Below are 115,343 nucleotides of genomic sequence, written 5' to 3'. Positions count from 1 at the left end.
CAACGATTTCCTGGACTCTGCCACTGATGAACAACTAAAGGATTTCCTGAAATTCATGAAAGAAAGGCGCCGCAAGAAACCTGAAGAAAAAGCAGCAGATCAAAAAGACGAACCTTTTAAAGACCGACTTAATTAATGGATGTTTTATTAGTAGTCCTGGGCGCAGTTTTGATTTTAGTAGGAATTCTGGGAAGTTTCTTACCGGTCTTACCGGGAGTTCCCGTAAGTTGGCTGGGATTGCTGGTGCTGCACCTGGCTCCTTCCATTCCTATGAATTACTGGTTCCTGGGAATTACCTTCGTAGTAGCGGCGCTTATTTACGCACTTAACTGGATCATCCCCGCCATGGGGACGAAAAAATACGGCGGCAGCAGGTATGGGATGATTGGCGCAACAATCGGGTTGGTAGTCGGTATCATCGCACCCATTCCTTTTGGGATCATAATAGGCCCTTTCGTTGGAGCTTTTATTGGAGAGATCATTAATAAGAGCAACCGGAAATCTGCATTAAGGGCGGCCTTTGGTTCTTTTGTAGGTTTTCTGGCCTCCAGTTTTATGGAGTTTATTGTCGCCTGCGGCTTTCTGTTATTGTTCTTCTATAAGGTCTGGGAGTTTCGGGAGGTATTGTTTTAAGAGGTACAGGAATTATAGTACAAGTCCCGAAGAAACCAAAAGTCAAGAAACAAGAGTCAAGAGCCAAGAGCCAAGAGCCAGGAGTCTGGAGTCTGGAGTCTGGAGTCTGGAGTCTATAGATTTTTCTAGCCTCCAGATTCTAAGTAATTAACTCTACATCAAATCTTTTTCCGCTTTGCCCCTCCCTAAAGGGTGGCGGAAAAAGTATTCTGCACCAGTGAAAAAGCCGACTCAAAAAACCGCCGTGGGCTACTATGTGGACCTTAAGAAATAATGTATTTGCAGTATCAAAAAGTCCCCTTCAGGGGATTTAGGGGTGAGTATCTAGAAAAAGTCTGCTCGTTTTCGTCGAGAAAAAGGTCCATCTGGAATCTGGAAACGAGATTATTGTATGTCTGGAAAGTGTTTATCAATTTGTACATCACGGGAGCCAGGTTCTGTAAGACCAGTGACTTTGATTCTATTTAAAACCTTCGAGATGATCTTAAATAAAAAGCCCGCTGCGGGGCAACGGGCTCATCAACACATAAAACAAATTAAACAACCGCCTGTTGCGGCATCATTAGTGGGCCATCATTACAGCTTTTCGTTTTTGTAGCTGTTTGTCCAATTCAAAAGTGGTTTTCTTTGCGGCTAATTCAAAGTTCTCTTCCCTGGAGGATGCAAATATTCTTGGCCCGGGCATACTTAATTCGATCTCACATATTTTGCCGTTTCCTGCAGGATCATTTTCCAGTTTAAAATAAACATCGGCATTGATGATCCATTCATATTTATCGGCTAACTTTTCTAATTTTTGAGAAACAAACTGACTCATTGTTTCACTTGTAGGCATTTTTACAAACTGAATATTTATAGTCATGGTCCGTATGGCTTTTGGTTATTAAGAATAGTCAAATTTACCGCGGGAATGGCTGGATAAATATGAGGAAGATCAGTTATAAAGGGATTTGTTTTACCAGTGTTTTTGGGGTTTGTGAAGGAATGCTGATAATGAGGTGGTTGGGAATTCTGTTAAGTTTTTGCTGAAGTATCTTTTCTGGATTTTTTTAAATCAGGGGGGTTATTATTCCGGGATTAAATGTTGTGGAAAGAAATTTTTAGCCACGAATGCACGAATATTTTATTGTCTTCTCCTGGTCTTCTCGCCGCACCAAGGTGCGTGAAGTCTCCTGACCTCTCGTCCCTCACAATTTCGAAAGGAACGACAAACAACCTGAAGTCTTTTGACTTTAACCGCAAATCTCTTTTAGGACCCGGGCAGTACTAAAATTATTCGTGCATTCATGGCTTTATTCTAAGAACTGACTTGTAAAAAATACATTTTGATCTTCTAATGATTCTTTCAATGGCTGTACTGCTACTGACCTTAAACCGACTTGATCTTCTGGAAGAATATGCACAATTCGGATTAGTTGCTTTATTAGCTTTTTATTGGTTAGGTAAATATTCAGAGAGAAAGTTTACGAAAAAATAGCTAGTGGGTTTAAATCTCAAATTAACCTAATTAAAGCTGCATTTACAATTCATAATAATTAGAATTCTTATTCGCATTTGTCGCAAAAGTAGGTAAGCCCTCCTCAATTTTTCAACCTGTTTTTCCTTAAGCTATGGAAGGATGAAAAGATGGAGTTAGAAGGTTTTTTCCGGCCTACGAAAGCTTATCGTAAAATTTGAAATGAGAGGGGCGTTAAGAATTTTAGGCTGTTTGAGCGAAACAAATTAATCTCGCCAGGATTTACCATTCCGCGAGTTCCTAAAATTTAGCTACCGAATGAAAAATTTAGAGAAGCTTTCGTAAGCCTAGACTTTTTTGCTTCTTTTCTTGCAACCGGCGACCAAAGGGAGAGGATTGCAGCAAAAAAGAAGGAGCGGTCTTATGGAGGAAAGGTAAACTCGACAGCCAAAAAGAGGAAAATTTAAAAACCGCTGCGTGAGGTCTCCTGACCTCGCGCTTCCCACAATTTCAAAAGAAACAAAAAACGACCTGAAGTCTCCTGACTTCAAATACTAATCTTCTTAAAAACCTAGCTGCTCCACCTGTTCTAATCAAAAATAATCAGCTTGCTCATTGAAAAGTTAGACGAAAGCTAGACGGTTTTGACTATAAAAGAATTGATTATGTAGGAAATGCGTATTTTTGATTAAAAGCTGAGAAATGGATTTAGAAGCCAGAAAAACAGAATTTATTCGGGAATTTTTAAAACTTCAGAGCGAGGAAGCGATAGCCCGGCTTGAGAAAGTTTTGAAAAAGGAGAAAAAACTGTCAGGAAATAAAGATATCCAGCCAATGACAGTACAGGAGTTCAATAATAGGATAGATCAATCAATGAAAGATTCCAGTGAAGGAAAGTTAACAGACGCAGATGATTTAATAGCTGATATTGATAAATGGAGCTAAATTTATTTTGGACGGACTTCGCAAAATACGAACTCCAAAAAATCTTCAAATATTTAAAAGAAAATGCCAGCCTAAAGGTGGCCCGGAATGAGACTAAGAAAATCGTTAAAGCTACATACAGACTTAAATCGCAACCGGAAATCGGCCAGGTTGAACAATTATTAGTAGACAGAGAACAGGAATTTCGCTATTTAGTTCACCAAACTTACAAGATCATCTATTGGTTAAATAGAGAAAAAAATCAAGTTGAAATTGTAGATGTTTTCGATACTCAACAGTATCCCGCCAAAATTCAGAGATCAAATTTGTAGCCCTACCGCTACGTGAGTTTTCTCGACCTCGCGCCTCCTACCATTTCAAAAAAAACAACAAAGGACCCGAAGTCTCCAGACTTCCACGAATATCTTCCTTAGACCCGAGGTGATAACACCACGAAATCATTCGTTCATTCGCGGTTAGTGTTTAAAATTAACCTAATTAATGGAGTAGTGAAGATTAGACTTCTATAGAAATCTTCACCTTTCCACCCAGCCCCTTTTCTACTATATCGTATAAAGTTTTTAAGGTCATATTACTTCCGTTATTTTCAATTCTGGAAATATAAGTCCGCTTTTTATCTACTAAATCGGCTAATTGTTCCTGGGTCAGGTTTTTTTCTTCTCTTGCTTTTCTCAATAATAACCCGATCTTAAAGGACTCAAAATCCCTTTCCAGTTCATCCCTGCGTTCGGTTCCTTTTTTTCCGTAAACGGTGTCTTTTATGTCTTTCCAACTTTTAGTTTCCATAGTTCTTTTCTTTATCTGCGTAATATGAGGCCATTAAATCAATAGCCTTGGCAATTTCCTTTTGAGGAGTTTTCTGTGTTTTTTTAATAAATCCGTTCAAAAGGATTACAAGTTTACCCTCATCGAAGAAGCAAAAAACTCGCCATATATTTGAGCCCAATTTTATCCGTGCCTCGTACAGCCCTTTCGCTCCGGATATGGATTTTAAATACGTAGAAGGAACTCTTTCGTAAGTTTCGATTATTTCAAGAATCTTAAATATCTTGTCCTGCACTTTAATTGGCTGTGCTAGCAAGAATTCTTCAAAGTAATGCTTATACTGAATTACCTCCCTTACTTTTTCCATTAAACCAAAGGTAACTTAAAAGTTACTATATTTCAAATCCTGATATAGGTTTTTTAAGAGCTCAAAATTTGGGATCGAAATCTAGCCACCGCTGCGCGAGGTCTCCAGACATCGCCTACTACAGTTTAAACAGCGCCCTACCCCTCCAGTCTTCAATAAAAATCACCTTAGCACCGCAGGTGCCTATCCAAAAATCATTAGTGCATTTGTGGCTAGTTTTTTAAAATCGACAGGAAATTTCTCTTTAAGTATCCGACAACAAACGACTACAAACACTTGCAAACGACAGTAAATGAAAGTAATTACTTAATAACCGAATCTCCTTTTGCTCCTGTTCTAAGTTTGCCTTGTTGAATCACGAAGGTTCAATTGCATTAACTGTTTAACCATTAATTTAATATTATTATGAACGCACTTAGAAACAAAGTACAGTTGATTGGACGAGTAGGACAGGATCCAGAGATCCTTGATCTGGAAACCGGAAAGAAGCTGGCGAAATTCTCCATCGCCACCAATGACAATTACACAAACGCCAAAGGTGAGAAAGTTGAGCATACAGACTGGCATAATGTGGTGGCCTGGGGCAAGACGGCAGAGATCATTGAGAAATTTGTGAACAAGGGAAAAGAGATCGCTGTGGAAGGTAAGCTCACCACCCGCTCATGGGAAGACAAAGAAGGCCAGAAACGCTATACCACAGAAGTTGTTTGCAGCGAACTATTATTGCTGAGTAAATAGAACATTTTAACATCACCACGTTCTTGGGCGTGGTGATGTTTCTTAAAACCCAAAGGTCACTCCTCCCCAAATCTTTGGTCAAAACCACCTATTTCATTTTTGGACAGGCTGCAGGATAATCCTCCCTGATTGCTCAAATTGTTATACCATTAAAATCTCCGAAACTATTACAGGTTTAGGGTGAAAATGGATAACAAGGATATCCCCGGCTGTCTCTTTTTATTAATCCTAAAAAAATAATTTCATGAGTACAAATCTCAACCTTATATCACTTTTAAAGGAGAATTTCGGCTTTGATAGCTTTCGGCCAAACCAGAAACAGATTATTCTGGAACTCCTGGCCGGCAAGGATGTCATGGCCATTATGCCCACCGGTGGAGGCAAATCCCTTTGTTACCAACTACCGGCACTGGCACTGCCGGGCACTACTCTTGTTATTTCTCCGCTTATCGCCCTGATGAAAGATCAGGTGGACGCCCTGCTGGTCAACGGAATTAAGGCGGCGTATTATAATAGCAGTCAGCCGCCACAAATACAGACAGAAGTTCTCACAAGGTTGCGGGAGGGCAAGCTGGACCTGTTCTATCTTGCTCCGGAAAGTCTTCCGTTCTTATTATCGCGGCTGGTAAACAGCAACATTAACCTTATCGCCATAGATGAAGCCCATTGTATCTCCTCCTGGGGCCATGACTTCAGGCCGGCGTATACCAAGCTGCGGGTGTTACGGAATAAATTTCCCGAAATCCCAATTTTGGCTCTCACTGCCACTGCCGACAGGGCCACGCAGGACGACATCCTGGAGCAGCTGAATATTCCCGAGGCGTCCAGGCACATCGCTTCCTTTGACAGGAAAAACCTCTACCTGGAAGTAAAGCCGGGCAATAATCGGCAAAAGCATATCCTGAATTTTCTGAAAAAGAAACAGCAGGAAAGCGGGATCATCTACTGTTTGAGCAGGAAAGGGACTGAAAAACTCGCCGCCACCCTGCTGGCAAATGGCCATACAGCAAAAGCCTATCACGCCGGGATGACGCCGGAAGACCGGAACCGAATCCAGGAAGATTTTGTGAATGATCGGGTGCCAATTATAGTGGCCACCATTGCCTTTGGAATGGGAATAGACAAAAGCAACGTGCGCTGGGTGATACATTATAATCTGCCAAAGAACATTGAAGGCTATTACCAGGAGATAGGCCGCGGTGGCAGGGATGGACTTCCCGCATATACCCTGCTGTTCTACAGTTATGCAGATATCATCCAGCTGCGAAAATTTGCCAAAGGAACTGCCACAGAAGAATTCCAGCTGGCAAAGCTGGAGAGGATGCAGCAGTATGCCGAGGCATTAAGCTGCCGACGCATAGCTCTGCTCAATTATTTCGGGGAACACGTATCCTCCAATTGCGGCAATTGTGATATATGCAATGCCCCGCCAAAGTATTTTGACGGCACCATTCTGGCACAGAAGATCTGTTCAGCCGTGATGAGGCTTAAGGAACGTGAAGCCCCGGGAATGCTGGTGGATGTATTAAGAGGCGCACAAAATGCGGCGGTACTGGAAAAGGGATATAATAAGATAAAATCCTACGGCAGTATAAAGGATATCGCCTGGAGGGATCTGCACCAGTACGTGATACAGTTGATCAACCAGGGAGTACTGGAAATACGTTTTCACCAGGGCGGAAGGCTCCTGCTCACTCCCAGGGCAAATGCGGTGTTGTTCCGCGATGAACAGGTGAAGCTGGCTTTAATAGATCAGGTTGTAAAAGAGGCTAAGGAAACGTTTACTGAAAGGAACTCAGCATCCTTATTTGAAAAATTGAGAAGCCTGAGATCTCGTTTAGCCGCTGAAGAGGGTGTACCTGCATATATGATCTTCAGTGATGCCAGCTTAAGACATATGGAAGAACGGCTGCCGGGTTCAGAAGAAGAGTTCGGAAACATCTCCGGTGTGGGCAGGATAAAACAGGAAAAATATGCACTGCGTTTCCTGAAAGTGATTTATAACTTTAAGCAAATCGATAAGCCAAAAATTCCTACCCATCTGCAAAGTCTGCACCTTTTTAAGGCCGGAGCCAGTGTTGACGAAATAGCCCAACAACGATTTTTAAAAGCAGAAACAATTGGCTCGCATCTCCTGAAAGTTTTGGAAGCGGGTGAGATTTTCAATACGGAAAGGCTGATCACACCAAAAGAGTTTGAAAAAATAAAAAGTGCTATCGAGTCTGTAGGAGGTAGCGAAGCTTTAAAATCCTTGTTTGAATATCTAAATGCCGAGATCCCCTACTGGAAGATCAGGATAGGTTTATATCTTCTTAAGAAGCTCGAGAAAGGTTCAGATGCAAAATCTATCAAAACTATAGTAAGACAAATTAATTTTCGAGAAAATATGAGTGATATACCTTCTTTGAGACAGGGCAGGGTTTAGGGAGATTAAGTGGTGAAAGGTCTTTATGATAAGGGGTCTGGGGAGTATGGGGTCTGGCGAAAGAGGAAATAGAGAACTGGGGACGGAGAAGGGGGTTCCAGGATTTTGCGGAGGTTTGCTCTTTATCATTTGAGGAAAGCCAAGAGGAGTAGTCTTCTTCAAAATCTCCCGGAGAAGGAGCATTATAAATGGTTTTTCTTCAAAGGCAGGAACAAATTCGCGCAAAAGATTTCTTTCTAAATTGGTTTTCGTAAGAAACCTCACAGGTTTGCTAAATCTGTGAGGTTTAACATTTCAAATGAGAAGAGCTTTTCACAGCGAGGAAGACCTACCAGGTTGGATCTTCAATGAGAGTACGGTCCTCTTATTTAACTATAAAACTTGCAAAGAAGAAACCTGGCAGGTCTATACAGAGGTTTACATCGCACCTCACCTCCCACTGAGATGTTTTCTTGCGCTCATCCATCGATTTACCCGAGAAAAATAATCAGTCCTGTCAGGGACTAAATATGGGTAGAATCGATAATGCAACATTCCCACCATGCCTTTAGGTACGGCATATAAATGTTACTCATATATTTTATACCTAAAGGCACAAAGATTTCTTTTACAAATTTTTTCTACCAATAGTATGTCCCTACGGGACAATATTACTAATACAAAAACGCATTTCCCGCTAAAACCAAGCTTCTCTAATTAAATCTCATCTAATTGGAAGGACGAGCGGGGAAAATTTCACCCATAGGTTTATTTCCCAAATGAGTCTTCGAAGAAACCTCAGGGGTTTAATACCCCTTTAAGGTTCAGGGTTTTCAGGAGCATTAGAAAAACATTCGTGCATTCGTGGCTTATCTTTTTCCAACGGTGTTAAATTAATTCCAAACCACCTCTTAAATATGGACATTAAGAGGAGAAGGATTACATTTAAGGAAGAACAGAAATTTCATTCAGAATGGACAAGATCATCACCTTAACCGTTAATCCCGCATTGGATGTTTATACAACGGTAGACAAGCTGGAACCGGAAAAAAAATTACGCTGTGCAGCTTCCACTAAAGATCCCGGTGGTGGCGGGGTAAATGTTTCCCGGGTGTTGAAGAGACTGGGAACAGATGCCCATACCATCTACACCCGCGGCGGATACACCGGCGGGATTTTTGGTTCCTTACTGGACGGGGAAGACATCCACCAGGATGCGCTGGAGGTGAAAAATGACCTGCGGCAGAACTTTGCCGTAAGTGAAACCTCCAGCGGAGATCTCTACAGATTCGGATTTCCCGGTGCGGAACTGCAGGAGGAGGAATATGAGGAATTGCTGGAAAAGATAAGAGGTTCTAAAGGTTCTGAATTTCTTGTTGCCAGTGGAAGTTTGCCACCTGGGGCACCGGAAGATTATTATACACAGGTAGCCAAAGTGGCTGCAGAGAAGAACCTGAAATTTATCATTGATACTTCCGGAGAAGCACTAAGAGAGGTCCTCAATGTTGGTGCCTATCTCATAAAACCCAATAAAGATGAACTTTCAGATCTAACGGGAAAAGAAGCCGGAAACCGGGAGGAGCAAAAGAAATTATTGCAGGAAGTCCTCGATAATTATAATGTGGAAGTGATAGTGCTTTCTCTAGGACCCGATGGAGCTATCATGGCAACACAAAACAAGATAGTTGAATTTCCCGCTCCCAAGGTGGATTTCATAAGTTCCATAGGCGCAGGGGACAGTATGGTGGCCGGCATGGTGTGCAGCCTCTCCAGAGGGAATGACATTGAGGATGCAGTGTTATTTGGAATAGCCTGCGGTAGCGCAACCATAAAATCTCCCGGAACTGAACTTCTTACCCGTGAGAATGCTGAAAAATTGTTCAGGGAACTAAAGGTAGAAGTGAACGGCTCTTAGGTTTTAAACCTGCGCCTTATTCCTGCCCCGGCAGCTGATTGTATTCAATGGAAGTGATCTCGAGATTAAGCCAATTGAAGTCGCCTTCCGGAAGCTTCCAGGTAACCGCACATTTCGCGGGGATCCGGTACCCGGAAAACTCCCGGTACGCCACCGCTTTAATATACCATTTCTCCTGTTTGGCCTCTTCCCCTCCTCCATAATACCTCAACGCTTCAAAGGACTCCATATCCCCGGCACCATTAAAAGTAAATTCTCCGGAAACTTCTGTTTCACCAATTCTTAAAGTTGCCATTGCCGTGTATCTGCCTGTTTCTTCCCAGGTGATGTGTTCACTTAAAGCTGCGGAGGGAAACCAGCATATCTCTCCAAGGTATCGTAGCATAGCACCGGTATTCATCTTTTCTCCGGGGCCTTCATCCACCACCGGTACCAGAGAAAGAAGTTTTATTAACATCTCTCCTTCCCCATTCATCAATTTATCCCTGCCATGCAGGGTAATGAAGGGTGCCATTTCAACTTCAGTATTCCAGATGAAGTAAGGGTTTTCTAAATTTACCAGCTGTTTTGCTTCAAACGCCATCCAATTTCCATCGGGGCTGGTCCGCATCTCCCCTCTCTGTATCAAATAGCCATAGGAAATTTTAGGTTTCCCTACTACTCCAGAGGTTTCCAGCCATTTACCCACGGCCGGCGGAAGAGATTTTAAATTTTCATGCGTGATTACTTGTTTAGCCGGTTCCTTAAGTTCCTGCCGGAAAGCTTCCTTTTCATTTTTCAGCATATCCTTAAAATGAAAATTTCCCAGTGCAGGAATGCTCATCAGCAGGATAATAATATTCAGGATTGTTCCAAATTTCGTATCCTGCCAGGAAATAATTATTAAGCTTTGAGATATCAGTACCCCTGCCAGGGCAAAGAAAGGCCAGAACTTTTTATCAAGTATAAAAAGCACCAAAGCCAGTAAAAAAATAATTCCTGCAATGAGCCACAGGGTTCCCAACGATCTAGAAACAGAAAGCTCTAATTGTGGAAGGGAAGCTAGCTTATAAGCCTTAGCAAAGCCTATAAAATGAAGAAGGCCGTGAAGCAAGAGTATAATACTGAAAAGGATCTTCATGAGGATAGATTTTTTAGGTCATTTTTCTTCAGAATTCGGAGGATTTTGATCATTATCCATATTCCCAGGAGACCTAATAATAAAAATCCGGTTATGGGCCCTGCTACTTCCGCAGGTGAAAAGATCACTCCCTGCTTATATTGTAAATAACTGGAGAGAAGGATCACCGGTAGCAGAAAAATTATAATTCCCAACAAGGGAAAAGCGATCTTATAGCCAACAGCATTTCTTTTAAGTATTAGAATTCCTCCCACTATAGAAGCGGGAACAATTATTGCCAGGTCCAGTGCATGGGTGACCAAAGTGGTATAATGAAAAACAAGCCCCGGAACCAGCCCATCAAAAACTGCCAAAATAAGAGGTACCCCCCAAATAATCAGGGTGATTACACCGCTGACTATTAGAAAAATTCCCGGAAATTTATTAGGTAACTTTTTTACGATTGCCACCGAAAGCTGCACTTCACCGAAAAGCAAAATAAGAGTATAAAAAGAAGCCGAAAAGGCCAGAATATAAAGGAGGAAGTAGTGGTTATAATAAGCTGAAAGTGAAAGTGAACTATAAGCATACAGAATAAATCCTATCAAAGCCATCAAACCCGGGCCGGCAGCTTTTTCCTTTCGCTTTAGATATAAAACCATACACAGGATCAATAACGGAATAACCAGAAACAACATTATTATATCCTGAGAAAGAAATCCCAGGGCAGAAAAAACACTGTCATTCCTATAGGTGCCACTTCCATATATCTCAATGGCATCTCCATATATATTTTGAAAACTCCAGGGTTGTGGAGGAAAGGCATTTAAAATTGCAGGAATAGCATTGCCTATTGCGGCAAGAATGATTAAAAGGGAAAGTATAAAAATGATCCCCGGCGTCCTCATTGCATTAATTTTAGGAGGATTAAATTAAAAACGTTTGGCCAGACCCAAACCAAATGAAAGGTAATTGAGTTTGGCTTCAAGATTTCCTATTTCCATTTCAAGTTGTCTTGTAAGAGACCTGTAGCGAATCCCGGGACGCAGGTGAAAATTATTTCCTATTTCCCAATCCAGGCCTCCTCCTACCTGCCAGCCAAAGCCGTGACCGGAGTCCACTATCGTATTGCCTCCCTGATCCTCAAACTCCAGATGATTATATACGGCCCCACCTCTCAAAGAATAGGAGAGGGATGAGTTAGCAATAGGATGTATGAATTGAAAGCCAAAAGTATAGCCCGTTTCTTCCACATCAAGATTGGAAGGCCCAAATCCACTATCTCCTCCAAACTTATTCCAGCTCCAGCCCGCGTAAGCTTCCAGGTGTGGGATGATTTCATAGGATAAAGCAGCTTCAAAACCAAAACCGGTTTTCACTTCAATCCCTGCCACTTTATCTATAGGAAAATTTACTCCGGGCCTGAATTCTGCTGTCCATCTCTCCTGGGCAAGGCCTGCATTGGTAAAAACCAGAATGATTATGCCAGCCAATAAAAACTTTAACTCTTTCATTGTTGGTGTTTTATATACGCAAAGTTATAACTCTCTTTTTCAGCAAGATATGATTAATATCAGCTACTAAAATCTTCCTTCTTTTAAAGATACACAAAATAGTAAACTTGCCCGGGTCAAGCATCTTGCCTCTTAAAGGTTTTACAATGTTTGAACTTTTCATAATACAAACCCTCATACTAATTTTAACATTCTATGGAAGACCACTACCTGGTATTAGCAGCGATTGGATTTGCAACCCTTGTGATGGCATGGCTTCCATCTATTTCAAAAAGGATCAAAGTAAGCTTCCCCATCATCCTTTTATTCATAGGTTTTCTACTTTTTTATATTGGCACCCCCTTACAATGGCCCGATCCCTTGTGGAATGACCAGGGGCTAATGTATTTTTCTGAAGCAATTGTAATCATAGCTTTAATGGGCGCAGGCCTTAAAATAGGAAGTGTTTTTTCCTTTAGCGCCTGGAAAAGACCATTATTGTTAGTGTTTATCGCTATGCCAATTACAATGGCTGCTGCATATTTTCTTGGAGTATATTTCCTGGCTCTAAGCGTTCCATCCTCCCTCCTTTTGGCTGCTATTCTGGCACCTACAGACCCGGTGCTGGCAGCAGAAGTCCAACTTGATGAACCCACCCGGGAAAAGGAGCCGGAGGATAAAAGGCGCTTCACCCTTACAACAGAGGCTGGTTTGAATGATGGGATGGCATTTCCCTTTACCTACCTGGCAGTCATGGTAGCACAAGCGGGAGGTTGGGCAGCCCTTAATTTTTCTGACTGGTTTTGGGATAAGCTATTGCTTAAAGTAGTTATTGGAATTATCCTGGGAATAATTATTGGAAGAATTATTGGTTACTTACTCGACAGGCTGCACATTGTGACCGGAGTCAAAACATTTGATGGCTTTGTATCCCTCTCCCTTACTTTTATGAGTTATGGTTTAACAGAATTACTACATGGATACGGATTTTTAGCAGTTTTCTTTGTGGGATTAACCCTGAGATACTATGAGAAAATAAGCGGGGACTACAAAAAGAAGATGCACGATTTCATTCACGAAATTGAGAGGCTCCTGCTCACGGTTTGGATCATTCTATTCGGTGGTTCCTTACTTAACGGTATCCTCACTCTTACAAACTGGAAAGGTATTTTGTTCGCTTTTGGGTTTATTCTTATCATAAGGCCTTTGGCCGGTTATATTTCCCTGATAGGGGTTAACGATCCCAAAAGATCGAAACTCGCGGTGGGCTTTTTGGGAATACGGGGAATAGGCTCGGTTTTTTACCTGGCCTGGGCATTTATGCAATATGATAATTTTGAAAATAAAAATGAGCTATACGGCATTACAGCTTATGTGATCCTCATTTCCATTGTTATACATGGGCTCACCGCGCCCTCCATCATAGATTATTTCGCCAAAAGAAAAGAATATCCTAATCCCCCGGAAAAGAAGGGGTAATCCTGGTTGCTTCCTCAGTCCCACAAATCATAAAACATATTAAATTTTAAAAATCCTCACCTGTAGCTGCTATATTTATACAAGAAACAGGAAATGTTTGATTCCAAAGGCATCTTTCAAAAGGAGGTTAGAGGCTTTTCCATTTTTTTATTAATTAATTAGAACAGGATCTATGAGTGATTTTAAAGATAACCTTAGCAACATGATGTGCCTTGATCTTTACCTTGAGGCCAGATCCCATACGGAATATGAGAACCTCAAATTACGCATACAACCCTTAAACCACGCTTCTCCACTATTGGGGTTAGACCTTTATGCTGCAAGCTTTCAGGCTGAGGTGGAACTGGGGAGGAGGAAAAAGGACCTGCAGGACATCCTGGATTTTGCCCCCGGTTTCAACAATCAAATCGATCCCGGTATTATTCTAAACACCTCCTATGATGCCCTTGTTTTAACCAATCTCGCCCAAAAAATCCAATGGGTGAACAAAGGGTTCTCAAAAATGACCGGCTATACGGCAGGTTTTGCACTTGGAAAAACACCCAGATTCCTGCAGGGCAAGGATACAAAAGAAGAAAACCGAAATAGGATACGCCAGAAATTACTGGATAAAGAAGTGTTTACAGAAATTGTTGTAAATTATAGGAAAACCAAAGAACAATATAAATGTGAGATCACAATAATTCCTTTGACAGATGCAAACAGAAATATCTCCCATTTCCTTGCTATAGAAAAGGAAGTGGCTTAAGGCTTATACTTTAATTTTCCTTTCGCATCTTTAGGAATATCCCCTTAAACGTAAACTATCAACCCCCACAACTAATAAAACCAAAACCGATTAAAAAGCTTTGAAATGAAGGCAGAGAGAAAAATGAAAAAAACGAAGGTGTTAAAATCACCCAAGAAAATCAAAACCTCCGGCTGGAAACAAATTTTAATAAGGGTAAAAGACCGCATAGAAGAAGATAATCTAACGATCGTTGCAGCAGGTGTGGCTTTTTATGCATTTTTGGCCATCTTCCCGGCCTTGATGGCACTATTGAGTATTTACGGGCTGGCTGTAGATCCAGAGCAGGCTGAAAGGCAAATATCCCAACTCTCGGGCATGATGCCAGAGGAGGCATTTTCCATAATTAAGGACCGGGTTGAGAATTTGATCTCCACCTCTGGCAGTGCACTGGGCTGGGGAACGGCACTTGGTATACTTATAAGTTTATGGAGTGCCAATGCAGGCACAAAATCTCTTTTTAAAGGAATTGATATAGCTTATGAAACTAAAAACAACCGGGGATTTATCAAGCAAAATGCAATTACTCTCTTATTTACTTTAGGCGCTATAATCACTTTGCTTTTAAGTTTAGCTTTGATCGTGATCTTTCCTGCTATAGTAAATACATTTGGCTTACCCGCAAATATTGAAGGCCTGGTTAGCTGGTTGAGGTGGCCTCTCCTGGCTGGTATTGTAATTCTTGTAATAAGTCTCATTTACAGGTATGCACCAGACAGGCGCACCCCTAAATTCAAGTGGGTGCTGGTGGGAGCTTCTTTGGCTACGGTCTTATGGCTTATAGCCTCCCTGGGCTTCTCTTTTTACGTAAGTAACTTCGGAAATTATGGGGAGATGTATGGGTCCATCTCAGCAGTAGTGATATTATTATTGTGGCTTTTCCTCACCAGTTTCATCATCCTCCTGGGGGCCGAAGTAAATTCTGCCACAGAAGTCTATTCCGAAAACCGGCTCAACCGCCAGGGATAAAAGCCTCTTAGAAAGACGTTAAAACTGTGTTATTTCAAAACTCCTTAACGTTAGGGCACTTATAAAACCTCGATATTGTATTGAAGTTTAAATTGGGAAAGCCCCGATTTCTTAATACCTCGACGTGGAAAAGGGAAGGAAATTTTAAAAAAAAAATTACCGTAAGCATGCTGCAGCTGCCAGGAAGTGGTGGTAAATATCAGCAGGGCCCTGGTTGGAGTATTTTTCTAACATTCAACTAAAAAACTATATTATGGATACGAGTTCAATAATCAATTTAGGAAAGAAGTATTTAAAAGGAAAGGTTGCATTAAAAGCCGGTAAGGCCGTTTTAAATAAACGTACAGGACTTATAGGTCTTGGTGTGGGTGCAGTTGCCGGTGCGGGTTATCTTGCTTACAGCCTTATAAATAAGAATAAAAGAAAAAAAGCTGATATTACTCATATAGATGATATCGAGAATAATAATCCCGGTATCCCGGGAGATAAAAAAATAGTGGTATAACAGCACTATCTATAAAAAGGGAAGCATTCTAAAAATTGCTTCCCTTTTTTTTTATCAATTGTGTTACTTGAGATAAGCTCAACGTCCTTTTTCATGCGTTTCCCTTGCTGCTTCATACGTACGTTGAAGCGCTCCTTTCTCGTGTTCCTTTGGTGCATATATAGTATAGACCTTTAGGTCCTCGCTGCCTGTATTTTTTACATTATGATAATACCCCGCGGGAATGAATATTGCCCAGTCATCTGTGACCGTTTCATCAAAGGAAAGATCATCTTCAGTTTTTCCCATTAGTACACGAGCCTCTCCCTGCTCGATCCTGATGAACTGGTCGTGACCTTCATGAACTTCGAGATCTATTTCCTCTCCCGGTTTTACCGCCATTAAGACCATTTGCATTTGTTTGCCTGTCCATTGTTCAATCCTGTAGTGAGGATTCGATATTGTCGCTTCCTCAATATTTAGCACTATGGGTTCTCCTCCTTCTTCTTCCGGCGCCTCCGCCTCTTTTTCTTTTTTCTCTGTGGCATCTCTATCTCCCCCCGTTAGGGTGGTTCCATCCTTACAACCGGTAAGAAAGATCAACATTGTTATAAATAAGGGAACTGCTTTTAATTGTATCCAGGGAATTTTCATAATCTTTATTTCAGGCACTCATATTTATCTATTGATGCGATAGTTAAGTCAAGAAAAATATACTGAAAATTTTTTCGTTATTTGCAGCTACGGAGGCCTCAAATTTCCGACTTTAAAATTTCTGATTATGATATTTTTAAGCGCATTTGATGCCAGTTTGCCTCTAGCCAATCCGGTGCTGAAATTTCTCCTCATTTTGGTGATCATCCTCATTGCCCCTTTGCTTCTGAACAGGATAAAGATCCCGCCTTTATTGGGAATGATCATCGCAGGTGCCATTGTGGGACCTCATGGGTTTTACCTTATGGAGCGGGACAGCAGTATCATACTTTCAGGAACAGCAGGTTTGCTTTACATTATGTTCCTGGCAGGCCTTGAGATAGATATGGCCGATTTTAAAAAGAATTCCAAAAAGAGTATAGTCTTTGGCATGTTCACCTTTTTGATCCCCATGACTCTGGGAATCCTGGGGGGACTCTATATCCTTAACTTTTCGATCTATACCTCGGTGCTGCTTGCCAGTATGTTTGCGTCCCATACCCTTATCGCATATCCACTGGTGAGTAAAATGGGAGTAGCGAAGAACAGGGCCGTTAACATTACTGTTGGAGGCACCATGATCACCGATACACTGGCATTACTTGTTCTTGCCGTGATCGTTGGGATGACCACAGGGGAAGTGAATACAGAATTTTGGGTGAGGCTCACCATCTCCCTTATCATTTTTGGACTTATAGTAATGTTTCTCTTTCCAATCATAGGTAGATGGTTCTTCAAAAGATTTGAGGATAATGTTTCCCAGTACATATTTGTACTGGTGATGGTATTCTCAGGAGCTGTGCTGGCAGAGCTGGCAGGAATAGAAGCCATCATTGGAGCTTTTCTTGCAGGCCTTGCAATGAACAGGTTGATACCCCACACCTCGCCTTTAATGAACAGGATAGAATTTGTAGGAAACGCGATCTTTATCCCATTTTTTCTTATAGGGGTAGGAATGCTTATAGATTACAGGGTGTTTTTTCAGGACCTGGAAACCCTGAAGGTTGCGGCTATAATGACAATCATTGCAACCTCTGCCAAATATCTTGCTGCCTGGTTAACCCAAAAAACCTATAATTTTACGTCTACAGAACGCGCACTCATCTTTGGATTGAGCAACGCACAGGCCGCCGCCACCCTGGCGGCTGTATTGGTAGGTTACAATATTATCTTAGGTGAGACTGTAGATGGAGAACCCGTACGTTTGTTAAATGAAAGTGTCCTGAACGGCACTATCCTAATGATCCTTATAACCTGTACCATTTCCTCCTTTGTGGCACAAAAGGCGGCCAAAAAACAATCCCTGGCAGATGCTTCCTCTACCGAGCCGGGCGACGCTGAAACCCGGGAAAGGATCCTTATTCCAATTAGCAATAGCGAAACCACAGATGAACTTATCAATCTGGGGCTAATATTGAAATCCAAACGCAATGTGGAGGGCCTGTATGCTCTTACGATCATAAATAATGCGACTGTGGATGAGCCTGCCGTTAAAAAAGCCGGGAAATTACTCAATCAGGCTTCGGTGACTGCTTCTGCCACAGATAATTTCATTCACGAACTCCTGCGGTATGATATTGATATAGTGAACGGGATCACCAGTGTGGTAAGAGAAAAGGGAATAACAGATCTAATCCTGGGCTTGCATCAACAGTCTGGCATCTCAGACTCCTTCCTGGGAGATCTTACGGAAGGCTTACTCACAAAATGTAACACCACCACCTTGATCTATAAGGCGGCACAGCCCATTGCCACGATCAAAAGACAACTGGTAGTTGTCCCTGCAAAAGCCGAAAAAGAAACAGGATTTCCTTTCTGGCTGGTCAAATTATGGAACCTCGCACGAAATACAGGGGCTAAACTGGTGTTTTATGCTACAGCCGAAACCCTGGATTATATAAAGAAAGTACAGGAAAAGCATCCTATTGAATGTGAATTCAGGGAATTTAGTCAATGGAATGACTTTTTAATCTTATCAAGGGAAATTGATAAAGATGATAACCTCTTTATTATTATGAGCAGGAAGGACAAGCTTTCCTATCAAAAGAACATGGCCAATATCCCAGACTACCTCAACAACTATTTCCAGAGGAACAGCTTTATACTGGTATTCCCCATCCAGGCAGGGGTTGCCGACCCAAGGGGAATAGATCTTACCAACCCATCGCTTATGGAACCCATTGAGAGGCTGGATGAAATTGGGAAAACAATTGGAAGTTTATTCAGAAAAAAATAAGAGCCAGACATCGGCAATACCTAAAACAAAAAAAGGTGACGCGAGGTCACCTTTTTAATTTCCGGGGGTAGTAATTAGCTTTGTAAAACGGCTCTTAACCTGGTTTGCAATTCTTCATCGTATTGAAGTCCCATAGCGATTTGCTCATATCTTTCAGGAGTTAGACCAACTTCAGTAATAACTTTGGTCATTTCTCCCTGGAATTCCACCTGCATAGACTCAAGCGCAGTAATGATCTCCTTGTGCTGTTCTTTTTCTTCAGCAGTAACAGTTACTTCAGCCTGTGGGTCAAGAGTAGCCTGGTGTACTTCATTAAATCTCTGGATGGCCATACCTTTTTCCTCAACCACACCTGCCATTTCCTGCTGGGCCTGTTGTCCTATAGCAGTAATTGCCTGGAACGCATTGGCAAACTTTTCAAGTTCAGCTTGGCTTACTTCAACCTTTTCAGGTTGTTGCTGCTGTTGTGGCAGTTGTTGCTGGGTTTGGGCAAATATTGCGGAGCTACCTATTATTGTAAAGAATAAAAAGAAAGCAGCAATTTTTTTTGAGTTAAACATATTCAAGTTTTTTTGTTATTAGTCATACAGGAGTTCAAGAACTTTGCCAAAGAGAAAGAAGCATTTTAAAGTTCGGGAAGTCCCCGTCATTTGGGTGATTCCAGCTTAATATTTCATTACCATAATTCACTAACCTGGGGAATAAACACATTTTCCTGAAAATTCTTCCACAGTATACGCAACCATTTCCTCACATGCCGGTCATATAAGAAAAGAACAATTCATTTTTAACACCTATGAAAAAATTTGCTTTATTATTCGTTGCCATTTTAACCTTGTCAAGCTGCAGTATCGATGATGATGGCCCTCGTATTGCCTATCAATTTGCCGAGGTAACCGGTGAAAACCTCCCGGAATTCTTTGAAAAAGGAAAAACTTATAAGGTAGACATCACCTACCTGCTACCTTCTGCCTGCCATACCGCTGCCGGACTTGAGGTAAAAAGAGGAAATGACAGCGGAGCCCAAAGAAGGGATATTTATGTAGTGGGGATTGGAAGCTATGACGCCAATCAAACAGAGTGCAACAGGGAAAGTAATGACCTGGAAAAAGAAGCATCCTTTTCTATTTTAATCGATGAGGATGAGCCATATACGTTTTATCTTTGGAGCGGGGTAGATGATAATATGGAGAACCAATACACTGTTGTGGAAGTACCTGTAGAGGAATCCGGATTTCCAAATGCAGATTAATCCCCTTGGTAATTAAGACCTGCTAAAATAGCGTAAAGGAATATGAAAAAAAGAGACATCCTGTGGGTTTAAAAAAGCTCATAGCTCAATGTAAAAAACAGGACAGGAAGGCGCAGGAGGAACTTTACAACACCTACGCCGGGAAGTTCTTTACCCTATGCCTAAAATATTCGACAGACTATGAGCAGGCGAGGGATACCCTGCAGGATGGCTTCATCAAAATATTCCAGAACATTGATCAATTTAACGGGAGGGGAACTTTTGAAGGATGGATGACCCGTATAATAATCAATACGGCGATCAAGAAGTATGAAAAAAAGGATTTTCACCTCACCATTTATGAGGAACAACTGGAGGACCCGGAAGTAGAAATAGATGATGAGATCGTTTCCTCAGATTTTCTTATGCAGATCATAAGGGAGCTGCCGGAGCGTTACAGGCTGGTCTTTAACCTTTATTCAATGGACGGATTTACACATAAGGAAATAGCCAAACTGCTTAATATAACAGAGGGCACCTCCAAATCAAATCTGGCCCGTGCAAGATTAAAATTAAAAGAACAAATCGAGGCACACCAGCAAAGAAAATCGGTAAAAGGATTATGAAAAAGAAGATAGACGACATTTACCGCGAGAGGTTCAGGGATGTAGAAACAACTCCCCCGCAAGAGTCATGGGAGAACATTCTTGCAGCTTTGCCACAAAAGAAGAGAAGGAGGATCCTTCCTTTCTGGTACGAAGTTGCAGGTACTGCGGCAGCACTTGCCCTGCTGTTCACCCTGTACCAGGCATTTACCGGCAACACCACCAATCCAGATGTGAAATTGGTAGGTTTTGATCATCAGCCAAATAGACCAGAACTAAGGACTGTTTCTCCTACTTTTAGGGAATCCATGCTTAGGTCTTCAATTATTCTTGAGGCCTTGAAAATGAATACCGGCCTGGCAGTTAACAATACCGCTTCCCCTTCGGGAGAGGCAGTACATAACATAGGAAGCTATTTTGCCGGCATTTTTAACGAAACTATATTTGAAGAATCTACAGAACCGGGAACAACAGAATTAACCTATTCATTTCCGAATTACTTAAAAGCAAATCCATTAATAATAACTCCTGCAGGGACAGATAAGTCAATTTTAGAAGCAGATTCTGCCATAACGGCTATTTCCGAAGAAAAAAAAGAAAACAAGGAAAATAAGGGAGCCGGGGAGATAGAAATTGCCAGTTTGCCCGGTAAGGAAGAAATGGAAGAAATAGCAGAAGCAACAGGAATGTCAAAGCGCTTTAGTGTGAGACCTACCGCTGCAGCCGTGTATTTTGACAACCTGGGTAAAGGCAATGCCCTGGATGCCCAATTTGGCTCCAACAGTTCTGCCGGGGAATTAACTATGGCCTATGGAGTTAATGTGGCCTACCAGGTGACACCCCGTGTAAAGGTACGCACGGGGGTAAGTAAAGTAAACCTTAGCCACAACACCAATGGTGTAGGATATATGGCGGCAGCCCAAAGCCAGGCACTTACAAACCCAGATATTAATTATAGCACAGCTTCCACTATGATCGTAAGATCTGATGCCAGCAGCGGATACCTTAACCAGAGCCTTGGTTTCATTGAAGTTCCTTTGGAGATGGAGTTTGCACTCCTGGAAAGTAAAATTGGGATCAATCTAATTGGTGGCGCCAGTACTTTCTTCCTGGATGAGAATATGATCTCCCACACCTCCCCAATGGCAACTACAGAGCTTGGGCAGGCGAATAACCTTAACAATGTGAGTTTTAGTACAAATATTGGTTTAGGGGTCAATTATAACATATCACAGCAATTTCAGCTCAACCTGGAACCAATTTTTAAATATCAACTCAACACCTATAATAACAGTGCCGGCCTTAGCCCTTATATTTTTGGGGTTTATTCCGGTCTAAGCTTTAAATTTTAACACCTGTTTCCTTTAATCTAAAAACTCCTGTCATTTGAAAAATGCATTTCTCTTCCTAACACTTTTCTCCCTTTTCCTCTCCTGTTCTACAGAAACGGGAAAGGAAGAAAGTCCATTCTCTGTAACCGGGGAATGGGTGCTGGTAAGAATGAGTACGAACCTCGTGAATTCTGAAACCACCGGGGAAGAGATGCATTGGCAGGAAAAATATTTGCTTAACCGGGACGGCACTTTTATTAAAACAAGGGAAACTGAGACTGAAGTTTTAACGGCTGAAGGCACATACAGGATCGATGAAAATTCACAGGATGTCCAGAATGACCCTGAACTTGAGCTGGCGTTAGAGTTTACCTATCAAACAAACAATGAAATTATAGGGGCCTGCAATCCTGCTTCTCTTAAGGAATACCTGTTCATCTACAGGGACCTTAAAATGAGGAGCACCTGGAATGCCTGTGACGGGCCCTCCCTTGAATATGAAAGAGGAAGATGATGATTGATTAATGGTAGAAAAAGCCCGAACCTCCAGGAACGGGCTTTTTCGTTTTGATCAGTTTAATTATGGTCCAAATGATCTATTGACCTTTCATAATTTCAGAAAATATCTCGAAGGACCTTAGCCTGTCATTATGATCATAGATATGTGATACCGTCACCACTTCATTTACCCCGGTTTTTTCGATAAAATCCATAGTAGATTGCTTAACCTTTTCCTTGTCACCCACAAAGGAAAACTTTAGCATTCGTTCAAAAGCAGGATTTTCAGCCAGGGCTTTTAAGTCGGCAGTGTATTCCGTAGGAGGTTGCATATAATCTATTTTTCCCGTCATCACTCCCAGCATCATTCTTATTAGCGACGTGGAGATCCTTAGTGCCTCTTCATTTGTTGGCGCTGCTATCACATTGATACAGGCCATTGTATAAGGTTCTTTAAGCTGGGCTGAAGGTTGAAAATTATTATAGTATATATTAAGTGCCTCAAAAAGTTGTGCAGGTGCAAAATGGCTGGCAAAGGCATAGGGAAGGCCCAGTTTTGCTGCAAGGTGGGCACTGTCTGTACTGGAACCAAGTATGTAGATTGGAACATCCACCCCTTCAGCCACCGTAGCTCTTACCTTTGCGGTGCTATTGGAGGGAGAAAAATATTGCTGTATCTGTTGTACCTCATCTGGAAATTTATACACCGCCTGCATCCTGTCACTTCGTATGGCGTGGGCAGTCACCTGGTCTGTTCCCGGGGCCCTGCCCAATCCCAGATCGATACGCCCCGGGTAAAGCGAACCCAGGGTACCAAATTGTTCAGAAACTATTAATGGGGAATGGTTAGGTAACATTATTCCTCCAGAGCCCACTTTAATGGTCTTAGTACCTCCTGCGATATGTCCAATGAGAACGGCAGTGGCAGAACTTGCAATACTCACCATATTATGATGCTCTGCAAGCCAGAAACGGGTGTATCCCAGTTCTTCTGCTTTTTGTGCCAGGTGCAGGCTATTTTTAAATGTTGCTGAAGGATTTGATCCTGCCGAAACAGTGGCAAGTTCCAAAATTGAGTAAGGTATCTTTTTAAGGTCTACAGACATAGTTTTCAAGGCTTTAAGAATAGAACTTCCAGATTGTAAATTGGAGATCACTGAAGTTCATAGATATACGCTGTAGTAGTCGTAAATCCTGACTTTCCTTTACAAACTCCCCAGCTACAAGGCGGGATTATTCATTTCCATGACCTGAAGATCAAGGTCTTGTGCCCAGTAATCTTTTTCCAAAGTGGTACTTGTAAAACCTAAAATCTCATAGAAACCGGCAACAAGAGGTGTTGTCCTAACTATTATCTTATGGACAGAGGGGTGCGAGGTTAGTATTTTAAGCCTGTAAAGGAGCAATTGCTTTCCAATACCCTTTCGTTGATGTGAAGGATGTATGATATCCCAGGAAATACGTGCTGTTTTTTCTGCCGGAAAATAGTTTATTCCCCCTGCTCCAATGACTACATTGTCATGCTCTGCCACAAAATATTCTTCAGTTTTGTTGGTTAGATATTCCTGCAGGTCTTTCTCCTCGCTTGCATTAAAATATTGAGGAGTATTTAACCGCAGCAGCTCCATGACCCGGTCAAGGTCGGCTGAGGTAAAGGACCTTATTTTTAGGTTTGAATTAGTCATTAATGATACGCCACAACCACACTCTCCCCGGTTAACGTGAACATCAAGCCGCAGGATGGTCTTTTACATGTTTCTCTATCCTGTGAAGAAAATCTTCTATATCAAAAGGCTTGGCAATAAAATCCCTCGCATTGGCCGTTTTTTGGGTATCAACCTGTGCGTGTGCAGACATTAACAAAACAGGAATATTGTGGGTTCTCTCCTTTTCTCCCAGGCATTCACAAATCTCCAGCCCATTACCATCTGGCAACATAACATCCAGAAGAATAAGGTCTGGCGAGCGGGAGTCTATGGTTTGTTTAAACCTTTCAGCATTTGGAAAGGTTTGCACCTTGTAATCCTGACTTATCAAAAGGTATTCTATAAGCTCCCTTATACCATCATCATCCTCAACTATAAAAATCTCTTTCTTTTTCATGGCATAAAGGTAAAAATGACTTTTATAACAAATAGTTAAACCTTTCCTATTTCTAATATAATTTTAATGGTTACCAGGTCATTCTACGGGAAAAGCCGGGAAGGCCTGTCTCAAATGTAATTATAGTAATAATAAATATATAATTAGCGGTTATAAAAAAAGCTTTTTCCCAATTAAGGAAAAAAGCTTTGTATTTTTGCTTTAAATTACGTTAAACAGGATCAAAGGGAAAGTCTTTTTCTAATTTCATCCTCATTTTCACGAAAGTACTTATATCCTAAATATCCGGCACCTATAACGATCCCAACCTTAAGTATACTGGTTGTCCATTGAAACCCCTTTTTGGCTACCCATAACTTCCCTGCATTCTTTGCAGCTTCTTTTAAATCTTGCTTATCCATCATTAGTTTTTTTATGGTTCAAAACTAATATCCAAATTAATGTGCAGGAAGTGCGTTAAAGAAGGTTTAAATAACAGGGTTTTAACCCTTAAAAATCGATTTTGAAATACTTGAATGGCAAGCCTGCAGGAAAGCAGGCTTGCCATACTTCCCTGCTAATTAAAAAATGCTTTATTTAGCAGGAGGATCTAAAAATTATTATGGCGGGACGCGCCTATATTTTACCGGTTATAGTTTTTGCTCAATTTTGCTGCACCTCGCTGTGGTTTGCAGGCAATGCGGTTTTAAATGATCTTATTCTATCTTTAAACCTTCCCCTCACTGTTCTTGGTTATATCACGGCAGCAGTGCAGTTGGGGTTTATTGCCGGCACCCTGTTCTTTGCAGTTTTAAGCGTTGCCGACAGGTTTTCACCCTCAAGGGTTTTTTTCTTTTGTGCACTGGCTGGAGGTTTTTTGAACCTGGGAACGGCATTGGAAAACAACAGTTTTGAAACCCTTGGTTTCCTTAGATTTCTTACAGGGTTTTCCCTGGCTGGCATTTATCCCGTAGGAATGAAGATCGCTGCAGATCATTTTGAAAAAGGCCTTGGAAAGTCCCTTGGCTTCCTGGTGGGCGCTCTGGTCTTGGGAACTGCATTTCCACATTTGTTACGCTTCATCACAGGAAGTATAGTCCTCCCCTGGAAGGCCGTGATCATCTCCACCTCCATACTTTCCCTGCTGGGTGGCTCTTTGATCCTTATAATAGTGCCAGACGGCCCCTACAGGAAAAGATTACAAAACATAAGATTTGGAGTATTGGGAGATTTATTTAAGATATCAGATTTCCGGCGGGCAGCTTCAGGATATTTTGGCCATATGTGGGAACTCTATGCTTATTGGGCTTTTGCCCCTGTCTTCCTCATAGCTTATTACGGCTACCATGGGCTCCAGGAAAATGATATTTCACTCTGGTCCTTCCTTATTATTGCCACCGGCGGGATTGGTTGTGTGGCGGGAGGCTATCTTTCAGGAAAATTCGGCACTAAAAAGTCGGCAGCCACCGCTCTTTTCCTGTCGGGTTTATGCTGCCTGCTTTCCCCGTTTTTCTTTCTGCAAGATTCATTGGAGGTACTGCTTATATTTCTAGTATTCTGGGGATTCACGGTAGTAGCCGATTCCCCTCTGTTTTCCACACTGGTCGCCCAGAATTCCCCTGCCAATTGGAGGGGAACTGCGCTTACCATTGTGAATTCCATTGGTTTCGCAATAACAATTTTGAGTATCCTGCTCCTTAATCTCTTACTGGCCAAAGGTTTCCCTCCTGCATATTTATTTCTCCTGTTATTGCCCGGGCCTATTTTGGGATTATTAGGATTGTACGGCGGGAGGAAATAAAAAGTTTCCTGCCCTAAACATCAATTTGAATTGGATTGTATGTTTTTATTTTCAAACATCTAATGATGGTCTTAAGAGGTTTCAAAAGAATTTTTGAAGTAACAGAAAGAAGTTCTCGCCATGGAAGCCAGATTTCCATTTAAAAACCTTTCGGTAATAAGCCTGCTAACTGTTATAATCCTCCTCTGACTCGAGGCGTATACCAAATTCCCCCTCTACCTCAATAGTAGTTTCTGTATCACTACTATATGCCTCAAATTCAAATGTTCCTTCCACAAAAGTATCTGTAGCATTAGTTACAATCACAATCCCGGGTTCATTGCCATAGGCATAGTGATTTTCCCAAAACCCATAATCTGTCCAGTACATAGCCCAGCTCACCGTTTCTGTAGTACCAGTGTAATATGTATTTGGACCATCGTAAAAGCAAACCTTAAAAAGGAATCCCATATTGACGTTTTCTTCGCCAGAGGTATCCACTCCATCTGCTGAAAAGTCAAAATTTATAACTCCAGTATTGCGACTGGGATAAACTGTCCCTTTAATTAATTGAGGATCCTCCACTTCGAATAAATCTCCATTAATTTTAGCTTTGAAATATTCAGCCGGGCCTTCCTCTTCTTCCCCGGCCTGTTCTGTGCTTTCCTGTACACTTTCAGAAACACCTTCAATAATTACAGAAGAGTCTTCCGGGAGTTCTTCTTTTTGGCAGGCACCAAACATGAGTGATCCTACTGCCAGGATGAGATAAAACTTTTTCATCTTGTAAGATTTTAGTTGTTTCACTGGGATCTTCAGTAGGGATAAAGATATAATTACCTAAATATAAGCAAGTTATATTATAAATGCAAAATTTTTCTCTGTTCCAATCAGCAGAAAAATATAAAAATAAAAAAGGAAATATGGAGGTATTCAGATCCTTTAAAATTATACGGAAATAATTCAGAATCAATATAAAAACAAAAAAGCCTCTTTCCAATCTAATGGAAAAAAGCTTCTCATTGGCTCAACACTGATTAGATCAGTATCTCAACCACATAACCCCACAAGTGGGGAAACAACACAACTTCATATATTACAAAGAATACGGCTAATTTCTTAGAACTTCTTTGCACCCGTTATGATCGGGTAAACGGCAGGGTGGTAACCCTAACCAATTTCTAACTTCTTTATTTAAAAGGCTGCACTAATGGGCATTTATAATTGTCACCGAATTCGACGATTTTCAGATTACATCAATTTTCTAAAAAGCAATTTAACTGAAGGAAATCGATTAAAAACGTATCCGGTTTTCCGTAAAAAATGAACTTTCATTATGCCACAAAATCTGGCAGCGGGGGCAAATATAATACTTCTTCAACTTACTCACCAAATAATATTTAGTTTGTTTAGCGGGGCGTAAAATTCCTGTTTCCCCTCCAAACATCAATGAGCAGGGCTCTCAGGGAGAAAAGCATAAAAAGAGATACTGAGAAATGGATTGAACTTTTGAGCTACAGCGTGCTCAATAACCACAAAAAAGTTTGCTGAGCTTTCAAAGCTAAAAAAAGAGAGATTGTATTAAATGGACATGGAAAAAATATCGGGTCCCCGTATTTTCATTTGTACATAAACTTTGAAGAATCAGAAAATTATCTTTTGGCTTCAGCCTTACGTGCTTCAAAACTTGAACAAATAAAAAAAATATACCTTCAAAAAAGTCCAATTAACAATGCCAGGCCGGTTAATTCTTTTATTTTCGCTTTTTAAACTTTAAATCTACAATCATGAAAAATCTTATTGAAAACATCCAGTCTACTTTTGAATCTTTCCAAACCGAAGCAAATGCTCAATTAGAAAGCGGTAATAAAGCAGCAGGGACCAGAGCAAGAAAATCATCTTTAGAGCTGGAAAAGCTTTTAAAAGAATTCCGTAAAGTTTCTGTTGCTGAATCAAAAAAGTAAGACTTTTCAAGGACAACCCAGAGATAAATAAAGTGGAATGCAATTTCAATTATTTTCTCAAAAAATATCCTCCTATTCAGGAGGTTTTTTTTTGGCAATTTTTAATTTTAACTTATTATATATAAAGGAATTAAATTAAGATAACAACTTCGACCTGTTTTTACTAAAAATCCTCCAGAGGCCCCGGAAAACCCTAAAAAAATTTACTAAAAAATGCATCCAAATTGTAAAAATTCCAGGTTGCAATCAATGACAGGTACATAGCTATAATTTCTCGATATTTTCCACCTTCTCTATACCTCTTCAGGTATAACATGAATAAATTTTTATTAATTATACCTCTAGGGGCACTGGCGTCCGGTAAAAATAGTATTTCTTGTTTTAATCTTAATAAACCTTGATTCTACATCACTTCGATTTTGATTTCCGGCTTATGGGGCCCTAGATCAAAAAGATTGGGTGCAAGCTGTATATTTTTTGGATAAATGTTAGGATCTGCTGATTTTAAAAGTAAGTCTGTAACTCTCACATAATTCATTAAATGAAGCCTGAATAGCCCACAGATAACCGAATATGATAATCTACAACGTCGCGATCCTTTTCGAGCTATTTGGACGAGTAAATCCGCTATAAGTGCACACCAGATTTGAATTCGTATTGCATTCTCATTATCGCCAATAAAGCTGGTGATCTTAAGGTTTTGCTTGAGCCTTTTAAATAAAAGCTCAATTTGCCATCGCTGCTTGTATATTTCTGCAATTGTGCAAGCAGGCAGCTGCATATCATTGGTAATAAATTCAATTTCCCGTTGATCTTTGTGATCATAAAACTTTATAATGCGGCATTTTACTTTTTGTTTTTGCTGGCTATGCCCTAATTCTGCTCTACAGTCTTCCAATATGCCATATTTCTCATCCTCCTTAGTTAAGAGGTTATAATTCCCCCAAGTTACTTTGCATCTTTTGTGCAGTCGGCTTACAAAACTGACATCGTTTTTACTCCAATGAATAAATAAACCAAAATTTAAGTATGCCTTATCAAAAACTACAATGATCTGTGCAGGAAGTTTTTTAAATCGGGGCATAAAATTTTTATCATTTTCCGCTGCCTTAGTAATCATTATTAAGGAAGGAACCTGTTCTTTTAGCCACATTCCAGTATGTATTTTAACTCCTCCCTTACGCCTCCCGTTGGCCATAGCATTACCACAGGCCTTCATTATATTCTTGAAAAGGGTAACAGTTGTAGAATCAACCAAAAATAGCCTAGAGAGCCATTTTTCATTTTTAGGTATACTGCTGTCCGAGAAAAAACGATAGTGCTGCTTATATATGCTTATAAAGGTTTTTTCAAACAAGTCAGAACACCGGCGCATATTAGCATCACTCACGGTGCTTCTGCATGGCATAGAACTCATTCCTAAATGTTTTAAACTTTGATTATGTGCTGCTAAACCTGAGCATAACTCACGTAATCCACCAACATTTTCAATAACAGCAAACAACATACAGACCAGATGATCCCAGGAGGTAAATCGTTTTGTATAGCGATCCGCACCTAGCTGACCAACAATACGATTAAAATTGTTCCGGGGAATAAAAGATAACAGCTGTCCGAGAACCGGCATTCCAGAATTTCTTGTAATTTTGTCCATAATGTCCGCTTTAAGTGGAACCTTTAAAGGGAGTCTGTGGTCGAAAACGAGGACTCCCTTTTTTCATGGTATTAAGGTAGGATTTAATTTGGTTTACCGGACGCCAGTGCCTCTAGGGGTATAAACACCAAATAAATTCACATATTGTACCCGTTAAGGTATACTTATGGAAAACTGGAACCGAAATGATCCTATTGCTAAGTTTGTACGAACACAGCGAAAAGAGAATAACATGACACAGTCTGAAATCTCCGATCTTACTGGGGTCGGATTGCGATTTATCAGGGACCTCGAACAGGGAAAACCAAATTTAATGACAGACAAAGTGAACCAGGTCCTTAAATTTTTTGGAAGTACATTAAAACCTCAACCTCTTGATTAATGCGACAAGCTAAAATTTTAATAGATCAACAAATAGCAGGAATTTCTTCCTGTTTAGATTAACCACAATTTTTGCTTAGTCCCCAACAATCATACTTGATCCATAATTTAGCCGTTTTCACAATTTTGCAAAAATTTGCCAATAAAAAAAGCCTCTCATTTCTGAAAGGCTTTTGCAATTATGCGGTCTGGACGAGACTCGAACTAACCGCTAAACTCTTTTATTTACAAGGCCTCCCAAAGGGCCATTTGTAACACTCACCGAATTCGACACCTTTTAGAAAACTTTAACTTATCTAAAAACAATTTCATTTAATTGGAATCATTTGTCATCGGCATGTGTCAATTAGATGAAATAAACCGGGTAATTTAAGCTCCAAAATTGAGTATGGAGGGAAATAAAATTTTCAACCCTTCAGTTTCTTCGATGGGTAAAACTAGTAATCTATTATAGGTTTCCTCGTCCCTACTATTCTCAGAGCAAAATCTTTAATGACCACTTTTCGAAAAACGAGTTATCTAAAAAAAGGCAAAATATTTAATTTTTTGAATAATTAATAATTCTTCATCCTTCAGTCTGTTAAAAGCAATCATTTAAATTTCTCTTATTCTCCCATTTTTAATTTTGAACTTTATATCAATGTAATTCAGGGAATTAACCCTTGTCTGCAGTATTAATTTTTAAAATAAAAACTATGAAAGACATTCAGCATCCATTTCTGGTAAGTATGAATTCTCTTGAGGTAAAGGTGGAGCAGCTTCTAAGAGAATATCGCATTAATCAAATTCGTGATCCACAGTTTATAATTCTGGACAATGCAGATTTTATTCAAATGTTCAAGATTAGTCCTAAAACTGCTCAAACCTGGAGGGATGAAGGACTTATTCAATTTGCCCAGGTAAAAGGTAAGATCTACTACAAACTAAAGGACATCCAGGAGTTCCTTAATAATCATAAGGGAAGGAAAGAGATCTAATATTTAAAGGATGAAGCCAGGTATCTCAGTTCCAGTTCAAATGTTCATTGATGCTCAACAGCATCAATATAGCAGAAAACTTAAATTATTTATTGCATTAAAACTCCTTTATAAAAACGGGAAGGCCAAACTGGATGATAATGAGCTGTTATTTATCGAATTGGTAGAAGAGATCAGGTGCCGGAAAACAACTTTAAAATATCTTCAATTTCTTTTAGATAAAGGCTGGATTGACTACAACAGCAAAACCGGCTATTACATCTTGAAGTCCTTTGACAGGATTAGAGGAGAAATGGGATGGAAGGTTCGAATGGCTTTTCCGGTAGATTTTTACACCTACGGAAACATCAGAGCAGTTACAGGAGCAGTCATTTATGGATATTTGCACAAGGACTTTTGGAGAAAAGTTAGGAGAAAGAAAAGCGTACAGATAAAAGGCAGTACCTATCATTTTCTCTCCCCTAACTATAACCCCTTTGAAGCTAAGGCTCCAATATCTGTTTTAGGAATAAATAAAATTTTTCAAATTTCACCATCAACAGCATCAAGGTTGAAAAACAAGGCCGGAGATCATCAACTTTTGAGTATCCAGAAAAACTTCAGCGACATAATTCCCCATAAAAAAGCAATGGAGCTTTGCCTGAAATACAATGATATGAGAAATAATTTGATCTGCCGTGAAGGAAAAACCCGATTGCAGCTAATTGACACCGTTTTACCTCTTTTTCTTTTCAGTAAGCGGAAAAAACTGAAAGCATAAAGGAAAGGTTATATAGGAAGACCAAAAAAATTAAAAAAATAAAAATCTCCTCAGCGCGACAGCGCCATCGTTAACCTGTTTTCATGTTTATTTTTTGGTTGGCTGGAAAATGGTATGGTAGTGTTTCACTTGTTTACTAATTATGGTAAAGTAAAGTCTATTAATTGGATTACTATTGGTTCAAAGTCTATCTTTGATTGATTTGCTGTACAAGTAGCCTCGTTGGATTTTCACTTAGGATTCACAGGGTTTGCCACAGAGAAAGGAATAAAGTATAAGTTGTGAATTTCTTTCAAAATTGTATTTTCTATTACTATTTCATAACCATCAAGAACAGGAAAGAATTCATGCAATTTAACAGCATTTCCATTATGGGCAAATCTTTTTTTAGTAATCTATATGAATTCTGCATAATTTATAATTGCACATAGCCCTGTTAAACACTACATTAGATATAAAGAGCTTTTAGAATGTCAAAACAATTGTAAAAATATAAGGATTGGTAATTACTAAAAAGTTTAAATAATAAGGTCAGGCCGGCTAATTCTTTTATTTTCGCTTCTTAAACTTCAAATTTAAGATCCTGAAAAAACTTATTGAAGACATCCAGTCCACCTTTGAATCTTTCCAGACAGAAGCTAATTCACAATTAGAGAGTGGCAATAAAGCTGCCGGGACCAGGGCAAGAAAATCATCTTTGGAGCTGGAAAAGCTTCTAAAAGAATTCCAAAAGGTTTCTGCTGCAGAATCAAAAAAGTAAAAAACAGCCTCCTTTTAAGGAGGTTTTTTTACACAAAAGAGTTATGGTCTCAACAAATTCACCTTTATTATTAAATCTTAGTAAGTTTTAATTCGTTTTTAAATAAGTATTCCTTTTTTAAAACGAATTTATTTCTTAGAAGGAGGAGGTGGTATCTCTGAAATTTCCACAATTTTGAAATTTTCTGATTTCAAACCACTTAATATTCTCCTTACATCCCCAAAAGAAAAAGGGATGTTACTTTCCACGGAAAGAGAAACCATACTGTCTACTTTTTCCTCCTCCATTCTTAAATGCATACTAGTTAAAGTTAATCCATAAGCTTTTAGGGATGAAGACAATTCATTAGATAAAAAATTCATTCTTGTTTTTCCGAAAAAATTTATATATAAAAAGATTTCCTTAGAATATGCGAATTCAGCATTAAATGTTTTTGGAGATGCGAAATTTCCTAATTTTGATTCTAATCTCTCTAACTTTTGTAGTAGGAATTGTTCAAAATTCTTTTCAGAATCTTTAAAAATGTTTTCTTCAAAGATTTTGCTTCTACTAGCATTGTAAATAGGATTATCTAAAAATTCGTGGTTGGAAAGTGCAGCTTTTATCATTTTAGTCAAATTAGACCTCAACTCTTTCACTCCTAACATATCGTTAAAATAAAATATTGTTCTTTGATCAATTATATCGAAGGGCAATTTCGTACCATTCTCACATATATGAATTATAGGCTTCATTGTAGCATGCCTCACTGCTAATTCATACATTACATTAGGATTTACGCCTGTTAGATTGGCAATAACCAAATCATCATATAAAATTCTTTTCATTATCTGGTTATTTATTGATCCCGAAGAATTGATTTCGTGGGCAGCTTCTACATCCTTAAAATTAAAATCTTCCTGCAGTACCGGCTTTAAAACAGAGGAGATTAAACCATCAGTATTTCTCCTTTCTGCACTGGAAACTTCACCAATGGGCGTAACTATAAAACAGGTTTTGTTTTCTTGCTTCATTCTATTGGATTTTATTAATCACCTTTGAGCTAAATTTTTTTCCTTTTTTCATTTGACTTACGCAGTGTTTGATTGTCTATATAGATGCTGCTGAAATGCTATAAAAGTTTGTCGTATGGAAGGTATATCGCCTAATTTAATTTTCGCATCTGCAATTGCTTTGTATTTCAGAACAAGCAGATCCTTAATTTTGCTTTCATCCAATTCACCAACTCCTGCTTCAACATACTGCCTTAGAACAAAATTCAAGAAATCCTGCTGTTCCGAGGAATATGAGGTTAAATGAACCTTGGCATTCTCAGCCCTTTTTATTCTAGGAACCAAATCTTTATGGTAGGCTATATAGGACAGCACATCAAAAAGGTCGCTGTCTTCCCCGTGAACTACTTTTCTCAAATCTTCCAGTTGCGCTTCAGAATATCCTTTGTCTTCCATCTCCTCTAAGAGCTTTTTTCTTGTAGAAGGAGTGCTCCAAATTTTTCTTAACTCTTCTTCTGATTTAAATAATCCTGAAATATCGCCAAAAAGCCTATTTATAAATGTCTCAGCAGAAATTGGCTTCCCATCAGGATCCCAAAAACTGGTTTTCACCATTGAATCCAATTCCCGTACTTTCCTATCTGATAATTTAACCTTAACAACATTATTCACCTTATTACACCTACACGGTGCATATCCACATATATGACAAGGATCTGGTGGAACTTTTTCGCAAACACAGGTAAATTCACCACATTCAAAACAAGGCTTTTTAGGTCTTGGCTCTATCACTTCAGGTGGCAATGGGGGACCATCCCATTCTGGGTCTTTGAAATGTTTATGTGCTTTTACAAAATCATAAATGGTAAAATAGTCCTTGCCCCTAAAAAGTCTGGTTCCTCGACCTACAATTTGTTTAAATTCTACCATAGAATTAATCGATCTCAGCAGGACGATATTTCTTATTTCAGGAGCGTCTACACCAGTGCTTAATTTCTGACTAGTTGTAAGCATAGTAGGAATCAATTTTTCATTATCTTGGAAATCCCTTAGATACTGTTCTCCAATTCCGCCATCATCGGCTGTAACTCTACAACAGTATAAAGGATTTTTACTACTGCTGTACTGGTTGATCATATCCCTTATCTGGGCTGCGTGATCCTGTGTAGCACAGAATATTAAAGTTTTCTGATTTTCATTCACCAGATCCATAAATAGTTTTACCCTATAATTTTCCCTGGCTTCCATTGCAATGGAACGGTTAAAGTCAGGCTCCTTATAGGTTCTATCAGGTTGGATTTCTCCTTCTACATCATCCTCTGGATCATAAGTATATTCATCTATCGTTGTGCTGAACTCTTTTACTTTAAAGGGTGTAAGAAATCCATCGTTAATCCCCTCCTTTAGACTATATTCATATACGGGTTCCCCAAAATAGTCATAAGTATCTCCGTTTACATCTCTTTTAGGAGTAGCGGTTAAACCTAATTGTACTGCTGGCTTAAAGTAATCCATAATTGCCCTCCAGGAACTTTCGTCATTAGCTCCTCCCCTGTGACACTCATCAATAATTATAAAATCAAAGTAATCCTTAGGATACTCTCCAAAATATGGTGTGTCGCCAGGGCCACTCATAAAAGTTTGAAAAATGGTGAAAAAGATGCTCCCGTTTTTAGGGACACTACCTTTTTTCTTTATTTCTGAAGGCTTAATTCGTACCAGTGCATCTTCTTCAAAAGCGCTAAAAGAATTAAAAGCCTGATCTGCCAAAATATTTCTATCTGCTAGAAATAAAATGCGTGGACTTCTGGAATGGTAATTTCGACTATCTATTGCCGAAAGATTCCATTTAGCGTGAAACAACTTCCAGGCTATTTGAAAACTTATGGCTGTTTTTCCTGTACCAGTAGCAAGAGTTAGTAGAATTCGCTTTCTTTTAACCGCTATAGCCTCTAAAGCTTTTGTAATTGCGTTATTTTGATAATATCTTGGTTGCCAAGTTCCACTTCTATCTTCAAAAGGTATTTCAAAAAGTCGCTCTCTCCATTCTATTGTCTGGGAAAAAGTTAAATCATAAAGTTCCTGAGGAGTAGGATATTTAGGTACGTCATTTTCTATACCCTCCTCTAAATCTACTTTATAAATTTTTAAACCATTGGTAGCATAGGTGAATCTAACTTGTAATCGCTCAGCATATTCTTTTGCTTGTGCAAGACCAGATGTATAATATTTATCAGCCGCCTTGGCTTCTATAACAGCTAAATTCCTGTTTTTATATTGCAGTACATAATCTGCTTTTAAAGGCATTTGCCTTCTCCCGTTGCCCAACAATCTTCCCTGGGTTATAGGAAATTGTTTTTTAATAAAACTTCCTTCTACAACTCCCCAACCTGCGTCTTTTAATGCGGGATCTATATAATCGTGTTCAGTTTGGGCTTCGTTCATAATTTAAAAAATTACTGGATCAAGTAGATCAATTTTATTCATCAAATAATCAATCTTCACTCTATTAGGATTGTGAGCCCAGCCATTTGCATTTATTCTCTTTAGATCTTTATTAGCGTCCGATGATTCCAATTTAGAAGTAATGAAAATTTTATCCTGAATTCCTTTATCTTCCCTATTAAATGAAATCTGCTGAGTAGAATATATCCCGTCTACTTTAAAATTATGGTAATAATGAGCTAGTTGCACAACTATGGCAAAACCAAAATATTTACCATCATCAGATGATGCCATTCCAATTAGAAAACGATCTATTTCATCTATCAGCTCTTGAACGGTATATGTTTTATTTAAAATTCCAAGATAGACTTTTGGATTTAATACTTTTAGGAAGATTAAAAAGATTAGTAAGTCAGGGAATATAAAATTGTTTTGCTTGAAGGTTTTCAAAGCCACTCTAGCAATTGCAAATATTTTCTCTGCTTGACGGAAATTAATTTTTTCACTATGAAATAGAAGAGCTGCAAAATTGATGAAGTTTATTTTATCATCCCGAAAGGAACTTGAACCAATTCGATTGGTTTCCTCTATAAATTGTGCGAAGCCAAAATACTGATATAAATATTCACTCACTTGCCTGGAATCTGGCTTTGGTAAGTTATATTCAACATCTATAAAACGCCGTAGATATTCATCGGAATTCAAACCTTCACTGCCATAAACTCCTTTTACTGCGTGACCCAATTGCTCCTTATCAATAGAAAGCACAAATACAATTCCTGGAACACTGAATAAGTGTTTTACTGTTTCTAAAACCTCAACAGAATAGGTTGGTCTGCAGCGATCCAATTCATCAATAAAAAAAACTACAGGTTTTTTTGAAGTGACATTCTTAACTAGTAGTTCTAGGCTTCCCCTAAATTCTTTTAATCCCTCCTTTCTTTTAGTATATGAGGTGATTTCTGCCTCTAGAGTTTCTAAAGCTACTTCTGACGTTCCTTCTATTATTTTTAATAAATCCTCACTGTCGGTATCTGCATATTTCTTAAATGCTGCTCTAATAATTCCTGGCCCAACTTTTTTGGTAAGTAAAGCTGCCTTTTTTACGACACTTTTATAAGCATTCTCAACAGCCTCGGGATTAGCTAATTTATCAGCATCTTTTAATTCCTCCAATTCTGAAATTAACGCTACTAAAACATCCTTTTCAAAATCATTTTCCCAGGCATTATAATAAAGAGTTTTGTAACCTTCATTTTTAAGGCTTTGTCTCCACATTTTTACAAAAGTGGTTTTTCCAGCACCCCATTCATTATTAAGAGCCATAACAAACCCATCAGCGTAGGTGGAAACAATATCTGTTAAAATATTTGCATAATCTCTACGGTCTAATTTGCAATTTATAAAAGGATCTGTGCCATCGTTTGGCACTACTATTTCCTGATGCTTAATCTTCATACGTCACCTCCTCTTTAATCAACTCCCCTTTAAAACCTTTTTCCAATAAGGACTTTTTCAATTCTTCAAGATTTTTCTGTTTCATCCTGTATTGGTCCGCTATGTTTTTCGTTTTTTTCTTCAATTCTCTAATTGCTGGAACAATAGCTTTTTGCTTTTCTATTGGAGGATAGGATATTTTTATTCTTCTTAAATCATCATTATACAACCTAGCAATTGTAGCACCTTTCGAAGGATTCCAATTACATACACCATAAAACTCATATAAAAATTCATTTAATACCTCACTTTCATCATTATCAATCCAAACAATATTTGAATCCTGAAAATATGCAGGTTCTCCATCATAAACGACTCGTCTACCTATTGTCCCCGAAGCGGAAATAAGAATATCTCCTTTCTTAGGGAAAGAATATTTACTGCGAAATTCATTATAAATTTCTTCAGGGATAAATGCATTGGGCTCTTTGCCAAAAGTTCCAATTTTATAAAATGGAACTCCACCTTCAGTAGTAGTTTGCTTTTTTAATATCCTTTTACACATTGAAACTTTTCCTAACTCCCCCAAAGTTTTTTCATCCCAACCTTCCCCTTTGTGACTAAAAACCTCATTAAGCTCAGCTTGAAACAGTTCCTCGGCATTTTTAATATTCTGCTCAATATTGGCAATGGCTCGATCTAATTTTTTAAAAGCCTGGTCTAAGATTTGAACGATTTGTTTTTGCTCCTCGAGTGGTGGAACTGGAATTTGGATTCTCTTTAGATCATCATTATAAAGTCTGGAGATTGTAGCTCCTTTTGAAGGATTCCAATTACAATAACCATAAAATTTATACAGATATTCATTTAATACTTTTTTTTGATCATTATCTATCCATACAATATTGGAGTCTTGGAAATATGCAGGTTCCCCATCGTACACAACACCTCTTCCTATAGTACCAGACGCTGATAGTAAAATATCCCCTAATTTTGGAAAAGGATATTTTTCTCTATATTCTTTATAGAGGGCTTGACTTATATAAGAATTAGCCTGTTTACCGAATGTTCCTATCTTATAAAATGGAATTTCCCCAGTTGCGGAGGTTTCTTTTTTGAAAATTCTTTTACACATAGAAACCTTCCCAATATTTCCCAGGGTAGTTATTTCCCAACCTTCTTTCATATTAACTCCTCAATTTCAGTTAGCAATTGATTGGTTTCCGCATCCAAACTTTTCATTTCCTGTAAAATTTCTTCTGGAACCCGTAAAGGTGCTTCTTCAGGAGTATTTGTGTTTTTAACTGAAAGATCATAGCTGGTTTCATCTATATCTGCCAGTTTCAGATTCCAGGATTTTTCGGTTTCAGGTTGGGTAGGTTGCAGGTTAACAAATTCCTTTAAGTCCTTATCATTTAAAGGATTGGTTTTACCCATATTCCTGCCTGGATCAAGCTGGTAATACCAAATACTTTTTGTGGGTTCGCCTTTTCTAAAGAATAAGACAACGGTTTTAACTCCTGCCCCTAAAAAAGTTCCCCCAGGCATATCTAATACCGTATGCAGATTACAGGTTTCCAAAAGGTTTTTTCTTAAGCTTACAGACGCATTATCGGTGTTGCTTAAAAAAGTGTTTTTTATAACAATTGCTGCTCTTCCACCCGTTTTGAGGCTCTTTATAAAATGTTGTAAAAACAGAAATGCCGTCTCTCCTGTTTTAATGTCAAAGTTTTGTTGTACTTCTTTACGTTCTTTTCCCCCAAATGGTGGATTAGCAAGGATTACATCGTACCTGTCCTCTTCCTGTATATCTCTTATAGATTGCGTTAGCGTATTGATATGAATAATATTAGGAGCTTCGATGCCGTGTAAAATCATATTCATAACACCAATAACATAGGCAAGATTCTTCTTCTCCTTTCCGTAAAAGGTAGTTTCCTGCAAGGTTTTGAGGTTAAAAGTGGTTTTATCCATCTTCTCATACATATACTCATAAGCCTCACACAAGAAGCCTGCTGAGCCCACTGCTGCATCATAAACAGTTTCCCCGATCTTTGGATTAGTGACCTGCACCATTGACCTGATTAGAGGACGTGGGGTATAATACTGTCCACCATTTCTTCCTGCATTCCCCATATTCTTAATCTTAGTTTCATACAGGTGGCTTAGCTCGTGCTTATCTTTAGTAGACTTAAATGGCAAAGTATCAGCTAAAGAAAGTATCTCCCGTAAGTTATACCCGCTTTGTACTTTATTGCCGATCTCGCTGAAGATCTCCCCGATTTTATATTCAATGGTTTTCGGATTGTCTTTAGCCTTTAATTTAAACCCAGCAAGATAAGGAAATAGCTCATTATTTACGAAGGCTATAAGATCTGGACCTGTCATAGCGATATGATGATCTAACTCACCATTAACATCCTTAGGCATTGCCCAATTAGACCATCGGTATTTTTCATCTAAGATAAATTCATAGTCTTTCCCCTCTAAAGCAGCTTCATCGGCTTTTTCATTATCCAGTTCATCTAAATATCTAAGGAAGAGCACCCAGGAGGTTTGGCCTATGTAATCTAATTCACTATCGGCTCCTGCATCTTTGTACAGGATATCATCTATGTTCTTGAAGGTTTGTTCAAACATTTATTTAGGGTATATTATAATTAAGGGTAGGGTATGGGTAAAAGTACTGAAATGTTAAGAAATACAAAAGATGTTTTCTCTCACTGGCTACAAATAAAAATCGCTGCTATAATTCCTACCGGATTTTTTTTCATTCTAGTCGAGAACCTTAAAAAATATAAACTCAACTTTGATTAATAAACTCTTATTTGGTCTAACCAAATGATTTTTATAGATTTAAACTAAGCGTAATAAGTGGATCTTCCAGTACTCTTTCAAATTTTTAAAATTTACAACTATAAATAATGGACCGATTAGAAGAAATACGATTTGCTTTGGACGAAAAATTATCTGAAACTCAAAAAAAATTTATTACTCTTCGTACTGCAAACAAGCTACTATGGGATAAAAGGCTTATTACCGAATTTGAAAGAGATAGAGGTTTTTTGAAATCACTTTTAGAACAAAAAAAGTTAAATGCTATTCAAACACAGTCCCAACCGCGCCAGTGGAAAATTTATTCCTCGAATCACTCTTCAGAGTCCTTATTTTTAGAAAGTAAAAAACCAGCTGAAAAGAAACCAAAGGAGAATAGAGCCGTTAGTAAAAAAGAAAGAAAAAAATGGGATTTCGGTTTAATATTGGGAATAATAGGAATTTTAGCACTAATTTTTTTCGGCACAAGAAGTCATAATAATATTGAGGAATTAAACTCACCAAATAACTCTTCTCCCTCTCAGATTAAAACCAGAGAAACAGCTGTACCTCAACCTAATTATAAGACTAATAATAAGAATTCAACATCGAAAAATGTGTTTACATTTAAAAGCACCTTTTATGATAGGGAAAGAAATGGTATCATTCTTCAGACAATTGAGGAGGAAACTTTTCATACTTTTAATTATAATGACAGTACTGTTACACAAAAAAGCAAATTGAACGGAGAATGGATAGAAATTATTTATCTTTTTTCTGATTCTTATATTGAAGAAGGACCCCTCTCCAACACTTACGTTTTCCACGTAGGAACTTTAGGTCTAAAAGAAATTTGGTATACTCCAGAGGTTCCCAATTTGGGCTATGATTATGATGATGGAACTCGCCTATCCTGCTATGAACTACAACAAGTTTCCAGATAAATTGAATCAATTGCGGGCAATTACTTTAGATTTTATAAATCAAAATTGGGGTACCGGAGATTTTGACAGGACCAGAGAGGAAATGGGATGAAAGGTTCGTACGGTTGGGCTTATTAAATGGTGTACTCTTTCCTAAAAGTCGACCATTAGATGGATTGCTGCACAAGTTGAAGATGGGTTAAAAAAACTTGGGTGATTAATTGATTTATTTGGTTGTAAACCCTCAGCACATTTCCCTCCATTCCGCTTCACTCCACTTCAGGAAAAGAGCTTCGTCGAGAGATCTTGGACATATGGCTGGAATTTCTTCCTCCCGTTTCGCTTTTCCGCAAAAAAAGCGGAGCGCTTCACTCCCGGAGAAAATTTCAGACACAAGTCCGCTTTGCCTGAACTCCCATTCGAAATTAGATTCACCGGCTGTCACTTCACTGCAAAGTTCCACTCCAGACCATCTCTGAAAAACCATTTTTTGGGAAGCAAAAGAATGTGATTTAGAAGTTAGCCGGCCTTGAAGATAAAATTTGATCCGCATCTTTCCTCTCCTACGGCCTATCCTAATTCTAAATCACAAATTATAAGGCATCAAAAAATGGTAACAGCCATGGCTCTATGGGAAGTAAATTAAGCTGATGAAGGAATTATCAAATCCAAAGATAGATTGATCAAAAAATGGAAAACGCTTTGGATATGGAAAGTAAATTTATTTAATCACTATAGTTTACAAAAACTACGTCTTTTCAAAACAATGTAGATGGCAAAGGGATTTAGTTTTTCCTATAGAAACTACTTCTTCCTTAAAGATATAATAATTCTACACAAGATTTTTTCTTAAAATTCTCCACTGAATTTAAACCCTTTCGACATTGAATTAAATTCGATTTAAGAAAGGAAAAGGAATAGCAAGAGGGTAACACGCAGAGCGATGTTAAGCATTCCTTTTCTATTTCAAGTAGTTGATTGTCAATATATTAAAATATAAGGTATAAATTCAAAAAACAGGATTTGCGGCAAATGTCCCTAAACTCCCTAATAAACAGCAATTTTTTGCGGCAAATAGTAAAATTTATGGAACCATTTAAAAATATTCGATTTAAAAAAACAACTGCAGCAAGGTTTCAGGAATTTTCCAGAAGCCATTTTAAAACCCATACCGAAGCCTTGTCAACTATGCTGGATTTTTTCCTTTACAACGAAATTTCACCAAAGGAAAAATTGGGGCCCAGGGCAAGGACAATTGAAAATTTGATTAAGAAAAGGATCAATGCAGTAATAGCTGTTATGAAAGAGATTGAGAAGAACCAAACCAAACCTACAATTGGCATTCTCCAGGCACTACTGGAACAGGAAGAGCCAAAAAAGAAGCCCTTGCTGGTGGAGAAGAAACGACTTACTGGGAACAAGCCTAATTACCGGGAGTTCAATAGGTAAATTAAATGTACCTGGTCAGGTATAATATTCTATAAAAAATATTAATGTACCTTTTAGTATAGAATATTAAAAATTAAGCATATTACACCCGTAAAGGTGTATGTTATGGAAGGTGGAATCGGGATAATATTTGAAAGGCCTACAACTTTTGGTGGGGTCACCTATCACAAAATTCCATTTTGCGCCGCTGGGGTTGATATCTGTTCTTTTAGGTAACACGCATCTCACAGATTTAAATGATAACGAGTACTTTTTCTTTCGCCAGTTTTTCTCAAAGCTCCTAAATCAACCATTTTTTTCAAATCTCTGGTGGCAGTTGAAGCTGTAGTCCCGGTTATCTTAATATAATTATCTGCACTTAAACCTCCTTTGAATCCTTCTATTCCTTCCCGAAAAATTCGATGCACCACTTTCTTTTGGCGCTCATTGAATTTTCCATCAAATTCCTGAAAATACTTCGTTTTATCTATTAGAAAATCAATCATTCTTTGCGTATAATCCTGAGCAAGAAGTATCGATTCAGAAAAATATTCTAACCACCCAGTGATATCAATTTCCTTACTATTGAGTTGCAAAGATTTGTAATAAAGCTTCTTATTGTTTTCTATGATATGTGAAAGAGCAATCAAAGTAGGCTGCTCCAAATATTGCGATAATACTTTCTCCGATAGCGCACGACCAATTCTTCCATTTCCATCTTCAAAAGGATGAATACTTTCAAAATACAAATGTGCAATACCAGATTTAACCAAAGGGCCGGGATTTTTACTGCCTTTTTCATTAAACCATAAAATATACTTATCCATTTCTTTTTTAACTCGACTAGATGGTGGAGCTTCAAAATGAACTATAGGCCGCCCCATAGACCCTGAGACTATTTGCATGGGATCTGAATGGGTTCTATAACCACCTATATTCTGAAGATCCCGACGACCGCTCATCAACATTTCGTGCCATAAAAATAATTGCTCATGAGTTAAAGGTGTTGAAAAATTCTTATAAAGATCAACCATCATTTCTGAAACTCCGTGTTCAGCAGGTGACACTTTACTTTTATCGCCCTGAAGGCCAAAATGTTTACGAATTGAGGATTGCAATGAATCCCTATCCAGGAACTCACCTTCAATTTTAGATGTTTGAAACGCTTCATCACTAAGCAGCATTACTTTTAACTCATCATGATCCTCATTATTAATATGCTTTATACTACCATACAACATACCCGCTTTTTGCAAAAATGCTTTTTCATAGGGAAGCAAAACTTCGGAGGTGAATACAAAATCAGGCCAGTTTTTAAGTTGCCAGTTCCACGACATGGGCTATTAATTAAAATTTATAGCCCAATATACACACAATAAATGAGCTATAAAAATGATTTTTATAGCTCATAAAGAGTTTTTTGGTAGGTGCGCGTTTTTTACTCTGTTTTTTAATTGGCAAAAGAATGGGCTTCTACTTATTATTAAGTTTTTCTTATTTCATGCCCTCCACAACCTTATTTTGCTGTTGCAAAATTTCCATATCCCTCCCCACCTTCTCATCCAGCACCTTGGCGTAAATTTGGGTGGTTTTAAGAGACCTATGCCCAAGCATCTTCCCCACGCTTTCTATAGGTACACCTTTAGAAAGCGTTACAGTAGTGGCAAAAGTGTGCCGGGCTAAATGAGTGGTGAGGTTCTTTTTGATGCCGCAAACATCTGCTATTTCCTTTAAATATGAATTGGACTTTTGGTTTGTCAACACCGGCAGCACTCCTTTACCGGATGTAACATGGGGATGATCGGCATATTTTTGGAGTATTGCCTCCGGAAGCTCCAGCAAAGGAATACTGCTTAAGCTTTTAGTTTTCTGTCTTTTGGTTTTGATCCATTTCTTACCGCTTATATTAATGACAATATCCTCTGAAGAAAGTTTCTTTACATCAGCAAATGCCAATCCGGTATAACAACAGAATAAGAAAATATCCCTCACTAATTCCAGGCGGGGAATATCAAAATCCTTCTCAGCCATTTCCTGCAGCTCAAGATCAGTAAGAAATTCACGTTCTGAAGATTTCCAGCTACCCTTCCAGTGAAAAAAAGGATCTTTTTGGATCCACTGATTGGCATGAGCTATACGAATGATCTTTTTGAAATTAACGATATACTTTTGAGCAGTATTATGCGCACAATCTTTCTCTGACCTTAAATAATGATCAAAGCCCGTAATAAATTTGTGATCCACATCCACTACAGGAATATCTTTTCCCTTGCCCCGGAACGCGAGATAATCTTCAATATGCTGCTTACATGCATTATACCTCTGTAAGGTTCCTTTCGTAAATCCTTTTCCTATCAAACTTTTCATTTGATCATTGTGATCCTGAAAGATCTCCAGCAACATATACTGCTTCTCCTCTTTGCCTAAATAGATATCTTTAATAGCAGTTGCCGAAATAGGTCGATCCTCCCGGAGAAGTCTATCATGCACCTCATATAAAGAAGCGCGAATAGTTTCAAGAAATCTATTAACAGACCGGGCTTCTTCTGATGTCCCTCGGGCCTTTCCGCTTTTGCTATTCCACACTTGAAGATCAATTTTGCGGCTCGTACTGAACTCCGCCCGTTTACCTTTATAAGTAATTCTGGTATATAATACAGCGGATCCTGAGGAAGTGGACCTTCCTTTTTTAGGAAAAAATAAAATGCTTAATAAAGTTGCCATAGGTGCGTCTTTTAAAAACTTACCTATAAGGTACAAAAAGAGGGGGTTGAAAAGTGTTAAAGGATCTTTGCTACGCCTTTATTAACACTACTTTACGAGAAATTCGGTGCGTCTTTTTTAAAGCTAAAAAGACGCACCGAATTGAGCACCAAATACTTACATTTAAATGCCATTTTTTGACATTAAATAAAATTAAAAAGCCTCTAAATCATTGATTTAGAGGCTTTTAGTGTAATTTTGCTATGTAATAAGCGGTCTGGACGAGACTCGAACTCGCGACCCCCTGCGTGACAGGCAGGTATTCTAACCAACTGAACTACCAGACCGTTGCTTGATTGCGAGGGCAAATATACAGCAGTTTTTACATTACGCAAACATTTTTTTCAATTTTATTTTCAGTTTCCCCCGGGACAGTGGGCAAAAAATTGTTTCTCAACCAACTAGGATCAAATCTTTTTTTTCAATTTTATAAAATCCTCCCTGAATTCTATTTAAAAACTTCCGGGTTTAGCCAAATTTCTGCCGCTCCACCAGGTAAGTTGTAAGGATCTTCTTGAAATCCCCCCTAACATCGGCCTGCACATACTTAATGCGGTACCTGGCACATTGTAACTTGAGTGCATTAAAATACCCGGCAACAGCGGTCGTATAATTTTCCCTGAAGTTTTCGGCATATAGATCAATATGCTCACCTGTCTCTACATCGGTAAAGCGCCTGGGAGCATTATCAAAATCAAAGTTCAATTCCTTTTGCTTATCCAGTACATGAAATAAAACAACCTCGTGCTTATTGTACTTCAAATGCTTCAGCGCCTCAAACAACTCCTTCTCTTCCTTATCTGCCTGGAACATATCAGTAAATAAAAACACCAGGGACCTTCGCTTAAGTTTTTCAGCAATTTGATGCAGATATGTAAAACTATCGGTGGCTTTTGTCCCAGGCTCCCCTGCCACAATTTGGTTTAGTTGGCCAAGCAACATTTGATGATGCCGTTCGCTTCCCTTTTCGGGTGCATAGAATTCATATGTATCACTGTATACACTTAAACCTACAGCATCCCGCTGTTTTTTAAGTATTTCCATTATTGAAGCTGCTGCCAATACTGAAAATCCTATTTTATTGAGATTATGATGCTCCAGATGTTTTACGGGTGGATAATGCATCGAAGAAGAATTATCTATCACCATATGACATCTCAAATTCGTCTCCTCTTCATATCGCCTGGTATACAACCTATCTGTCCTGGCAAATAGTTTCCAGTCAATATGACGGGTACTTTCCCCGTTATTATAGATCTTATGTTCTGCAAACTCTGCAGAAAAACCGTGGAACGGACTCTTATGCATCCCGGAAATAAAACCTTCCACTACCTGTTTGGCCAGTAATTCCAGATTGGCAAATCCTCCTGCCCGGTGTATTTCCTCTTGTAAGTCCATATCGCTTTTACCGTAGTTTACTAAATTAAAGATTCTGAAGTGAAAAAGCCCCTTAAAAATTAGCTTTTTAAAAGCAGCTATTCCAGCGTTTTTATTGGGCCTGTTTACAATAGCAATAATATTTTCATATGATTGCTGAAACCGCGTATCCAAAACGGAATTAGTAGAATCTCAAGCAGTAGATGTTAAAGAGATTATAAGATTTTATAGGAAAGGGAGGATTTTTGATCATTGGGTTTATATTTACCTTTCAATAACCCCACGCTTCCGGGAAAAGCAGGCCTTTAACCAGGCGATCTATTTAACTAAAAGAGTATGGAATTTAATTCGCAACCATCCCCGGGGACCTCTCCTTTAGATCTTGAGCATCTTCTGGAAAGCGCTCCTGTTGCTTTTTACACCTGTAACGAACTTGGGGTGATCACTTATTATAATCCAGCAGCGGCAAAAATTTGGGGTAGAAAACCTGTCCTGGGAAAAGACAAGTGGTGTGGATCGTGGAAACTTTTTTTCCCAGATGGTACACCTATGGATTTTGAAGATTTTCCCGCCCTCAAAGCAATAAATGAAACCAATCACTCCCCATCAACAGAAGTTCGTATAGAAAGGCCAGATGGGACCTATAAGAACGTCCTGGTATTTGCACAGCGGCGATGTAATGAATTCGGAAAGGTTTGTGGTGCCGCCTTTTCCCTTATTGATATAAGTCGACAGGAAAAGGACCATATTAAACAGGCAACACTTTCTGCCATCATTGAATCGTCTGAAGATGCTATTGTAAGCAAAGACCTCAATGGAATAATAACAAGCTGGAATGCAGGAGCAGAGCGAATTTTTGGTTATACGGAGGAGGAGATCATTGGTCAATCTATCCTTCGCTTAATTCCCGAAAACAGGCAGGAGGAGGAAAAGGATATTCTAAATAATATTAGGAACGGCATAAGAGTAGACCACATAGAGACCATAAGGCTCGATAAAACAGGGAGGGAAATTCCAATATCTGTAACAGTTTCCCCGGTAAAGAATGCCCACGGAGAGGTAGTGGGAGCCTCCAAAGTTGCCCGCAATATTTCTGAAAGGATAAAAATTGAAGAAAAACAGGCAATACTTTCAGCCATTGTAGAATCATCAGACGATGCAATCATCAGCAAAAACCTCAACGGTATTATTATGAGCTGGAACCGTGGGGCTGAAATTATGTTTGGTTATACCGAGACTGAAGCCGTTGGAAAATCGATTAAATTATTAATACCCGAGGACCGCCAGCAGGAAGCAGAGCTTATTCTTAATAAATTACGCCGGGGTGAAAAAGTAGACCACTTTGAAACGGTGCGAAAAAGTAAAACCGGGAAATTAATTAATATTTCACTTTCTGTCTCCCCTATTAAAGATGGCAAGGGGAGGATCATTGGAGCCTCAAAAGTAGCCCGTGATATAACTATGCAGGTACAGGCACAGGAAACCCTTGCTAAATACACCCGCAGTCTTGAAGTATTAAATACGGTAGGAAAAAGCATCTCTGAAAATCTTGATCTTAAAGGTATCCTGCAACGCGTAACTGATGTTACCACAAAATTAACCGGCGCAGCTTTTGGAGCTTTCTTCTATAATAGTAAGGATGAGAAAGGTAAAGGTTTCAGGCTTTTTACAATTTCAGGGGTTCCAAAAGAAGCTATCAAAAGCCTGGCAATGCCTCGCCATACAGATATGTTCATTCCTACTTTTGTAGAAAAGAAAGTGGTGCGCCTGGATGATATACGGCAGCACAATGCGTATGGGAAGAATACACCGCACCAGGGACTGCCGTCCGGACATTTTGATGTAAGCAGCTATATGGCAGTACCCGTGGTTTCTAAGACCGGGGAGGTCATTGGTGGATTGCTATACGGGCATCCTGAAAAAGAAAGGTTCAATGAAGAGCACGAGGAACTGGTGGTGAACATTGCAGCACAGGCTGCAGTCTCTCTTGATAATTCACGATTATTTGAGCAGGTTAAATCCCTTAGTGATAAAAAGGATGAGTTTATTGCCCTGGCTAGCCATGAACTAAAAACACCTCTTACTACGATCAAAGGATATTTGCAGGTACTTTCAAAACTGGAGATAGGAAATACGCCAACACTATTCGTGAACAAAGCCCTCCACCAGGTAGATAAACTCAATACTTTGGTTGAAGATATCCTGAATATGTCAAGGATCGAGAAAGGAAAACTGGATTTTAACCTGGAGAACTTCGATCTTAGGGAGCTCTTGCTGGAAATCATTGAAACCTTTGGATATTCAATACACACTCACAAAGTAGAGAGCAACCTGGGGGAGCTCCCGGTTATAATAAAGGGTGACAAACAACGGATAGAACAGGCGATTCTAAATATTATGACCAATGCCATTAAATATTCCCCGGGAGCAAATTGCATTTATCTTGATCTCAAGATTGATAAAAAACTTGCAAAAATTAAGGTTAGGGATGAAGGAATAGGCTTAACCCCGGAACAGCAAAAAGAATTGTTTACCCGTTTTTACAGGGCAGAGACAACAAAGGGTATAAACGGGCTTGGACTGGGATTATACATCACCAAACAAATAATAGACAGACACAAAGGTTACATAGAAGTTTTAAGTGATTATGGCAAAGGTTCAGAATTTATTATCACTTTACCCCTTCTCCAAAAGAAGAAGAAAACAACAAAGATGAATCCCTCATAGGCAGTTCTAAACTGTAACAATGCGAATTTAAAATGAAAGAGATATTTATAGTAGAAGATGACGACGGAATAAGGGAACTCCTGGAGTTCCTGCTAATGAGCAATGATTATGCTGTGCAGACCTTCCCAACGGCAAGGGCTTTCGAAAACAGACAGCCTGATAAAAAACCTGATCTATTCCTGCTGGATATAATGTTGCCAGATGGGAACGGGCTGGATATTTGTAAGCAACTCAAGGATGCCTCCTCCACACGCAACATCCCTGTAGTCTTAATGTCTGCACACGCTCATATAAGCAGTTTGGAAGGAGCCAATGACTTTATAGCCAAACCATTTGATGTGGACGATTTAGTGGTAAGAATAGAAAGGCAGCTCGCCTAAAAAAGGAGAAAACAAACAGGCCCGGTGAATATAATTCCCGGGCCTGTTTGTTTTTATTAAAAAGGACTACAATAGTGCGTCCAGAGCATCTGCATAAGTATTCTTAGGAGCAACACCTACCTGGCGTCCCACAACTTCTCCATTTTGGAAAATTAGAACAGTTGGAATATTCCTTACTCCGTATTTAGCGGCAAATTCCTGGTTGGCGTCAACATCAAGTTTTCCAACAACTGCTTTACCTTCATAGTCTTTGCTAATGTCATCAATGATTGGACCTACCATTCTACATGGTCCACACCACGCAGCCCAGAAGTCTACCATTACAGGTTTTTCGCTTTTCAAAACCGTTTCCTCGAAATTAGCATCTGTTATCTCTAAAGCCATAATATATTTGTTTTTCTGTTATGTTTAATATGTAAAAATAGTCAATTTTTATTCCATTCCTTACAGTTGCAGCATAGGATTTGGCTATAAATCTATTACCTGCCGTTATTCCGGGAGGCTTAAATCCAGTTACGCACTGTCTTAAAGACGACCGGCCTAATTAAGCTTGTAATGCACCTGGGCATCCTCCAGGGCATTGAGCAACTGCTGTGAGATCTTTACTTTTTGCTTCCTGCTTGCCATACTTACCTTCATTTGCTCTTTCATTTCATATACCACAAAATTAAGATTATGGTCTCCGCGATGTGCCCTAATTATATCCTTTAAGGTATCTATATATCCATCTTCAAGATGGTTTATATCAAGCTGAATAGTTAGTTTCCTTGCGTACATATCCATCACATCATGCAGCAGCTGAAAATTATTGAACTGAAGCCTTGGATCACCCTTAGCCCCGGTCTCCTTATTTGTCCAACCTTCTTTGACAAGCGCTTTAATGAACACAAAGGAATTTGGCACCAGGAAATGCTGAAATTTGAGATATTCTTCCCCAAAGATCCTGAACTCATAAGAATCCCAGTAATCCTCGACCGTAAAAGCCGCCCAGCCCTTTCCCATTTTGGAAACCCTGTGCTGCACATCACTAATCACTCCTCCAAATGCCAGCTCGCGGTTCACGAAATTCTCCTGATTATTAAAATCTGAAACTTTTGCATTACAGAAATAATTGATCTCTGCCTGGAAATCGTCCAGAGGGTGGCCAGAAATATATATCCCCACCACTTCCTTTTCTCGTTTTAATTTCTCCATCGTTCCCCATTCTTCGCAGGGAGGAACAACAGGCTCCGGGATTTGTACATCACTTGCTTCACCGAAAAGACTTACCTGCGAGGAATTCTCACTTTCCTGGAATTTCGCCGCATATTTTATGGCCTTTTCCAAAAAGGTGATCCCGTCTCCCTCGTCATGGAAATACTGAGCGCGGTGGTTCCCAAATGCATCAAATCCTCCTGCCAGCGCAAGGTTTTCAAATGCCTTTTTATTTGCAGCCCGTAGGTCTATTCGCTTGGCCATATCAAAGATTGACTTGTAATGACCTTTATCTCCTTTTCTGTTTTCCACGATCGTGGCAACAGCCCCGGCCCCCACACCTTTAATTGCCCCCATTCCAAACCTTACTGCATTTTCTTTATTTACAGAGAATTTATAGTAGGATTCATTCACATCTGGCCCCAGAACGTTTAATTTCATTCTCTTGCACTCTTCCATAAAGAAAGTCACCTGCTTGATGTCATTCATATTATTGGAAAGCACGGCCGCCATATATTCTGCCGGGTAATGTGCTTTTAGATAAGCGGTCTGGTACGCGATCCAGGCGTAACAGGTAGAGTGAGACTTGTTAAAGGCATAGGATGCAAAGGCCTCCCAGTCTTTCCAAATCTTTTCCAGGATCTCCTTTGGATGACCCTTTGCTTCCCCGCCATCAATGAATTTAGGTTTCAGTTTTGCCAGCAGGTCTACCAGCTTCTTACCCATTGCCTTCCGCAGCATATCTGCTTCACCCTTGGAAAAACCGGCCAGCTTTTGCGAAAGAAGCATCACCTGCTCCTGGTATACCGTGATCCCATAGGTTTCCTGCAGGTATTCTTCCATTTCCGGAAGGTCATAAGCGATTTCTTCATTTCCATGCTTCCTCGCGATGAAACTTGGGATATACTCCATTGGCCCCGGCCTGTAAAGTGCGTTCATTGCGATAAGGTCATCAAAAACCGTGGGTTTAAGATCCTTCATATGCTTCTGCATCCCGGGGGATTCATACTGGAAAATACCTACTGTCTCCCCTCTCTGGAAAAGTTCGTAGGTCTTTTCATCATCCAGTGGGAAACTATCGGGATCCAGCGTGATATCGTGTCTTCCTTTAACGATCTTTACGGTATCCTTAATTAGGGTAAGGGTCTTAAGACCCAGGAAGTCCATCTTAAGTAGCCCTGCACTTTCCACGACCGAGTTATCAAACTGCGTCACATAAAGTTCTGAATCCTTGGCAAGGGCAACAGGCACAAAATTGGTAATATCACTGGGGGTAATGATCACCCCACAGGCATGTATCCCCGTGTTTCTAACAGATCCTTCCAGGATCCTGGCCTGGTTCACTGTTTGCGCCTCCAGGTCATCCCCATCGGCTATATTAAGCAGTTCGTTTACCTTATCCAGGTCCTCACTGCGGAATTTCTTTTTAAGCTCTTTCTGGTCTACCCCGAAGATCTTGCCCAGTTTGGACATGTTAGGAATAAGCTTCGAGATCCTGTCTGCCTCATTGAGCGGAAGGTCCAGTACCCTCGCAGTATCCCTGATAGCCGACTTGGCCGCCATGGTACCATAAGTAATGATCTGGGCCACCTGATTTGCTCCGTATTTGTTGATAACATAATCCATTACCCGGCTACGCCCCTCATCATCAAAATCAATATCAATATCGGGCATACTCACCCTGTCTGGATTTAAGAATCTCTCAAAAAGCAGATCGTACTTGATTGGGTCAATATTGGTGATCCAGAGACAATATGCCACCACGCTTCCCGCAGCCGATCCCCTCCCGGGACCTACCGACACATCCATCTCCCTCGCGGCCCGGATGAAATCCTCGGTTATAAGGAAATACCCGGGATAACCGGTGTTTTCAATAACCTCCAGCTCAAAATCCAGCCTGCTGGTTATTTCCTCTGTAAGCTCCCCGTATCTCTTTTTCGCACCTTCATAAGTAAGATGCCTTAAGAAGGCATTTTCCCCCCGTTTTCCACCATCGACCTTATCTTCCTCTACCAGGAATTCTTCCGGGATATCAAATGCCGGTAAAAGTACATCCCTTGCCAGCTCGTAAGGCTCAATTTTATCCACAACCTCCTGGATGTTTGAAATAGCTTCAGGAAGGTCCTTAAAGAGCGACTTCATCTCTGCATCGCTCTTGAAATAATATTCGTTGTTAGGCAAGCCGTAGCGGTAACCGCGGCCACGACCTATTGGGGTGGCTTGTTTTTCACCGTCCTTCACACAAAGTAAAATATCATGGGCATTAGCGTCTTCCTGGGCACAATAATATGTGTTGTTGGTAGCGACAAGCTTGACCTCATGCTCCTTTGCAAACTTCACCAGCACGTCATTCACCCGATTCTCCTCCTCCTGGTTGTGACGCATCAATTCTATATAAAGATCCTCCCCAAAGGTTTCCTTCCACCAGAGTAAAGCTTCTTCTGCCTGATTTTCACCTACATTTAGCACCTTCCCCGGAACTTCCCCATACAGGTTTCCTGTAAGTACAATAATATCCTCCTTATACTGCTCTATAACTTTCCGATCTATTCGAGGGACGTAATAAAACCCTTCGGTATAGGCAATGGAAGCCATTTTAGCAAGGTTATGATATCCTTTTTTGGTCTTTGCCAGGAGTACGATCTGGTACCCGTTGTCTTTCCGGGATTTATCATTATGATCCTCACAAACAAAGAATTCACAACCCAGAATAGCCTTCAGCTCCTTAGCTACCGCAGGTTCATCATTGGCAAGGGCGGCTTCATTTTTGGCACGCACCCCCTTATTATAATTACCTACCTCTTTTACAAAGTGGAAAGCGCCCATCATATTTCCGTGATCTGTAAGCGCTACGGCGGGCATATTTTCCTTTCCGGCGGCCTCCACCAGCTTCGGAATACTTATGGTGGACTGCAGGATTGAGAACTGGGAATGGTTGTGAAGATGAGAGAATCTCACCTCGTCCATCTTCTCCATATTCTCCTTAATCTCTTCTGTAGAAATCTTCTCTGGCGCCTGCTCCTTCTTCAGCCTTTCTCTTATGGCTGCTGAAGCTTTTTTCAGGTTGATGTGCTTTAATCCTATTAACTTTATAGGCTGCGGATTTGCTTCAGAAAAATTTCTGACATAATCTGCCGGCACATCAAGTTCTTCTTTTGTAAAAACATCCTTACGTATGAGTTCCAGGAAACACCTGGTGGTCGCCTCGACATCTGCCGTAGCGTTATGCGCTTCAGCAAAAGGCTCATTGAAAAGGATCTCGTGAAGTTCTGTAAGAGTAGGGAGTTTAAACCTACCGTATCTACCACCGGGAAGTTTACAAAGGTCGGCTGTTTTTTCTGTACAGGTGTCAAGCACAGGGAAATCCTGCAGCGGATTCTCGCGGTTTTCCCGAAGGAATTCAGCTCCCATAATATTCAGGTCAAAACCTACATTTTGACCTACCACATATTTGGCTTGTTGCAGCGCCTTTTCAAACTTATCCAGCACCTCCTGCAAAGGCACCCCTTCTTCATTTGCCAAAGCGGTAGAAATTCCGTGGATCTTTTCTGCATCAAAAGGTATATTAAACCCATCTGCCTGGACAAGAAAATCCTGGTTTTCCACCAGGTTCCCCATATCATCATGCAACTGCCAGGCGATCTGTATACAGCGCGGCCAGTTATCAAAATCGGTTAAAGGCGCATCCCAGCGCTTGGGCAATCCGGTGGTCTCGGTATCAAAAATTAAGTACATATACAGGTTTTGCTGTGCAACATGACAGAAGTCCAATAAAACAAAATTCTATTCTTCCGGGAGCTGTAAAAAGTATTACCATACCCGCTACCTCGTTTATAATGAGAGAAATAAAAATTTTCTATTAGGAATAACTTCAGGCTTAAAAATAGGAAAATTTGAAGATGCTATTCAAATTTGAGGAAGGGATTTATTAACGAAAATTTTTAATAAAAAAAAGCCTTCAGCGTCAAACATAATGCACAACCTGAAGGCTTCGGGCTAATTCAAATCTTAATATTTTGTCTTAAGCTCTTTGTTCCAGTGATTTTACTTTATTAAGTGCCGCTGTTATGGCATTACGTTGTTTCATCAACACATTTTGGGTTGAAGGAGGTAAATCTGTATGTTGTAGGACCTCATTATATTCATCTACTGCAGCTTTTTCACCCTTTACAACCTCTTCAAGCAACGCCTCGTTCTTGTTAGCGGAGAAGGTAGTTTTTAGGTTCATCCAGGAACGCTGTATATCTCCTCCTATACTACTACCTTTTTCGGGGCTTTCACCAAAAGTCCTTATTTCACTTTTAAGCTCATGTCCAAAATCATAACGCTCCTGTGCCCTTTCGTTAAAAAAGGATTTTAGCTGCGGATCCTGTGCATTCTCCCCTGCATAGCGATAATTTTTCTCTGTATCATAGTTCTTTTCCAAAAGATCATTCAACATCCCGGAGATCTTCTCTGTGAATTTCATAACAACCTGTTTTTGTTTAGCTTTTTTCTGAATTAAATTTACAGGTTAACCCACTCTCAATCAACCTATTTAACAAGCTTTAGCATTAATTAACTGGTTTTAACAGGCAGCAGGAGGTCGCAAGAAAAAGAGAAAAAAGACTTGAATTAATCTGCGGAGTGATAATTATCTTTAACTGAAGATTTTATGTGCGGGAATAAATTATTATAGTATCTTTGCACACTTATTAATAACCGAGGTCGCGAACCTCACAAATTAATTTTTATGCCTGTAAAAATAAGATTACAAAGACACGGTAAAAAAGGGAAACCATTTTACTGGATTATTGCTGCCGATGCTCGTGCACCACGAGATGGAAAATACCTTGAGAAAATAGGTATTTACAATCCAAACACCAACCCTGCTACTATCGAAATGGATGTAGATGGAGCGGTAAAATGGTTACAGAACGGAGCGCAACCAACAGACACTGCACGTGCGATCCTTTCTTACAAAGGAGTACTTCTTAAGCATCACCTTGCAGGTGGAGTAAGAAAAGGAGCTCTTACTGAAGAACAAGCCGAAGAGAAATTCCAGGCATGGTTGGAAGAAAAAGAAGGAAAAGTTACTGCTAAGAAAGAAGGTTTAAGCAAAGAGCAGGAAGCTGAAAAGAAGAAAGCTCTTGATGCTGAGAAAGAAGCTAATGCCAAGCGTGAAGCTGAAGCAAATGCTGCTGCTGAAGCTGAAGCTGCTGCCAACGATGCTGCTGCAAAAACTGAAGAAGGAGAGCCAGAGGCAGATCTTTCTAATGAAGTAGATGCACAAACTGCTGAAGAAGCAAAAGCAGACGAGAAGCAGGCTGGTGAAAACATGAAGTAATTTACAGATTGACGATGACCAAAGATGAATGTTTTTATTTAGGAAAAATCGTTAGTAAATTCAGTTTTAAAGGGGAGGTATTGATCAAACTCGATACCGATGAACCTGAAGCTTACACAAAAATGGAATCGGTTTTCGTTGACTATAACGATAATCTGGTTCCATTTTTTATTTTAAAAAGTTCCCTTCAAAAAAGCGACCTGCTGCGTGTAAAATTTGAAGATGTAGATACAGAGGAAGATGCAGATGATCTTATGAAATGCGACATCTACCTACCTCTATCTGAACTACCCGAGCTGGAAGAAGATCAATTCTACTTTCACGAAGTTATAGGTTTCACTGCAGAGGACACTAATTATGGAAATATAGGAATCATCAAGTCGATCAATGAAAACCGGGCTCAACCGCTTTTTGAAATTGAGAAGGACGGTAAGGAGATCCTTATCCCTGTCAATGACGATTTCATCTCTAAACTTGATAAGAAGAATAAGACTATATTCTTTAATACGCCTCCGGGGTTGTTGGAGATTTATCTAGACTAGCCCCCGACCCCGAAGGGGGAGAAGGAAAAGCCAGGAAACGAATTCTCAATACTCAATACTCAATACTCAATACTCAATACTTTGTCTTCTCCCTTTAAATTTAAGCAATTCACAATCCAACAAGACAAATGCGCTATGAAAATAGGCACAGACGGAGTGCTGCTGGGTGCGTGGACAAGGATAGACGATTCGGTCGCTTCGATCCTTGACATAGGAGCGGGAACCGGGGTTATAGCACTTATGCTGGCTCAAAGAAGCTATGCCGACCTTATTGATGCACTGGAAATCGATGAGGATGCTTATGAGCAGGCTGTCGATAATTTCGAGAACAGTCCATGGGGTGACAGGTTATTTTGTTACCATGCTGCTTTTGATGAGTTTGTGGAGGAGATGCAGGAGGAGAAGTATGATCTCATTGTGAGCAATCCGCCATTTTTTAATTCTGAAGCTGCATCTGCCGCTACGAACAGGGAAATTGCAAGGTTTCAGGAAGCCCTTCCGTTTGAAGAACTGCTGGACGGGGTTTCTCAATTACTTTCAGAAACAGGTACTTTCAATGTCATCATTCCGCGAATGGAACAAGATGCATTTCTAAAACTTGCACATACCTATAAATTATTTCCCCGGCGAATTACACACGTAAAAGGCACCCCGGAATCTCCGTCAAAAAGAAGTCTGATGGAATTGGGATTTTCAGAAACAGAAGTGGAAATTGAGGAGCTGATTATCGAAACCGCCCGCCACGAATATACCGCGGAGTATGTGGAGCTGGTGAAAGATTTTTATTTGAAGATGTAGAGCATTGCTTCTCAAAAAATGAGTCTGGACCGCTACGCTGCTGGAATCTGGAATTTAGACCAAAGAATGGATGACGGGGAAAGATATTCAACAAAACTAAATTGCTTCCGCTCTACCACCTCACCTGATAAGGATATCTTTCATAAATTACATTATCCTCATTGATGGTAAAACCGGCTTTTCCGTTTTCCTCAGCGATTTTAATCAATTCTATTGCTTCCTCCTGCCGTTCCAGCTTGATTAAACATACAGCATTATAATATTGTACCTCAGCAAATTCAGGGTAAATCTTTAAAGCCTTCTCGAAAACTTCAATAGCCTCTTCCCATTTCCCCAGTTCATATTTTGCGATGCCTAAATAGAAAAGATCAAGATGGTGCTGCCCGTCCTCTCCCCAATCTGCTACCTGCTCCTCGATATCTTCAGCAAAGATCTTTTCTGCTTTTTCAAATTCGTTTAACTGCAAGTACGAAAGAGCTATATGAAATTGATAAGAATGGTCCATAACATAGCCGTTACCATATTTTTCAAGCAAATCTTCGAAATCTACTATTGCAGCTTTGTACGTTTTTGCAAAGATAACTTTAATAAAAGCTCTATAGGGTTGCCAGCGCTCAGGATCAATCTCTACAGCTTTATCTATGTGTTCCATTCCCACTTCATATTTCCCCTGCTTAAAGAGCGGCATCGCTTTTTGCTGCCATAGATAAGCTATTGAGGGATCTTTTTCCAATCCCGCATCAAGACACTTCTGTCTCTCCTGAGAATATAACGGATATTTATTTGCACAGTTATAAAGATGTTCCTCAATGATCTCTTTTTGTTGCGCCTCCTTTTCTTCGGAAACAGGTAAGCCTCGATTTACAAAAGCAAGTTCATTTGCCTTAGGCTCTTTACATCCGGTTGCTGCCAATATTCCAAACAGAAGGATCACTTTTTTCATACAGAGGAGTGGGTTTAAACAAACAATATATAAATATTACCTTAAAAAGAACCTCTTTCCTCAATTCGTTCTCATTTCCTGCTTGTCCCTAATTTCTGTTTCCTTAAATTTACTTCTCAGGATTAACCAAAATTAAACCAACAATGAAACAGGATCTTTTTCAGGCGCCAGATTATTACCAGCTGGACGACCTGCTTACCGATGAACATAAAATGGTGCGGGATGCCGCACGTGAATGGGTGAAACGAGACGTTTCCCCGATTATAGAAGAAGCGGCACAGGAAGCCAAATTCCCCAAATCGATCATAGACGGGCTTGCAGGAATTGGGGCTTTTGGACCTTATATTCCTGAAGAATACGGTGGCGCAGGTCTGGACCAGATCTCATACGGACTCATCATGCAGGAAATTGAAAGAGGGGACAGTGGAGTTCGCTCGACGGCTTCTGTTCAATCCTCCCTGGTGATGTATCCTATTTACAAATACGGGAACGAAGATCAACGTAAAAAATATCTTCCAAAACTTGCCAGTGGGGAATGGATGGGCTGCTTTGGCCTAACAGAACCGGACCATGGTTCCAATCCCGGAGGAATGACTACAAATTTCATGGATAAAGGGGATCACTACCTGCTCAATGGAGCAAAATTATGGATCTCCAACTCCCCTTTTGCACAGGTTGCTGTAGTGTGGGCCAAGGATGAAAACGACCGTATTCACGGGCTCATCGTGGAACGCGGAATGGAAGGTTTCTCCACTCCTGAAACTCATAATAAATGGTCCCTGCGAGCCAGCGCCACAGGAGAACTTATTTTTGACAACGTAAAGGTACCAAAGGAAAACCTGCTTCCAAATAAAAGCGGACTTGGTGCTCCCCTTGGATGTCTTGACTCGGCCAGGTATGGAATAGCCTGGGGCGCTATTGGTGCCGCGATGGACTGTTATGACACAGCACTGCGTTATGCTAAAGAAAGGACACAGTTTGGTAAACCAATTGCCGGCTTCCAGTTACAACAAAAGAAACTTGCTGAAATGATCACAGAGATCACCAAGGCCCAACTTCTTGCCTGGCGTCTTGGAGTATTAAAAAATGAGGGCAAAGCGACCACAGCCCAGATCTCTATGGCAAAGCGAAATAATGTGGATATGGCTCTTACCGTGGCCAGGGAAGCAAGACAGGTTTTAGGTGCCATGGGTATTACCGGGGAATACAGTATAATGCGACATATGATGAACCTTGAGAGTGTGATTACTTATGAAGGCACACACGACATTCATTTGTTGATCACCGGGAACGATATTACAGGTATACCCGCTTTCAAATAAACCAGGGGAGAAAGAAGTGGACCTATAAATGGGTGAAATCCTGGAACAACAGCGACCATTGGAGTCTATAACAGCTCAGGAATTAGAAGGCCTATTTCCACCTCCCTATTATTACTCTCTGCCCCCGGGGCGGTGGAATATTATCCCAAAATTGGCTTTAGTAAAATAGAGAATGGGGTTCTGATATACCGGGAATAGGAGTTTGAAAGGAAATTTATAAGAGATCAAAACAAGGGCAGCGTTTACAACGTTTGCCCTTTTTGTATTTTTCGCAGCATTCAGTTTTAAGAGCTTTAGGAGTTTTTGCCATAACCCCATCTACCCTTAAATAGTCTTTGGACTTTTTAGAGTAAAATATCAAAACACCTACGAAATATCCCTGTTGCAATCTCATATTATAAAATAAATCTTTTACCTGGAACAGGTAATAAATATTTACAAAAATACGCTAAGATTTTAATTTTCCTTTTATGGATTTTACATTTGCATCACAAGGAGGATTATGATGCGAGACATAAATTTTACCATTAAGCCACATGTGGAGCAGCTACTGCGGCATCCACTCTACCGGGAAATAAGCCATCCAGACGATCTTAGATGTTTTATGGAGCATCACGTCTATGCCGTGTGGGATTTCATGTCCCTCCTCAAATTTTTACAGGAACATTTTACAAAAACTAACAGCCCCTGGTTTCCCGTGGGAGATCCGGAAGTAAGATATCTTATCAATAAACTGGTACTCGCCTATGAAACCGGAAGAAATTATAACGGCCAAAGACAAAGCCAGTTTGAAATGTACCTTGATGCGATGCAGGCCAATGGAGCCAGCACCTTAAAAATAGATTCTTTCCTGAAGCAGGTTACTCACGGAACAGATATTTTCCTGGTAATAGCTACGTGCGATCTACCGGTAAGCATCCGCCAATTCATTAAAAATACTTTCGATATTATTTCTGAAGGAAAACCTCATAAGATCGCAGCCGCATTTACCCTGGGCCGGACCGGTATTATTCCTGAAAACTTTTCAGAAAAAATAAAAGAATTTCAGCATAGATTTCCTGAAGATAACCTGGAACAAACAGTCTACTTTTTTGATAGACTGAATGATCTGAGATGCCTGGAAGAACCTGCCACAGCACTGGTGGAAGAACTTTGCGGTACAGATGAACAAAAATGGGAAGAGGTGCGGGAGGTTTCCCTTAGCTGTTTAAAAAGCAGAATGCTGCTCTGGAACGGCATTCGCGAGGAACTGCTGGCAGAACATAGCTTTTCCTAAGTAGATTCCGGTGCAAGTTTAACTGCGAGTCCTTCCAATTCCTTAGTCATAAAGATCTGGCAGCCTAAGCGGCTGTTATCTTCTACATAAAACGCCTGGTCCAGCATATCCTCCTCTTCAAAACTCTTTTCGGAAAGCAGGTGATGGTGGCTCAATACGTAGCACTGGCAGGATGCGCACATGGCCATCCCGCCACAAATTCCAATAGTACCTTCGGGAGCCAGCTCGTGGGAGCGTACCACCTCCATAAGGTTCATATTCATATCTGTAGGAGCATCCACAACGTGTGCCTCACCCTCACGGTCTATAATGGTAATTTTAATATCAGACATTGATACAGGTATATCAAAAGACCTCACAGGTTTTTGAAACCTGTGAGGTCTGTTCTCAATTTATACTTTTTACAACTTCTCTTTTGGCCTCCTTACGGGATCCGTCAAAACCGTCAACTCCACTCACAGTGGTATACTTCATTACATACTTCTTATCAGGAAAAATACGCTGATAGGCACTCTGGCACATTATAGCTGCCTCGTGGAAACCACAAAGAATCAATTTTAATTTGCCTGGATAGGTATTGACATCACCAATGGCATATACGCCGGGAATGTTGGTTTGATAATCGTAGGTATTATCAACTTTAATGGCGTTCTTCTCTATCTCCAGCCCCCAGTCGCCTATAGGCCCAAGTTTAGGGGAAAGCCCAAATAACGGAATAAAATGATCTGTTACCTTCACTTCCTCATCGCTCGCCTGGCCTTTATGCCTAATAACAACCGAATCAAGATTACCCTCACCTTTAAGGTCTACTACCTCTGCTTCAGTAATAAGGTTGATCTTGCCAATTTTGGAGAGCTCCTCCACTTTTTCTACTGAATCCAGGGCACCTCTAAAATCTTTTCTTCTGTGAACAAGGGAAACCTCGCTGGCAACATCGGCCAGAAATATAGACCAGTCCAGGGCAGAATCTCCTCCGCCGGCAATCACCACCCGCTTATCGCGGTAAACTTCTGGATCCCGAATAATATACTCCACGCCTTTATCCTCATATTCTCCAATTACGGGAATAGGTGGTTTTCTGGGCTCAAAACTTCCAAGGCCCCCTGCGATTACCACAATTGGAGCATGATGTTTAGTTCCCCTGGAAGTGGTAACAATAAAACTGCCATCATTCAGTTTCTCAAGAGTCTCTGCCCTTTCTCCTAAAGTAAACCCGGGATCAAAAGGCTTGATTTGCTCCATAAGGTTCTTTACAAGGTCCCCTGCAAGGACTTCAGGGAAGCCCGGGATATCGTAAATAGGTTTTTTTGGATAGATCTCAGAACACTGTCCTCCCGGCTGCGGTAAGGCGTCAATAAGATGACATTTTAATTTTAATAATCCTGCTTCAAAGACAGCGAAAAGGCCGGTAGGCCCCGCGCCTATAATTATTATATCTGTTTTGATCATTCTTTTATCACTTAATATTTGAGACTAAGCAAGAAGAGTGCCTAGGCTATATTCACCACCTCTTCGATTTGTGGTACATATTTTTTAATTGTCATTTCCACGCCAGATTTAAGGGTCATGGTATTCACATGACATCCTACACAGGCGCCAAGCAACTGTACTTTGACCAGCCGGTCATCCTCAATAGAGACAAGGGAAATATCCCCACCGTCACTTTGTAAAAAAGGCCTTATCTCATCAAGGGCTCTTTCAACATTCAATCTTATCTCTTCTGTTGTCATCTATTTGGTTTTTACAGCACTGCACCCCGCCATGGTCGTAATCTTTATAGCTTCTGTTGGAGGTAGGCTCTTATTTCTGTTCACTGTTTCCTGTACCACATTTTGAGTAAGCTTTTCAAAAGCGCTTTCCAATGGCGTACCAACCTGCAGGGCAGCAGGTCTTCCAATGTCCCCGGCTTCCCGAATACTTTGAACCAGTGGCAACTCTCCAAGGAATGGTACTCCCAGGTCTTCAGAAAGCCTTTTGGCACCTTCCTGTCCAAAAATGTAGTATTTATTATCAGGTAATTCAGCCGGGGTAAAATATGCCATATTCTCTATGATCCCTAAAACAGGAACATTGATACTCTCCTGCTGGAACATATCGACACCTCTTTTAGCATCTGCCAGGGAGATCTTTTGGGGTGTACTCACGATCACAGCTCCTGTGATTGGCAGGGATTGCATAATCGAAAGGTGAATATCCCCTGTTCCCGGAGGCAGGTCAATCAACATAAAGTCAAGCTCTCCCCAGGCTGCGTCAAAGATCATTTGGTTAAGGGCTTTGGAAGCCATTGGCCCTCTCCAAACAACTGCCTGGCTTGGTTTGGTAAAGAATCCTATAGAAAGCATCTTCACACCGTAATTCTCAACAGGCTTCATTTTGGATTTTCCATCTACGTTTACAGATAGTGGTCGCTCTACCTCAACATCAAACATCATTGGCATGGAAGGCCCATAAATATCGGCATCCAGCAACCCTACTTTAAAGCCCATTTTTGCAAGCGATACTGCAAGGTTGGCAGTTACGGTAGATTTACCTACCCCCCCTTTACCAGAGGCAACTGCGATGATATTGCTTATACCGGGAATTGCTTTTCCTTTGATCTCCGGCTTCGCGCTACTGCTTTCAACTTTAATATTTACTTTAACTTTTGCTTTTTCGTATACCTTCTCGTGAATGGTCTTAAGAATATCTACCTCAGCTCTTTTCTTGATATGTAAGGCTGGAGTTGATAGTACAAGATCTACTACTACTTCGTCTCCAAATGTCATTACATTTTGAACCGCGCCACTCTCAACCATATTCTTTCCTTCTCCAGAAACAGTTATAGTCTCCAGCGCATTCAGTATATCTTTTCTGTTTAATTTCATTGAATAGCTTTTTTCAAATACTGCTCCGGTAATCCTCAGAAGAAATCATCCAGGTAAGGACAAATTAAAACCGACTCTCCCGGTGCGAATTAATTAAGATCCAGCTTCTTATATAGACTGATTCTAAAATGCAAATATAGGTGTAAATGTCAAGAAAACGAAGGATTTATTTATAATTGATACCCTCGTAACAACCCGATTTATTTCACATATTCCGGCCTACAATTCCCGTAATTCCTCTGCCGGGTCCCAAAAAAGCTTTTCAAACCCCACAACCTTGTTCTCCTTTATCTTCACTCCCTCTGCCTCGAGCAATTGCTGCATCGCATTGGTACCGCTAAAATGATGTTTTCCCGTGAGCATTCCCATCCTGTTCACTACCCTTTGAGCGGGCACATCTTCCCGGGAATGAGAGCTGTTCAGGGCCCATCCAACCATGCGTGCACTACCGGCAGCACCCAGGTACCTGGCAATTGCACCATAGGAGGTAACTCGCCCCCGTGGTATTTGTCGTACAACCCGGTAAACCTTTTCAAAAAAATTATCGTCTCCGGTTGCCATATCAATAATAGAATATTCGCAGCAGCGTGATAATTACCAGCACCAGCATAAGTGCTGCCATAAAATAATTGGAATATTTGGCAAACATTGCCGACTTATCCTCTATCCTGTCAAAGGAGAGCACATAAAAATAAAGAGTTGTAAATGATCCAAGGGAGGCCGCAAAAACGAAGGTTATGATGATTGAAACGTCATAGGATACTGCACCTCCAACATTAAGAGCAGCTCCAAGAGCGACAAAATAGGGAATGGGAAAAACATTGAGTACGGCAATGATCATCCCTTTTAAAATACTGTGCTTGTTTGCCTTTGTAGAACCTTCCACGATCCCGCGATCCTGCCTTGCCTTTATAAAGAAGTAAATTCCAAGGATTACAAAGATAACCAGGCCTGCCCGCAGGAGAATATTGCGCACATATGGGTTATCGAAGATATATTTGGCCAGCAGCACTGCAACCAGCGCCTGGAAGAAAACTACTATAGAGGCCCCAATTGCCACATAAAGCCCATTCCTTTTTCCATGCTCCACACAAGTCTTGGCCACGGTCATATTGACCAGACCCGGGGGCACCACCCCAATAAGGGCCGCGACGTAGGTAATAAGGAAAATTTTTGTTTCCTCCAATGTGCTATTTGATCTTAAATTGGATGTAGGTTATAGGTTTTCCCTGTTCAAGGTACTGTTTTTCATAGAAAGTCTGTATCCCGGTGACGTCTTTGGGAGAATATTCGTTCTTATAAACGTCGTGGTTGGCCTGTATGATCTCATGGCCTTCGCCGTGCAATAGCCCCAGGGTATAACCGTGCATGAATTCACTGTCTGTCTTTAAATTCACCATCCCCCCCGGTTTAAGCACGTGCTTATACTTTTGCAGGAACTGCGAATTTGTTAGCCTGTGCTTGGTTCGTTTATATTTAATTTGAGGGTCTGGAAAGGTGATCCATATTTCATCAATTTCATTTTCCTCAAATAAAAGATCGATAAGCTCTATTTGCGTACGCATGAATCCCACATTATCCAAATCTTCCTCAAGAGCCGTTTTTGCACCTCTCCAAAATCTCGCTCCTTTAATATCGATCCCAAGGAAATTCTTGCCGGGGTTCGCCTGTGCGAGTGCCACACTGTATTCCCCTTTTCCACAACCAAGTTCAAGGACTATTGGGAATTCATTTTTAAAGAAATCTTTATTCCAGTTTCCTTTCAGGCTGAAATTGCCCTGTGTGATTTCCTCCCTGGAGGGTTGGACGACATTTTGAAAACTCTCGTTTTCCCTGAACCTTTTTAATTTATTCTTACTCCCCACGCTCTTGACAATTTGCGGTAAAATTAAATAAAATAGGATAGACTGGGACAAAAACCTGTAAATTGGTTTTTATGCGGTCTACTGCGACCTTAGATTATATTTGTGTATGCATGAAAAAAAAATTCTGGTTGCCCCTCTCAATTGGGGCCTGGGCCACGCAACGCGCTGTATTCCAATTATAAGGGAACTTCAGGAAAATGGATTTACACCTGTACTGGCATCAGACGGGGAAGCTTTGCGGCTGCTGGAAAAGGAATTTCCCTTACTCGAAAGGCATGGACTCCCTTCCTATGATATTACCTATTCCCGTAGTAGCTTCTTTTTCCCCTGGAAACTCCTCTTGAAGACCCCTCATATCCTCAGGACAATTAAGGCTGAAAAAGCTGCTACAGAGAAACTGGTAAGAACAGCCGGGATTTCAGGAATAATTTCAGATAACAGATGGGGAGTAAGATCGGTCGAAGTACCTTCAGTATTCATTACCCATCAAATAAAAGTACTATCTGGGCTTGCCACTTTCTTCAGCAGTAAAATTCAGCAGAATTATATAAAAAAATTTGATGAATGCTGGGTACCCGATGTTGCTGAAGAACCTTCCCTGAGTGGAAGAATGGGTCACACTTCAGTTGATTTTCCCGTACGCTATCTTGGGGTTTTAAGCCGTTTTGAAAAGTTGGATCTGGAACCTGTTTACGACCTGGCTTTAATACTCTCTGGCCCCGAACCCCAACGCAGCTTGCTGGAAAAAAAACTTTTAACCGAATTAAATGACCTTAAGGGAAGCATTATTATGGTAAGAGGGATAATTGAAAAGGAACAGAGCATGCGACAACAAAATAATATTCGTATTTATAATTTTATGACTACCATAGAGCTGGAGAAGGTGATCAACCAAAGCCTGTATGTGATTTGCAGGCCCGGATATACAAGTCTAATGGATCTTGCAAAGCTCGAAAAGAAGCTCTTTGTTATCCCTACGCCCGGACAATTTGAGCAGGAGTACCTGGCGAAACGGCTGGAAGAAAACCATCTTGCCGGGAGCTGTAAACAAAAGGAATTCACTGTTGAGAAATACCTGGAATCAAAGAATTACAAGGGCTTACTGGGTCTTAACGGCCTTAGTTCCTTTAAGGCTGCTTTTGCTCTTTTCCAGAGTGAATGAGAATTCACTCCCTACACCAAAAACACTCTCCACATAGATCTTTTCATTATGGGCCTCAATAATGTGCTTTACAATAGAAAGCCCCAGCCCGGAGCCTCCCTCTTTTCTTGAACCGCTTTTATCTATCCTGAAAAATCTTTCAAAAAGCCGGGGAATATGTGTTTTTTCAATTCCCTCCCCGTTATCTGTAACCCTTACGATCACTTTATTCTTGATAAGGTTCTCAATACTAATCTCTGTAGTCCCGCCCTTTTTACCATATTTAATGGAATTCACAACCAGATTTGTGATTACCTGCTGTATACGCTCCCTGTCTGCATACACCCAAATTGGTTTTTCATAATCCATATCAAAAGTGAGGGTAATATCTTTTTTGGCAGCTTTCATTTCAAGGAGGTCGAAGGAGTTTTGTATAACCTCTACCACATTAAAGTTCTCCATCACCAGGTGGAGATCTCCTGTTTCCAGTTTGGTGATCATATCCAGGTCCTTCACTATATAAATAAGCCTTTCCACCCCTTTATTGGCCCGTTGTAAATATTTTTTTCTCACAGATTTGTCCTTGAGAGCACCATCCAGCAATGTTAGGATATAACCCTGCACTGTGAACAATGGGGTTTTAAGCTCATGTGAGACGTTCCCCATAAATTCCTTACGATAGGTCTCCCTAACTTTTAGGGTCTCAATTTCAAGTTTTTTATCTTCAGCAAACTTTTCCACCTCCCGGGTAAGGGTTGCCATATCTGTAGTGATCTGGTTGGGCCGCAGAGTGCTCGCATCCAGCAAGGTTACATTATCATAAATCTTTTTAACCCTTTTGTATATAAAGTGCTCTACCCTGTATTGAATGATAAAGAAGGAGAACATGTAAGAAATTAACCCAAATACAGCAACCGGCTCCCATTCAAACTCATATCTCATCCACAAAAAAACGCTCACCAGGAGCGTTAACAGTACGGTTATGAACAAAGAAGTCTTTATAGCAAACTTGTATGATCTTTTAAAATTTGGCATTATTCCACAAACTTATATCCTACACCTTTCACGGTTTTAAAGCTGTCATCCCCAATTTTTTCGCGTAGTTTTCTAATATGTACATCTATGGTCCTACCACCAACAACCACTTCATTTCCCCACACGTTATCAAGGATCTCTTCTCTTTTAAATACTTTTCCGGGTTTTGAGGCAAGCAGGGAGAGCAGTTCAAACTCCTTTCTTGGCAGGACAATTTCCTCATCATCCTTTATGATCTTATATTCATCACGGTTGATCACAAGATCCCCTATAGTTACAATATTTGAACTGTCGGTATTATCGCGAAATCTTCTAAGCAGGGCTTTAACTTTGCTTACAAGAACCTTAGGCTTAATAGGCTTGGTAATATAATCATCTGCCCCCGCATCAAATCCTGCCATTTGGGAGTAATCCTCCCCCGGGCGGTAAGGAAGGTAATGATAGTCTCGCTTAATTCGGGCATTTTCCTTATTTGTTCACAGGCCTCAATCCCATCCATCTCTGGCATCATTACATCCAGGATGATAAGGTGGGGCTTTTTCTTTTTGGCAAGCTGGACCGCTCTGCTACCGTTCTCGGCCGTGATTACTTTGTAACCTTCAGCAGTAAGATTGTAACTTACGATCTCCAGGATATCTGGCTCATCATCTACCAGAAGGATCAAAATGTCTTTTTTCTTCATAGGAACATTGTAAACTAACTTACACAAATGTATATATAAAATTGGGGATTTCACCTTAAGCACCTGTACAGGAAGTAACACTGGGTTAACAAACGACCTACTGCCTTCTCCTTCGTATTCCTCTGACTTCAATGGTTTTCCTCATTTCACGGGGGTACGCCCCTTTTCCACCCCCGGTTAAAAACCCCTATTTCTAAACCCAAAGATAACATACCGGATGCCGCTTTTAACCCAAGGTTAAAGTTTAGATAAGCTTCAGGAGGGATTAAGCCCGTTAATTTGTCCTGTATTAAAAACCAAAAAATAGAATTTTAAACGTAAACCAAGTATGAAAAAATTAATTCTAACCGCATTTGCCTTATCAGCTCTAGTTTTCACGAGCTGTAACAGTGATGATGACACCAGCATTGAGCAACTTGCCACCTGTACAGATGGTATTCAAAATGGACTTGAAACTGGAGTTGATTGCGGCGGGCCGTGTGCTGCCTGTCCTGGTGATGGTGGAGGCAATGGAGGAGGCGCTGTTGTAGATGAAGACCTTGCCGGCCTTATTGCACAGGACCTTACCTTAACCAATGACGTGATATGGGAATTGAATGGAAAAGTGGTAGTAGGTAATGGAGTGACATTAACAATAGAACCGGGAACCATTATTAAAGGAGGTGAAGGGACAGGGTCTCTGGCTTCTGCCTTAATCGTTGCAAGAGGGGGAATGATAGATGCCAGGGGTACTGCCGAGCAGCCTATAATTTTTACTTCAGTTAATGACAATATCCAAATTGGCCAGTTGGCCGGCACAAACCTGGACGAGAATGACAGGGGGCTATGGGGCGGTGTTATCATCCTGGGCTATGCACCAAGTTCATTTGAAGGGGATTCTGAGATCTCACAAATAGAAGGAATCCCGGCCGATGATGACTTTGGAAGATATGGCGGCAGCGATCCCGAGGATAATTCAGGTTTTCTTGAGTACGTTTCAATACGTCACGGGGGAGCCCTTATTGGATCGGGTAACGAGATCAATGGCCTTACCCTTGGAGGCGTAGGTAGAGGTACAACTATTAACCATATTGAAATTGTTGGAAATGTAGATGATGGTGTTGAATGGTTTGGAGGTAATGTTAATTCCAGCAATATAGTGGTATTCGCAGGTGGAGATGATGGTCTTGATATAGACCAGGCTTACTCCGGCACAATCACTAATGCCCTTGTGATACAGGGAAATATTTCTGATCACGCCCTTGAAATAGATGGCCCGGAGGGAACTTTACAAGGCGCTTTCATCATAGATGGACTTACGATCATTGGGGATCCAACTGCTCCAGATGGTGAAATAGCCGACTTTAGGGATGGAGCCATGGGTACCATAAAAAACGTATTTATCAAAGGTTTTGGTCCCGCACAGGATGTGGAACTTGATGATGCAGGATCTGCAGGAAACTACAATAGCGGCAGCCTTGTGTTTGATGCCTGGGAAATTGTTCTTCCTGAAGGGGTATCAAATGTTGCCGATATTTTCAACGACACTACCACAAGTACCACGTTAAAAGCCGATACTGCAAATTTTGCAACCGCCATTAATGATGGAGAAGAGACCGTTGGTGCAGATCTTTCTGTATTTGACTGGACCTTTGCCAAAATGCGTGGCGCATTTTAATTAAGGTCAATAGTAAAAAATGACTGCAATTGCTCGTCTCTTTTAAGGGACGGGCAATTACTATAAGATATATAATTATAAAATTTCTATGAATACTAAATTCACACTGGTTTTAATTTTAAGTTTTTTGTTCAATTTTTCATACGCCCAAAAAGGGAAAATAGCAGGAGTGATCAATGATGCAGAAGTAAATGACATTCTACCCTTTGCAAACGCTTATATAAAAGGCACCACCACGGGTACCACCTCAGATTTTGAAGGAGATTATGTTCTTGAAGTTCAGGAAGGAACCTACACTGTTGTATTTTCCTTTGTAGGTTATGAAACTCTTGAGGTAAGCGATGTAATAGTAAAAGCCGGGGAGACTACACCCCTTAATGTCACTATGAAATCATCTGCCGGGGCCCTGGATGAGATCATCATCACTACAACGACGGCAAGGGATACAGAAGCATCTGTTCTAACCCTGCAGCGAAACTCTGTGAATTTAATGGATGGCCTGGCATCGCAAACTTTCGCGAAAATTGGTGCAGGAGAGGTATCATCGGCCGTTAAAACAGTGCCGGGAGTCTCTGTACAGGATGGAAAATATGTGTATGTGAGGGGACTTGGAGACAGGTATACCAAATCAATACTCAATGGGATGGATATCCCGGGACTGGACCCCGACAGGAATACCATACAGCTCGACCTATTTCCAACCAATATTCTGGATAATATCCAGGTCGTGAAATCCTCTACTGCAGATCTTCCTGCCGATTTTACAGGGGGAATGGTAAATATAGTTACCAAGGATTTTCCATCAAGGGAAGAGTACAGCCTCTCTATTGGAGGAACCTATAATCCTTCCATGCATTTTAATTCTAACTACCTCCAATATGATGGCAGCAGCACAGATTTCCTTGGATTTGATGATGGCACCAGGGATATGCCTGTAAGAAGGAATCAGCCGTTTCCAAGGCCATTTGATAATGACGCAGCACTTACAAGGTTAACACAACGTTTCAATCCAACGCTTGGTGCCACAACATCAACCAGTCCAATCGACTTTAGTGCCGGTTTAACTGCAGGTAACCAATACACTGTTGGTGATAATAATAAACTTGGCTACTTCGCATCTATCTCTTATAAAAACGAAACAGAGTTCTATGAGGATTTTGAAAGCAACTCTTATCTTAAACCCCGTGCTACAAGCGAGTTTGAGCTGAGGCCGGCCAGGACCCTAACCGGTGATTACGGCACCAACAATGTTCTTATAAGCGCCATGGCAGGAACTGCATTTAAAACATCACAGTCTAAATATCAATTCAACGTTCTTCACCTGCAAAACGGGGAATCAAGAGCAGGATATTTTTATGAGAACGTGATCCTTGCAGATGCTATTGAAGCCTTTAGGGATAACCTTGAGTATTCTCAACGTTCTATTACCAATGCTATGTTGACAGGGAAGCACAGCAATGAAGATGCCTCCTGGACCACAGAGTGGAAACTTTCCCCTACCCTTGCAAGGGTCAATGATAAGGATGTTAGGATCACCGCCTTTGAATATAACAGGAACAATGACACCTACAGCATACGTCCAAGTTCTTCTGAAAGCCCTACCCGAATATGGCGGGACCTTGAGGAGATCAACCTGGTAGGTAAACTTGATCTAACCAAAAGACACCAGCTATTTAACAGGGATGCCATCCTTAAATTTGGAGGAGGTTACACCTATAAGCAAAGGGATTTTAGTATTGATCAATACCAGATCCTTATTCAGGGAAGTGTAAGCCAGAACTATAACGGTGATGCAAATGAGATCCTTGCACCCGGCAACATTTGGACGCCCGAGAGAAGAACAGGATCTTACATCAACGGTTTTTATGAGCCGGCGAACACCTTTGAAGCCTATAATACAAATGCAGCAGCTTATGCCTCCCAGGAATTCAGGATCTCAGAAAAATTAAAGACGATCCTGGGAGTAAGGTTCGAGAAATTTGACCTGTTCTATACCGGGCAAAATAACCTTGGAGATCAACGGCTGGATAATGCGCACCTCATTGACAAAGCAGACTTTTTCCCTTCTGCCAACTTCATCTTGAGCACTACAGAGAATGCCAATTTAAGATTTTCCTATGCCCGCACCACTGCAAGGCCTTCCTTTAAAGAAGCCTCTATCGCACAGATCTATGATCCTTTGACCAACAGGACCTTCATTGGAAATATTGATATTAGGCCAACGTATATTAACAACCTCGATCTAAGGTATGAGATCTATGGTGACCAGGCGCAGTTAATCGCCTTCAGCGGATTTGTAAAGTCTTTCAAAGATCCTATTGAACTTACCATCTTTAGTGATTTTGCTTCAGATAACCTGCAGCCACGTAATGTGAATGATGCACTTGTTTATGGAGCTGAAGTTGAGATACGCCGCAATCTTGGCTTTCTTGATGCCGGTCTTTCTAATTTTGACCTGAACTTAAATGTATCTGTAATAGACTCCCAGGTTGAAATGGACCGGAGCCCTAATGGGGAGTATGAATCAAAACAACGAAACTTACGAACAGGTGAGGAATTTGACGGCAAAAGGCCGCTGCAGGGGCAATCGCCTTACCTTATCAATACAGGCCTGAATTATACAAGTGAGAATGCTGGCTGGCAAACCGGGATCTACTATAATGTTCAGGGTAAAACACTTGAAGTTGTAGGTATTGGTACGGTTCCAGATGTTTACACAATGCCTTTCCATAGTTTGAATTTCAACTTCAGTAAAACCTTTGGGGAGGCCAGAAATTCCACAATTAGCCTTAAGGTACAGAATATCCTGAATGATGATATTGAAAGCAGGTTCCAGTCATTTAATGCAGAGGACCAAATATTCGCGATCAGAAATCCGGGGACCCCCATTTCCCTTAGCTATTCATATAAATTTTAAATTTTGTTTAATTTGGCCGGGGCGATCAGAAATGATCGCCCTTTTTTTTGTAAAATTTCCAGCCCTCACAAATTATTTTTTTTAAACTTTTTCTGCTGAAAAAATTCCGCTTTAATTTTATTCATCGTAATATTGCTATATACAAATATTTGTAGAAAATTAAGTTGACGAAGGATTAATATGGGAGTTACAAAAAGCGATCTTTTCTCTGAGACTCAAAATGAACTGGCCCTTGCTGCAAAAGCATTTGCTCATCCCGCCCGCATAGCCATAATTGAATATCTCTTGAAATCCAGCAGTTGTATCAATGGCGATTTGGTAAATGAACTGGGCCTGGCCCAGGCTACTATAAGCCAGCATTTAAGGGAATTAAAGGAAATAGGTGTGATCCAGGGTACTATTGAAGGGACCCGGGTAAATTACTGTATCAACCCCGGGCGATGGGAAGAAATAAAAGAACAATTCAATAAAATCTTTGACCAATACATGCCCCCTCCAGCAAACAACTGCTGTTAGTTTGAGAATTAAACTGATAAAAATTTACCGCTATGAAACTTTCAGAAATTAAAAAGATCCTTACAGCTACAGAGACTATTCAATTTGAACTTCCTAACGGGGAGCTTGTGCCCCGCCATTTTCACGTGACAGAGGTGGGTAGAGTTTCAAAACATTTCATTGACTGTGGCGGGACGGTAAGGAAAGAAGAAGTTGCCAATTTTCAACTTTGGAATGCCAATGATTATGACCACAGATTGCACCCGGAGAAATTAGTACATATCATCCAACTGTCTGAAAAAATCCTTGGCCTGGACGACCTGGAAATTGAAGTAGAGTACCAGGGACAAACAATTGAAAAATTTGAGCTGGATTATGATGGCTGGAATTTCTTGTTGGTCCCAAAAAATACCAATTGCCTTGCAAAAGAAAAGTGCAACGTTCCTGTTGAAAGGTTGCAGATTGAGAAATCAAATTCCTGCGCCCCAAATTCCGGCTGTTGCTAAGGTTAAATAACAGTAAATAAACGAATTTATGACCAGAGATTCGACCCAACTCTTTCCCGAAATAGAAAGGGAAATAAAAGAACTCATAAACATACCTGTAGCTGAGGATCGAAAAAATATTTTACAACCACTTATCGACTACATTCAAAGTAAGGTAGGATCATTGGAGCCTGTTCGGCTTAATTTCATTTGCACACACAACTCCCGGAGGAGCCACTTGTCCCAGGTGTGGGCGCAGGCTCTGGCCTGTTACTTTAAGGTGCCGCAGGTAAGTTGTTACTCTGGCGGGACAGAGGCCACAGCACTTTTTTCTGCTGCAGCAAAAACCCTGGAAAATTCGGGTTTTAAAATTGAAAAACTTTCTGATTCCAAAAATCCTGTACACAGTATAAAATATAATACTAATGAGCACCCGGTTATTGGATTTTCGAAGACCTATGACCATAGTTTCAATCCACAGACCGCGTTTGCTGCTATCATGACCTGCTCCCAGGCCGATGTAGGATGCCCCTTTATTCCCGGTGCCGAAAAAAGGATCCCTGTTACCTATGAGGATCCGAAAGAATTCGACGGCAGCCCGAAACAGGAAGAAAAATATAGGGAGCGAAGCCGCCAAATAGCAGCAGAACTTTTTTATGTATTCTCTCAAATCAACCTAAAATAATGGCAGAAAAGAAGAAAATCGCATTTTTTGAAAAGTATTTAAGCCTTTGGGTTGCTCTTTGCATAGCCGCAGGAATTTTTATAGGATATATGGCGGGCGACGCCATGCAGATAATGAGCACCTGGGAGATCTACCAGGTGAATATCCCAATCGCAGTCCTTATCTGGATGATGATATACCCCATGATGCTGCAAATTGATTTTACCAGCATTAAGAAAATAGGTAAAAAACCAAAGGGGATTGTACTTACCCTGATAATGAACTGGCTCATAAAACCTTTCACCATGGCTTTCTTTGCCTGGATATTCTTCACGAAGATATTTGCTGCCTTTATCGATCCCGCACTTGCCGGGGAATACATTGCAGGTGCCATTATTCTGGGCGCCGCCCCCTGCACTGCAATGGTATTTGTATGGTCCTACCTCACAGATGGAGACCCAAATTACACCCTAATGCAAGTCTCTGTAAACGATCTCATCATTCTCTTTGCTTTCGTACCTATAGTAGGTTTGTTGTTAGGGATTACAGACGTTGTGGTGCCTTATGAAACTCTCATCCTTAGCATTTTAATATATGTTGTAGTACCTCTCATTGCAGGAATACTCACCAGCAACCTGCTTATTAAACGACATGGGACAAATTGGTTTCAGAAGGATTTTCTTCCAAAATTTAAGCCTGTAAGCATTATTGCGCTGCTTTTAACCCTCATTTTGCTCTTTGCCTTCCAGGGGGAAAATATTCTAAACAATCCGCTGGTAATTTTTCTTATAGCAGTACCCCTTATCATTCAAACCTATTTCATATTCTTTGCCACCTGGTTCACGGGGAAAAAATTAAATCTCTCACACAAGGTTTGTGCTCCCGCGGCAATGATAGGGGCAAGTAATTTCTTTGAACTTTCAGTTGCTGTGGCAATTGGCTTATTTGGACTGGATAGTCCGGCTGCCCTGGTGTGTGTAGTAGGAGTCCTGGTAGAAGTACCTGTGATGCTCTCCCTGGTAAATTATGCCAACAAGCAGAAATATTAGTGGAATAAAGATTATGCTTTAAGCTTATCGATTTTGAAGTCCAGGCACCATCGGCTCCCAACTCTTAGAGCCTGTAGTAAGGCCGAAAAGCCATTATTCAACACCAGTTCAGTTGCCAATGAAAAATTCATAAATTATCCTATTCCCCGGAAAATCGCAGAGAAAAATGTAAAGCGTTTTTTCTAACCTTTTGAAGATTTCAGGAAAATCTTATGTATTTTAATCTCTCAACCACTATTGCATCTTAAGTTTAGCGATCTCGCAATCCAGACCAGGTTCTTTTTTCACATTCCTAAATAACTCTGTTTTAACGAAATCGCTAAAAATATTTGGTACCATTTTTGAATAATTTTATGTAAGTTTGTAATAACCATACCAAAAAGCATGAAGCAGCACTACTTATTGAGTTTCTTATTGGTTTGTTTTTTGCTGTTTTCCAATGTGGTGGCAGCTCAAAGCAATACATTTCCTGCAAGCGTGCAGGAAAAGCCTATTTCCGGGCTATCTATTTATCCTAACCCGGTAACCGGGAATAAGGTTTATATCACTTCAGATAAAAATCAGTCAAAGGAGATAGAGGTCTATAATGTGCTGGGTAAGGTGGTACTTTCTGCTAAATTAATTGGAAAGGAACTGGATGTTTCAGAATTAACTCCGGGCATTTATATTTTGAAGATAAGGGAGGGGAACACCCAGGCAACCAGAAAGCTTGTGGTAAAATAAAATTTACTGCCCATAATTATACGGCTTCTCAAATGAGAAGCTTTTTTTATTTCTATTTTTGCCATTACCACGCTATGGACAAAAACCGAATTTTTTCTATTACTTCTGATAAAGATTTCCTGAAAACGGCACTGGAGGTTTTCAATTATCAATATAATACCATCGAGGTATACCGGGAATTTTGTGACCTGCTGAAGGTTATGCCGGAAGCAGTAACTTCCCTGCAGGAAATACCATTCCTTCCCATTGAATTCTTTAAAAGCCTAAAAATTTTTCCTGCTGAAGGTGAGGTTCAAAAGGTATTTACCAGCAGCGGCACCACAGGTAGCAATACCAGTAAACACCTTATAAAGGATATTGAGATTTACGAAGAGAGTTACAACAGGGCTTTCAGGCAATTTTACGGCAACGTTGAAGAATATGTGGTACTTGCCCTGCTACCCTCTTATCTTGAAAGAGATGGCTCCTCGCTCATTTATATGGCCAACGATCTTATTTTGAAAAGCAAACATCCCGAGAGCGGATTTTACCTGGACGACCTGGACATTCTAAGACATAATCTTAACCGCCTTGACAAAGCTGGTACCAAAGTGCTGCTTTTGGGAGTATCCTTTGCCCTTCTGGACCTGGTGGAAAGCTCTTCTTTTCAACTAGAAAATACAATTGTGATGGAAACCGGTGGAATGAAAGGCCGGCGTAAGGAAATGATTAGGGAGGAACTTCATGCAATCCTAAAAAAAGGATTTGGAGTAGATGCCATACATAGTGAATATGGCATGACCGAACTCTTATCACAAGCCTACTCAAGAGGCCACGGAATATTCCAATGTCCTCCCTGGCTGAAGATCCTTATAAGGGATCCTGAAGATGCCCTAACCTACCTGCCGGAAGGAAAAACCGGAGGCGTCAATGTCATTGACCTCGCGAATATCAATTCCTGTTCTTTTATCGCTACGCAGGACCTGGGAAAGGTCAAAGGGCGAAATCAAATTGAGATCCTTGGCAGGTTTGACAACAGCGATATTAGAGGATGTAACTTAATGGTTGTCTAAAGAACCTGATTAAAAAAATTTACTTTCATACGAAAGTAAATCTCCTGGTTTATTTGGAGCATATAAAGTGAGAAATTAAAAACAGAGATAGAAACAGTGCACATCCAGCACCCATTACTATTATTAAAAATGAGTTTTCAAGGTACATAATACTCCACATCCCAAAAAGATAGGTGATTGTGAAAAGAGTAAAGGAGAGAAACTTAAAGGATTTTCTATATTCCATAGCTGCCAGATTGGAATTAAAATTACCCAAATGACAGTTTACTAATTGATTTTCAACTTTATATAATCCTCAATTAAATGTTACCAGATTCTTCTGAGAATATTTTCACATTATTCCAAGAAGGATCAAAAGTGCTAAAGGCTCCAAAACCCGCATGGACAGGGGAGCTCACAAGCCGATAAAAACAGCAGTCAAAGAACTAAATATCAAAAGATTAAAAAATTTAAAATTTAACAGTTCGTCCTGTAATGAAAGCATAATCTCCCGACCTATATAATGTAAACATAATTTTTGGTTAGGTTTTTGTTTACAGCTAATTGAAGTTTTTTCATATTAGATTGGTTAGTTAGTTGCAAACCCCTTCAGGCTCTCGCCTGGAGGGGTTTTGTATTCTAAACCACTCTAATTATATAGGTATTCCTTTTACCCTTATTAAGGATCACAAATTTGTTATTTATAAGGTCATCCCGGGTGATCTTATAATCTTCACCCACTTTCTCTTTATTTACAGAGATAGAATTTTCTTTAAGTGCACGTCGCGCTTCCCCGTTGGATTTTAAAAAGCCAGTTTGTGCTGAAAGTGCTGCGATCATATCCAGCCCCTCTTCCACCTCATTAATTGGGATCTCAGCCTGCGGCACTCCTTCAAAGACATCCAGAAAGGTAGCCTCGTTTAGTTCCCGCAGGTCACTGGCAGTGCTTTTTCCAAACAGCACTTCAGATGCCTTTACAGCATTTTCAAAATCCTCCCTTGAATGTACCATTATTGTGATCTCCTCTGCCAGCCTCTTTTGCAATTGTCTTAAATGCGGCTCTTCTTTATGGTCTTCTACCAGCTGTTCCACTTCGTCCTTTGTAAGGAAAGTGAATATTTTGATATATTTTTCAGCATCCTCATCGCTGGTGTTGAGCCAGTACTGGTAGAATTTATATGGGGAAGTAAGATTAGGATCCAGCCAAATGTTCCCACTTTCAGTTTTGCCAAATTTTGTTCCATCGGCTTTTGTGATTAAAGGACAGGTAAGGGCGAAACCTTTACCGCCTCCAATGCGACGTATGAGTTCAGTTCCTGTAGTGATGTTACCCCACTGGTCGCTGCCCCCCATTTGCAGGGTGCAGTCAAATTCCCGGTAAAGGTGAAGGAAATCATATCCCTGTACCAGCTGGTAGGTAAACTCGGTGAACGACATACCTTCAGAAGCATCAGATGACAACCTTTTCTTAACCGAATCCTTGGACATCATGTAATTAACCGTGATATGCTTTCCCACGTCCCTTATGAAATCAAGGAAAGAGAAATCCTTCATCCAGTCATAGTTATTCACCAGTACAGCAGTGTTGTCCTTATTTCCTGTGAAATCAAGGAATTTCCCCAGCTGTTTTTTTAGGGATTCCTGGTTATGTCTAAGGGTTTCTTCATCCAACAAATTACGTTCTGCCGACTTACCAGAGGGGTCACCTATCATACCTGTAGCTCCTCCTACAAGGGCATAGGGTTTATGTCCACACAATTGAAAATGCCTGAGCATCATCACCCCAACAAGATGTCCAATATGAAGGGAATCTGCCGTGGGATCTATACCTACATACGCAGCTCTCATTCCTTCCATTAAATGTTCCTCTGTCCCGGGCATCACATCGTGCAGCATGCCTCTCCAGGTAATTTCTTCTACAAAATTCATATCTCTTAATTCTTAATTAATCACGTGTCTTCCCTTTCAAATATGGCTATTCTCTAACCGCACTTCTTGTCTTTTTTAAATACCTGCCCATTTAGGAAAACAGCGGTAAAGATACCAATAACTCGCATTTTTCCTAAGCTGAAAGTGCTATATTTACCTTATGATACTAGTTACAGGAGGAACCGGTTTGGTAGGATCCCATCTCCTGCTCGATCTTACTCAAACCGAAGAATATATAAGAGCTATTTACAGGGAGGGCAGCAGTTTTGATGCCGTAAAAAAGATCTTTGCCTTAAACCTTGGTAAGACTGAAGGTGAAAAACTCTATAAGAAAATAGATTGGGTAAAGGCACCGCTGGATGACATACCCGCCCTTAATAAAGCTTTTAAAGGAATAACCAGTGTTTATCACAGCGCAGCACTGGTTTCCTTTAATCCTGCAGATACAGCCGAATTAAGGAAAACCAACATTGAAGGCACAGCCAATATTGCGAACCTGTGTATAGCCTTTAAAGTGGAAAAGCTATGCTATATAAGTTCTGTAGCAACTATGGGTTTGACTATTGGCGAGGAATATGTTACAGAAAATTTCACCTGGCATCCAGAGAATGATCATACCGAATATGCCATTTCCAAACATGGGGCAGAGATTGAAGTGTGGAGAGCCTCACAGGAAGGAGTACCCGTGGTGATCCTTAACCCCGGGGTTATTCTTGGTGCGGGATCCTGGAAAAAAGGCAGCAGCCTAATATTTAAAAAGGTGGATGAGGGTCTCAACTATCATTTCCCGAAGGTCACAGGGTTTGTTGGTGTAAAGGATGTGGCAGCAGCAGCTATTAAAGCAATGGACTCTCCCGTAAAGAATGAACAATTTATTGTTATCACAGAAAATATAAGCTTTAAGAAAGTCCTGCAGTTTGTTGCCAAACACCTAAATAAACCAGCACCAGGGAAGCAACTTAAACCCTGGATGGTCTATATAGGCTGGATCCTCCAGAGTATAACTACCTGGTTTGGCGGAAAAAAGCTCATTAGGAAAGGTGATCACAAAAGCCTCTTTGAAAATACCTACTACTCAAATAAAAAGATCAAAGAGCAGCTGGATTTTAAATTTACACCCCTGGAAGAAGTTATAAAGGAAACAGCAGGCTATTACAGAAAGTGGAACAGCATTGATTATTGATCGCTTTCCTCAAATTCCACCTCCATCGCAGGAGGTAGAGAATCCTGCGGATTTCTCCTGAAGATCTCTGGATTTACATAGATAGAATCCCCAAACCTGTTTATTTGCAGGATGGAATCCTGTGGTTGTTCCCGAAGGGAATCACTTTCAGCCTCCCGTATGGAATCCTGCACTCTTCTCTCTTCCTCTCTTTGGTGTTCCAAAGTAGATTTAAGTTTTTCAAGATTACTTTTAACACGGGAATAGATACGCTCCAGATCTGATGGGAAATTGGCATAGTACCTGGTGCTTTGGGCAAGGCTTACACTGTCAATACCGTGCCTGTCATATAAGTATTCAATTGGCCTAAGCCCGGTATTTTCCAATTGCCGCCTGTTATAGTTCTTTGCAGAATTCAACAGGGAAAGGTCTGTAAGTACCTCTACCATTTTATTCTCGGGAATCAGGTTTTCCGGTTCTTTTACCCTATCGCTATCCCGACAGGAAAAAATCGCAAAAACCAGAAAAATGATCCACAATCTCCTCATTACTTTCTGTCAAAGGTTAATTGCTCTGCAATAGGAGAAAATGGCAACACTTTGAAATTCTTATAGACCAGCCTTCCATTAACAAAAGTATGGGTTACCCGTGATTTAAATGTCACGCCTTCAAAAGGAGACCATCCACATTTATAAAGTATATTATTTGGCTGCACTGCCCATGGAGAGTTGAGATCCACAAGAACAAGATCGGCTTTATATCCTTCCCTTATGAAGCCGCGTTTTTCGATCTGGAATAAAATTGCCGGATTATGACACATCTTTTCCACGATCTTTTCCAGGGTGATCTTCTCCTGGTGGTAGAGCTGCAACATCGCCGGCAGGGCGTGCTGTACCAATGGCCCTCCACTTGGAGCATTAGGATATTTATTTTTCTTTTCTTCCCTGGTATGCGGTGCATGGTCTGTAGCCACAACATCTATACGATTATCGATCAATGCCTGCAGCAGTGCTTCCTGGTCCTTTTTGGTTTTTACAGCAGGGTTCCATTTAATAAAGGTTCCCTTTTTCGCATAATCCTGATCGTTAAACCAAAGGTGGTGAATACACACCTCTGCCGTGATCTTTTTATCTTTAAGGGCTTTTTTATTATCAAAGAGAGATAATTCCTTAGCCGTAGAAAGATGAAAAACATGAAGCCTCGCGCCGGTTTTCTTTGCCAGTGCTACTGCGCGGGAAGAGGACAAATAACAAGCCTCCTCACTTCTTATTTTCGGGTGATTTTCTATTGGAATATCCTCCCCGTATTTTTCGAGTTGCTCCTCGTAATTCTTTTTAATAGTAGCTTCATCTTCACAATGCACCGCAATTAGCAAAGGGGATTTCGTAAAGATCTCCTCCAGCACTTTTTGATCATCTACCAGCATATTACCCGTGGAGGAACCCAGAAATAATTTTATAGCTGCCGTGGTCTTGGGATCAACTTTGAGGATCTCCTGCAGGTTGTCGTTGGTACCGCCAAACATGAAGGAATAATTCGCATAGGAGGTTTTCCTGGCAATTTCAAATTTTTCGTCTAGCTTTTCAATAGTAGTAGTGTTCGGCAGGGTGTTTGGCATTTCAATAAAGGAAGTAATCCCTCCTGCCACTGCTGCCATGGAGCCAGTTTCGATAGTATCCTTATGAGTGAGACCGGGTTCCCGAAAGTGCACCTGGTCATCTATGATCCCTGGCAACAGGTAATTCCCTTCTGCATCTATAATGTTCACATCTGGAGACTTGGCACTTATGCTATCTGCAATTTCAGCAATAACCCCATTTTCAATAAAAACATCTCCCTCTGTGATCGTTCCTTCATTAACGATTCGTGCATTCTTAATTAAAACCTTCTTCATTACGTTGACATCTTATTAAAAAGACTTTTAAATTTCATATTTATTACCCCAAAGACAGCTTCAGAAATTATTCCTCCACTCATTTTTGATGTTCCTTTCGTCCTGTCTGTAAAGATTACGGGAACTTCCTTTATTTTAAATTTCATTAAATGTGCCTTGAACTTCATTTCGATCTGGAACGCATACCCAACGAACTGGATCTTATCCAAATTGATCTTCTCCAGCACCCCACGCTTATAACATACAAAACCGGCAGTGGTATCGTGTATATCCATACCGGTAATGAGCCTTACATATTTTGATGCAAGCCAGGACATAAGTACCCGGCTCATAGGCCAGTTTATCACATTAACCCCGGTCTTATAACGAGATCCAATAGCAACATCGGCTCCTTTTCTCGAACAGGCATTATATAAACGTATAAGATCATTGGGATTGTGGGAAAAATCGGCATCCATTTCAAATATATACTGGTAATCCCTTGCAAGTGCCCATCGAAACCCATGAATATAAGCTGTGCCTAACCCCTGTTTTCCTGTACGTTCTTCCAAAAATAATGCCCCAAAAAATTCGGTTTGCAGGGTCTTCACTTTAAGTGCAGTATTGTCTGGAGAATTATCATCTACCACCAAAATATGAAATTTACGCTGCAGGGAAAAAATATTCCTTATTAAACGCTCAATATTCTCAATTTCATTGTAAGTGGGTATAATGATTATCCCATTTGACATGTCTGGATTTTTGCACAAATGTAACTATTTTTGAGGTTTAGACATTCAAAATAACTTTCAACTTTTAACCCTATAAATTATACCTTTGCATAAAATAATTATGTTTGGAAGCCCTCGAAAGATATAGCACTTCAAATGACCTCCCCACAGTTTTAATAGTACTCACGCTATTGTTGCTGGTACTGGGAAGACAGCTCTTCCAGCATAGATTTGAGGACTTTATATCAATTTTTAATTCAGGGAAATTCTTAATAATTAAGAATAGGGAGCACAAGGCGCTCTTTGGGTTCAATGTGATCATGTTCCTGGTTCATATCCTAATTATTACCCTGTTCCTCTTCGTGCTTTACAGGATCTTTGTGTCCCCGGTGCTACACGATTCCTGGATCATTCTTTTAAGGATCTTTACGGCCTATGGATTTTTTGCCTTGCTTAAAATTACCCTTGAGAAGATCGTTGCTAACGTTTTTGATATAGATGAAACTGCAGAACATTATTTATTTCAAAAACATACCTATCGCAATTTTATTTCCCTGCTATTCTTCCCGGCGGTGATATTTCTTATTTACTCACAAGAGCCCGCCAGAGCAGCCATAATGACAATAATTATATTTTTTCTTGTTGCCACGCTATACTCATTTTTTAGAATTACCAAAAAAAATCTGGGTTGGATCACGCGTAATTGGTTCTATTTTATTTTGTACCTTTGCGCTCTCGAAATTACCCCTTATGTTATTTTGTATAAGCTAATTACAACAAGCTAAGGTTTTAAATGTGATAATATATGAAAGTGAAAACAATTTTGATTTCTCAACCAGAGCCTAAATTAGAAAACTCACCGTATTCTGAGCTGGAAGAAAAACAAAAGGTAAAAATTGATTTCATTCCCTTTATACACGTAGAAGGGGTATCTTCTAAAGATGTAAGGCAACAAAAAATTGACCTTACCAAATACACTGCGGTAATATTAACAAGTCGAAACTCGGTAGATCATTTTTTTCGCATAGCCGAGGAAATGAGGTATAAGGTGCCAGACACCCTTAAGTATTTTTGCCTTAGTGAGGCCGTGGCATATTACCTGCAAAAATATGTGGTATATAGAAAAAGGAAGATCTATGTAGGAAAAAGGACGTTTGCTGAACTTTCTCCATATATTAAGAAATATAAAAATGAAAAATTTTTACTTCCTGCCTCAGATATGCTGAAGCCAGATGTTCCTAAAACTTTAAACAAGTTGGGCGTGGACTGGAAACAGGGAGTATTCTACAAGACCGTTGTAAGCGACCTGTCCCACCTTAGAGATGTCTATTATGATATCCTGGTTTTCTTTAGCCCAAGTGGGATCAAATCCTTATTTGAGAATTTTGCCGATTTTGAACAAAAGGACACAAAGATAGCGGTATTTGGAAATACTACAGCAAAGGCAGCTAAAGAACATGGCCTTGTTGTAAATATTATGGCACCAACACCCGAGACACCGTCAATGACCATGGCCCTTCAAAAATATATTAAAGAGGCCAACAAGAAATAAAGATTAACTTCCCTACATTGTAATTTTGAAAGCCGGTAAAATTGTAACGAATTTGCCGGCTTTCGCTTTTTATAAAGGGGCCATGTTTACATTCCTGTATCCTTCCCTTAACCAGCTCTTTATATTTAGCTAACATTCCCCCTACTTAAAAAAGGAAAGCTTAACCTGTACCAGGAGAGACTTCACATTCCCTTAAATTTTTTCTGCTATTCTTATTCTAATATTACTATAGTAATGCAAAATGAACTAAGAATATGAAAACTTTAATCATTCTAATCGTGATCCTGTGTGCAGGTATGATGAACTGCTCCGGCCCGACAAGCGAACTGGATTATCCCGATCCTGAGTTTAGGCAAGCCATCATTGGGAAATGGTATCCAGTAGAAACTTTATATAAAGGCGTGACCTATCCCTATGCAGGAAATGAAGAATGCGGCAGGGATTTCCTGGAGTTTTTAGTGGATAATAAAATAACCTATGTAAATATAACCAGCTGCGAAGAACGTATAGACCATTTGGGAACTTTTAATGTCACAGGCTACACACTTACACTAACCGATGCTAATGACCGGGAGTATTCTATGGAAATTGCCCGACTGGACACAAATTCCATGGAATTAATTTACACCGACAATCACGATGGTGACGGCACCCAGGAAGAAATAAGGTACTATTCACGGGAATAAAAAAGATCCGGCCCCCAAAAGAGAACCGGATCAATTGAACATCAGGTAATAACTTATACTAAAGGACCTCCGGAAAGGATCTCTTCATTTGCGTTTTCCTCAAATTTGGAAAAATTGCTTTTAAAGGAATTGGCAAGCTTATTTGCTTTTGCATCATAAGCCTCCTTATCACTCCAGGTTTCCCTTGGGTTTAATATCTCGTTTGGCACATTTGGACAATCTACAGGCATCTTCAACCCAAAAATTGGGTGGGTAGTGAATTCTACCTCATTAAGATTACCTTCAAGCGCAGCATCTATCATTGCCCTGGTGTACTTTAATTTCATTCTGCTTCCTGTTCCATATGGCCCACCGGTCCACCCGGTATTGACCAGCCAAACATTCACCCCTGCATCTTTCATTTTCTTGCTTAACATCTCCCCGTAAACAGTTGGATGAAGTGGCATAAACGGAGCCCCAAAGCAAGCAGAGAAGTTGGGTTGTGGTTCATCTACTCCTGCCTCTGTTCCTGCAACTTTAGCAGTGTATCCACTTATAAAATGATAGGCGGCCTGTCCCGGTGTAAGTTTACTTATTGGAGGCAATACTCCAAAAGCATCGGCTGTAAGGAAGAAAATATTCTTAGGGTTTTCACCAATAGAAGGAGTAACAATATTGTCAATATGATGGATTGGGTAACTTACTCTTGTATTTGGAGTAATGGAAGTATTTTCAAAATCTACATCCCCATGCTCATCAATAATTACATTTTCCAGGATTGCTCCCGGTTTGATCGCCCTGTAAATATCGGGTTCATTTTCTTCTGTTAGGTTTATTACCTTGGCATAGCATCCACCTTCAAAATTAAAAATGGTGTTTTCTTTTGTCCAGCCATGTTCATCATCCCCTATTAATCGTCTCTTAGGATCTGCAGAAAGTGTGGTTTTTCCTGTTCCCGAAAGTCCGAAGAAAATAGCGGTATCCTCCCCGGGTCCAATATTGGCCGAGCAGTGCATTGGTAAGGTATCTTTATGCACCGGCAGTATAAAATTAAGAGCAGAAAAAATTCCCTTTTTTATCTCTCCGGTATAACCGCTACCCCCAACAAGCGCAATTTTTTTTGTAAAATTAAGAATAGAGAAATTTCCCTGTCTTGTACCGTCCACATCGGGATCTGCCTTGAAGCCGGGAGCATTGATAACTATCCAGTCTTCCTTAAAATTCTTCAATTCCTCCTCCGTAGGCCTTAGGAACATGTTATAGGCGAACAAATTGGACCAGGGATACTCATTAACTACGCGAATATTTGTTTTGTAATTTTCATCGGCACAGGCATATGAGTCCCTTACGAAAACTTCCTTGCCTGAAAGGTATTCAACTACCTTATCATATAGCGCATCAAACTTATCTGGATCAAAAGGAATATTTATATCTCCCCACCATACTCTGTCCCTCGTTTCATCATCTTTTACAAGAAACCTGTCTTTTGGCGATCTTCCTGTAAATTCCCCGGTGTTCACTGCAAGTGCTCCAGAATTTACCTCAACACCCTGCTCCTTCTCAATTGTGATCCTGTGAAGCTCTTCGGGTGGGAGTTGATAGTGCACCTGCGCATCAGTGATCCCATAATCTTCTAACGAAATCGATTTCGTAATTTGTTTATTTGCCAACATAAAAGTTTAGGTTGTGTGTTTGTTTAGGCCTACAAAAGTATAGAATCTTATACTTAATGCCGTCGAAAATTTTCGTTTTTATTTGTTTTTTAACTTTATAAAGTAGGACAGTAAAAGAATCCAACAAAAGATTAACAAACTGCCACCCACAGGAGTTACGGGCCCTAAGAACTTAAAATTCCAGCTTGTCAGGTCATTGGTAGCCAGCAAATAAATGGAACCCGAGAAGAAAAAAATACCAATTATAAGAAGGTAAAATATCCACTTAAAAACCGGCGCAGGATTTACTCTCATATTGCCAATTAATAAAAAGAGCAAAGCGTGATACATTTGGTACCGTACGCCGGTCTCAAATGTAAGCATCGCATCTACAGTTAGCAGCGGTTTAAGGCCATGAGCAGCAAAGGCTCCAAGTATAACCGCAACCACGCCAAAAACCAGTCCTGCAATATAGAATCTTCTGCTCATTTCAAGTTTTTTAAGTGTAAACATTTAATTACATTCGTGTAACCAAGCCTACAAAATTAATTAAGAAAAATTTAATATGCGTCATATACTGGTCATTGGAGCCGGAAAATCCACCTCAGTCTTAATTACCTATTTACTAGAAAAATCTGAAAAAGAAAATATATTTCTCACCATAGCCGATAAGGATGAGAGCCAGGCAAAAAAAATTGCCGGGAGCCACCCCAGGGCAAAACCACTTGCGCTGGATATCTTTAATGCTGAAAGCAGAGCGGAGGCTGTAAAGAATACTCACCTTGTTATTTCCATGCTTCCTGCACGTTTTCATGTTGAGGTGGCAAAAGATTGTGTCAAATTTGGAAAAAACCTGGTTACAGCATCTTATGTAAGCAAGGAGATGAAAGCCCTGGATCCCGTAGTAAAGGAAAAGAACCTTATTTTCATGAATGAAATTGGGGTTGACCCCGGGATAGACCATATGAGCGCAATGCAGGTTATAGATCGAATAAGGGATAAAGGCGGGAAAATGCTCATGTTCGAATCCTTTACCGGTGGGCTGGTAGCGCCAGAGAGTGACACCAACCTCTGGAATTACAAATTCACCTGGAACCCCCGTAATGTAGTGGTTGCTGGCCAGGGAGGGGTAGCGAAATTCATCCAGGAAGGAAAATACAAATATATTCCATATCACAGATTATTTCGCCGCACCGAATTCTTTCAAATTGAAGGCTACGGGAAATTTGAAGGCTATGCCAACAGGAATTCCCTTGACTACAGGAGTGTCTATGGGCTGGAAGATATTCACACCCTTTACCGTGGTACCATTCGCCGTGTAGGCTTCAGCAGGGCATGGAATATGTTTGTGCAGCTGGGAATGACAGATGATACGTATGAGCTGGAGGATAGTGAGAATATGAGTTACCGGGATTTTGTAAATTCCTTCCTCCCCTATTCCCCTACAGATTCTGTTGAGCTAAAGTTACGTCACAACCTTAAGATCGACCAGGACGATATTATGTGGGAAAAGCTTTTGGAGCTGGACCTTTTTAATGCTGAAAAGAAATTGGGTATCGCCAATGCTACCCCGGCACAGGCTCTTCAAAAGATTCTTGAGGAAAAATGGTCCCTGGCTGAAGATGACAAGGATATGATCGTAATGTATCATAAATTTGGCTATGAACTCAATGGGGAAAAGAAACAAATCGATTCCACCATGGTGCACATAGGAGAAGACCAGCAAAAGACTGCGATGGCCAAAACAGTAGGCTTACCTGTTGCCATAGCAGCCCTTGCCATCCTGAATGAAAAGATCGTGACTCCCGGGGTACAGGTGCCTATTACCAAAGAAGTTTATGAGCCAATTTTAAAGGAGCTGGAAACAAACGGAATTGTTTTTAAAGAGACGCAAACCGAATACCTGGGTTATAACCCACTGGGCGAAGTGGGTAATTAGAAAATCAAGAATAAGATCGGGATATGAAAATAGTAGATGAAAAAGTAAGTATAGATGGGATAGACAAAACCATCCTTAATTATCTCATGGAAGATGCGAGAAAACCAATTCTTGAGATCGCCAGGAGTATTGGGATTAGTGGAGCGGCTATTCACCAGCGACTTAGAAAGCTGGAAAAGGCGGGATTGATCGAGGGCTCCAAGCTAATGATAAACCCAAGGATACTTGGATATACCACCCTTGCTTTTGTAGGAGTATATCTCGACAAGGCTGTAAGCAACCCGCAGGCGGTGAAGAAATTAAACGAGATCCCCGAAGTTTTGGAATGTCATTATACCACAGGAAACTGGTCAATTTTCCTGAAGATCCTATGCCGCGATAATGAACATCTTATGAATGTGCTAAACAAAAATATCCAGGCCATAGAAGGCGTATCAAGGACTGAGACATTTATTTCCCTTAATCAACAAATTCAGCGACAAATTAAAGTATAAATATTTGGATTAATTCTAAATAAGAAATATTTTTGTCCCCGAAATGAAATTACTTCACCAGTCTCAATTCTTCACCTCCTATCAGTCTGATCGCGGACGGTGCTTTTATTTTGATTTTGGCCATAAGGTTGTAAAACTTAGCTTTTGCCAGTTACTGGCCCTTCGACAGCAGGTTAGAAAAATAGATCTTGATTCTCATTTTGATGGAACTAATCCCCACGGGATGGAGATCCTAATGTTATGCAACCGGGAACATATGTTCATCTTCAACACCCTGGAAACTGTAGATCTTAAAGAATCTGTGCGTGGCACTTTTGCAATGCTGGAGTTAAATTCCCTGGTTACCACCTAGCCTTCTATTTGTAACCACATCAAACTCTCCTGTAAGCTTACCAAGACTATTTCTAAATTAAGGGCATATTTGTGCGCCTTCTTCAAATTTGTTTAACTTTAAAAAAAAAGAAATGAAAGACCTGGTAAGACAAAAACTCAGCCTCCATGTGGATATCATGGACCTGCTGAATGAACAGATAAAAAAAGAAGCACATTCATCATCGGTATATCTGGCGATGGCATCCTGGTGCGATCAAAACGGACTCATAAACAGTGCGAAATTCTTCTATGAGCAATCCCAGGAAGAAAGGGAGCACATGATGAGGATCTTCCACTTCATAAATGACAATGGAGGTACGGCTTACTCACCTGAAGTTTCTAATATCTCACACGATTATAACTCTCTTGAGGAGATCTTTGAAAACGCATTAGACCAGGAGATTGCCATCACCAAATCCATTCATAACATAGTTCTCAAGTGTAGAAAGGTACAGGACCTAACATCTGAGTATTTCCTACAGTGGTTCGTAAAGGAACAAATGGAAGAAGAGCAAACCTTTAGGAGAGCACTTGAGCTGTTTGACCTTATGGGAACAGAGGGAATGGCATTAAAATTTATCGATGAAAGGATTCCCGGAATTAGGGAGGACCAGCCGTAATAATACTTAAAAGCAAAAAAAATGGGCGGTTTTTCAACCGCCCATTTTTTTATTTCATCCAGGGATATTAATCCCTTCCCAGGTATATACTAATAAAGTATAAAAGAGTCGCAAGGGAACCAACTGCCGCCACTACATAAGTACGTGCGGCCCATTTTAGGGAATCCTCTGCAGCTTCATGTTCCTGTGCTGTAAGCATATTCTCATTCTCCAACCAAACCAGTGCTCTTTTACTCGCATCATATTCTACAGGTAGGGTCACAAAACTAAAGAGCGTCCCCATACCATATAATATGATTCCTATAAGCAGGACAGTTTGTCCAACACCTACAGATACCATTGTCATAAGGATCAAACCACCCATAATAGCCCATTGTGAAAATTTGGAGGCTACACTCACTACCGGCACAAGCTTACTCCTCATTTGTAACCAATCATAGGCCTTTGCATGTTGCACCGCGTGTCCTACCTCGTGGGCAGAGACGGCAGCTGCTGCTGCATTGCGCTGGCTATATACACCTTCACTAAGGTTAACCGTTTTTTTGGAAGGGTCGTAATGATCTGTTAGCATTCCAGGGGTCGAGATAACCTTCACATCTGTAATACCATTATCCCGCAGCATTTTTTCAGCGATCTCCTTCCCGCTAAGTCCATTTTGCAAATGAACCTGTGAATATTTCTTGAATTTGCTCTTCAATTTATTACTCACATATAAGCTCACTATAAAAATGAGCCCGGCAATAACATAATATCCTAACATAGATTTATCTTTAAATTTTAGTCAGATCAAAGATAGCAAAAATCCCGCCAAATTGATCGGGATGACAGGGGTGTGAAAAGCGCCAAATTACTACGTCTGCTGCCCCCATAATGCAAAATATATCCTAAAATTTTGAATATGAATACAAACCATTCCACACGATTATCCTCAAATTAAGATATTGTCTATATTTGCATCACTCATCCATAAAATATATATGCAATACAATAGAATTCTTCTGAAGTTATCTGGCGAGGCTTTAATGGGAAACCGTCAATATGGAATAGACCCACAACGCCTTAGCGAGTATGCTGAAGAAATAAAATCAGTAACAGACCTTGGTGTTGAAGTCGCTATAGTAATTGGTGGAGGAAACATTTTTAGGGGAGTAGCAGGAGCCAGCAAGGGTATGGACCGTGTACAGGGGGATCACATGGGAATGTTGGCCACTGTGATCAACGGGCTTGCCTTGCAAAGTGCTTTGGAAGATGCAGGGGTGCAAACCAGGCTGCAATCTGCCATCAAGATCAATGAAGTGGCAGAACCATTTATAAGAAGGAAAGCTATACGCCACCTGGAAAAAGGAAGAGTAGTAATTTTTGGCGGTGGTACCGGGAATCCATATTTCACAACAGATTCTGCTGCAGTGTTGCGGGCAATTGAGATCCATGCAGATGTCATCTTAAAAGGAACACGAGTTGACGGAATTTACACTGCCGACCCTGAAAAGGACAAAATGGCAACCAAATTTGATTATATCTCTTTTGACGATGTTCTTAAAAAAGGATTGAAAGTGATGGATACCACTGCATTTACTCTTAGCCAGGAAAACCAGTTGCCAATTATAGTTTTTGATATGAACACCCCCGGAAATCTACATAAAGTAGTTTCAGGAGAAAAGATAGGAACAAAAGTAAATTTATAAACTCACTGAATACTTTATTCATCTATAAGCTTTAAAAAAATGAACGAGGAAGTAGATTTTATACTGGAAAGCACAGAGGAAAATATGCAAAAGGCCATTAAGCACCTGGAGAAACAGCTGCTTAATATACGCGCAGGTAAGGCCAGCCCGGCTATGCTTGGTAGCGTAATGGTAGAATACTATGGCAGCATGACCCCTTTGAACCAGGTGGCCAACGTCAATACCCCAGATGCCCGTACAATTACAGTACAACCTTTTGAAAGAGGAACAATTCCCCAAATAGAAAAAGGCATCATGGTTGCGAATCTTGGCTTTAACCCAATGAACAATGGTGAAAGTGTTATCATTAATGTGCCGCCCTTGACAGAAGAACGCCGCCGCGAATTGGCCAAGCAGGCTAAGGCTGAGGCTGAAGAGGCAAAGATCGGGATTCGAAATGACCGTAAGGTTGCAAACAATGAGCTTAAAAAAGTGGATATTTCTGAAGACGCAATGAAGATCGCAGAAGAGAATATTCAGGAATTAACCAACACCTACATCAAAAAAGTTGATACCATATTTGAGAACAAGGAAAAAGAAATAATGACAGTATAAATTACTGCTATTCTTTTAAAAATAATAAGGCTTCACTATATTGAATACAAAAGATCAATATCGTGAGGCTTTTTTAATTTACCTGCTGCTCTTCCGTATTGACTTATTATAGACACACTAATGAGGAAGGAATTAATTAGACGCATTTTTATAAGCTGGGGGATCTTTTTCCTATGCCTGTCTCCCCTTTCCTCCCAAACCCTTAAATTGGTAAATGATACCGGAGAGGCATTTCCTTATGCCATGCTGGAATTTTCTTCCGGTGAGATCGATTTTACCGATGGCCTTGGGCAGTATCGTTTCAGGAAATCTGGAGAGAAGAAGGAGGTGAAGATAACTTACCCGGCCTATAAACCGCGAACTATAGAAGTTCTACCTTCACAGGTTTTCCTCGAAGTGCGCCTTGATCCATTAGCTCCTGTACAATCTCAACCAAATTTGACACCTGCTATTGAGATCATTAAAGAAGCAATAGCCTCAAAAGCAGCGAATGATCCAGATCAAAAATTACATTCCTATTCCCATAAAAGTTACAATAAACTTAGTATTGAACGGCAGGCCAAATTGGCTCAGGACCTGCGGGATCAGGATCCAACAGGTGGCAATAGCTTTTTAAGCGAGAAGGTAGCAACTTATCTTTATGCAGATGGGGAACCAAAAAGGCAGGTCATTGAGGGGTTTGAAACTGCAGGTTTTGATGAGCCTGCCTATGAGGTCCTGGAACTGGAACTCGAACCTCCATCACTTTATAAAAAGGAATATTCCATATATAACACCACCTACGCCGGCCCCCTGGCATCCCGTGCTTTAAAGAACTATACATTTACCCTGCGGGATACGCTGGTTCATAAAGGCAGGGAAGTGTATGTTATTCACCTCAAACCCCGACGGCCAGGGGTAATATCTGGTGTAGAAGGAATTCTTTTTCTCAATACCTCTTCGCTGGCCATACAATATGCAAAACTAGGCATTGCCGGGAAAATCGCCATGGAAGCAGTTCACCAATATACCTATCTTGAAGAGGAGGACCTGTGGTTTCCAGAGGAACAAACCCTAACACTTAGTCCAGGAACGGGAGGAAAGAATATTAGCATTTTTGGAGCCAGTATTTCCCTGGGAACGGTCCAAAAAACTTTCTCCCCTCTGGATATTCTTCTTCAACCGGAAGAGATTGAAGAGGATCTTGCGTTGCTTTCTCAAACCCATTACTATGGGCTTGACCTTGAGAAGGAGATCGCAATACCCAAATACACTGCACACATCAAGGTTCTGGATAGCGCAGTCAATAGGAGCCCCGGCTTTTGGAAGGAAAACCGAAAGATAGATTTTTCTTCACGGGACAATTATACGGCTCCACAGGTGAGAAGGCGCATTCTAAGGGATAACACCCTTAGAAAGATCGAGATAAATGATGCCATTGCCAATGGCTTTTTCCCGGTAGGCATTTGGGATTTTAAACTTAGCAGGTTTCTCCATTTTAATAATTACGAGGGGATTAGACTGGGAGCCGGTGGACAAACTAATCGCAATTTTTCAGAAAATTTCAGGCTGGAGGGGTATGGAGTATACGGTTTTAAAGATCACAGGTTCAAATATGGAGTGGGCGCTGGGGCTTTACTCAATCAACGCACAGGAACCTGGTGGAACCTTAGGTATAATGATGATATACGAGAAGTCGCGGTTTATGAATACCTTAAGGATGTTAGAGAATTCTCCATCTTTGAACCGCGTACTGTGAATATAAGCTATTATTACGGCTATAGAAAGTTAGAAAGCAGCCTGGAACACCGGTTTACTCCAAGACTGGATACTGAATTACAATTTGCCCGCAATGATATCTTCCAGTTAAGGGATTATGCTTTTCTCCATGATGGAGAAATTTATAGGGATTACACGATCTCTGAAGCTACACTTTCTTTTTTATGGCAGCCATTTAGCCAGTTTATAAGTACTCCTGAAGATTTTAGCAGTTATAAGAGCAATTATCCTCTTATCACCGGGCAGGTCTCCAGGTCCTTTTCTGGAGTATTAGGTGGAGATTTTGATTTTACTAAGGTTGGCTTAAAGGTCCAGTATGCACGGGAAAGACTGGATGAATCCTACACCCAGGTCACCCTGGAAGGCAACCTGGGATTTGGGGACCTCCCCTTAACACATGCCTTCCATGCATTTCCCAATAATGCCAACCGCCCCAATATTCTGGATAGGTTTGCTATTGCAGGTAAGATAAGTTTTGAGACCATGTACTTCAACGAATTTTTTAGTGACCGGCAGGCGGCAGTCCACCTTCGCCATCAATTCAGGCCAATTAATATCGGTAGCATTTCCAATCCAAGACTTGTCCTGGTAACCCGGCACGTTATTGGAGATTTTCAAAATCCCGCCGCTCATCAAAATATTAGCTTCAATACCCTGCAACATGGATATTCTGAAAGCGGGCTGGAACTTAACCAGATCCTATTGGGTTTTGGTCTAAGCGCTGCCTATCGTTACGGGGCCTACCACCTGCCTACTTTTAAAGAGAATTTTTCCCTTAAATTCACATTTGAGTTTCAGCTTTAATTCCTTCCCAGATTAACCTGCTTAGGATCAATAAATACTGTCTGATTTCTTAACTTTGCACTCGCTTAAAAAATACCCATGTCAAAAATTTTCAGTTTTGGCTTCTGGAATTCAATTGCACGAGTAATTCTTAGAAACCGGCTAGTTTTTATAACAATCATAATAGGGATAACCATATTCCTCGCCACTCAATGGCAGCATATGCGATTTTCCTATACCGAGGCAAACTTGCTGCCAGATGAACATGAGATTAATCTTGTTTACAATGATTTCCTTGAAAAGTTTGGAGAGGAAGGTAATCTTATCGTTATCGCAGTTAAGGATCCTACTCTTTTTACTCCTGAAAAATTTACAGCCTGGAACGACCTCACCAAAAAACTACAATCATATAGCGAGGTTGAAAATGTGATAGCTATAGGGAACCTTCAGAAACTCGAAAAATTTGAAGACCCCAACAGGTTCGAAATGGTTCCCTTTGTTGAGGATAAAGAATGGGACAGTACAGATGTTGCCAACTACAGGGAAGAACTTTTCAACCGTCTACCATTCTATGAGAACCTGGTGTACAGCAAAACGTCTAACACTGTGCAATCTGCTCTGTACCTGGATGAGGATATCGTGAATTCTGAGGAGCGCAAGGTCTTTGTTACAGATGAGTTACAGCCACTTATTGAGAATTTTGAGAAGGACAATGACCTGGAGGTGTATGTTTCGGGGATGCCATATATAAGAACCCTTAACTCTCAAAACATCATCGATGAAATTGGGTTATTTATTGGAGCAGCCTTACTGGTCACATCTATAATCTTCTTTTTCTTTTTCAGGTCTGTTCGTGCGACAGTGATCTCCATGGTGACAGTAATGATTGGAGTGATGTGGGCCTTTGGGGTGATTGGGCTTTTCAATTATGAGATCACGGTCCTTACGGCACTTATCCCGCCCTTAATAATTGTGATTGGGATCCCCAACTGTATTTTCCTTATCAATAAATATCAGCAGGAAATAAAGAACCACGGGAACCAGGCAAAATCACTGCAGCGAGTAATAACCAAAGTGGGAAATGCCACCCTGCTCACCAATGTTACAACAGCATCGGGCTTTGCTACTTTTATTCTTACAGACAGCAAGCTGCTAACCGAATTTGGTATAGTAGCCTCAATAAATATCCTGGCAATCTTCGTTTTGAGCCTGGTGATTATTCCCATTATTTACAGTTATATGCGCCATCCAAAGGAAAAGCACCTCAAGCACCTTAATAAACGGTGGATTGGAGGTTTTGTTGACTGGATGGAACGCATGGTACGGCACCGCCGCATCACGATCTACATAACATCTGTGATACTGCTCGCCGCAAGTATCATAGGGATCTACAATATTCGCATTTCGGGAAGTTTACTTGAGGATATGCCTCAGGAAGCAGATTTTTTTCAGGATGTAAAATTCTTTGAGGAGGAGTTCAACGGGGTTATGCCACTGGAGATACTTATTGACACCAAACGTCCAAGAGGAGCTCTTTCATTGTCAAATTTGAAAAGAATGGAAGAGCTGGAAACGGCTATTACAGATGTACCTGAACTTTCTTCCCCTCTCTCTGTTGTGAGGCTGGCGAAATATTCCAAACAGGCCTATTACAACGGCAACCCAAAATATTATCAGCTGCCCACATCACAGGAACAAAATTTCATATCATCTTATCTTAAGGGAATCTCCAACGATGGGAACCTGCTTTCAGCTTATGTGGATTCAACCGCGCAGTACGCCAGGATGACAACATTTATGAAAGATATAGGCACAGAGGAAATGAACAGGATCGAGGCAGGCCTTTGGCCACAGATCAACAGGATCTTCCCTGAGGATAGATATGATGTAACCATGACAGGAAAGGCCCTCATTTTTCAAAAAGGAACCTCCTATTTAGTCAAAAACCTAATAATCTCGCTTTCACTGGCCATATTCCTCATTGCCCTGCTTATGGCCTGGATGTTCCGTTCCTTCAGGATGATCCTGGTGTCGCTTATTCCCAACCTGCTGCCTTTATTGGTAACCGCTGGTATGATGGGCTTTTTAGGAGTTCCAATTAAACCTTCTACCATACTGGTCTTTAGTATTGCTTTTGGAATATCCGTTGACGACACTATACATTTCCTTGCAAAGTACCGGCAGGAGTTAAAGGCCAATAACTGGAAGATCAAGCGCTCTGTCTATGCGGCTCTTAGAGAAACCGGGGTATCTATGTTCTATACTTCCATTGTACTCTTCTTTGGCTTCTCTGTATTTATGATAAGCAGTTTTGGAGGTACGGTAGCCCTGGGCGGGCTGGTATCTGCCACCCTTTTGTTTGCCATGCTGGCCAATTTATTGTTACTGCCTTCCTTATTATTGTCCCTGGAGAAAAGCATAGCCAACAAGGAAACTTTAAAAGAACCTGCTATTGAGATCATAGCAGAAGAAGATGATATATTAAAAGAAACGAATCAATAATAAAAATTCTGTCACTTGCTAAGCAGTAAAGGAAGATTTATATTTGAGCCACAAAAATCCAATCAAAAATGATCAAAGCAAAGATTGCTGAATTATTAAATAGCAACCAGTTTTTACAGGAAGTAGAAGTAAAAGGTTGGGTGCGTTCTTTTCGTAGTAACCGCTTCATTGCGGTAAACGATGGTTCTACTATTAACAACATGCAATGTGTCATTGATTTTGAAAATACAAAGGAAGAGGTCCTTAAACGCATAACAGTAGGAGCCGCGATCAAAGTGGTTGGAACACTTAAAGAAAGCCTGGGCAGCCAGCAAAGTGTAGAGGTTGAGGTGAAAAGCGTGGAGATTCTTGGTGATGCCAATCCTGAGGAGGTAAAATTAACTATTCTTTCCCCAAAACGTCATAGCCTTGAATTCCTGAGGGAACAGGCCCACCTTAGAATACGTACCAACACCTTTGGTGCGGTAATGAGGGTAAGAAGCAAACTTTCTTTTGCTGTTCACAGCTATTTCCAGCAGAATAATTTTCATTATGTACACACCCCAATCATTACTGGCAGTGATGCTGAAGGCGCAGGGGAAATGTTTAGGGTTACTGCACTGGATATAAAAAACCCACCAAAGAATGAGGATGGAAGCATTGACTTTAAAAAGGATTTCTTCGGAAAAGAGACCAATTTGACCGTTTCAGGACAGCTGGAAGGGGAAACATATGCTATGGGCCTTGGACAGATATACACCTTTGGACCCACTTTTAGAGCTGAAAATTCCAATACCTCCCGCCACCTGGCAGAATTCTGGATGATTGAGCCCGAAGTAGCTTTTTGCGATCTGGACCAGAACATGGACCTTGCTGAGGATTTTATAAAATACGTGGTAAATTATGCTTTGAAGCATTGCAAGGATGATCTTGAATTCCTTGCTGCCCGCCAGGAGAATGAAGATAAGACCAAACCCAAGGAGGAACGCAGCGATATGAGCCTTCTGGATAAGCTTAAATTTGTTACAGAAAACAATTTCAAAAGGGTAAGCTATACTGAAGCTATTGAGATCCTGAAAAACTCCAAACCGAACAAAAAGAAGAAGTTCCAGTATATCATTGAAGAATGGGGAGCCGACCTACAAAGTGAACATGAGAGATTCCTGGTGGAGAAGCACTTTAAAAGCCCTGTGATCCTTTTTGATTATCCTGCCAATATCAAGGCGTTTTACATGCGCCTTAACGAGGATGGAAAAACAGTTCGCGCAATGGACATCCTGTTCCCGGGGATAGGTGAAATAGTAGGAGGTTCTCAAAGAGAGGAACGTCTTGAAGTCCTGAAGGAGAAAATGAAGGCCCTGGATATAGATGAGGAAGAGCTGTGGTGGTACCTTGATACCAGGAGATTTGGAACTTGCGTGCACAGTGGTTTTGGATTAGGTTTTGAGCGCCTTGTGCAGTTCGTAACAGGAATGACAAACATTCGTGATGTAATACCTTTTCCCCGCACCCCGCAGAATGCTGAATTTTAAGACCAGATATTGGATATTTTAGAAACGCATATAGTCCCTGCAATCTCAGAAAATATAAGATTGCAGGAATATGCGCATCTGGTATTCAAATCCCTCCCTACCAGAACTGCTGTCAAAAAGGCCATCAAAAGAGAGGAAATCCTCATTGACAATAAAATTGCCGCTACAGGAGACTGGATCAAAGAAGGCCAAACCATTTTCCTTCTAAAACAAAGAACCGCATTTAAAAAGTCCTTTGAACTTAAACTGGAGGTCATTTTTGAAGATGAGTTTATGGCGGTGATCAATAAACCTGCAGGTATACCTACCAGCGGAAATTATTTCAGGACAGTTGAGAATGCCTTACCAATTAATTTATCCCCCTCATCACAAATCGATACCCTGCCCCGGCCCATGCCGGTCCACCGGCTGGATAATCCTACCAGCGGAATGCTTATCGTCGCCAAAACTCGCGGTGCACACACAAACCTCTCCAAAGACCTTGAGCTTAGAAAAATTAAAAAGACCTATCTCGCACTGGTAGAAGGTCATTTTTCGGGTACTGCTGTTTATACCAACCTCCTCGATGAGAAACCCGCAGAGACGTTAGTAGAACTCCTGGAACACTTCGAAAAGTCCGGAAAGGATTTCTCTCTTGTACAGGCGTATCCGGCAACCGGCAGGACCCATCAAATTAGAAGACACCTGTCAATGAACGGCTTTCCAATCGTGGGAGATGGAGATTACGGCAACCCGCAGGCTAATCCCGCTCTTAAAGGAATGTATTTGGCGGCCACAGGGCTTAGATTTGAACATCCCGTTATGGGAGAGCCTGTCTCCCTATGCTTAGACCGCCCGTTGAAATTCAGGAAATTATAGTTTTTAACAGCCCTGTCGCCTTCTTAACAAAATTTTACCAGCACCATTCTTTGTGCCAAAGCTGTATTCGCATTGTTTTTGCTTAAATTTGTAAGAGAAGTCAATTAGTTATTTATGCTAAAACAGCAATTAAATTTTAAATTATCACAGAAGCTATCCCCTCAACAAATCCAGTTGATGAAGCTTATACAATTGCCTACCCAGGCTTTTGAACAGCGCATCAAACAGGAACTTGAGGAGAACCCTGCGCTGGAAGATGGAAAGGAAGATATTGAAGGGGATTTTGATGATGAATTTTCCAACAGCGAGTATGAAGATGATGACTATGGAAATGAAACCATAGAGAGTGATATAGATGTTGATGAGTACCTTAGTGATGATGAGATCCCAAGTTACAGGCTGCAGGCAAATAATTATAGTGCAGATGATGAGGACAGGCAGGTACCATATGCCTCCGGGACCTCATTTTCCCAATACTTAAAATCACAATTAAGCACCTTCAGGTTAAGCGAGACCGAGAAGGAGATTGCAGATTTCCTGGTAGGAAGTGTAGATGAAAGCGGTTATATACGCAGGAGTGTGCAGGATATTGTAGATGACCTCGCCTTCACCCAAAATGTTTACACAGATGAGGAAGCTGTTGAAAAAGTCCTGAAACAGGTTCAGGAACTCGACCCGGCAGGGGTTGGAGCCAGAAACCTTCAGGAATGCCTGCTCATCCAACTTCACAGGAAGGAGCCTAAAAAAGATGTTTCCCTGGCCATAGACCTGCTTGAAAAGTCTTTTGACCACTTCAGCAAAAAACATTATTCCAAATTACTTTCACGCCACGATATTAGTGAAGATGAATTGAGGGATGCTATAGATGTAATTGAACATCTAAACCCAAAACCGGGCGGCACCTTTGCCGGTAATATACGTCTTGTAGAACATGTGATCCCAGATTTTACCATAAAGATCGTAGACGGGGAATTGGAACTTAGCCTGAACGGCAGGAACGCTCCAGAAATGCATATCTCCAATGATTACAATAACATGCTCAAGGGTTACAAAGAGTCAAAAGAAAAGACCAAAGCGCAGAAGGATGCGGTGATGTTCATTAAGCAGAAGCTGGACTCGGCAAAATGGTTTATTGAAGCTATCAAACAGCGCCAACAAACTCTTATGGTGACTATGAGTTCCATCATGAATTACCAGAAGGAATATTTTCTCACAGGAGATGAGCGTAATTTAAGGCCTATGATCCTTAAAGATATAGCCGATGAAATTGGCATGGATGTCTCTACCGTTTCCAGGGTGGCCAACAGTAAATATGTAGATACTCCCTACGGCACTAAACTTATAAAGGAATTTTTCTCTGAATCCATGAAGAATGACCAGGGGGAAGATGTATCTACAAGGGAGATAAAAAAGATCCTTGAAATGTCTATTGAAGATGAGGATAAACGAAAACCCCTTACAGACGAGAAACTGGCGAAATTATTAAAGGAAAAGGGTTATCCAATTGCAAGGCGTACCGTTGCCAAATACCGGGAACAGCTGGACATTCCTGTGGCCCGAATGAGAAAAGAGATCTAATGCGGGCTGTTTTAAGAAGTGCCTCCTATATTTTTCATCCTTTATGGATGCCAATTGCAGGAAGCCTTTTCTATTTTTTTATCACTCCCCGGTTTTTCCCTTTGCCATTAATTAAGGCAAAACTCCTGGCTATTGCCATTACAACCCTGTTCATTCCCATAGTTTTCTATTTCCTGCTTAAGAACCTGGGAAAGGCTCAATCCATGTTCCTGGGCGATGTGAAGGAGCGCAGGTGGCCTTTATTTTTTTACAATCTTCTTATTGGTCTTAATCTTTACCAGATCCTTGACCCTTTTAACTATCCTGCCCTCTATTATTTTTTTGCGGGAATACTATTCTCCACCCTTACAGCCTTCCTGCTGTCACTGGTTAACTTTAAAGTTAGCCTGCATATGATTGGCCTTAGCGGTATTTTAATGTTCCTGCTGGCACTTAGCATCTATTACAGGATAAACTTGATTTACAGGGTCTCCTTTATTGTAGCAGCATTAGGTTTAACAGCGACCTCAAGGCTGGAATTCAAGGCACATACCTGGGCTGAGCTTGGGCTTGGAATTTTCATAGGCCTGCTCCCGCAGATTATAGTTTTAAATTTTTGGTTATAAAATTTTTAGTATTGGCAAGACATTCAACACCTCAGGAAAACCGGGTGTTATATTTATTTATAGCCAGGGTGCAAGGATTTTTTAAAGGATGTAGAACATAAGTCCCAACTTAAATGTCGTGACATCTACAGCAGTCCCGTCTGGTAGTTGAGCATCCCTGAAGAAAGAATTAAGGCTGTAGTAGACATGAAAGTTAAAGGTATTATATCCAAAAGTAAAAGTAGTACCAATGCGAAAACGCTCGAGTTCCGGGAGGTCGCGCTGGATCACCCGGTTGCCTTCCTGTTTGAAATTGGATTTAAAGTTATAAATATAACCTAATCGTACACCGGTATATATTCTCCAGAATCTGTAGGTTTCAGGTGTGGAAGTCCTCCATCGAAATTCAATAGGAGCTTCAACCAATTGCGTGGAAAACCTGTTGGTTTCATAGATCACATCCTGGGCATTAAGATCTCTGAAAATAGTAGCCCCCCCTGTTTCCTGCCCTACGAACAACTCGTGGCCATAAGTATTGATTGACCACCCCAGGCCGGTACCAATGGCAATATTCCTTCGTTTATTGATAGGAAAATCCCTGATAAAACCAGCGTGAAACCCTCCCGATAGTCCTTGCTGTGACACCTCACCAGGGAGAGCACCCAAAACATGAAAGGTAAGGCCTATATATATCTGGTCCTCTCTGTATGAACTGTCTATAACTGTAGGCGCGATATTAACAGGCTCCTGCGCAATGGCCTCACCAGCCAGGAATATACTACATAAAAACAGGAACCAGTATTTCATAAATTTCTAAATTTGAAGGCCACGGGATTAAAAGTAAAAAAAAACATCCCAAAACCGGTAGTCCCGGCGGGATGTTTTTAAACAGTAATAATAAAATTATTTATTAATTCTTCTGCACGTCACCGGTTAAAGTGGTGTAGTTGATCTTAAGCGCTTCAGCCTTTCTTAGCTCCTGCTTAATATCAGAAACAAGACCCATATTGGTTTCAACATCAACCTTTAAGGCTGTAGTCAAGTATGGAACCAGCTCTTCACGCTTTGATTCTCTTTCAGAATAGATGAACTGTTGTACTTCACTCACGTCAGCAAACTTATCGTTTAACTGTATACGGGCCTCTGTACCAAATCGCTGTTGATATCTTGGATTGGGCTTACCTGCATAGATATACATTACCAAATCCTTTTTATCCAGCTTCTCAACCTGGTCTGCGAACGGTAATTGATTTTGCACCATCAATGTATTTTGACGCATTACCGTGGCAACCATAAAGAAGAAAAGCAGCATGAAAACGATATCCGGCAGCGACGCTGTGTTTACAGCCGGAAGTCCTCCATCTTTTTTCTTTTTAAATTTAGACATAGTTCAAGTGTTTTTCTAGCTTGTTGGTTCTGCTTCAGATAATTTTTGAGGATACATCTCCTTAATAATATCGATACGCTCCTTAAGTGTCTCCTTATCCCCTCTAAAATTAGGGCTGTTGTAATTTGCTTCCATCTGTGTGAAAGAAGTTCCATACAACCTTTGAGCTTCACGATTTCTTAATTGATTATAGGCTGCAACCAACTCATTTTGAACAGAGATATACGTTCTATACTCGGTCCTTCTGTCATTCACCAGGGATATAATAGCTTTCTCAGGATTATCTGATGATTGTGGGTCACGAATTCCCTGGCAATAATCGCAGGCTTCCTCGCCAAAACCACCACCATTATCAAGAAACTCTACCGCCGCCTGGCGAAGTTCACTAAGTTCCATAAGCTCATCCTCTACAAGCAATTCATTATCACGACTTACAATTACCGTAAAAATGTTCTTTTGCTTAATTACAGGCGGCTCCACATTGTCCTCCGGGATAGGAGGCAGCTTTCGGCTAATCCCCATATCCGTCTCCATCGTTGTTGTAACCAGAAAGAAAATAAGGAGAAGGAAGGCAATATCTGCCATCGAACCCGCATTGATTTCTGGTGATGATCTTCTAGCCATAATTTACTTTATTAATTTTCTAATCCCGGAAAGCACCATTGCGCCTACTGCAATTGCTGCAAGGATGTAGAATACTACAAGTCCAGTGCTTATCCAATGGGAAGCATTGGCAGAGACAGTGGTACCATCTCTTAATGTGATCGCTTCTCCACCTGTGATAACGTAAGCAATAACAACAATAAGTAAAAAGGCTCCTACAGAGATTAGAGTGTTTTTAATATTTCCACGGAACAGTCCTTTCACGACAAAGAATAGAACCAGGACTATGATCACTGCCATAACTATATATGCCAGCCACATCATAGGTTCCAGATAACTTGCCTGTTCGGAAGCCGAGGCTTCTATAGCATCATCGCCCGCCATAATAATTCTACCCAAAAGGATAAGACCTATGACACCAATAACGAGTGCTAAATATTTTAAAATTTTATGAATGGTCATAGTTTATAGCTCTTAGATTCTTTTTCTGTTTTTATAGTCAACAAGCATGTCGATAAGAAGGATGGAAGCATCTTCCATATCATTCACAATGCTATCTATCTTAGCGATAATGTAGTTATAAAATATTTGAAGAATAATAGCAACAATAAGACCAAATACAGTTGTAAGAAGTGCTACTTTAATACCACCTGCTACAAGGGAAGGTTGCATATCTCCAGCAGCCTCAATTCTATCAAAGGCCTGGATCATACCAATTACTGTACCCATGAACCCAAGCATAGGAGCAAGAGCGATAAATAGAGATACCCAGGAAACGTTCTTTTCAAGTTGTCCCATTTGAACACCACCGTAAGCAACAACAGCTTTCTCTGCTGCCTCGATGCTCTCATCTGCACGGTCAAGACCCTGGTAATAAATAGAAGCAACAGGACCTCTTGTGTTACGACAAACTTCTTTAGCAGCTTCAACACCACCACTATTTAGAGCGTCTTCTACATCCTGAGCAAGTTTTCTTGTGTTTGTAGTAGAAAGGTTTAAAAAGATGATCCTCTCAATGGCAATTGCCAAACCTAGAATTAAACAAAGAAGTACGATCCCCATAAAGCCGGGTCCACCCTCAATAAACCGTCTTTTTAATTCCTGGTGAAAACCAACGGATTCTTCCTCGTCTATATCGAGGGCTGCTTCTTCATCCTGAATAAAATTCACGATGTTATCTGGCTGTGCAGTCACGTAATTTGCAGCATTTACCTGTGCTGCTCCAAATAACATAATCGAAGCGATTACCAAAGTTGAAAATAATCTTTTCATTACTGTTTGTCTTAATTTAATTAGTTAAAGGGTTAAAGATATAAAAATATTTTTTTAAAAAAACACTTTGCAGAGAGGAAGGGATTCGAACCCTCGATACCCTTTTGGGGTATACACACTTTCCAGGCGTGCGCCTTCGACCACTCGGCCACCTCTCTATTATATTGTGCTAATTTGGTGCGCCAAATAACAAAAAAATTTGTTAACCATCAAACATCGGTCGTTAATTTTACAACATTTCCCCACGCAGCGAAGTCTCAAAGATGGTTTTGAACACTTTAGGAGATAAATCCTTTCCCAAAAGATACATTAATTTTGCCACTGCAGCCTCTGTTGTGATGTCTTTTCCTGATACAACACCCAGTTTTTTTAGCTGTGTACTGGTTTCATATTGCCCCATCGACACACTACCGGCGGTACATTGGGTTACATTTACAACTAAAAGGCCACGGGAAATGTGCTTTTTCAATACTTTTATAAACCAATCTGCCGTGGGTGCATTCCCGCTCCCATAAGTTTCCAGCACCACCCCTTTTAGCCTTTTTCTTGAAAGAATGTGGTCCACGGTTTGCTCATTGATACCGGGAAACATCTTCAAAATAAGGACATCGTCTTTAAAATCTGTATGAAGGATGGTTCTTTTCCTCCTATTGGTCTTCCATAAAGCACCGTGATTCACAGAAAGGAAGACACCAGATTCTACAAGGGCAGGATAATTAGGAGATGAAAAAGCCTGGAAATGTTCGGCATTGATCTTAGTTGTGCGGTTGCCCCTGTACAGCTTATACTCAAAATAAAGACAAACCTCAGATATTACGGGCCTACCCTGTTTTTGTAACCCCGCTATTTGTATACTTGTAATAAGATTTTCCTTGGCATCGGTCCTTAGATCCCCAATGGGCAGCTGGGAACCTGTAAAAATTATAGGCTTTGTAAGGTTTTCAAACATGAAGCTTAATGCAGCTGCCGTATAAGACATGGTATCACTTCCATGAAGCACTACAAACCCATCATAATTCTCAAAGCGTTCCTCAATGATCTTGGCTATTTGGGTCCAGTAGCCGGGATTCATGTTTGAAGAATCTATTGGCTCCTTGAAACTTATAGTGTCTATATTATGCTCCAGGAGTTTTAATTCAGGGATATTTTGAAGCAGCTCGCTAAAATTAAAAGCCTTTAAAGCACCGGTCTCAAAATCTTTGATCATACCAATTGTACCACCGGTATAAATAAGTAAGATATTAGACTTTGTTTTCATCAAGGCGCTCCTGGTTTATAACGGGATTGGCATACATTAATAGATAACTGTTCACTTCCAGGGCATTTTTACAATCTATGCGCCTGGTTAACCGCCTTTCGAACTGTCTTTTTTCCTTATCGGTATAATGTGAAGCGTGCTCATCACTGTTGTGCAATAAGTCACAGGCAATGTAATTGGCAGGCCAAAGTTTATAATTGGCATGTATCTCCTCATCTATATTGCGTGCAATAGCCTTAAGAAAATCATTGACTGAAGTTTCCTGTTTCTCAATTTCCTCAAACCAGTTTTGAGATAAGGGGTTACCTGCTTCTATATGTATCCTACCTTTATTACCCAACGCCCCTTTCATAATGGAGTTAAAATCCTCATTGGCAGATTTTATGTATGTTTCCTCCATTCTTTTTGCCATGATCTCTGGCATCTTGAGTATATCTGTAGGATCAAACTCATAGGAAATCGCAACGGGCACGATCTTGATTTTTGAAAAATATTCGGCAATGGTCTTATCGCCCTTTGCCATCGCAAGCATCTTCAAAACACCTTGTTGGGTAGTATCATTTCCATCCTTTGTACGCCCTTCGCGCTGCGCCATCCACACCGACCGCTTTCCTTCCAGGAGCAAATGTTTAATATATTCTGAAAGATTTTGAGAGCTCTTCAGCATTTCCCTGGGTCCCAGGCCACGCTGAACAAGGAAATTCCTGTTTATCCTTGACAACAATAACAGAAAGGGCTTTTTAACCAGGTTATCCCCAATAGCTGAAGCTGTCATGATAAGGTCCTGTTCGTAAAGCACACAATTAAGCAAACTGGTATCGAGAATAATATCCCGGTGATTGGAAATGAACATATATGATTCATCCCGTTTCAATTTCTCAAAACCATGGTAACTAAGTCCTTCAGAACTTTTTTCCAGCACCTTTTGAACGGTGGTATAGATAATTTTGGTTTGGAAATCCCTTATAGAATGACACTCCTGCACAATTTTCTTGATCTCCTCGTAAGATTTTTCAGGAAAAGTGAACTGCAGTAAGGCTTTGATCATAGGATGATTGACGTACTGCTGCAATGCAGGCTGCACTTCACTATCCTTAAAGAATCTTATATCTTCAAAATTTGACACTGGCATATTGGTTGGCTTGACAAATGAACAAAATTAAAAATTAATTTTTTGCATTAAACCCCGAATATATCACGGGAATTCTGCGTGGTAACCCTTGCTATTTCCTCTGGCTCCACCTCATAAAGGCTGGCCAATTTTTCAGCAATGATCCTAATATAGGAACTTTCATTCCTTTTTCCCCGGTATGGAGCAGGGGCAAGATAGGGAGCATCTGTCTCAAGAACGATGTTTTCCAGGGGAATTTCAGCAATAAATTTATCCAACCCACTATTTTTAAAAGTAACCACCCCACCTATTCCCAGTTTCATATTAAAGGAAATAGCTCTTTTAGCTTGTTGAATATCTCCGGTGAAACAATGAAAAATACCAAAGAGCTTTTCATCCTTTTCGGTTTCCAGGATCTCAAATATTTCATCAAATGCCTCCCGGCAATGAATGACGATTGGCAGGCTGTGTTCTTTAGCAAGCTGGATTTGTCTTTCGAAAGCGTCCTGTTGCTGTTTCAGGAATTTTTTCTCCCAGTACAGGTCAATTCCTATTTCCCCGACAGCATAAAACTTCCTTCGCTCCAACTCCTCCTTAACATGTTGCAATTCCTTTTCATAATGTTCATCTACAGAGGATGGATGTAATCCCATCATTAGAAAGATATTATCAGGGTCACGTTGCTCCAGCTCATACATGGCTGCGGTGTGAGAAGAGTCTATTGCAGGTATGAAAAATCGCTTTACATCCCGCTCGAGGGCCTTTTGAAGAACCTCATCCCGGTCTTTATCAAACTCCTTACTATATAAATGCGCGTGGGTATCTGTAAAAATCATATTTGCAAAATTAATTTATTTTATACACCTATCTTTGCGAAAAAGAAAAAGAATGGCCTCATTAAAGAAATTACTGGAAGAAAAAGGATATCATCGTATAAAACTAAAATATACCGCAACCAATCATTTTGAGCTTGTTGCAAAAATCAATAAAATTGAAGGAAATTTTATTTTGGATACAGGAGCTTCCAGTTCCTGTGTAGGTTTTGAAGCTGTAAAACATTTTGAACTCCTGGCCGAAGACAGTGAAATTAGAGCTGCCGGCGCGGGAGCTACAAATATGTTAACTCAAATAGCACAACAAAACAGCATTGAGATCAAAGGCTGGAAAAAGAAGAAGATCGACCTGGTCCTATTTGACCTTACCCACGTAAACGAAGCACTTACCAACCATAAAGCAGAAAAAGTTCACGGAATTATAGGGGCCGACATACTTAAAAAAGGAAAAGCGGTTATCGATTATAAAAACAAGTCCCTTTACCTCAAATAATTCAAAAGGGGGAAAAATCCCCATGTTTTCACTTCTTCAATTAAGCTATATTTGATTGATAAGTTGAAAACAATGAAGATTAAAAGAAATAACTGGGAGCTAAGTGAATGGGGATGGGCCGCTTTATCTGTTAGCGTGGTTAGCATTCTGCTCCTTAATATTCTTACACTACTGGAATTATTTTAGTTAATTTGGAGCCGAACCAAATATAAAAGGCAGCAATTTAAAAATTGCTGCCTTTTTTGATACCCTATAGTGAACCTTCTTAAAGCTCCAGAGCTCTCTTAACATCGTTATCCATTAATAATTCTTCAGGATTTTCAAGTGCTTCCTTAACAGCTACAAGAAAACCTACAGATTCTTTCCCATCAATTATCCTGTGGTCATAGGATAGAGCCACATACATAATAGGACGTATTTCCACGTGACCATCTACGGCTACAGGACGATCTACAATATTGTGCATTCCAAGGATTGCGCTTTGAGGAGGGTTTATTATTGGAGTGGACAACATTGAACCAAAAACTCCACCGTTGGTAATAGTGAAAGTACCACCGGTCATTTCATCCACCGTAATTTGCCCGTCTCTTGCTCTTAATGCCAAACGTTTCACCTCATCCTCGATCCCGCGGAAACCAAGATTTTCAGCATTTCTAATCACAGGAACCATAAGGCCCTTTGGGCCGGAGACTGCAATACTTATATCTTTAAAATCATACTTGATCTGGTAATCCCCGTCAATCATTGAATTAACATCTGGATACAGATCCAGGGCTCTTACAATTGCAAGGGTGAAAAAAGACATGAATCCTAGACCTACTCCATGCTTATCTTTAAACTCCTCTTTATATTGTTTTCTAAGAGAGAATATGGCACTCATATCCACCTCATTAAAAGTTGTAAGCATAGCAGTTTCGTTCTTGGCACTTACCAACCGCTCTGCAACTTTACGCCTAAGCATGGACATCTTTTTACGCGACTCTCCTCTTTTTCCCGGTCCGGGAGTACCCATAGAGGCTTTTGCCTGTACAGCATCTTCCTTGGTAATTCTTCCATCACGGCCACTACCGTTTACAGATTTTGCATCTACTCCCTTTTCATCAAGGATTTTCTTTGCTGCAGGAGATGGTGATCCAGTAGCATAATTTTTATCCTGTTTTTGTGATGGGGTTGAGGATTTTGATGGGCCTTCAGTTTTAGCAGGTGCTTTTTCACTATCTGCTTTAGTAGGCTCTTCTTTTCTTTCCTCGGCTACCTCTTCCTCTGGAGATTCTTTTTTATCTTCTTTTTTGCTGTCACCGCCCGGTCTGGGTGCATCTGTATCAATAATACAAACTACTTCCCCAACTGCAACTGCATCACCTTCTTCTGCCTTTAGAGTGATGATCCCACTTGCTTCAGCCGGCAGTTCAAGAGTTGCTTTATCACTGTCAACCTCGGCAATTGCCTGATCTTTTTCTACATAATCCCCGTCTTCAACCAGCCACTGGGCTATTTCAACCTCTGTAATTGATTCTCCGGGAGAAGGAACTTTCATTTCTAAAGCCATGATCTTACTTTTTTATATTTCTGCTTTATTTAAAAAGCACATTATTCTTAGTTGTTATATTATAATAAGGTTTCTTTTAAACCATTGATTTATCAAAGACGCTTTCCAATACTTTCTCGTGGCGCATTTTAAATCTTACGGCACTACCTGCTGCCGGGGAACCATAGAACCTGCGGCTGCATACCCTAAAGTTCTTGGCTTCCTCAAAATGCAGGAGCATATGACTGTAGGCTCCCATATTTCTTGGCTCTTCCTGTGCCCACACCACATCATCTGCATTCTTATATTTTGCCATTATCTCTTTCATCTCTTCCTTAGGTAGCGGGAAAAGTTGCTCAATACGTACAAGGGCAACATCATCTCTTTCAAGTTTTTCCCTGCGCTCTAAAAGATCGTAGTAGAATTTCCCGGTACAGAACACCAATGTTTTAATCTTATCCACATTTGCCGTTTCATCATCCAGGTATGGCTGGAAAGTACCCTCAGCAAATTCTTCTTTTGTTGAAAGCACACGGGGATGCCTCAATAAGCTCTTTGGGGTAAAGATAATCAAAGGTTTTCTATACTTTACCTTCATTTGACGGCGAAGCAAATGGAACATATTTGCAGGTGTAGTCACATCTGCCACAAACATATTATCTGTTGCACATAACTGGAGGAAACGTTCCATTCTACCGGAGGAATGCTCTGCCCCCTGGCCTTCATACCCATGAGGAAGGAACATCACGAGCCCGTTTTGCAGTTTCCACTTATCCTCTGCAGCACTTATATACTGGTCGATCATAATTTGGGCACCATTGACGAAATCACCAAACTGGGCTTCCCAGATGGTAAGGGTTGTAGGACTGGCCATCGCATAACCGTAATCAAAACCAACAACTCCATATTCACTCAACAGTGAATTATATATTTTAAAATCTCCCTTTTTATCAGGAATATTATTATGAAGAATGATCTCCTCCTCACTATCTTCTACTTTTACAATGGCGTGACGGTGTGAGAAAGTACCTCTCTCTACATCCTGCCCGCTCATTCTTACGCTGTAGCCTTCAGTCATAAGTGAACCATAAGCAAGTAACTCGGCCATCGCCCAATCAAGCTTATTATTTTCAAAATACATGCTATGCCTTCCTTCAATAAGTTTGGCAATTTTACGCATGAACTTTTTACCTTTTGGAAGTTGCGTGATCACCTCTGCTACTTTATCCAGGGTTTCCATAGGAACCGTGGTATCAACAGGTTTGGTCATTTCCTCTTCATCCACATTGTCAAAACCTTCCCATTCATCCTGCATGAAAGGTGTTACTTTGGTCTTTTCAATTTTCCTGGAATCTTCCAAATCCTCCTCAAGGCGTGCTTTATAATCCTCTTCTAGCTTTTGAACGTAATCCTTGTCGATAACTCCTTCCTTCAAAAGTTTTTGAGCATAGATGTCGCGCGGATTTTCATGTTTAGCGATCGCCTTATACAATTTAGGCTGAGTGAATCTTGGCTCATCCCCTTCATTATGCCCATATTTTCTATATCCAAGGAGGTCGATAAAAACATCTCTCTTGAATTGCATTCTAAAGTCAAGGGCAAAAAGCACGGCATGCACCACAGCTTCTGCATCATCTGCATTCACGTGCAGAACTGGAGAAAGAGTCACCTTTCCAACATCTGTACAATAAGTCGAGGAGCGGCCGTCGAGGTAATTGGTTGTAAATCCAATTTGGTTGTTTACCACTATATGAATGGTCCCACCGGTTTGATATCCTTCAAGCTGTGCCATTTGCACAATCTCATATACAAGACCCTGCCCTGCAATTGCGGCATCTCCATGCACTATTATTGGTAGTACAGCAGAGTTATCATGATTGAACCTCTTATCCTGTTTTGCACGGGTTATACCTTCTACCACAGCACCTACTGTTTCCAGGTGAGATGGGTTTGGTGCGAGGTTGATATTTATTTCTTTTCCATTACGGGTCTTCCTGCAACAGGTCCAGCCTAAGTGATACTTAACATCCCCATCAAAAATATCCTGCTCATAATCCTTCCCATCAAATTCACTAAAGATATCCTTGGCGCTCTTTCCAAAGATATTGGTAAGAGTGTTAAGCCTTCCCCTGTGGGCCATTCCCATAATGAATTCCTTTACGCCGGCATCTGCTGCTTTCTCTATAATTGCTTCCAGAGCCGGAATAAGGCTTTCATTCCCCTCCAAAGAGAATCTCTTTTGGCCTACGTATTTTGTATGAAGGAAAGTTTCAAAAGAAACAGCTTCATTTAGTTTTGTCAGGATCAGCTTCTTATCGTCTTCATTGAAGTTAGGCTGATTATCGTTTACGTTAAGTTTATTTTGTATCCAGGAAACCTCTTCAGGTTTTCTAATATACATATACTCCACTCCTATCGACTGGCAATAGATTCTGGCCAAATGGGTAATAATGTCTTTAAGGCTTGCCGGCCCAATACCAATAAGTTCCCCTGCATTGAATACAGTATTCATATCACTTTGTGACAAACCGAAATTCTCCACATCCAGGGTAGGCGTATATTTTCTGCGCTCCCGTACGGGGTTAGTTTGAGTGAATAAATGCCCGCGGGTGCGGTAACCTTCTATAAGTTTAACAACCCTGAATTCCTTTTCAAGGTTCTGTAACTGGGGCTCACAATAATCCTCTCCAACCTCCTGTGAGGAGGCAGCTGCGGTTTGTGAAGATCCATTACTTGAAATGCCATCCTGTCCAAAATCAAATCCCTGGAAAAAAGCCCTCCAGCTGGGTTCGATACTATCGGGGTTTTGTAGGTACTGTTCGTATAGGTCGGCGAAATATCCTGTATGTGCGGCGTTTAGAAATGAGAATTTATCCATAGTTGGAAACTAATGTTTCTTTTAATATAAAACAACGCAAAAATACAATTTTTAGAATTTATAGCTTATAAGATTTATTATATTTATATTTTGCCTTATAAGAACTTTAACATGGAAAACACCTCAATTTTAAAGAAGAAAGCTAATTATTTGATTATTATCCTCTTAATCACGGGAATGCTACCGGCATTTGCACAAATGAGCCCTGGACAAGCCGAAAATGAACAGACTTTCTGGAATGATGTGAGATTTGGGGGTAGTTTGGGGCTATCCTTTGGGAAGGGATTTTTTACCGGTCTACTGGCCCCATCAGCCATTTATGATTTCAACAACACCTTCTCTGCAGGAGCTGGATTGAGTGCTGCTTATGCCTCTCAAAGGAATTTTAATACCAACAGCTTCGGCGGCAGCCTTATAGGTATGCTAAGGCCAATAAGGGGGCTGCAGTTATCGACAGAGTTTGAACAGCTCCACATTACCCGCCGCTATGAACTGGAGGGAGGAAATAGAAAAGACACTTATTGGGTGCCGGCACTTTTCCTGGGAATAGGTTATAATACCGGCCCTATAGTGACAGGAATACGTTATGATGTACTTCACAGCGACAGGAGTTTTTATCGCAATGCCCTTATGCCCTTTGTGAGCGTTTATTTTTAAACCTGCCTCTCCATAAGGGAAGAACCAAATTTTCTAAGCAGTTCCTTTTTGGGAGCAGGCAAATCTATCTTATCTAGCACATCAAATGCCAGTTGGGTATATTTTTCAATTTCCTGCCTGGCAAGTGATGCAGCGCCACTGCTTTCAAAAATACTCTTCACAGCTTCTATCTTACCGCTGTTCTCTGTAGGATCAATAGAATATAAATGCTCCAGCTGGCTGGCTTCTGCAGAACCTGCATTCTCAAGGGCTTTTAGGTATAAAAAGGTTTTCTTATTTTCAATAATATCTCCCCCCGGCTGTTTCCCAAAGGTCTCAGGATCTCCAAATGCATCGAGATAATCATCCTGCAATTGAAATGCTATTCCAAGTAGCCTTCCGTATTCGTAAACCGCTGTTTTGCATTGAGGTGTCGTCTCTGCAATTATGGCTCCCATTTGTAATGATGCACCAACTAATACGGCGGTTTTATATTCTATCATTTTGAGGTAATCATCAATGGTCACATCATCCCGGCTCTCAAAATCAACATCATATTGCTGCCCTTCGCAAACCTGTATTGCTGTCCTGGTGAAAAGCCGGGCCAGTTCCTTAAAGACCGGGCCTTCATAATTTTCAAATAATTGATAAGCATTAATGAGCATAGCATCTCCCGATAATATCCCGGTATTGAGATCCCATTTTTCGTGCACTGTACTTT

Annotated in this window: 110 protein-coding genes, 2 tRNA genes and 1 pseudogene (2 of these 113 cut by a window edge); 58 read left to right on the top strand and 55 right to left on the bottom strand. The window is 40.5% G+C overall.

The genetic code is table 11. The features are described from left to right. Nucleotides 1-136 carry the 3' portion of a hypothetical protein gene (locus tag FHG64_RS19200; RefSeq protein ID WP_168191351.1) on the top strand. Its footprint begins 29 nt before the window's first position, so only the last 136 of its 165 coding nucleotides appear in the window; its start codon lies off the left edge, out of view; it ends in the stop codon at nt 134-136. Continuing rightward, nucleotides 136-633 (top strand): DUF456 domain-containing protein, encoded by a 498-nt coding sequence (locus FHG64_RS11665; RefSeq protein ID WP_139066567.1) that lies wholly within the window; start codon nt 136-138, stop codon nt 631-633. The genes FHG64_RS19200 and FHG64_RS11665 overlap by 1 nt, the downstream gene beginning before the upstream one ends. Nucleotides 634-1,195: 562 nt before the next feature. Here FHG64_RS11665 and hpf read toward each other — a convergent pair. Then, a complete protein-coding gene (hpf, locus tag FHG64_RS11660) occupies nt 1,196-1,495 on the bottom strand; it encodes a ribosome hibernation-promoting factor, HPF/YfiA family (RefSeq protein ID WP_139066566.1) in 300 nt (99 codons plus the stop codon). Between the two features lie 1,296 nt (nt 1,496-2,791). Here hpf and FHG64_RS11655 point away from each other — a divergent pair. Together FHG64_RS11655 and FHG64_RS11650 are read left to right on the top strand one after the other, a co-directional pair. Further along, the gene (locus tag FHG64_RS11655) at nt 2,792-3,034 is read left to right on the top strand and encodes a hypothetical protein (RefSeq protein WP_139066565.1); all 243 of its coding nucleotides are present in this window, start codon (nt 2,792-2,794) and stop codon (nt 3,032-3,034) included. Continuing rightward, nucleotides 3,025-3,345, top strand: a complete 321-nt coding sequence (locus FHG64_RS11650) for a type II toxin-antitoxin system RelE/ParE family toxin (RefSeq protein ID WP_139066564.1) — start codon at nt 3,025-3,027, stop codon at nt 3,343-3,345. The genes FHG64_RS11655 and FHG64_RS11650 overlap by 10 nt, the downstream gene beginning before the upstream one ends. 184 nt (nt 3,346-3,529) lie before the next feature. Here FHG64_RS11650 and FHG64_RS11645 read toward each other — a convergent pair whose 3' ends face one another. Together FHG64_RS11645 and FHG64_RS11640 are read right to left on the bottom strand one after the other, a co-directional pair. After that, complete coding sequence (locus FHG64_RS11645; protein WP_139066563.1) at nt 3,530-3,820, bottom strand: helix-turn-helix transcriptional regulator; 291 nt, start codon at nt 3,818-3,820, stop codon at nt 3,530-3,532. Further along, nucleotides 3,810-4,166 (bottom strand): type II toxin-antitoxin system RelE/ParE family toxin, encoded by a 357-nt coding sequence (locus FHG64_RS11640; RefSeq protein ID WP_139066562.1) that lies wholly within the window; start codon nt 4,164-4,166, stop codon nt 3,810-3,812. The genes FHG64_RS11645 and FHG64_RS11640 overlap by 11 nt, the downstream gene beginning before the upstream one ends. Before the next feature lie 405 nt (nt 4,167-4,571). On the opposite strand from FHG64_RS11640, the gene FHG64_RS11635 reads away from it, so the two are divergent. The 3 genes from FHG64_RS11635 (at nt 4,572) to FHG64_RS11625 (ending at nt 9,223) form a co-directional block, all read left to right on the top strand. Next, nucleotides 4,572-4,904 carry a single-stranded DNA-binding protein gene (locus FHG64_RS11635; RefSeq protein ID WP_139066561.1) on the top strand — a complete coding sequence of 111 codons (333 nt, stop codon included), beginning with the start codon at nt 4,572-4,574 and terminating at the stop codon, nt 4,902-4,904. A 244-nt stretch (nt 4,905-5,148) separates the two neighbouring features. Continuing rightward, nucleotides 5,149-7,329, top strand: coding sequence for a DNA helicase RecQ (gene recQ, locus FHG64_RS11630; protein ID WP_139066560.1), 2,181 nt, complete (start codon nt 5,149-5,151; stop codon nt 7,327-7,329). Between the two features lie 952 nt (nt 7,330-8,281). After that, a complete protein-coding gene (locus FHG64_RS11625) occupies nt 8,282-9,223 on the top strand; it encodes a 1-phosphofructokinase family hexose kinase (protein WP_139066559.1) in 942 nt (313 codons plus the stop codon). A gap of 16 nt (nt 9,224-9,239) precedes the next feature. Here the strand turns inward: FHG64_RS11625 and FHG64_RS11620 are convergent, their stop codons facing one another. The 3 genes from FHG64_RS11620 to FHG64_RS11610 are packed head-to-tail and all read right to left on the bottom strand — an operon-like array spanning nt 9,240 to nt 11,836. After that, a complete protein-coding gene (locus FHG64_RS11620; RefSeq protein ID WP_139066558.1) occupies nt 9,240-10,343 on the bottom strand; it encodes a DUF6544 family protein in 1,104 nt (367 codons plus the stop codon). Beyond that, nucleotides 10,340-11,230, bottom strand: coding sequence for a hypothetical protein (locus FHG64_RS11615; RefSeq protein WP_139066557.1), 891 nt, complete (start codon nt 11,228-11,230; stop codon nt 10,340-10,342). Before FHG64_RS11615 ends, FHG64_RS11620 begins: the two co-directional genes overlap by 4 nt. A gap of 24 nt (nt 11,231-11,254) precedes the next feature. Then, nucleotides 11,255-11,836, bottom strand: a complete 582-nt coding sequence (locus tag FHG64_RS11610; RefSeq protein WP_139066556.1) for an outer membrane protein — start codon at nt 11,834-11,836, stop codon at nt 11,255-11,257. 195 nt (nt 11,837-12,031) lie between these two features. Between FHG64_RS11610 and FHG64_RS11605 the strand changes: the two genes are divergently transcribed. The 4 genes from FHG64_RS11605 (at nt 12,032) to FHG64_RS11590 (ending at nt 15,555) form a co-directional block, all read left to right on the top strand. Further along, nucleotides 12,032-13,294, top strand: a complete 1,263-nt coding sequence (locus FHG64_RS11605) for a cation:proton antiporter (protein ID WP_139066555.1) — start codon at nt 12,032-12,034, stop codon at nt 13,292-13,294. 172 nt (nt 13,295-13,466) lie between these two features. Continuing rightward, nucleotides 13,467-14,042 carry a PAS domain-containing protein gene (locus FHG64_RS11600; protein WP_139066554.1) on the top strand — a complete coding sequence of 192 codons (576 nt, stop codon included), beginning with the start codon at nt 13,467-13,469 and terminating at the stop codon, nt 14,040-14,042. A 105-nt stretch (nt 14,043-14,147) separates the two neighbouring features. Continuing rightward, entirely contained in the window at nt 14,148-15,050 is a 903-nt protein-coding gene (locus tag FHG64_RS11595; RefSeq protein ID WP_139066553.1) for a YihY/virulence factor BrkB family protein, read from the top strand. A gap of 253 nt (nt 15,051-15,303) precedes the next feature. Then, nucleotides 15,304-15,555 (top strand): hypothetical protein, encoded by a 252-nt coding sequence (locus FHG64_RS11590; RefSeq protein WP_139066552.1) that lies wholly within the window; start codon nt 15,304-15,306, stop codon nt 15,553-15,555. 78 nt (nt 15,556-15,633) lie between these two features. On the opposite strand, the gene FHG64_RS11585 is transcribed toward FHG64_RS11590, so the two are convergent. Next, nucleotides 15,634-16,188 (bottom strand): cupin domain-containing protein, encoded by a 555-nt coding sequence (locus FHG64_RS11585; RefSeq protein ID WP_218937514.1) that lies wholly within the window; start codon nt 16,186-16,188, stop codon nt 15,634-15,636. Nucleotides 16,189-16,315: 127 nt separating this feature from the next. Here FHG64_RS11585 and FHG64_RS11580 point away from each other — a divergent pair, with 127 nt between their 5' ends. Then, a complete protein-coding gene (locus FHG64_RS11580) occupies nt 16,316-18,463 on the top strand; it encodes a cation:proton antiporter (RefSeq protein ID WP_139066551.1) in 2,148 nt (715 codons plus the stop codon). Nucleotides 18,464-18,537: 74 nt separating this feature from the next. On the opposite strand, the gene FHG64_RS11575 is transcribed toward FHG64_RS11580, so the two are convergent. Next, nucleotides 18,538-19,023 (bottom strand): DUF4168 domain-containing protein, encoded by a 486-nt coding sequence (locus FHG64_RS11575; protein WP_139066550.1) that lies wholly within the window; start codon nt 19,021-19,023, stop codon nt 18,538-18,540. 236 nt (nt 19,024-19,259) lie between these two features. On the opposite strand from FHG64_RS11575, the gene FHG64_RS11570 reads away from it, so the two are divergent. The 4 genes from FHG64_RS11570 (at nt 19,260) to FHG64_RS11555 (ending at nt 22,144) form a co-directional block, all read left to right on the top strand. Next, entirely contained in the window at nt 19,260-19,715 is a 456-nt protein-coding gene (locus FHG64_RS11570; RefSeq protein ID WP_139066549.1) for a membrane lipoprotein lipid attachment site-containing protein, read from the top strand. A 62-nt stretch (nt 19,716-19,777) separates the two neighbouring features. Beyond that, nucleotides 19,778-20,320, top strand: coding sequence for an RNA polymerase sigma factor (locus FHG64_RS11565; protein ID WP_139066548.1), 543 nt, complete (start codon nt 19,778-19,780; stop codon nt 20,318-20,320). After that, nucleotides 20,317-21,651 carry a hypothetical protein gene (locus FHG64_RS11560; RefSeq protein ID WP_139066547.1) on the top strand — a complete coding sequence of 445 codons (1,335 nt, stop codon included), beginning with the start codon at nt 20,317-20,319 and terminating at the stop codon, nt 21,649-21,651. The genes FHG64_RS11565 and FHG64_RS11560 overlap by 4 nt, the downstream gene beginning before the upstream one ends. Nucleotides 21,652-21,685: 34 nt before the next feature. Continuing rightward, nucleotides 21,686-22,144 (top strand): hypothetical protein, encoded by a 459-nt coding sequence (locus FHG64_RS11555; protein WP_139066546.1) that lies wholly within the window; start codon nt 21,686-21,688, stop codon nt 22,142-22,144. 82 nt (nt 22,145-22,226) lie between these two features. Here FHG64_RS11555 and FHG64_RS11550 read toward each other — a convergent pair whose 3' ends face one another. From FHG64_RS11550 to FHG64_RS11535, 4 genes are all read right to left on the bottom strand, one after another. Beyond that, complete coding sequence (locus FHG64_RS11550; RefSeq protein ID WP_139067958.1) at nt 22,227-23,234, bottom strand: LLM class flavin-dependent oxidoreductase; 1,008 nt, start codon at nt 23,232-23,234, stop codon at nt 22,227-22,229. A 114-nt stretch (nt 23,235-23,348) separates the two neighbouring features. Next, complete coding sequence (locus tag FHG64_RS11545; protein ID WP_139066545.1) at nt 23,349-23,813, bottom strand: GNAT family N-acetyltransferase; 465 nt, start codon at nt 23,811-23,813, stop codon at nt 23,349-23,351. Between the two features lie 43 nt (nt 23,814-23,856). Next, a complete protein-coding gene (locus FHG64_RS11540) occupies nt 23,857-24,231 on the bottom strand; it encodes a response regulator transcription factor (protein WP_139066544.1) in 375 nt (124 codons plus the stop codon). Nucleotides 24,232-24,452: 221 nt separating this feature from the next. After that, the gene (locus FHG64_RS11535) at nt 24,453-24,635 is read right to left on the bottom strand and encodes a hypothetical protein (RefSeq protein ID WP_139066543.1); all 183 of its coding nucleotides are present in this window, start codon (nt 24,633-24,635) and stop codon (nt 24,453-24,455) included. A gap of 197 nt (nt 24,636-24,832) precedes the next feature. On the opposite strand from FHG64_RS11535, the gene FHG64_RS11530 reads away from it, so the two are divergent. Continuing rightward, nucleotides 24,833-26,011 carry an MFS transporter gene (locus FHG64_RS11530; protein WP_139066542.1) on the top strand — a complete coding sequence of 393 codons (1,179 nt, stop codon included), beginning with the start codon at nt 24,833-24,835 and terminating at the stop codon, nt 26,009-26,011. Nucleotides 26,012-26,176: 165 nt separating this feature from the next. Here FHG64_RS11530 and FHG64_RS11525 read toward each other — a convergent pair whose 3' ends face one another. After that, entirely contained in the window at nt 26,177-26,773 is a 597-nt protein-coding gene (locus FHG64_RS11525) for a hypothetical protein (protein WP_139066541.1), read from the bottom strand. Between the two features lie 1,004 nt (nt 26,774-27,777). Between FHG64_RS11525 and FHG64_RS11520 the strand changes: the two genes are divergently transcribed. Next, nucleotides 27,778-27,954 carry a histone H1 gene (locus tag FHG64_RS11520; protein WP_139066540.1) on the top strand — a complete coding sequence of 59 codons (177 nt, stop codon included), beginning with the start codon at nt 27,778-27,780 and terminating at the stop codon, nt 27,952-27,954. A gap of 403 nt (nt 27,955-28,357) precedes the next feature. Here FHG64_RS11520 and FHG64_RS11515 read toward each other — a convergent pair whose 3' ends face one another. Beyond that, entirely contained in the window at nt 28,358-29,608 is a 1,251-nt protein-coding gene (locus FHG64_RS11515; protein ID WP_139066539.1) for an IS4 family transposase, read from the bottom strand. Nucleotides 29,609-29,774: 166 nt separating this feature from the next. Here FHG64_RS11515 and FHG64_RS11510 point away from each other — a divergent pair, with 166 nt between their 5' ends. The 4 genes from FHG64_RS11510 to FHG64_RS11495 all read left to right on the top strand — a co-directional run bounded on the left by FHG64_RS11510 (nt 29,775) and on the right by FHG64_RS11495 (nt 32,486). Then, the gene (locus FHG64_RS11510) at nt 29,775-29,990 is read left to right on the top strand and encodes a helix-turn-helix transcriptional regulator (protein WP_139066538.1); all 216 of its coding nucleotides are present in this window, start codon (nt 29,775-29,777) and stop codon (nt 29,988-29,990) included. Between the two features lie 694 nt (nt 29,991-30,684). Continuing rightward, the gene (locus FHG64_RS11505; protein ID WP_246054079.1) at nt 30,685-30,966 is read left to right on the top strand and encodes a helix-turn-helix domain-containing protein; all 282 of its coding nucleotides are present in this window, start codon (nt 30,685-30,687) and stop codon (nt 30,964-30,966) included. Nucleotides 30,967-30,976: 10 nt separating this feature from the next. Continuing rightward, on the top strand, nt 30,977-31,726 hold the full coding sequence (locus FHG64_RS11500; RefSeq protein WP_139066537.1) for a hypothetical protein: 750 nt from the start codon (nt 30,977-30,979) through the stop codon (nt 31,724-31,726). Between the two features lie 583 nt (nt 31,727-32,309). After that, nucleotides 32,310-32,486: a histone H1 gene (locus FHG64_RS11495; RefSeq protein WP_139067956.1), complete on the top strand. Its 177-nt coding sequence runs from the start codon at nt 32,310-32,312 to the stop codon at nt 32,484-32,486. A gap of 128 nt (nt 32,487-32,614) precedes the next feature. Here FHG64_RS11495 and FHG64_RS11490 read toward each other — a convergent pair whose 3' ends face one another. Genes FHG64_RS11490 through FHG64_RS11465 form a run of 5 tightly spaced genes read right to left on the bottom strand, consistent with a single transcriptional unit; the run spans nt 32,615 to nt 40,000 of the window. After that, on the bottom strand, nt 32,615-33,499 hold the full coding sequence (locus FHG64_RS11490; protein ID WP_139066536.1) for a hypothetical protein: 885 nt from the start codon (nt 33,497-33,499) through the stop codon (nt 32,615-32,617). Between the two features lie 57 nt (nt 33,500-33,556). Next, nucleotides 33,557-35,923 (bottom strand): EcoAI/FtnUII family type I restriction enzme subunit R, encoded by a 2,367-nt coding sequence (hsdR, locus tag FHG64_RS11485; RefSeq protein WP_139066535.1) that lies wholly within the window; start codon nt 35,921-35,923, stop codon nt 33,557-33,559. Between the two features lie 3 nt (nt 35,924-35,926). Continuing rightward, nucleotides 35,927-37,381: a KAP family P-loop NTPase fold protein gene (locus FHG64_RS11480; protein WP_139066534.1), complete on the bottom strand. Its 1,455-nt coding sequence runs from the start codon at nt 37,379-37,381 to the stop codon at nt 35,927-35,929. Continuing rightward, nucleotides 37,371-38,546: a restriction endonuclease subunit S gene (locus FHG64_RS19605; RefSeq protein WP_246054077.1), complete on the bottom strand. Its 1,176-nt coding sequence runs from the start codon at nt 38,544-38,546 to the stop codon at nt 37,371-37,373. Before FHG64_RS19605 ends, FHG64_RS11480 begins: the two co-directional genes overlap by 11 nt. Next, a complete protein-coding gene (locus FHG64_RS11465) occupies nt 38,543-40,000 on the bottom strand; it encodes a class I SAM-dependent DNA methyltransferase (protein ID WP_139066533.1) in 1,458 nt (485 codons plus the stop codon). The genes FHG64_RS19605 and FHG64_RS11465 overlap by 4 nt, the downstream gene beginning before the upstream one ends. A gap of 284 nt (nt 40,001-40,284) precedes the next feature. Here FHG64_RS11465 and FHG64_RS11460 point away from each other — a divergent pair, with 284 nt between their 5' ends. After that, nucleotides 40,285-41,118 (top strand): hypothetical protein, encoded by an 834-nt coding sequence (locus tag FHG64_RS11460; RefSeq protein ID WP_139066532.1) that lies wholly within the window; start codon nt 40,285-40,287, stop codon nt 41,116-41,118. Between the two features lie 1,065 nt (nt 41,119-42,183). Next, complete coding sequence (locus FHG64_RS11455; protein WP_139066531.1) at nt 42,184-42,546, top strand: BfmA/BtgA family mobilization protein; 363 nt, start codon at nt 42,184-42,186, stop codon at nt 42,544-42,546. Nucleotides 42,547-42,770: 224 nt separating this feature from the next. On the opposite strand, the gene FHG64_RS11450 is transcribed toward FHG64_RS11455, so the two are convergent. The 4 genes from FHG64_RS11450 to FHG64_RS11435 form a co-directional block, all read right to left on the bottom strand. After that, complete coding sequence (locus FHG64_RS11450) at nt 42,771-43,862, bottom strand: Fic family protein (RefSeq protein ID WP_139066530.1); 1,092 nt, start codon at nt 43,860-43,862, stop codon at nt 42,771-42,773. A 157-nt stretch (nt 43,863-44,019) separates the two neighbouring features. Then, on the bottom strand, nt 44,020-45,249 hold the full coding sequence (locus FHG64_RS11445; protein WP_139066529.1) for a site-specific integrase: 1,230 nt from the start codon (nt 45,247-45,249) through the stop codon (nt 44,020-44,022). Between the two features lie 252 nt (nt 45,250-45,501). Next, nucleotides 45,502-45,575 (bottom strand) — tRNA-Asp (locus tag FHG64_RS11440). 181 nt (nt 45,576-45,756) lie between these two features. Beyond that, on the bottom strand, nt 45,757-46,686 hold the full coding sequence (locus tag FHG64_RS11435; protein WP_139066528.1) for a DUF58 domain-containing protein: 930 nt from the start codon (nt 46,684-46,686) through the stop codon (nt 45,757-45,759). Nucleotides 46,687-47,001: 315 nt separating this feature from the next. On the opposite strand from FHG64_RS11435, the gene FHG64_RS11430 reads away from it, so the two are divergent. Beyond that, the gene (locus tag FHG64_RS11430) at nt 47,002-49,392 is read left to right on the top strand and encodes a PAS domain S-box protein (RefSeq protein ID WP_139066527.1); all 2,391 of its coding nucleotides are present in this window, start codon (nt 47,002-47,004) and stop codon (nt 49,390-49,392) included. A gap of 32 nt (nt 49,393-49,424) precedes the next feature. Further along, complete coding sequence (locus tag FHG64_RS11425) at nt 49,425-49,772, top strand: response regulator transcription factor (RefSeq protein ID WP_139066526.1); 348 nt, start codon at nt 49,425-49,427, stop codon at nt 49,770-49,772. Between the two features lie 66 nt (nt 49,773-49,838). Here FHG64_RS11425 and trxA read toward each other — a convergent pair whose 3' ends face one another. The 3 genes from trxA to FHG64_RS11410 all read right to left on the bottom strand — a co-directional run bounded on the left by trxA (nt 49,839) and on the right by FHG64_RS11410 (nt 55,434). Beyond that, nucleotides 49,839-50,156 carry a thioredoxin gene (trxA, locus tag FHG64_RS11420; protein WP_139066525.1) on the bottom strand — a complete coding sequence of 106 codons (318 nt, stop codon included), beginning with the start codon at nt 50,154-50,156 and terminating at the stop codon, nt 49,839-49,841. Nucleotides 50,157-50,312: 156 nt separating this feature from the next. Continuing rightward, nucleotides 50,313-54,701 carry a DNA polymerase III subunit alpha gene (dnaE, locus tag FHG64_RS11415; protein WP_139066524.1) on the bottom strand — a complete coding sequence of 1,463 codons (4,389 nt, stop codon included), beginning with the start codon at nt 54,699-54,701 and terminating at the stop codon, nt 50,313-50,315. Between the two features lie 286 nt (nt 54,702-54,987). Further along, nucleotides 54,988-55,434: a ferritin-like domain-containing protein gene (locus FHG64_RS11410; protein WP_139066523.1), complete on the bottom strand. Its 447-nt coding sequence runs from the start codon at nt 55,432-55,434 to the stop codon at nt 54,988-54,990. A gap of 264 nt (nt 55,435-55,698) precedes the next feature. Between FHG64_RS11410 and FHG64_RS11405 the strand changes: the two genes are divergently transcribed. The 3 genes from FHG64_RS11405 (at nt 55,699) to FHG64_RS11395 (ending at nt 57,632) form a co-directional block, all read left to right on the top strand. After that, complete coding sequence (locus FHG64_RS11405; RefSeq protein WP_139066522.1) at nt 55,699-56,292, top strand: 30S ribosomal protein S16; 594 nt, start codon at nt 55,699-55,701, stop codon at nt 56,290-56,292. Nucleotides 56,293-56,306: 14 nt separating this feature from the next. Further along, nucleotides 56,307-56,834 (top strand): ribosome maturation factor RimM, encoded by a 528-nt coding sequence (gene rimM / locus FHG64_RS11400; protein WP_139066521.1) that lies wholly within the window; start codon nt 56,307-56,309, stop codon nt 56,832-56,834. Nucleotides 56,835-56,969: 135 nt separating this feature from the next. Next, the gene (locus FHG64_RS11395) at nt 56,970-57,632 is read left to right on the top strand and encodes a tRNA1(Val) (adenine(37)-N6)-methyltransferase (protein WP_139066520.1); all 663 of its coding nucleotides are present in this window, start codon (nt 56,970-56,972) and stop codon (nt 57,630-57,632) included. Nucleotides 57,633-57,744: 112 nt separating this feature from the next. On the opposite strand, the gene FHG64_RS11390 is transcribed toward FHG64_RS11395, so the two are convergent. After that, nucleotides 57,745-58,575, bottom strand: a complete 831-nt coding sequence (locus FHG64_RS11390; RefSeq protein ID WP_139066519.1) for a tetratricopeptide repeat protein — start codon at nt 58,573-58,575, stop codon at nt 57,745-57,747. A 143-nt stretch (nt 58,576-58,718) separates the two neighbouring features. Here FHG64_RS11390 and FHG64_RS11385 point away from each other — a divergent pair, with 143 nt between their 5' ends. After that, the gene (locus tag FHG64_RS11385; protein ID WP_139066518.1) at nt 58,719-59,897 is read left to right on the top strand and encodes an acyl-CoA dehydrogenase family protein; all 1,179 of its coding nucleotides are present in this window, start codon (nt 58,719-58,721) and stop codon (nt 59,895-59,897) included. A gap of 502 nt (nt 59,898-60,399) precedes the next feature. After that, entirely contained in the window at nt 60,400-61,173 is a 774-nt protein-coding gene (locus FHG64_RS11370; RefSeq protein ID WP_139066516.1) for a DUF3050 domain-containing protein, read from the top strand. On the opposite strand, the gene FHG64_RS11365 is transcribed toward FHG64_RS11370, so the two are convergent. The 7 genes from FHG64_RS11365 to trmB form a co-directional block, all read right to left on the bottom strand. Next, nucleotides 61,170-61,505, bottom strand: a complete 336-nt coding sequence (locus FHG64_RS11365; protein ID WP_139066515.1) for a 2Fe-2S iron-sulfur cluster-binding protein — start codon at nt 61,503-61,505, stop codon at nt 61,170-61,172. The two genes, FHG64_RS11370 and FHG64_RS11365, sit on opposite strands and share 4 nt — an antisense overlap. 55 nt (nt 61,506-61,560) lie before the next feature. Next, complete coding sequence (locus FHG64_RS11360) at nt 61,561-62,622, bottom strand: NAD(P)/FAD-dependent oxidoreductase (RefSeq protein ID WP_139066514.1); 1,062 nt, start codon at nt 62,620-62,622, stop codon at nt 61,561-61,563. Between the two features lie 41 nt (nt 62,623-62,663). Then, the gene (locus FHG64_RS11355) at nt 62,664-62,903 is read right to left on the bottom strand and encodes a NifU family protein (protein WP_139066513.1); all 240 of its coding nucleotides are present in this window, start codon (nt 62,901-62,903) and stop codon (nt 62,664-62,666) included. Further along, complete coding sequence (locus FHG64_RS11350) at nt 62,904-64,037, bottom strand: Mrp/NBP35 family ATP-binding protein (protein ID WP_139066512.1); 1,134 nt, start codon at nt 64,035-64,037, stop codon at nt 62,904-62,906. It lies immediately after the preceding gene. A 219-nt stretch (nt 64,038-64,256) separates the two neighbouring features. Beyond that, complete coding sequence (locus FHG64_RS11345) at nt 64,257-64,598, bottom strand: MGMT family protein (RefSeq protein WP_139066511.1); 342 nt, start codon at nt 64,596-64,598, stop codon at nt 64,257-64,259. A 1-nt stretch (nt 64,599) separates the two neighbouring features. After that, nucleotides 64,600-65,223 carry a LysE family translocator gene (locus tag FHG64_RS11340; protein ID WP_139066510.1) on the bottom strand — a complete coding sequence of 208 codons (624 nt, stop codon included), beginning with the start codon at nt 65,221-65,223 and terminating at the stop codon, nt 64,600-64,602. 4 nt (nt 65,224-65,227) lie between these two features. Next, complete coding sequence (trmB, locus tag FHG64_RS11335) at nt 65,228-65,902, bottom strand: tRNA (guanosine(46)-N7)-methyltransferase TrmB (protein ID WP_139066509.1); 675 nt, start codon at nt 65,900-65,902, stop codon at nt 65,228-65,230. A 106-nt stretch (nt 65,903-66,008) separates the two neighbouring features. On the opposite strand from trmB, the gene FHG64_RS11330 reads away from it, so the two are divergent. Continuing rightward, entirely contained in the window at nt 66,009-67,064 is a 1,056-nt protein-coding gene (locus tag FHG64_RS11330; RefSeq protein WP_139066508.1) for a glycosyltransferase, read from the top strand. Here the strand turns inward: FHG64_RS11330 and FHG64_RS11325 are convergent. Both FHG64_RS11325 and FHG64_RS11320 read right to left on the bottom strand, forming a co-directional pair. Further along, nucleotides 67,002-68,078: a sensor histidine kinase gene (locus FHG64_RS11325; protein ID WP_285897032.1), complete on the bottom strand. Its 1,077-nt coding sequence runs from the start codon at nt 68,076-68,078 to the stop codon at nt 67,002-67,004. The genes FHG64_RS11330 and FHG64_RS11325 overlap by 63 nt on opposite strands. Next, nucleotides 68,078-68,760 (bottom strand): annotated as a pseudogene (locus FHG64_RS11320) (response regulator transcription factor). The gene FHG64_RS11325 and the pseudogene FHG64_RS11320 overlap by 1 nt, the downstream one beginning before the upstream one ends. A 328-nt stretch (nt 68,761-69,088) precedes the next feature. Between FHG64_RS11320 and FHG64_RS11315 the strand changes: the two are divergent. The 8 genes from FHG64_RS11315 to FHG64_RS11280 all read left to right on the top strand — a co-directional run bounded on the left by FHG64_RS11315 (nt 69,089) and on the right by FHG64_RS11280 (nt 77,802). Beyond that, nucleotides 69,089-70,417 (top strand): hypothetical protein, encoded by a 1,329-nt coding sequence (locus FHG64_RS11315; RefSeq protein WP_139066506.1) that lies wholly within the window; start codon nt 69,089-69,091, stop codon nt 70,415-70,417. Nucleotides 70,418-70,505: 88 nt separating this feature from the next. Next, on the top strand, nt 70,506-73,334 hold the full coding sequence (locus FHG64_RS11310) for a TonB-dependent receptor (RefSeq protein ID WP_139066505.1): 2,829 nt from the start codon (nt 70,506-70,508) through the stop codon (nt 73,332-73,334). A gap of 180 nt (nt 73,335-73,514) precedes the next feature. Further along, on the top strand, nt 73,515-73,850 hold the full coding sequence (locus FHG64_RS11305; RefSeq protein ID WP_139066504.1) for an ArsR/SmtB family transcription factor: 336 nt from the start codon (nt 73,515-73,517) through the stop codon (nt 73,848-73,850). Between the two features lie 32 nt (nt 73,851-73,882). Continuing rightward, entirely contained in the window at nt 73,883-74,335 is a 453-nt protein-coding gene (locus FHG64_RS11300) for a DUF6428 family protein (protein WP_139066503.1), read from the top strand. 28 nt (nt 74,336-74,363) lie between these two features. Then, nucleotides 74,364-74,999, top strand: coding sequence for an arsenate-mycothiol transferase ArsC (locus tag FHG64_RS11295; RefSeq protein WP_139066502.1), 636 nt, complete (start codon nt 74,364-74,366; stop codon nt 74,997-74,999). Next, the gene (gene arsB / locus FHG64_RS11290) at nt 74,999-76,027 is read left to right on the top strand and encodes an ACR3 family arsenite efflux transporter (protein WP_139066501.1); all 1,029 of its coding nucleotides are present in this window, start codon (nt 74,999-75,001) and stop codon (nt 76,025-76,027) included. Before FHG64_RS11295 ends, arsB begins: the two co-directional genes overlap by 1 nt. A 384-nt stretch (nt 76,028-76,411) precedes the next feature. After that, nucleotides 76,412-76,750, top strand: a complete 339-nt coding sequence (locus tag FHG64_RS11285; protein ID WP_139066500.1) for a T9SS type A sorting domain-containing protein — start codon at nt 76,412-76,414, stop codon at nt 76,748-76,750. A 32-nt stretch (nt 76,751-76,782) separates the two neighbouring features. After that, the gene (locus FHG64_RS11280) at nt 76,783-77,802 is read left to right on the top strand and encodes a LuxE/PaaK family acyltransferase (protein ID WP_394344178.1); all 1,020 of its coding nucleotides are present in this window, start codon (nt 76,783-76,785) and stop codon (nt 77,800-77,802) included. Between the two features lie 618 nt (nt 77,803-78,420). Here the strand turns inward: FHG64_RS11280 and tyrS are convergent. Then, the gene (tyrS, locus tag FHG64_RS11275; protein ID WP_139066499.1) at nt 78,421-79,710 is read right to left on the bottom strand and encodes a tyrosine--tRNA ligase; all 1,290 of its coding nucleotides are present in this window, start codon (nt 79,708-79,710) and stop codon (nt 78,421-78,423) included. Nucleotides 79,711-79,870: 160 nt separating this feature from the next. Here tyrS and FHG64_RS11270 point away from each other — a divergent pair, with 160 nt between their 5' ends. Next, entirely contained in the window at nt 79,871-80,893 is a 1,023-nt protein-coding gene (locus FHG64_RS11270) for an NAD-dependent epimerase/dehydratase family protein (RefSeq protein WP_139066498.1), read from the top strand. On the opposite strand, the gene FHG64_RS11265 is transcribed toward FHG64_RS11270, so the two are convergent. Genes FHG64_RS11265 through FHG64_RS11255 form a run of 3 tightly spaced genes read right to left on the bottom strand, consistent with a single transcriptional unit; the run spans nt 80,887 to nt 83,497 of the window. Continuing rightward, nucleotides 80,887-81,420 (bottom strand): DUF4296 domain-containing protein, encoded by a 534-nt coding sequence (locus FHG64_RS11265; RefSeq protein ID WP_139066497.1) that lies wholly within the window; start codon nt 81,418-81,420, stop codon nt 80,887-80,889. The two genes, FHG64_RS11270 and FHG64_RS11265, sit on opposite strands and share 7 nt — an antisense overlap. After that, nucleotides 81,420-82,766 (bottom strand): dihydroorotase, encoded by a 1,347-nt coding sequence (locus FHG64_RS11260; RefSeq protein WP_139066496.1) that lies wholly within the window; start codon nt 82,764-82,766, stop codon nt 81,420-81,422. The genes FHG64_RS11265 and FHG64_RS11260 overlap by 1 nt, the downstream gene beginning before the upstream one ends. Continuing rightward, nucleotides 82,766-83,497 (bottom strand): polyprenol monophosphomannose synthase, encoded by a 732-nt coding sequence (locus tag FHG64_RS11255; protein WP_139066495.1) that lies wholly within the window; start codon nt 83,495-83,497, stop codon nt 82,766-82,768. Before FHG64_RS11255 ends, FHG64_RS11260 begins: the two co-directional genes overlap by 1 nt. Nucleotides 83,498-83,601: 104 nt before the next feature. Between FHG64_RS11255 and FHG64_RS11250 the strand changes: the two genes are divergently transcribed. From FHG64_RS11250 to FHG64_RS11240, 3 genes are all read left to right on the top strand, one after another. Then, the gene (locus FHG64_RS11250) at nt 83,602-84,261 is read left to right on the top strand and encodes a DUF4271 domain-containing protein (RefSeq protein WP_139066494.1); all 660 of its coding nucleotides are present in this window, start codon (nt 83,602-83,604) and stop codon (nt 84,259-84,261) included. 20 nt (nt 84,262-84,281) lie between these two features. Further along, a complete protein-coding gene (locus tag FHG64_RS11245; RefSeq protein WP_139066493.1) occupies nt 84,282-85,028 on the top strand; it encodes a uroporphyrinogen-III synthase in 747 nt (248 codons plus the stop codon). A 254-nt stretch (nt 85,029-85,282) separates the two neighbouring features. Continuing rightward, on the top strand, nt 85,283-85,714 hold the full coding sequence (locus tag FHG64_RS11240; RefSeq protein ID WP_139066492.1) for a lipocalin-like domain-containing protein: 432 nt from the start codon (nt 85,283-85,285) through the stop codon (nt 85,712-85,714). 53 nt (nt 85,715-85,767) lie between these two features. Here FHG64_RS11240 and pckA read toward each other — a convergent pair whose 3' ends face one another. Both pckA and FHG64_RS11230 read right to left on the bottom strand, forming a co-directional pair. After that, a complete protein-coding gene (gene pckA / locus FHG64_RS11235) occupies nt 85,768-87,366 on the bottom strand; it encodes a phosphoenolpyruvate carboxykinase (ATP) (protein WP_139066491.1) in 1,599 nt (532 codons plus the stop codon). 78 nt (nt 87,367-87,444) lie between these two features. Continuing rightward, nucleotides 87,445-87,834 carry a DUF423 domain-containing protein gene (locus FHG64_RS11230; RefSeq protein WP_139066490.1) on the bottom strand — a complete coding sequence of 130 codons (390 nt, stop codon included), beginning with the start codon at nt 87,832-87,834 and terminating at the stop codon, nt 87,445-87,447. A 76-nt stretch (nt 87,835-87,910) separates the two neighbouring features. On the opposite strand from FHG64_RS11230, the gene FHG64_RS11225 reads away from it, so the two are divergent. The 4 genes from FHG64_RS11225 to FHG64_RS11210 all read left to right on the top strand — a co-directional run bounded on the left by FHG64_RS11225 (nt 87,911) and on the right by FHG64_RS11210 (nt 90,770). Then, on the top strand, nt 87,911-89,284 hold the full coding sequence (locus tag FHG64_RS11225; protein ID WP_139066489.1) for a saccharopine dehydrogenase family protein: 1,374 nt from the start codon (nt 87,911-87,913) through the stop codon (nt 89,282-89,284). Nucleotides 89,285-89,307: 23 nt separating this feature from the next. Then, the gene (locus FHG64_RS11220) at nt 89,308-89,778 is read left to right on the top strand and encodes an Lrp/AsnC ligand binding domain-containing protein (RefSeq protein WP_139066488.1); all 471 of its coding nucleotides are present in this window, start codon (nt 89,308-89,310) and stop codon (nt 89,776-89,778) included. A gap of 43 nt (nt 89,779-89,821) precedes the next feature. Continuing rightward, nucleotides 89,822-90,130: a hypothetical protein gene (locus FHG64_RS11215; RefSeq protein ID WP_139066487.1), complete on the top strand. Its 309-nt coding sequence runs from the start codon at nt 89,822-89,824 to the stop codon at nt 90,128-90,130. A gap of 112 nt (nt 90,131-90,242) precedes the next feature. Next, nucleotides 90,243-90,770, top strand: coding sequence for a ferritin (locus FHG64_RS11210; protein WP_139066486.1), 528 nt, complete (start codon nt 90,243-90,245; stop codon nt 90,768-90,770). Between the two features lie 67 nt (nt 90,771-90,837). On the opposite strand, the gene FHG64_RS11205 is transcribed toward FHG64_RS11210, so the two are convergent. After that, nucleotides 90,838-91,530 carry a zinc metallopeptidase gene (locus FHG64_RS11205; protein WP_139066485.1) on the bottom strand — a complete coding sequence of 231 codons (693 nt, stop codon included), beginning with the start codon at nt 91,528-91,530 and terminating at the stop codon, nt 90,838-90,840. 217 nt (nt 91,531-91,747) lie between these two features. Between FHG64_RS11205 and pyrH the strand changes: the two genes are divergently transcribed. From pyrH to FHG64_RS11165, 8 genes are all read left to right on the top strand, one after another. After that, the gene (gene pyrH / locus FHG64_RS11200; RefSeq protein ID WP_139066484.1) at nt 91,748-92,455 is read left to right on the top strand and encodes a UMP kinase; all 708 of its coding nucleotides are present in this window, start codon (nt 91,748-91,750) and stop codon (nt 92,453-92,455) included. 39 nt (nt 92,456-92,494) lie between these two features. Continuing rightward, nucleotides 92,495-93,049, top strand: a complete 555-nt coding sequence (gene frr / locus FHG64_RS11195) for a ribosome recycling factor (protein WP_139066483.1) — start codon at nt 92,495-92,497, stop codon at nt 93,047-93,049. A gap of 120 nt (nt 93,050-93,169) precedes the next feature. Then, on the top strand, nt 93,170-95,611 hold the full coding sequence (locus FHG64_RS11190) for a DUF5686 family protein (RefSeq protein ID WP_139066482.1): 2,442 nt from the start codon (nt 93,170-93,172) through the stop codon (nt 95,609-95,611). 78 nt (nt 95,612-95,689) lie between these two features. Further along, a complete protein-coding gene (locus tag FHG64_RS11185) occupies nt 95,690-98,092 on the top strand; it encodes an efflux RND transporter permease subunit (protein ID WP_139066481.1) in 2,403 nt (800 codons plus the stop codon). A 68-nt stretch (nt 98,093-98,160) separates the two neighbouring features. Next, nucleotides 98,161-99,603 carry an asparagine--tRNA ligase gene (gene asnS / locus FHG64_RS11180; RefSeq protein WP_139066480.1) on the top strand — a complete coding sequence of 481 codons (1,443 nt, stop codon included), beginning with the start codon at nt 98,161-98,163 and terminating at the stop codon, nt 99,601-99,603. 9 nt (nt 99,604-99,612) lie between these two features. After that, the gene (locus tag FHG64_RS11175) at nt 99,613-100,461 is read left to right on the top strand and encodes an RluA family pseudouridine synthase (protein WP_139066479.1); all 849 of its coding nucleotides are present in this window, start codon (nt 99,613-99,615) and stop codon (nt 100,459-100,461) included. Between the two features lie 114 nt (nt 100,462-100,575). Next, nucleotides 100,576-102,039 (top strand): RNA polymerase factor sigma-54, encoded by a 1,464-nt coding sequence (gene rpoN, locus FHG64_RS11170; protein WP_139066478.1) that lies wholly within the window; start codon nt 100,576-100,578, stop codon nt 102,037-102,039. Continuing rightward, on the top strand, nt 102,039-102,644 hold the full coding sequence (locus tag FHG64_RS11165; RefSeq protein WP_139066477.1) for a hypothetical protein: 606 nt from the start codon (nt 102,039-102,041) through the stop codon (nt 102,642-102,644). The genes rpoN and FHG64_RS11165 overlap by 1 nt, the downstream gene beginning before the upstream one ends. Before the next feature lie 81 nt (nt 102,645-102,725). On the opposite strand, the gene FHG64_RS11160 is transcribed toward FHG64_RS11165, so the two are convergent. From FHG64_RS11160 to FHG64_RS11120, 9 genes are all read right to left on the bottom strand, one after another. Next, nucleotides 102,726-103,430, bottom strand: coding sequence for a porin family protein (locus FHG64_RS11160; RefSeq protein ID WP_139066476.1), 705 nt, complete (start codon nt 103,428-103,430; stop codon nt 102,726-102,728). Between the two features lie 103 nt (nt 103,431-103,533). Beyond that, the gene (locus tag FHG64_RS11155) at nt 103,534-104,010 is read right to left on the bottom strand and encodes an ExbD/TolR family protein (RefSeq protein ID WP_139066475.1); all 477 of its coding nucleotides are present in this window, start codon (nt 104,008-104,010) and stop codon (nt 103,534-103,536) included. A 15-nt stretch (nt 104,011-104,025) separates the two neighbouring features. After that, nucleotides 104,026-104,634 carry an ExbD/TolR family protein gene (locus tag FHG64_RS11150; RefSeq protein WP_139066474.1) on the bottom strand — a complete coding sequence of 203 codons (609 nt, stop codon included), beginning with the start codon at nt 104,632-104,634 and terminating at the stop codon, nt 104,026-104,028. Nucleotides 104,635-104,637: 3 nt separating this feature from the next. After that, nucleotides 104,638-105,075 carry a hypothetical protein gene (locus FHG64_RS11145; RefSeq protein ID WP_139066473.1) on the bottom strand — a complete coding sequence of 146 codons (438 nt, stop codon included), beginning with the start codon at nt 105,073-105,075 and terminating at the stop codon, nt 104,638-104,640. 12 nt (nt 105,076-105,087) lie between these two features. After that, a complete protein-coding gene (locus FHG64_RS11140) occupies nt 105,088-105,885 on the bottom strand; it encodes a MotA/TolQ/ExbB proton channel family protein (RefSeq protein WP_139066472.1) in 798 nt (265 codons plus the stop codon). A 70-nt stretch (nt 105,886-105,955) separates the two neighbouring features. Further along, nucleotides 105,956-106,043, bottom strand: a tRNA-Ser gene (locus tag FHG64_RS11135). 71 nt (nt 106,044-106,114) lie between these two features. After that, on the bottom strand, nt 106,115-107,143 hold the full coding sequence (locus tag FHG64_RS11130) for an asparaginase (protein ID WP_139066471.1): 1,029 nt from the start codon (nt 107,141-107,143) through the stop codon (nt 106,115-106,117). Further along, the gene (locus tag FHG64_RS11125) at nt 107,127-108,269 is read right to left on the bottom strand and encodes a 1-acyl-sn-glycerol-3-phosphate acyltransferase (RefSeq protein ID WP_139067953.1); all 1,143 of its coding nucleotides are present in this window, start codon (nt 108,267-108,269) and stop codon (nt 107,127-107,129) included. The genes FHG64_RS11130 and FHG64_RS11125 overlap by 17 nt, the downstream gene beginning before the upstream one ends. Nucleotides 108,270-108,322: 53 nt before the next feature. Next, a complete protein-coding gene (locus tag FHG64_RS11120) occupies nt 108,323-109,090 on the bottom strand; it encodes a TatD family hydrolase (protein WP_139066470.1) in 768 nt (255 codons plus the stop codon). Between the two features lie 52 nt (nt 109,091-109,142). Between FHG64_RS11120 and FHG64_RS11115 the strand changes: the two genes are divergently transcribed. Beyond that, the gene (locus FHG64_RS11115; RefSeq protein WP_139066469.1) at nt 109,143-109,580 is read left to right on the top strand and encodes a retropepsin-like aspartic protease; all 438 of its coding nucleotides are present in this window, start codon (nt 109,143-109,145) and stop codon (nt 109,578-109,580) included. Between the two features lie 265 nt (nt 109,581-109,845). On the opposite strand, the gene odhB is transcribed toward FHG64_RS11115, so the two are convergent. After that, nucleotides 109,846-111,129 carry a 2-oxoglutarate dehydrogenase complex dihydrolipoyllysine-residue succinyltransferase gene (gene odhB / locus FHG64_RS11110; protein WP_139066468.1) on the bottom strand — a complete coding sequence of 428 codons (1,284 nt, stop codon included), beginning with the start codon at nt 111,127-111,129 and terminating at the stop codon, nt 109,846-109,848. Between the two features lie 76 nt (nt 111,130-111,205). Continuing rightward, nucleotides 111,206-113,986, bottom strand: a complete 2,781-nt coding sequence (locus FHG64_RS11105; protein ID WP_139066467.1) for a 2-oxoglutarate dehydrogenase E1 component — start codon at nt 113,984-113,986, stop codon at nt 111,206-111,208. 111 nt (nt 113,987-114,097) lie between these two features. Between FHG64_RS11105 and FHG64_RS11100 the strand changes: the two genes are divergently transcribed. Continuing rightward, complete coding sequence (locus tag FHG64_RS11100) at nt 114,098-114,643, top strand: alpha-ketoglutarate decarboxylase (protein ID WP_139066466.1); 546 nt, start codon at nt 114,098-114,100, stop codon at nt 114,641-114,643. Here the strand turns inward: FHG64_RS11100 and FHG64_RS11095 are convergent. After that, nucleotides 114,640-115,343, bottom strand: partial view of a polyprenyl synthetase family protein gene (locus FHG64_RS11095; RefSeq protein ID WP_139066465.1) — the 3' portion only. It continues 271 nt past the right edge of the window; 704 of the gene's 975 nt are visible here — the last part of the coding sequence; its start codon lies beyond the right edge, outside the window — the gene reads right to left on this strand; the stop codon is at nt 114,640-114,642. The genes FHG64_RS11100 and FHG64_RS11095 overlap by 4 nt on opposite strands.

It is taken from the genome of Antarcticibacterium flavum (genome assembly GCF_006159205.1).
Taxonomy (GTDB): domain Bacteria; phylum Bacteroidota; class Bacteroidia; order Flavobacteriales; family Flavobacteriaceae; genus Gillisia; species Gillisia flava.
The sequence above is the reverse complement of the archived record's forward strand: the minus strand, read 5'-3'. Positions and strand labels throughout refer to the sequence as shown.

What these genes read in the sequence shown, in the direction of transcription:
- trxA (WP_139066525.1), bottom strand. Translation starts at nt 50,156, where the DNA reads ATGGCTTTAGAGATAACAGATGCTAATTTCGAGGAAACGGTTTTGAAA.
- FHG64_RS11260 (WP_139066496.1), bottom strand. Translation starts at nt 82,766, where the DNA reads ATGAAGAAGGTTTTAATTAAGAATGCACGAATCGTTAATGAAGGAACG.
- FHG64_RS11625 (WP_139066559.1), top strand. Translation starts at nt 8,282, where the DNA reads ATGGACAAGATCATCACCTTAACCGTTAATCCCGCATTGGATGTTTAT.
- FHG64_RS11160 (WP_139066476.1), bottom strand. Translation starts at nt 103,430, where the DNA reads ATGAAATACTGGTTCCTGTTTTTATGTAGTATATTCCTGGCTGGTGAG.
- FHG64_RS19605 (WP_246054077.1), bottom strand. Translation starts at nt 38,546, where the DNA reads ATGAAAGAAGGTTGGGAAATAACTACCCTGGGAAATATTGGGAAGGTT.
- FHG64_RS11540 (WP_139066544.1), bottom strand. Translation starts at nt 24,231, where the DNA reads ATGAAAAAGAAAGAGATTTTTATAGTTGAGGATGATGATGGTATAAGG.
- FHG64_RS11465 (WP_139066533.1), bottom strand. Translation starts at nt 40,000, where the DNA reads ATGTTTGAACAAACCTTCAAGAACATAGATGATATCCTGTACAAAGAT.
- FHG64_RS11480 (WP_139066534.1), bottom strand. Translation starts at nt 37,381, where the DNA reads ATGAAGATTAAGCATCAGGAAATAGTAGTGCCAAACGATGGCACAGAT.
- FHG64_RS11330 (WP_139066508.1), top strand. Translation starts at nt 66,009, where the DNA reads ATGCATGAAAAAAAAATTCTGGTTGCCCCTCTCAATTGGGGCCTGGGC.
- FHG64_RS11315 (WP_139066506.1), top strand. Translation starts at nt 69,089, where the DNA reads ATGAAAAAATTAATTCTAACCGCATTTGCCTTATCAGCTCTAGTTTTC.
- FHG64_RS11530 (WP_139066542.1), top strand. Translation starts at nt 24,833, where the DNA reads ATGGCGGGACGCGCCTATATTTTACCGGTTATAGTTTTTGCTCAATTT.
- FHG64_RS11510 (WP_139066538.1), top strand. Translation starts at nt 29,775, where the DNA reads ATGGAAAACTGGAACCGAAATGATCCTATTGCTAAGTTTGTACGAACA.
- FHG64_RS11370 (WP_139066516.1), top strand. Translation starts at nt 60,400, where the DNA reads ATGATGCGAGACATAAATTTTACCATTAAGCCACATGTGGAGCAGCTA.
- FHG64_RS11190 (WP_139066482.1), top strand. Translation starts at nt 93,170, where the DNA reads ATGAGGAAGGAATTAATTAGACGCATTTTTATAAGCTGGGGGATCTTT.
- FHG64_RS11560 (WP_139066547.1), top strand. Translation starts at nt 20,317, where the DNA reads ATGAAAAAGAAGATAGACGACATTTACCGCGAGAGGTTCAGGGATGTA.
- FHG64_RS11360 (WP_139066514.1), bottom strand. Translation starts at nt 62,622, where the DNA reads ATGATCAAAACAGATATAATAATTATAGGCGCGGGGCCTACCGGCCTT.
- asnS (WP_139066480.1), top strand. Translation starts at nt 98,161, where the DNA reads ATGATCAAAGCAAAGATTGCTGAATTATTAAATAGCAACCAGTTTTTA.
- FHG64_RS11205 (WP_139066485.1), bottom strand. Translation starts at nt 91,530, where the DNA reads ATGTTAGGATATTATGTTATTGCCGGGCTCATTTTTATAGTGAGCTTA.
- FHG64_RS11450 (WP_139066530.1), bottom strand. Translation starts at nt 43,862, where the DNA reads ATGTCGTGGAACTGGCAACTTAAAAACTGGCCTGATTTTGTATTCACC.
- FHG64_RS11605 (WP_139066555.1), top strand. Translation starts at nt 12,032, where the DNA reads ATGGAAGACCACTACCTGGTATTAGCAGCGATTGGATTTGCAACCCTT.
- FHG64_RS11215 (WP_139066487.1), top strand. Translation starts at nt 89,822, where the DNA reads ATGAAATTACTTCACCAGTCTCAATTCTTCACCTCCTATCAGTCTGAT.
- FHG64_RS11665 (WP_139066567.1), top strand. Translation starts at nt 136, where the DNA reads ATGGATGTTTTATTAGTAGTCCTGGGCGCAGTTTTGATTTTAGTAGGA.
- hpf (WP_139066566.1), bottom strand. Translation starts at nt 1,495, where the DNA reads ATGACTATAAATATTCAGTTTGTAAAAATGCCTACAAGTGAAACAATG.
- FHG64_RS11325 (WP_285897032.1), bottom strand. Translation starts at nt 68,078, where the DNA reads ATGCCAAATTTTAAAAGATCATACAAGTTTGCTATAAAGACTTCTTTG.
- FHG64_RS11280 (WP_394344178.1), top strand. Translation starts at nt 76,783, where the DNA reads ATGAGAAGCTTTTTTTATTTCTATTTTTGCCATTACCACGCTATGGAC.
- rpoN (WP_139066478.1), top strand. Translation starts at nt 100,576, where the DNA reads ATGCTAAAACAGCAATTAAATTTTAAATTATCACAGAAGCTATCCCCT.
- FHG64_RS11445 (WP_139066529.1), bottom strand. Translation starts at nt 45,249, where the DNA reads ATGGCAACTTTATTAAGCATTTTATTTTTTCCTAAAAAAGGAAGGTCC.
- FHG64_RS11580 (WP_139066551.1), top strand. Translation starts at nt 16,316, where the DNA reads ATGATATTTTTAAGCGCATTTGATGCCAGTTTGCCTCTAGCCAATCCG.
- FHG64_RS11650 (WP_139066564.1), top strand. Translation starts at nt 3,025, where the DNA reads ATGGAGCTAAATTTATTTTGGACGGACTTCGCAAAATACGAACTCCAA.
- FHG64_RS11595 (WP_139066553.1), top strand. Translation starts at nt 14,148, where the DNA reads ATGAAGGCAGAGAGAAAAATGAAAAAAACGAAGGTGTTAAAATCACCC.
- FHG64_RS11620 (WP_139066558.1), bottom strand. Translation starts at nt 10,343, where the DNA reads ATGAAGATCCTTTTCAGTATTATACTCTTGCTTCACGGCCTTCTTCAT.
- FHG64_RS11425 (WP_139066526.1), top strand. Translation starts at nt 49,425, where the DNA reads ATGAAAGAGATATTTATAGTAGAAGATGACGACGGAATAAGGGAACTC.
- FHG64_RS11365 (WP_139066515.1), bottom strand. Translation starts at nt 61,505, where the DNA reads ATGTCTGATATTAAAATTACCATTATAGACCGTGAGGGTGAGGCACAC.
- FHG64_RS11185 (WP_139066481.1), top strand. Translation starts at nt 95,690, where the DNA reads ATGTCAAAAATTTTCAGTTTTGGCTTCTGGAATTCAATTGCACGAGTA.
- FHG64_RS11100 (WP_139066466.1), top strand. Translation starts at nt 114,098, where the DNA reads ATGGAAAACACCTCAATTTTAAAGAAGAAAGCTAATTATTTGATTATT.
- FHG64_RS11455 (WP_139066531.1), top strand. Translation starts at nt 42,184, where the DNA reads ATGGAACCATTTAAAAATATTCGATTTAAAAAAACAACTGCAGCAAGG.
- FHG64_RS11140 (WP_139066472.1), bottom strand. Translation starts at nt 105,885, where the DNA reads ATGAAAAGATTATTTTCAACTTTGGTAATCGCTTCGATTATGTTATTT.
- FHG64_RS11300 (WP_139066503.1), top strand. Translation starts at nt 73,883, where the DNA reads ATGAAACTTTCAGAAATTAAAAAGATCCTTACAGCTACAGAGACTATT.
- FHG64_RS11270 (WP_139066498.1), top strand. Translation starts at nt 79,871, where the DNA reads ATGATACTAGTTACAGGAGGAACCGGTTTGGTAGGATCCCATCTCCTG.
- FHG64_RS11345 (WP_139066511.1), bottom strand. Translation starts at nt 64,598, where the DNA reads ATGGCAACCGGAGACGATAATTTTTTTGAAAAGGTTTACCGGGTTGTA.
- FHG64_RS11435 (WP_139066528.1), bottom strand. Translation starts at nt 46,686, where the DNA reads ATGGACTTACAAGAGGAAATACACCGGGCAGGAGGATTTGCCAATCTG.
- FHG64_RS11410 (WP_139066523.1), bottom strand. Translation starts at nt 55,434, where the DNA reads ATGAAATTCACAGAGAAGATCTCCGGGATGTTGAATGATCTTTTGGAA.
- FHG64_RS11310 (WP_139066505.1), top strand. Translation starts at nt 70,506, where the DNA reads ATGAATACTAAATTCACACTGGTTTTAATTTTAAGTTTTTTGTTCAAT.
- FHG64_RS11115 (WP_139066469.1), top strand. Translation starts at nt 109,143, where the DNA reads ATGGCCTCATTAAAGAAATTACTGGAAGAAAAAGGATATCATCGTATA.
- FHG64_RS11520 (WP_139066540.1), top strand. Translation starts at nt 27,778, where the DNA reads ATGAAAAATCTTATTGAAAACATCCAGTCTACTTTTGAATCTTTCCAA.
- FHG64_RS11350 (WP_139066512.1), bottom strand. Translation starts at nt 64,037, where the DNA reads ATGAAATTAAACAGAAAAGATATACTGAATGCGCTGGAGACTATAACT.
- FHG64_RS11590 (WP_139066552.1), top strand. Translation starts at nt 15,304, where the DNA reads ATGGATACGAGTTCAATAATCAATTTAGGAAAGAAGTATTTAAAAGGA.
- FHG64_RS11150 (WP_139066474.1), bottom strand. Translation starts at nt 104,634, where the DNA reads ATGGCTAGAAGATCATCACCAGAAATCAATGCGGGTTCGATGGCAGAT.
- FHG64_RS11245 (WP_139066493.1), top strand. Translation starts at nt 84,282, where the DNA reads ATGAAAGTGAAAACAATTTTGATTTCTCAACCAGAGCCTAAATTAGAA.
- FHG64_RS11570 (WP_139066549.1), top strand. Translation starts at nt 19,260, where the DNA reads ATGAAAAAATTTGCTTTATTATTCGTTGCCATTTTAACCTTGTCAAGC.
- FHG64_RS11610 (WP_139066556.1), bottom strand. Translation starts at nt 11,836, where the DNA reads ATGAAAGAGTTAAAGTTTTTATTGGCTGGCATAATCATTCTGGTTTTT.
- FHG64_RS11295 (WP_139066502.1), top strand. Translation starts at nt 74,364, where the DNA reads ATGACCAGAGATTCGACCCAACTCTTTCCCGAAATAGAAAGGGAAATA.
- pckA (WP_139066491.1), bottom strand. Translation starts at nt 87,366, where the DNA reads ATGTTGGCAAATAAACAAATTACGAAATCGATTTCGTTAGAAGATTAT.
- FHG64_RS11385 (WP_139066518.1), top strand. Translation starts at nt 58,719, where the DNA reads ATGAAACAGGATCTTTTTCAGGCGCCAGATTATTACCAGCTGGACGAC.
- FHG64_RS11545 (WP_139066545.1), bottom strand. Translation starts at nt 23,813, where the DNA reads ATGACTAATTCAAACCTAAAAATAAGGTCCTTTACCTCAGCCGACCTT.
- FHG64_RS11255 (WP_139066495.1), bottom strand. Translation starts at nt 83,497, where the DNA reads ATGTCAAATGGGATAATCATTATACCCACTTACAATGAAATTGAGAAT.
- FHG64_RS11500 (WP_139066537.1), top strand. Translation starts at nt 30,977, where the DNA reads ATGAAGCCAGGTATCTCAGTTCCAGTTCAAATGTTCATTGATGCTCAA.
- FHG64_RS11645 (WP_139066563.1), bottom strand. Translation starts at nt 3,820, where the DNA reads ATGGAAACTAAAAGTTGGAAAGACATAAAAGACACCGTTTACGGAAAA.
- FHG64_RS11130 (WP_139066471.1), bottom strand. Translation starts at nt 107,143, where the DNA reads ATGAAAACAAAGTCTAATATCTTACTTATTTATACCGGTGGTACAATT.
- FHG64_RS11600 (WP_139066554.1), top strand. Translation starts at nt 13,467, where the DNA reads ATGAGTGATTTTAAAGATAACCTTAGCAACATGATGTGCCTTGATCTT.
- FHG64_RS11305 (WP_139066504.1), top strand. Translation starts at nt 73,515, where the DNA reads ATGGGAGTTACAAAAAGCGATCTTTTCTCTGAGACTCAAAATGAACTG.
- FHG64_RS11575 (WP_139066550.1), bottom strand. Translation starts at nt 19,023, where the DNA reads ATGTTTAACTCAAAAAAAATTGCTGCTTTCTTTTTATTCTTTACAATA.
- FHG64_RS11525 (WP_139066541.1), bottom strand. Translation starts at nt 26,773, where the DNA reads ATGAAAAAGTTTTATCTCATCCTGGCAGTAGGATCACTCATGTTTGGT.
- FHG64_RS11640 (WP_139066562.1), bottom strand. Translation starts at nt 4,166, where the DNA reads ATGGAAAAAGTAAGGGAGGTAATTCAGTATAAGCATTACTTTGAAGAA.
- tyrS (WP_139066499.1), bottom strand. Translation starts at nt 79,710, where the DNA reads ATGAATTTTGTAGAAGAAATTACCTGGAGAGGCATGCTGCACGATGTG.
- FHG64_RS11210 (WP_139066486.1), top strand. Translation starts at nt 90,243, where the DNA reads ATGAAAGACCTGGTAAGACAAAAACTCAGCCTCCATGTGGATATCATG.
- FHG64_RS11155 (WP_139066475.1), bottom strand. Translation starts at nt 104,010, where the DNA reads ATGTCTAAATTTAAAAAGAAAAAAGATGGAGGACTTCCGGCTGTAAAC.
- FHG64_RS11585 (WP_218937514.1), bottom strand. Translation starts at nt 16,188, where the DNA reads ATGAAAATTCCCTGGATACAATTAAAAGCAGTTCCCTTATTTATAACA.
- FHG64_RS11230 (WP_139066490.1), bottom strand. Translation starts at nt 87,834, where the DNA reads ATGAGCAGAAGATTCTATATTGCAGGACTGGTTTTTGGCGTGGTTGCG.
- FHG64_RS11515 (WP_139066539.1), bottom strand. Translation starts at nt 29,608, where the DNA reads ATGGACAAAATTACAAGAAATTCTGGAATGCCGGTTCTCGGACAGCTG.
- FHG64_RS11655 (WP_139066565.1), top strand. Translation starts at nt 2,792, where the DNA reads ATGGATTTAGAAGCCAGAAAAACAGAATTTATTCGGGAATTTTTAAAA.
- FHG64_RS11265 (WP_139066497.1), bottom strand. Translation starts at nt 81,420, where the DNA reads ATGAGGAGATTGTGGATCATTTTTCTGGTTTTTGCGATTTTTTCCTGT.
- recQ (WP_139066560.1), top strand. Translation starts at nt 5,149, where the DNA reads ATGAGTACAAATCTCAACCTTATATCACTTTTAAAGGAGAATTTCGGC.
- FHG64_RS11390 (WP_139066519.1), bottom strand. Translation starts at nt 58,575, where the DNA reads ATGAAAAAAGTGATCCTTCTGTTTGGAATATTGGCAGCAACCGGATGT.
- rimM (WP_139066521.1), top strand. Translation starts at nt 56,307, where the DNA reads ATGACCAAAGATGAATGTTTTTATTTAGGAAAAATCGTTAGTAAATTC.
- FHG64_RS11635 (WP_139066561.1), top strand. Translation starts at nt 4,572, where the DNA reads ATGAACGCACTTAGAAACAAAGTACAGTTGATTGGACGAGTAGGACAG.
- FHG64_RS11220 (WP_139066488.1), top strand. Translation starts at nt 89,308, where the DNA reads ATGAAAATAGTAGATGAAAAAGTAAGTATAGATGGGATAGACAAAACC.
- FHG64_RS11165 (WP_139066477.1), top strand. Translation starts at nt 102,039, where the DNA reads ATGCGGGCTGTTTTAAGAAGTGCCTCCTATATTTTTCATCCTTTATGG.
- FHG64_RS11615 (WP_139066557.1), bottom strand. Translation starts at nt 11,230, where the DNA reads ATGAGGACGCCGGGGATCATTTTTATACTTTCCCTTTTAATCATTCTT.
- FHG64_RS11535 (WP_139066543.1), bottom strand. Translation starts at nt 24,635, where the DNA reads ATGATGGATAAGCAAGATTTAAAAGAAGCTGCAAAGAATGCAGGGAAG.
- FHG64_RS11460 (WP_139066532.1), top strand. Translation starts at nt 40,285, where the DNA reads ATGGACCGATTAGAAGAAATACGATTTGCTTTGGACGAAAAATTATCT.
- FHG64_RS11285 (WP_139066500.1), top strand. Translation starts at nt 76,412, where the DNA reads ATGAAGCAGCACTACTTATTGAGTTTCTTATTGGTTTGTTTTTTGCTG.
- FHG64_RS11505 (WP_246054079.1), top strand. Translation starts at nt 30,685, where the DNA reads ATGAAAGACATTCAGCATCCATTTCTGGTAAGTATGAATTCTCTTGAG.
- frr (WP_139066483.1), top strand. Translation starts at nt 92,495, where the DNA reads ATGAACGAGGAAGTAGATTTTATACTGGAAAGCACAGAGGAAAATATG.
- hsdR (WP_139066535.1), bottom strand. Translation starts at nt 35,923, where the DNA reads ATGAACGAAGCCCAAACTGAACACGATTATATAGATCCCGCATTAAAA.
- FHG64_RS11355 (WP_139066513.1), bottom strand. Translation starts at nt 62,903, where the DNA reads ATGACAACAGAAGAGATAAGATTGAATGTTGAAAGAGCCCTTGATGAG.
- FHG64_RS11395 (WP_139066520.1), top strand. Translation starts at nt 56,970, where the DNA reads ATGAAAATAGGCACAGACGGAGTGCTGCTGGGTGCGTGGACAAGGATA.
- FHG64_RS11225 (WP_139066489.1), top strand. Translation starts at nt 87,911, where the DNA reads ATGCGTCATATACTGGTCATTGGAGCCGGAAAATCCACCTCAGTCTTA.
- FHG64_RS11105 (WP_139066467.1), bottom strand. Translation starts at nt 113,986, where the DNA reads ATGGATAAATTCTCATTTCTAAACGCCGCACATACAGGATATTTCGCC.
- FHG64_RS11120 (WP_139066470.1), bottom strand. Translation starts at nt 109,090, where the DNA reads ATGATTTTTACAGATACCCACGCGCATTTATATAGTAAGGAGTTTGAT.
- FHG64_RS11550 (WP_139067958.1), bottom strand. Translation starts at nt 23,234, where the DNA reads ATGTCTGTAGACCTTAAAAAGATACCTTACTCAATTTTGGAACTTGCC.
- arsB (WP_139066501.1), top strand. Translation starts at nt 74,999, where the DNA reads ATGGCAGAAAAGAAGAAAATCGCATTTTTTGAAAAGTATTTAAGCCTT.
- FHG64_RS11430 (WP_139066527.1), top strand. Translation starts at nt 47,002, where the DNA reads ATGGAATTTAATTCGCAACCATCCCCGGGGACCTCTCCTTTAGATCTT.
- pyrH (WP_139066484.1), top strand. Translation starts at nt 91,748, where the DNA reads ATGCAATACAATAGAATTCTTCTGAAGTTATCTGGCGAGGCTTTAATG.
- FHG64_RS11405 (WP_139066522.1), top strand. Translation starts at nt 55,699, where the DNA reads ATGCCTGTAAAAATAAGATTACAAAGACACGGTAAAAAAGGGAAACCA.
- FHG64_RS11240 (WP_139066492.1), top strand. Translation starts at nt 85,283, where the DNA reads ATGAAAACTTTAATCATTCTAATCGTGATCCTGTGTGCAGGTATGATG.
- FHG64_RS11490 (WP_139066536.1), bottom strand. Translation starts at nt 33,499, where the DNA reads ATGAAGCAAGAAAACAAAACCTGTTTTATAGTTACGCCCATTGGTGAA.
- FHG64_RS11145 (WP_139066473.1), bottom strand. Translation starts at nt 105,075, where the DNA reads ATGACCATTCATAAAATTTTAAAATATTTAGCACTCGTTATTGGTGTC.
- odhB (WP_139066468.1), bottom strand. Translation starts at nt 111,129, where the DNA reads ATGGCTTTAGAAATGAAAGTTCCTTCTCCCGGAGAATCAATTACAGAG.
- dnaE (WP_139066524.1), bottom strand. Translation starts at nt 54,701, where the DNA reads ATGTACTTAATTTTTGATACCGAGACCACCGGATTGCCCAAGCGCTGG.